This window comes from Pseudomonas fortuita (assembly GCF_026898135.2).
GTDB lineage: Bacteria > Pseudomonadota > Gammaproteobacteria > Pseudomonadales > Pseudomonadaceae > Aquipseudomonas > Aquipseudomonas fortuita.
This window is the reverse complement of the sequence record NZ_CP114035.2, coordinates 5,193,402-5,303,848: the sequence shown is the minus strand read 5'-3', so window position 1 is coordinate 5,303,848 and position 110,447 is coordinate 5,193,402. Positions and strand designations below refer to the sequence as shown.

The following is a 110,447-nucleotide window of genomic DNA, read 5'->3' as shown; positions in this document are numbered from 1 at the left end:
CTTCACGCTTGGCGCTGCGTGGCTCGCGCCCCAGGTAGTTGAGGACCACAGCCAACACTTCGTCGGGCGAGTCGATGACCGAGATACCGCAGTCGGCGAACTTGGCCGCCAGCTCCGGCTTGAACAGCAGGTCGAGGTTGTCCAGCGGCGCATCGGGCATGCGCTGGCGGACTTTCTCGGCATTCACCGTCAGGCCGATGGTGCCCCAGGTGTAGGGGACGGTCGCCTGGCTGGCCCTGGGGTACCGGGCATGCAGCTGGCGCAGGCCAGGCTCGATGTCGTCCAGTGCCTCAAGGCGGCTGTGGTCCAGTGGCTGCAGGCTGCCGGCGCGCATCAGCCGTTCGGCAACGGTGTCACCGGGGAACACCAGGTCGTAGCCACTGCGCCCGGACATCAGCTTGGCTTCGAGTACTTCACTGCCGTCCATGACGTCGTAGATGACCTGGATGCCGGTTTCGGCCGTGAACTGCTTCAGGGTGTCCTCGGCAAAATAGTCGGCCCAGTTGTACAGGCGCAAAACGGCCTGTTCGGCCTGGGCCTGGCTGGCGCAAATGGCCAGCGCCAATGCGGCTAGAACGTGGTGTTTCATGCTCAGGCCCTCAGGGTATGGGGATGCTTGCCGTCCAGAGTCAGCAGTGGGGCGTACATTTCCGGGCGACGGTCGCGGTAGATGCCCCAGCTCAGGCGGTCATCGCGCATGCGTGCCAGGTCCAGGTCGTGCAGCCAGATGCCGCCGTTGTCACGGTCGGCCTCGGCGAGCATGGCGCCCTTGTGGTCGCAGATGAACGACGAACCATAGAAGCGCATGCTCAACGAAGCGTCGCTGGCGGCGACTTCATCGCCTACGCGATTGGCCGCCACCACCGGCAACAGGTTGGCGGCGGCGTGGCCGCGCATGGCCACCTGCCAATGGTCGCGTGAGTCCAGTTCGGCGCAGCCGGGCTCGGAGCCGATGGCGGTGGGGAACAACAGCACTTCGGCGCCCATCAGTGCCAGGCAGCGAGCGGTTTCGGGGAACCACTGATCCCAGCAGATACCAATGCCCAGGCGGCCAAAGGCGGTATCCCAGACCTTGAAGCCGGTGTCGCCAGGGCTGAAGTACTCCTTCTCCTGGTAGCCGATAGCGTTGGGGATGTGGGTTTTGCGGTACACCCCGAGCAGGCGGCCGTCGGCATCGGCCACGGTCAGCGAGTTGAAGAAGGCATTGCCGGCGCGCTCGTACCAGCTCAGCGGCAGCACCACGCCCAGCTCGCCGGCCAGCGCAGCGAAGCGCTGCAGCATCGGGCTGCCGGGGTAGGGCTGGGCGAGGGCCTGGTGCTGGTGGTCCTGTTCGATGCAGAAGTACGGGGTAGCGAACAGCTCCTGCAGCAGGATCACCTGGGCGCCTTTGGCAGCGGCTTGGCGCACAAGCTGTTCGGCGCGGTCGAGGTTATCGGGCAGGTTCCAGCTGCACGGCATCTGAGTGGTGGCCACCCGTAGCAGGCTCATGGCTGTACCTCCGGCTGCTGCTGGGTAATGCAGTGGATGCCGCCACCGCCGTGGGCTATGTGGTCGATACGCACGGGTACGATCTGCCGGCCCGGGAAAGCGTGGGCCAGCTGTGCAGCGGCCTCCTTGTCGGCGGCGATGCCGTAGGCCGGCATGATGATTGCGCCGTTGGCGATGTAGAAGTTGGTGTAGGACGCACAGAACACTTCGGCGTTATGGTCGACCGCGGCGGTGGCTTCGTACAGGTCCAGCAGTTCGAAGTGTCGGCCCCGGGCGTCCGTGGCCAGTTCCAGGGCACGGCGGTTTTCCCGCACAACTTCGGCGTACAACGAGCCTTGATCATGCGTGGCGTCGACCAGCAATACGCCTGGCCGGGCGAAGGCACACACGCCGTCGATGTGGCCGTCGGTCATGTCGCCGGTGACGTATTGCGGGTCACCCGGCAGCCAGACGGTCTTGCTGATGCCCAGATGGCGGGCAAAGCAGGCTTCGAACTCGGCCTTGCTCACACCAGGGTTGCGGTTGGGGTTAAGCAGCACCGATTCTGTGGTGATCAGCGTGCCTTCACCATCGACATGCACCGCGCCACCTTCGTTGCATAGCGAGGTGCTGAAACCGTCGAGGCCTAGCTGGTCGAGGATGCGCCGGCCCAGGCTGCGGTCCAGACCATGCTGCGACTTGTCGCCCCAGGCATTGAAGCGCCAGCTCAGGCCGGCCAGGCCATGCTGCGGGTGGCAGACGAAACTCGGGCCGCTGTCACGGCACCAGCTGTCGTCCACTGCCAGTTCGATCAGCTCGATGTTGGCACCGCAGAGCGCGCGGGCGCTGGCCACGGCAGACGGGTCGACCACCATCTTCACCGGCTCGAAACGAGCGATGGCCGCTGCGACCCGAGCGTAGTCCTGCTGTACATCGGCCAGGCGCACGTTCCAGCCGCTTTCCCACAAGTCCTGATTGTGTGGCCAGATCATCCAGGTTGCCGCGTGACGTGCCCATTCGGCGGGCATGCGCCAGCCACTGTCGAGGAACAGGTGCATAGTGAACTCCGATCTATGAAGGATTTTTATCAACGAAGCCCGCCGTCGCGGGTGTTGGTATTCATGCTATGGCTAGGCCTGGCGGGCGACAAACGATAGATTTAGCGCACATCTGATTAGCAGGGCTTATCAATCATGCTTAAACACTGGCCACCTCTTAATGCCCTGCGCGGTTTCGAGGCTGCGGCGCGGCTGGGCAGTTTCCATAAGGCTGCCGAGGCGCTGAACCTCACGCAGTCGGCCATCAGCCAGCAGATCCGCAGCCTGGAAACCTACCTGGAGCAGCCGCTGTTCCACCGCAGCGGGCGTAGCGTGAGCCTGACCGATGCCGGGCATGACCTGCTCAGCACCACCCAATCGCTGTTGCAGCACCTGGCCGTGGGCATTCGTCGGCTTGACCAGTACCGCAAGCCTGACCAGTTGGTGGTCAACACCAGCCCGGCATTTGCCAGGCATTGGCTGTTGCCGCGGCTGGCTGACTTTCACCGGCGTTGCCCGCAGGTCGACTTGTGGCTGTTCACCAGCTTCGAGGTGCCGGACATGGCCACCGAGACCATCGACCTGGCCATCCGCGATGACCTCAGTGCCCAGGCCGAGTGCAGCTTCAGCGTGCTGCATCAGGATCAACTGTACCCGGCCTGCCATCCTTCAATGGCCGCTTCGGTTGTGCGCACTACCTTGCATGGCGAGCGGGAGATGGACTGGAGCCATTGGCAGCTGGAGGGTGGCGAGGATGTGGGGCAGCAGGGCAAGGGGCTGAATTTTTCCGATCCCGGGCTGTTGCTGGATGCGGCGAGCGAGGGGCTGGGGGTGGCCCTGGTCAGCCAGTTGCTGGCACAGCGGGCGATGGAGGAGGGGCGTCTGCAGGCGTTGTCGGCGCAGCGGGTACGGGGGCCGGCGTGGGCTTGCCTGGTGCATCGGGACAGTCAGGAAGATCCGCTGGCCCGGCAGTTTCTGGAGTGGTTGAAAGGTGCTTTGGCCTCAGAGTGATGTTGGCATTACTGGCCCTATCGCCGCCAAGCCAGCCCCCACAGGTACCCCACAGGGCGGAAGGTTTGCGCAGTCCTTGTGAGAGCTGGCTTGAACTGGCCTAATGATTTTGGACACCTTCATCGGGCGCTATGCCGACGATAGGGCCGGTACAGGTAAACCCAGGTTTTGCATCCTTTTGATCACCCCGTAATATGTGTCGGATAACCTGCGGGGGTAGTCTCACCCTCTGATCAATCGGAATCGCCCCACGCGGCGCTTCCCCGGCATAAACCTGACGAGGTACAGACATTGGCCATCATTCATCCTAAGGTTCGCGGTTTTATCTGCACCACGACTCACCCGAAGGGCTGCGAGCTCAACGTCCGTGACCAGATCGAAGCCACCCGCAAGCTGGGCGTGCGCGAGGATGGCCCGAAAAAGGTCCTGGTCATCGGTGCTTCCAGTGGCTACGGCCTGGCCGCACGTATCACCGCAGCGTTCGGTTTCAAGGCCGACACCTTGGGCGTGTTCTTCGAAAAACCAGGCACCGAAACCAAGGCCGGCACTGCTGGCTGGTACAACTCCGCTGCCTTCGACAAGTTTGCCAAGGCCGAGGGCCTGTACAGCAAGTCGATCAACGGTGACGCCTTCTCCGACGAGGCCCGTGCCAAAGTCATCGAGCTGATCAAGAACGAGATGGGTGGCAAGGTCGACCTGGTCATCTACTCGCTGGCCTCGCCTGTGCGCAAACTGCCGCAGACCGGTGAAGTCATCCGCTCGGCACTGAAGCCGATCGGCGAGCCTTACAAGTCGACCGCCATCGACACCAACAAGGACACCATCATCGAGGCCAGCATCGAGCCGGCCACCGAGCAGGAAATTGCCGACACCGTCACCGTCATGGGCGGCCAGGACTGGCAGCTGTGGATCGACGCCCTGGCAGGCGCCGACGTATTGGCCGAAGGCGCTCGCACCGTGGCCTTCAGCTACATCGGCAGCGACATCACCTGGCCAATCTACTGGCACGGTGCGCTGGGCCAGGCCAAGCAGGACCTGGACGATACCGCTCTGCGCCTGAACAAGAAATTGGCCGACGAAGTGAAAGGCGGCGCCAATGTGGCCGTTTTGAAATCGGTGGTCACCCAGGCCAGCTCTGCCATTCCGGTGATGCCGCTGTACCTGTCGATGGTCTTCAAGATCATGCAGGAGAAAGGCGTTCACGAAGGCACCCAGGACCAACTGGACCGTATGTACCGCGACCGTCTGTATCGCGCCGATGGTGCGCCGGCCGAAGTCGACGAGAAGGGCCGTCTGCGCCTGGACGACTGGGAGCTGCGCGACGACGTACAGGACGAGTGCAAGGCGCTGTGGCCAAAGGTCACCACCGAGAACCTGTTCGACCTGACCGACTATGCCGGTTACAAGAAGCAGTTCCTCAACCTGTTCGGCTTCGAGCGTGCTGACGTCAACTATGACGACGACGTGGCCACCGATGTGAAGTTCGACTGCATCGAGCTGTAAGCCGAACCGGGCTGGCCCTATCGCCGGCAAGCCAGCTCCCGCAGCTAGACCACAAGCCTCATGGCCTGTGGAATTCTGTGGGAGCCGGCTTGCCGGCGATAAGGCCAGCACAGGTTCAAGATTTTTTGCTAGTTTTGGCGCACAACAACAGGGAATGCGCCATGAGTAGCCTCACCCAACCCGCCACCCCTTTTCGCCAGGCCACAGCCGATGGCTACAGCCTCGGCGGCTTCTGCTGGCGTCACGCCCAGCCTGACCCCCAGCGCCCGCTGGTGATCATCAACGCGGCCACTTCGGTACGCTGCCGCTATTACTCCCGCTTTGCCGACTACCTGTTTGCCCAGGGCTGCGATGTGCTGACCTACGACTACCGTGGCATCGGTGAATCCCGCCCGGCTTCGTTGCGTGGCTTCCAGGCATCGTGGAGCGACTGGGGCCGTCTGGATTTCGAAGCGATGTTGGCGCATGCGGTCGAGCGTTTCCCCGGCCAGCCAATAGACGTGGTGGGGCACAGTTTTGGCGGTTGTGCAGTAGGCCTGGCACCGTCGGCCGGCCAGATACGCAGGGTAGTGATGGTAGGCGCACAGTTTGCCTACTGGCGCGATTACGCGGCTGATCAACGCTGGCGGCTGTTCGGCAAATGGCATGTGGTGATGCCTTTGCTAACCCGCGCTTTGGGCTACTTCCCTGGCAAGCGCCTGGGCTGGATGGAAGACACCCCGGCGGGGGTGGTGGATGACTGGACCACCCGTACGCCACGCTATGAGCACCGGCCAAGTGGGCGCCGGCTTGAGAGGGTACCGTTTGCCCACGTCCAGGCAGCGACGCTGGCCATCAGCTTGACCGATGACCCGTTTGGCACTGTGGCGGCGACCGAGCGGTTGCTGAGTTATCTACAGGGGGCCCGGCACCTGCGTATCGCGCCTGTGGATATTTCGGTCGAGGAAATTGGCCATTTCGCGTTTTTCCATGACCGGTTTCGCGAGAGCCTGTGGCCGGTGGCCTTGCAGTGGTTGATGCAGGGAGCGCTGGATGAAGGTGGGCCTGGCACCCTCATGGATTGAGGGTGCATTCTGTAGGAGCGGGCTTGTCCCGCGAATGGAGCCACGCGGTGCCTGGCACCGGCTTTGCCGGTGTTCGCGGGACAAGCCCGCTCCCACAGAGCCCCGCTTGTCTCACGGCTTGCGCGACAGCGGCTGCCCGGCAAATTTCACACCGGCCAAACCATGCTCGATCAGCGCACGGATATTGCCATGGTCGCTGCCCTCAGGCGTGGCCAGCACATCACGGTAGTGCTCGCCAAAGGCCAGCAGCGCTTCCTGGTCGCTCAGCCCTTCCAGCAACGCCAGGCCCAGTGTCTTGCACGAGCCTTCGTTTTGCCCGGCTGCGTTCTCCACGCCGCCGTTGTTGAAGGCCTGCGGCTGATAGCTGTAATTGTCGGCAATGAACGCCAAGGTATCGGCAAATACATGGTGGCCGCTGGCCAGGCTGGCGCGCAGGGTGTTCAGATCAGTCACGAGGTTTTCCTTTTTCGAACGCCGCTTGTTGTTCGGCGCTGGCTTCTTTCTGGTATTGGGCTTTCCACTCGGCGTAGGGCATGCCGTACACCGCTTCACGGGCGTCATCCAGGCTCAGGTCGAGCTGGCGCTCGTCAGCTGCGGCCTTGTACCACTTGGACAGGCAGTTGCGGCAGAAACCGGACAGGTTCATCAGGTCGATGTTCTGTACATCGGTGCGCTTTTGCAGGTGTTCGACCAGGCGCCGGAACGCGGCGGCTTCGAGTTCGAGCTGTTGCTGTGGGGTCATGGGCTTCTCTCAGATCATGCGGTTCTTCAAGTGGCGGCCACCGTTGATGACCACCTGGCTGCCAGTGCTGTACTGGCTGGCGAGCAGGTACTTGACTGTCTCGATCAGTGGGCCGGCGCCGGGTTCGAACTCCAGCAGGGCCTTTTTCAGGGTTTGCTGGCGGTAGGCTTCGTCGCCCCCTTCCTTGAGGATCAGCAGCCCGGGCAGGATACCGTTCACATGCACCTTGGGCGCATATTTTTCAGCGAACGACAGCACCATGTTCTGCAGCGCAGCCTTGGTGGCAGCGTAGCCGATGTGGCTTTTGCTGCCGCGCGAAGAGGTTTCGTCGCAGATATGGATGATGTCGGCTTTGTCCACCTTGGCCAGCAGGTCGCCCAGGCCCAGATTGAGGTGGTAGGGCGCTTCAACGTGCAGGCGGAACATGGTCTCGAGGTTGTCGAGCCCGTCATCGAGCCACAGCGAGGCGTTGTGGATGATGGCGCGCAGGCCGTCGTAATGGGTATGCAGGTGATCGATCAGGGCCTGGCGATCGGCTGCCAGGCACAGGTCGGCCTGAAAGTGCACGATGTTCGGGTGGGCCGTCTGTGGATGGACGCTGCGGCTGGCACTGACCACCGTATGGCCGGCCTGTGCCAGTTCAAGGGCCAGGGCCAGCCCGACGCGCTGGCTGGCTCCGGTAACGAGAATGGGGCTGTTCATGTTCGGGGCGGTCAACTTGTCTGTCCTTTGGTTGCCGCCCAGCATACCCGAACTGTTTCCTTGTTGTATGGCCTGGGTTCAGCGGCTGCGCAAGGCGCCAGTGGTGGCCGGGGAGGCATGCAGCCAACTGGCCAGCAGGCGGGTGGACAGGGGGATGAACAGGTACACCATCAGCGGCGTCAGGGCCAAGGTACTGAGCATTACCCGGGGCAGCATGTCCAGCGTCGCCAGCCAGGGGCCGAACAGCAGATTGAACGCCAGCGAGACCGGGAAAAATGCCAGCCAGATGGCCACGGCCTGCTTCCAGCGCGGTGGTTTTTGCACCGTATTGGTGCCAAACCAGTCGTCGATACCACTGACGCGCGCCTCTTTGGGGCGCTCGAACAGCCCGTTGCCGCGCTGCAACCAGGCCCGGCGCGAGGCGGAATGCTCCCAGGCATGCAGGGTGGGTTCGTCGCTGAAGCGGAAGATGATCTGGAATTCGTCGCCATCGGCGGGCGGGGCGAGGATGCCGGAACCGAGGTAGCCGGGGAAGTCGGTGGCCAGCTGCTCGCCTTCATGCAGCCAGGCCAGCAGGTCCTGGTAGCGGCCATGGGCGGCGCGGCGCGACACCATCAAGGTGACGGGTGGGGTAGACATCGTGTATCTCCTGGCAACGGGGCTGGCGGGTAGCTGGCCCCTTTGGCTACGTGGCCCGGGGTGGTGGGCTACGCAGGTGTGCATGCAAGAATCGGGCGCGGATTATCGCGCCTGTGTGATCTTCGGCAAATGTCAGCCGGCAAACGGTTGCACCCTGCGATCGGTGTCGGCGTAGTAGAATGAGCGCCCAAATTCCGCACTCAGGGTACGCCGTGCAGATGAACGAACATGGACGTGATCCGCTGATCGAAGTGGCTCTTGAGCAGCAGGAGCTGTTTCCGATCCGCGAAGTTTCCCGACTGACGGGTGTCAACGCCGTGACCCTGCGTGCCTGGGAGCGCCGCTACGGGCTGATTCAGCCAACCCGCACCGACAGTGGCCACCGTCTTTATTCCCAAGCGGACATCGATGATATCCGCCGTATCCTCGGCTGGCTTGAGCGCGGCGTAGCGGTGAGCAAAGTGGGCAGCATCCTCGCTCGCGGCCATGCCCTTGCCGAGCAGGTCAGCGGGGCGACGGACGCCTGGTTGCGCTGGCAGCACCAGGCGCGTCAGGCCGTGCAGCGGTTTGACATGGCCGGCCTGGACCGGCTGTTCGACGAGGTGTTTGCTGCCAACACCCTGGACCAAGTGTTCGCCGAGGTGTTCATGCCGGTTTGGCACGACCTGGCGGCCGGGCAGGGCGTCTATGGGCAGGCCAGCGAGTGGCTGTTCCTTGACCAGTTCTTGCGTGGCCGGGTATTTGCCCGTTTGCAGCTCGCCCAGGTGCCGCGTGGCCGCACAGTGCTGCTGGCAGCGTTGCCAGGGCAATGCCACGAACTGGAATTACTGGTGACCGGCCTGAGCCTGGGCAGCGACGAGATTGGCGTGACGCCCTTGGCAAGCGGGCAGCCGCTGCAGGAGCTGGCGCTGGTCTGCGAACGCCTGGAACCCGATGCCCTGGTGCTGTTTTCCCACCACCCACCCACGGCTGAACTCACCCGCCGACTGGTGCGCATGGCTGCGGTACTGGAATGCCCGTTGTTGCTGGCCGGCGAAGCTGCAGAAGTGGCACAGGACCACCTGGCAGGCAGCCAGATCGCCTGTCTGGGGGCGCAAGGTAGTGTGATGCGCCAGCGCTTGCGGCAGTTTCTGGCCGGTCAGCTCGATACTTGAGTGTGCAGTTCGGGGTGCGCCCGGCGATGGGCCTGGAGGATGTAGTCGCGCAGGCGGTCGATCTCTTCTGCCGGGCTCTGGCCCAGGTCGTAGGCTGCCAGGTCCGGGCCGATGCGCCGGCCCAGCACACCATGCAGTTCGATCGGGCTGATGTCGCCCGGTGCGAAGTTCAACTCGAAACGGGTGGGCGCTGTTGGCAAGCCGCGGATCTCAACCAGCACACCTTTGAACGAAATGTCGCGGACCCACAGGCCGCTTTGCTGCTCATGGCTGTCGAGCAACGGGCTGGGCGTATCCATCGGCAGCCGCCACGCGCGCAGCATGGGGCCGTCTTCGTAGATTTCCGGTGAACCCACTTGCAGATGCAAGGCGTGGAACTCGTCTTCCACCAACTGCAGCGGGAAGCTGATCTGCTGGTTGTTGAACTGGGCCTGCAAAGTCACTTGTTCGTTGGCCACCAGGCGGGTCAGCAAGCTCTGGATGCGACGGTCGCCATTGACCAGCAGGCTCGACATCGAGTCGGCCAGGTTCAACTGTGGCGAATGCTGCATGCTCTGGATGAAATCCAGCTCGTCCTGGGTCAGGAGCGCGTCTGCTTGCATGATCGAACTCGGTGGTGGCGATTTCTTCAACGGTATTGACCGTGCGTGGCGTACTTGGTTCAGGTGCGTTCGTCGGGTATCAGGCTAGCGCGCAGCTCGGCCAGTTCGCGCTCCAGTGCGATCTGGCGGCTGACATCCTTTTGAATCCCGATGAAATAGGATCGCCGTTCACTTTCGAGCCTTACCGGTGTAATGGACAGCTCGTTCCAGAACGCGCTGCCATCCTTGCGGTAGTTGCGCAGCACTTCGCGACAGGGGCGGCCTTCGGCCAAGGCCCTGCGGATGCGGGCACGGCCAAGCTGGTCACGGTCGTCGGCCTGCAGGAAGCGGCAATCCTGGTAGAGGATTTCGTCGCGGCTATAGCCGGTCAGGCGTTCGAAGGCGGCGTTCACGTAGATCAGGATGGTGTCGTCGCCTTCCTGTTCGGCAACCACGATCCCGTCATTGGACGCATCGACCATCGATTGCAGCAATTGCGCGTTGATCATGTCTGGGCCATTGAGCAAAGAAAGGCTGAAGGCGGCGACTTTGGTAGAGGCGGCCTTTTGCCAGCGCTGAATGCTAGTATCCTACGTTTTCACTCAGTTTCGGAATCCTCTACCCGATGAAAGTCGCCATTATTTCCGGATCGGTCTATGGCACCGCCGAAGAAGTCGCCCGTCACGCCGAATCGCTGCTGAAGGCAGCAGGCCTGGAGGCCTGGCATGCGGCGCGTGCCACCTTGCAGGACCTTGAAGGTTTTGCCCCAGACGCCTTGCTGGCCGTGACCTCGACCACCGGCATGGGCGAGCTGCCGGACAACCTCATGCCGTTGTACAGCGCCATTCGTGACACCCTGCCTGCGGCCTGGCGTGGCCTGCCGGGTGCAGTGATTGCGCTGGGCGACGCCAGCTATGGCGATACCTACTGTGGTGGTGGCGAACAAATGCGCGAGCTGTTTGCCGAGCTGGGCGTGCGCGAAGTGCAGCCGATGCTGCGCCTGGATGCCAGCGAGACGGTGACCCCGGAAGCCGATGCCGAACCGTGGTTGGCGGAGCTGCTTCAAGCGTTGAAAGCCTGACGGGGCATGCTCGCGTGTCCTGGCCTCTTCGCGGGTAAACCCCACATGTAGGGCGCAGTTTTCCCAAACTGTGGTGTCCCTGTGGGAGCGGGTTCACCCGCGAAAGGGCCGGCACTGGCTCAATCATTAGCTACTGCCCGGCACCGGCCACTCGCGCAGCAACGCCAACCACGCCTGCGCCGCCCGTGACAGGTACGCCCCGCGCCGCCAGATAAAGGCAATATCCCACCGCAAATCCTGCGGCGAACGCAGCGGCAAACGCACCACCCCAGGGCGCTCAAGCGCTTTTGCCACCACCCGGGGCAGCAACACCACGCCTTGGCCCGCTGCCACCAGCGCTGCCAAAAAATCCGCCTGGCCACTGCGGCCGCCTTCCTTCGGGATAAACCCTTGCTGCTGGCACGCCTTCAGCAGCCGGTCATTGAGCACGAAGCTGCGCTGAAACAGCAGGAACGGCGTATCGGCCAGTTGCCCCAGGTCGACCCCGTCCAGGCCCGCCAAGGCATGGCCAGCCGGCAGCAGGGCATCCAGCGGTTCATTGCAAAACGGCTGGTAGTCGAACGTTTCGTCGCTAGGCGTCAGGCTGCCGCCCAGTTCCAGTTCGCCACTCTTCACCGCCTGCTCCACGTTACGGCTGCCACCTTCGAGCAACTGGATCGCGATGTTAGGGTGGCGCCGCCGATACTCGGCGAACAAACTGGCGAACAAGGCGTCACTGCCCAGCATCGGCAACCCCAGGCGCAGCTCGCCACGCTCCATCTGGCTTAGGTCGTCGAGTTCATTTAGCAGTGCCTGGCGTTGGCGTAGCAGGGCCTCGCCACGCTCCAGCACAATGCGCCCGGCAGCCGTCAGGTGCAGCTGCGAGGCCTGGCGCTCCAGGAGCGGCTGGCCCACATCTTGCTCCAGCTGTGCTACCTGCTTGCTCACCGCCGACTGGCTGATGTGCAGGGTTTGCGCCGCCTGGGTAAAACCGCCGCGTTGGACCACTTCGATAAAGCTGCGCAGTTGTTTGAATTCCATGCTCGGATTCCATTATGGAATGGCGACCAGTCTAACAATTCGCTTCTGGCCTAGGCAGCCGAATCTTAAAATGAGGGCTTGTCGAGGAATCCGCACCATGAAACCCGCGTTAATGAAAAAAGCCCTGCGCCTGCTTGTCGAGCTGGCGATCCTTTGTTCTTTGTTCCTGCTCGGCGGCCAGCTCGCCAGTTGGCTGGGCTGGCCGATCCCCGGTGGCGTGATGGGCCTGGCACTGTTGCTGATACTGTTCGCTTCGGGTGTGCTCAAGCCGGCCATGCTGCAATTGGGCGCTGGCTGGCTGATGGCTGAGATGCTGCTGTTTTTCATCCCGGCGCTGATGAGCCTGCTTGATTACGGTTCGCTCATCCGTGAAGAGGGCTGGCGCATTTTGCTGGTGATCGCCGTGAGCACGCTGATGGTGATGGTGGTGACTGCTTTGACCGTGGAGCTGGTGTGCCGCTGGAGTTTGCGCCATGAGCCTTGAACCCATGCCGCTGTTCTGGTTGGCCCTGACCCTGCTGGCGTATCTGGGCAGCCGCTGGCTGTACCGGCGCAGCAAGCGCTACCTGCTGTCGCCGTTGATCCTGGTGCCAGTGTTGCTGCTGGCGGTGGCAGTGCCGCTGCATACAGCCTATGCCGAATATGCCCGCAACACCCACTGGTTGATGAGCGTGCTCGGCCCGGTGACCGTGGCCTTCGCGGTGCCGATCTGGCAGCAGCGGGCCATGCTGGCGCGCCATTGGCCGGCGCTGATGGTGGGCATGGTGGCGGGCAGCAGTGCCTCGATCGCCAGCTCATGGGGCCTTGCGCACCTGCTGGCGCTGGACAACGCAACCAGCCTGTCGCTGGTGCCGCGTTCGATCACCACGCCGTTTGCCATGCCCTTGGCCCATGACCTGGGTGGGGTGCCAGAGCTGACGGCGGTGTTCGTGATGTTCACCGGCGTGCTCGGCGCCATGTTCGGTGGCGTGCTGCTGCGCTGGTTGCCGCTGCGCACGCCGTTGGCACGGGGTGCGCTGTTCGGCGTTGGCGCGCATGGTGCCGGGGTCAGCCGGGCCCAGGAGGTAGGCCGCGAGGAAGGCTCGGTGGCCGGGCTGGTCATGGTCCTGACGGGGCTGTTGAACCTGTTCGCGGCACCGCTGCTGGCCATGCTGCTCTGACCGTTCGTGCCACTGACTCGCTCAGTCATCAAGCTGGCTGGCAACGCAAGTTTCAGCCCATGGCCTGCTGGCTAGACTCTGCCTCGACATAGAGAGCACATGTATGTGCCGAGGTGACATGCAATGACCGCAGCCTTGCCCTATTCCGCCAACACCAAATCACCGGGACCGTTCTGATGCCTATGGCCGAAATTCCATTGTGCGTCTGGCGTACCCGGGGACAGAGTTTCACTTTCCGGGGCCAGAGCATCCGCTACTGGACCGCAGGGCAAGGAGAGCCCCTGCTTCTGTTACACGGTTTCCCCACCGCCAGCTGGGATTGGCACTATTTGTGGGGGCCTTTGAGCCAACGCTTCAGGGTGATCGCTTGCGACATGCTGGGCTTTGGCGATTCGGCCAAGCCGGTCGATCACGCCTACAGCCTGATGGAGCAGGCGGACTTGCAGGAGGCTTTGCTTGGCCACCTGCAGGTCGACCAGCCGGTGCACCTGCTGGCCCACGACTACGGCGGCAGCGTCGCCCAGGAATTGCTGGCACGGCACCATGAACAGCGTGCCGAGGTTGCCAGCTGCGTTTTCCTCAACAGCGGGCTGTTCCCCGAAAGCTGCCGCATGCTGCTGATCCAGAAGCTGCTACTCAGCCGGTTCGGCTGGCTGGTCGGGCGTTCGTTCGGGCGTGATGACCTGGTGCGCAACGTGACGCAGGTCTACGGCCCTTGCACCCACCCCAGCGAAAGTGCTCTGGATGATTTCTGGAGCCTGATTGCCGCCAACCGGGGGACGCGCATCCTGCACAAGCTGGTGGGCTATATGCCCGAGCGCAGATTGCACCGCGAGCGCTGGGTCGGGGCGATGCAGCGTTCAGGCGTGCCACTGCGCCTGATCAATGGCGTGGTCGACCCGCTTTCCGGCACGCACATGCTTGAGCGCTACCGGCAACTGGTGCCGGAACCGGACACCGTGCAGCTACCGGGCATTGGCCATTACCCGCACACTGAAGCGCCAGCCCAGGTGCTGCGCCACTACCTGGCCTTTCGTGAGCAGCCTGTGAGCTTCTATCCGCAGAAAGTGGCGTGGTCCTGACCGGGCCGCATCGCCCTGCGTTATTGCCAGGCATTCAGCCTGCGTGAGCTTTGTTGTCCGCCCGTTGCTTGCGGCGGACACTCGGCTTACCTGAACCTGCCTGGAGCCATGAGCATGAGCGAGCCTGTCCGTCTGCAAGATCGCGTGGTGATTGTCACCGGAGCCGGCGGTGGCCTCGGCCGTGCCCATGCGCTGCTGTTCGCCGCACGTGGCGCCAAGGTGGTGGTGAACGACCTCGGCGGATCTACCCACGGTGAAGGTGCCAGCGCCTCGGCCGCCGACCGGGTGGTGGAAGAGATCCGCGCCGCCGGTGGCATCGCCATCGCCAACCACGATTCGGTCAGCCAGGGTGCACGTATCGTCGAGCAGGCCCTGGACAGCTTTGGCCGGGTTGATGTGCTGGTAAACAATGCAGGTATCCTGCGTGACAAGACCTTCCACAAGATGGACGACAGCGACTGGGAGCAGGTCTACCAGGTGCACGTTGAAGGGGCCTACAAAGTCACCCGCGCGGCCTGGCCCCACCTGCGTGAGCAGAACTGGGGGCGGGTGATCTTCACCGCTTCTACCTCTGGCATTTACGGCAATTTCGGCCAAGCCAACTACGGCATGGCCAAGCTGGGCTTGTACGGGCTGACCCGCACCCTGGCGATCGAAGGGCGCAAGCACGGCATCCTGGCCAACGCCATCGCCCCCACCGGTGGCACGCGCATGACCGAAGGTCTGATCCCGCCCCAGGTATTCGAGCGGCTCAAGCCCGAGTTGGTCAGCCCGCTGGTGGTGTACCTGGGCAGCGAGCAGTGCCAGGGCACCGGTGAGCTGTTCGAAGTAGGCGGCGGCTGGGTGGGCAAGGTGCGTTGGGAGCGCAGCCTGGGGGTGGGCTTCGATCCGCGCGAAGGCTTTACCCCGGAGCAGGTGGCCGAGAACTGGGCACGGATCGGTGACTTTGAGCGGGCAGTGCATCCGCAGGACAGTTTGCAGGCGCTGCAGCAGATGATGGCGAACCTGCAGAAGTACCCGCTGTAGAGAGCTTGCAGGGTACTTTGTGGGAGCGGCCTTGCGTCGCGATTGGGCCGCAGAGCGGCCCCAGGATATCAGCCGCACTGCATAAATTGCCGGGGCTGCTTTGCAGCCCGATCGCGACACAAGGCCGCTCCCACAGGGGCCGCGTCAGCCAGTCGAGAGCGCATGTTGTTCAGGGCAAAAAAAAGGCCGCTGCAAGCCGCAGCGGCCAATCGAGACGTCAGATCAAGGAGCTTCAAAATCTACGTCGGTGAACCTCGCCGGCATGAAAGGCGGGGGGAGAGCCCTTCATGCCGGCCAGTGAGTAAAGAATAAGCGCTTGATCCGGTAGGAAAAATAGCGGCTTATGACATTCACCTTTACGTATCGGGCAATAGTGCCGCCAGCGTTCAGGCAGCAGGCGAATAGCCCATCCGCCAGCTGGTTTCCCGCGCTGCCGCCAGCAGCCGTTGCGCCGCCGGACCGTGCTCGTCGGCATGGAAGATCGATGTCGGCCCGACCACGGTCATTACGGCAGCAATCTGCCCCAAGGCGTTGAACACCGGCGCCGACAGCGCATCCACGCCCGGCATCAGCAGCCCGTGCACATGGTGCAGGCCGCGTTCGCGGATGCCCGCCAGTACTGCTTGGTAGTCGTCTGCACGCTGCTGCAGGGCAGCCAGTTCCCGATCACGCAACTCCAGGGTCTCGCGCTCAGGCAGGTAGGCAGCGAACACCAGGCCTGTGGACGAAGTGAGCAGCGGCAGCACCGAGCCCATCTGCGTGACCACAGTCACTGCACGCACCGCGGGTTCAATGCTGACCACGGTGGCGCCCTGGTTGCCCCACACCGCGATGAAGCAGCTCTCGTTCAGTTCGTCGCGCAGTTGCGACAGCGGCAGTGCGGCAATTTTCAATACATCAATGCTGCCCAGCGCCGCCAGCCCCACCCGCAGTGCCTCGCGGCCCAGGCCGTAATGGTTGGTGGCTGCATCCTGCTCGGCAAAGCCGCTGGCAATCAGTGCCTGCAGGTAGCGGTGCACCTTGCTCGCCGGCATCTGCACATGTTCTGACAGGCGTGACAGCGAGGTGGAAGGGGAGAGCTCGGCAAGGGCTTTGAGGATGTCTGTACCAACCTCCGCCGAGCGAACTTTCTGCTTGCCGTTGTCGGCGGAGGAGCTGGCTTTGGTCATGGACATCTGCTTCCGGATTCGTCGAGTCGCGCCTTTATAGCTTGACGCCATGCGCGTAGCAAATTACGTTATTCGTAATCTGATTACGATAAAAACAATGCAGACGCGCTGTCACCCGCATCGGGCCAGCAGCCAGCTGCCCGCAATGGCTCGACCAGAGCCCGGAGGCATCGATGAATCGCGACACATCACCCGACCTTCACTACCTCAGCGGCTTCGGCAATGAGTTTGCCAGCGAAGCGCTGCCAGGTGCCCTGCCGGTCGGGCAGAACTCGCCGCAGAAGGCACCCTACGGGCTGTATGCCGAGCTGCTCTCGGGCACCGCGTTTACCATGGCCCGCAGCGAGCTGCGCCGTACCTGGTTGTATCGTATTCGCCCGTCTGCATTGCACCCGCGTTTCGAGCGCCTGGCACGCCAGCCGCTGAGCGGGCCGCTGGGGGCCATCAACCCCAACCGCCTGCGCTGGAGCCCCCAGCCGATGCCTGCCGAGCCGACCGACTTCATCGAAGGCTGGCTGCCCATGGTGGCCAACGCCAGCGCGGAGAAACCGGCCGGCGTGAGCATCTACATCTACCGCGCCAACCGTTCAATGGAGCGGGTGTTCTTCAACGCCGATGGTGAACTGCTGCTGGTGCCCGAACAGGGCCGCCTGCGCATTGCCACCGAACTGGGTGTGCTGGAGGTCGAGCCGCTGGAAATTGCAGTGATCCCTCGTGGCATGAAGTTCCGCGTCGAACTGCTCGACGGCCAGGCCCGTGGCTATATCGCCGAAAACCACGGTGCACCGCTGCGTCTTCCGGAGCTGGGCCCGATCGGCAGCAACGGCCTGGCCAACCCGCGCGACTTCCTTGCCCCGGTGGCGCATTACGAAGAGGCCGAAGGGCCGGTGCAACTGGTGCAGAAGTTTCTCGGCGAACACTGGGGCTGCGAACTGCAGCACTCGCCGCTGGATGTGGTTGCCTGGCACGGCAGCAACGTGCCGTACAAATACGACCTGCGCCGCTTCAACACCATTGGTACGGTCAGCTTCGACCACCCGGACCCGTCGATCTTCACCGTGCTGACTTCGCCGACCAGCGTGCACGGCCTGGCCAACATGGACTTCGTGATCTTCCCGCCACGCTGGATGGTGGCCGAGAACACCTTCCGTCCACCATGGTTCCACCGCAACCTGATGAACGAGTTCATGGGCTTGATCAGCGGTGCCTACGATGCCAAGGCCGAGGGCTTCCTGCCCGGTGGCGCGTCGTTGCACGGCGTGATGAGCGCCCATGGCCCCGACGCCGAAACCTGCGAAAAAGCCATTGCCGCCGACCTGGCGCCGCACAAGATCGACAACACCATGGCCTTCATGTTCGAGACCAGCCAAGTGCTGCGCCCGAGCCAGCAAGCCCTTGAATGCCCGCAATTGCAGGCCGACTACGACAGTTGCTGGGCCACCTTGCCGAGCACCTTCAACCCGAACCGGAGATAACCCATGAACCACACTGCCAATGCCCGTAGCTGGGTCGAGCATGCCAACGGGCACAGCGATTTCCCGCTGCAGAACCTGCCATTGGGTATCTTCAGCCGGCCGGGTGAAGCCAGGCGCTGTGGCGTGGCCATCGGCGACGCGATCCTTGACCTGGAGGCGGTGCTGGCCGCCGGCCTGTTCGACGGCGCCGCCAAGGCCGCCGTCGAAGCCACCCGTGGTGGGGCGTTGAACGCATTCTTTGCGCTGGGCCGCAGCGCCCGTGTCGCCCTGCGTGAGCGCTTGCAGGTGCTGCTTGGCGAACACAGCGAACACCAGGCTGCGCTGCAGGCCGCGCTGTACCCGGCCAGCGCCTGCCAGTTGCATGTACCCGCGCAGATCGGTGACTACACCGACTTCTACGTGGGCATCGAGCACGCCAAGAACGTGGGCAAGCTGTTCCGCCCCGACAACCCGTTGCTGCCCAACTACAAGTACGTGCCGATCGGTTATCACGGTCGCGCCTCGACCATCCGCCCGTCCGGCACCGACGTGCGCCGGCCCAAGGGCCAGACCTTGCCGGCCGGGCACACCGAGCCGAGCTTTGGCCCTTGCGCGCGGCTGGACTACGAACTGGAGCTGGGCATCTGGATTGGCCAGGGCAATGACATGGGCCAGGCGATCCCGGTCGGCGACGCCGCCGAGCACGTGGCCGGCCTGTGCCTGCTCAACGACTGGTCGGCGCGTGATATCCAGGCCTGGGAATATCAGCCATTGGGGCCGTTCCTGTCCAAAAGCTTCATTACCACGATCTCGCCCTGGGTGGTCACTGCCGAAGCGCTGGAGCCCTTCCGCTGCGCCCAGCCTGCACGCCCGGAAGGCGACCCGCAGCCGCTGTCATACCTTTTGGACAAGCGCGACCAGGCCGCCGGTGCATACGATATCGAACTTGAAGTGCTGCTGCTGACCGAGCGCATGCGCGAGCAGGGCGTTGCCCCGCACCGCCTGACCCTGAGCAACACCCGCAGCATGTACTGGACCGTTGCCCAGCTGGTGGCGCACCACAGCGTCAATGGCTGCCAGTTGCAGTCGGGCGACCTGTTCGGTTCGGGCACCTTGTCGGGCGCTACGCCGGGTTCGTACGGCAGCCTGCTGGAAATCACCGAAGGCGGCAAGCTGCCGATTGAACTGGCCAGCGGCGAGGTACGCAAGTTCCTCGAAGACGGCGACGAAATCATCCTGCGTGCCCGCTGCACGCGTGACGGCGTGGCCAGCATCGGTTTTGGCGAATGCCGTGGCACGGTTATCGCAGCCAACTGAGGAGGCAGGGGCATGGAGCTGTACACCTATTACCGTTCCACCTCGTCCTACCGGGTGCGCATTGCCCTGGCCCTGAAGGGGCTGGCTTACCAGTCCCTGCCGGTCAACCTGCTGCAGGGCGAGCAGCGCGGTGCGGGCTATGTCGCCGTCAACCCGCAGGGCCGCGTGCCGGCCTTGCGCACCGATGGCGGCGATTTGCTGGTGCAGTCGCCAGCGATCATCGAGTACCTGGAAGAGGTTTATCCACAGCCTGCGCTGCTGCCAGCCACGGCCGAAGCGCGTGCCAAGGTACGTGGCGTGGCGGCAATCATCGGCTGCGACATTCATCCGCTGCATAACGTCAGCGTACTCAACCGGCTGCGCCAGGCGGGCCAGGACGAGGGCCAGGTCAACCAGTGGATCAGCCACTGGATCAGCCAGGGGTTGGCGGCAGTAGAGCAACTGGTTGGTGACCACGGTTACTGTTTCGGTGACCAACCCGGGCTGGCGGATGTTTACCTGATCCCCCAGCTGTATGCCGCCGAACGCTTCAACGTCGACCTCGACAGCTTCCCGCGCATCCTTCGGGTTGCCGCACTGGCAGCTGGGCACCCGGCGTTCGCCAAGGCCCACCCTGCCCAGCAGCCCGACAGCCCGGCTCAGTGAAGCGAACGGTTCGCCGTCGGAAGCTTGCCGATACGTTCGGACAGCTTCAGGCGCTGGACCGGGTCTTCCGTCAGCAGTAACGCATGCTCCAGGTCGAAGCGCTCGGCCTGTGGGCAGTCCAGGTGCTGGTACAGCGAGGCGCGGGTCACGTAGTCGCTGACTTGCACCGGGCCCAGTTGCATGATCCGCTCGGCATCGATCAAGGCCGCCAGGTGGTTATCGTTGCTGATGTGCAACTGGCGCAGGTTGCGTGACAGGCGTTGCAGCATCTGCAGCGGGCTGGCACTGCGCAGGTGTTCTGCCGTCAGCGCAACCTGCGGGCCGAACTGGCGGGCCAGCAGCTCACGGCAATCATTGGGGTACAGGCGTCGGCCACCACAGGGGTCTAGCAGGTGGTCGGCACCCGGCACACGCAGCAGGAAATGGCCAGGGAAGCCCACGCCCTCCAGCGGGATGGACAAGCGCCGGGCCAGCTCCAGGGTAAGGATGGCCAGGGTCAGCGGCTGGCCACGGCGGCGTTGCAGCACCTTGTCCATCAGTGCAGCCTGCGGGCGCAGCGGGTGGTACTCATCCTGCTGAAAGCCAAGGGCATTGAGTTGGCGCAGCAGTGGTTGGGCCAGTTCGCACAGTGGCAGCATCGGCAGGTTGGCGCTGATCTCACGTTGCAGGTCATGCAGAATGGCAAGGCTGTCTGTGGGCTCGACGCTGCGGTCGTGCTCGGCGGCAATCCACAAGGCGGCTTCCAGCAGGGCGACAGGCTCGCGTTCCAGGCAGGCCAGGCAGGCTTGACGTGGCTTCATTGGGTATCTCCACACACGCTTGAGTATTAGCCGTGGCGGGCGGTTTCGTCCAGTGGTCCGGCGACCACCCCGGCTTCGGGCCGGTGCCTATACTGGAAGGAGCACCTCGTGGGGAGCCTGTCGATGTTCGCACTGATGCAAAGCACCCGTACCCAGTCACTGCACCTGTTCAATGACCCACCTACGGGCCTGAAAGCGGTTGTAGCGATCCACAGCGAGCAGTTGGGCCCAGCCATGGGCGGTTGCCGCTACCTGCCCTACGCCGATGATGAAAGCGCCATGACGGATGCCATTCGCCTGGCCCAGGGCATGAGCTACAAGGCGGCGTTGGCGGGCCTGCCGCTGGGTGGCGGCAAGGCGGTGATCATGCGCAACCCGCATGTGGAGAACCGCGCCGCGCTGTTCGAGGCGTTTGGCCGTTTCATCGATACCTTGCATGGGCGTTTCATCATCGCCGTAGACAGCGGCACCTCGACCCTGGATATGGACTGCATCGCCCAGAGTACCCCCCACGTAACCAGCACCACGGCCTCGGGTGACCCCTCGCCGCATGCGGCAATGGGGGTATTCGCTGGCATTCGCGCCACCACCTCGTTCCGGCTGGGCAGCGATGACCTCAGAGGCTTGCGGGTGGCGGTGCAGGGGTTGGGTAATGTCGGTTATGCGCTGGCGGAACAACTGCATGCGGTGGGGGCGGAGCTGCTGGTCAGCGACCTGGACCCAGGTCGGGTGCGGCTGGCGATGGAGCAGTTCGATGCCAAACCGGTGACCAACGATGCATTGATCAGCACCCCTTGCGATATCTTCGCACCCTGCGGTGTGGGGCCGGTATTGAACGGGCAGAGCGTGATGCAGCTGCGCTGTGCGGCAGTGGCGGGGGCGGCGAACAACCAGCTGACTACCTTGCAGGTGGCAGACCAGCTGGAATCACGCGGGATACTGTATGCGCCAGACTACGTGATCAATGCCGGTGGGCTGATCTATGTGGCGCTGACCCACCGTGGCGAGGACCTGGGCACCATTACCGCGCACCTGGCGCGCATTCCTTCACGGCTCACCGAAGTGTTTGGCCATGCGCAGGCGGAAAAGCGTTCGCCGGCGCGGGTGGCGCAGATGTTGGCGGAGCGGCTGTTGTATGGCTGAAGGTTGATACTGGCTTTGCTGGCCTCTTCGCGGGCTTGCCCGCTCCCACAGGTATTGCACAAGCCTCGAAGGCAGTGGGGCCCTGTGGGAGCATGCGCCGCCGATGTCACTCGGCTGCGCCACCTTCCAGCAACTCGGCCAACGCATCCGGCTGGCTCTTGAACGCCCGGGCGAACACATCGCGGTTCTTGGCCATGTAGATACCGGCTTCTTCAACCTGCTGCTCGGTCAGCGACGGTACCGCCTTGTGCAGCACTTCGGCCAGGCGCTCGGCCAGTTCGAGCATCTTGTCGTGACGGTCTGCTTCGGCCTTATCCATAAACAAGCGCTCCGGGTCGCGGCTGCTGCGGTACACCACTTCGACGGCCATTCATCACCTCTATGCCTTTTTGCTGGTTGCGTTGCGATTTACTGTATTTATATACAGTAATGGCAATGTTGGTTGGTTCGCAAGCAGAAATTGTAGCGTTCCCATGGGGCAGCACAGGTTGCAAGGCAGATGCAGAACCTGTGGGAGCGGGTTCACCCGCGAAAGGGCCGGCCCAGGCGACCCGTCTTCTTGCCACGCCCCGACGTGCCTTGCGGCAATCGGTCGCCTTCCAAGACAGGGGCCTGGCCCTTTAACTGCATGGCACAAGCGTCACACCGGTGACGCATCATCCTTACAAGACGTATCGGGGAATGGAACATCGTGAACATCAAATGGGCAGAAAAACTGCGCAAGGGCCTGCACGGCTCGGCCGACTCGCTGGGCAACCTGTGTGTCGAGGCGTTCCATTACCTGGCGCTGTTCGGCATCGGCGCAATCACCGCCTATGCGGCGGTGGTCACCTTCCTGGACATGCTCGGCAAGGGCGGGATCAGTGTCGATGACATCCTGCTGCTGTTCATCTACCTGGAGCTGGGGGCGATGGTCGGCATCTACTTCAAGACCAACCACATGCCGATCCGCTTCCTGCTGTACGTGGCCATCACCGCACTCACCCGCCTGCTGATCGGCGATGTTTCGCACCACAAGGCACCGGACGAAGGCCTGCTGTACCTGTGTGGGGGCATCCTGCTGCTGGCGTTTTCGATCCTGGTGGTGCGCTACGCTTCGTACCGCTACCCCTCGACCAAGGTGCTGGACGCCAACGGCAAGACCGTGGAGGAGGGCAAGTAGCCCTCAGTTGGCAACGAAATGGCGCGGCTCGTGGCGGGCGTCACGGGTCAGCGCGGCCAGCACTTGCATGGGGTTCTGGCTGAGTTCGATGGCGAGGCCCAGGCGGATGCTGTCGATCACCCGTTGCAGGCGCACCGGGTCGTTGCGCTGGGCCTGGGTGATGAGGCGCTTGGCGACTACGCCGGCGTCGTCGGACAGGGTGAGCATGATGCTGCCGTCGAGGTTGGCAATGCTCAGGTTGACCCGGTATTCGGGGGCGAAGGCAGCACTGATTCGGTCGAAAGGGTTATTCATGCCTGAGGGCCTGCAAAGATTGTCTGCTGAAGTTGACCGGCCCCTGTCAGGTTGGTTCCTGGTGGGCAATTAGCCATTATCGTAACTACACTCCTTGAATCGCAGCCGCGACGCATGGCCAATGGCCGGCAAAGGAGTGCCCGTGGTTCCCTCATCTGCTGCCCGTCAGCGTGGCGCAATCGGCCTAATGGCGGTGGTTACCCTGGGCCTTGCCCTGCTGTTCATGCTGGTGGTGATTGACAGCGGCCGCCTGTTTCTTGAACAGCGCAAGCTGCAGCGCATTGCCGACATGTCGGCGCTGGAGGCGGCAGGCCAGTTTGCCGTGTGCACCGGCAGCGGGCCACAGGCGACCGCGATTGCCCGGGCCGCCGCCACACGCAACGGCCATGCGGCCAGCAACCCGCTGACGGCCAGTTGCGGGTACTTGCAGACTGGCGCCAACAGCTTGCGAACCTTCACCAGTGACAACACTCGCAATGAAGCCATACGGGTGGATGTCAGCAATACGGTGCCCACCAGTTTTGCTGCGGGGGTGTACACCTTGGCGCAGGGCAATGGCGTGCCGTTGACCACGACCTTGCACGCGCATGCCGTGGCATCGTCGCCTCTGCCGCCGCAGGCGATGTTGAGTATTCGTACCACGCTGGCGACCGTCGACTCGCGGCAGTCGGTTTTGCTCAACGCTCTTCTCGGCGCCCTGGGTGGTAAGGTTCAGCTTGATGTGGCCGGCTGGCAAGGCATCGCCAGTACCCAGCTCAATCTGCTTAGCTACCTTGACCAACTCGCCATCGATCTCAAGCTCAAGGCGGGCGACTACCAGCAACTGCTCACTGCCGATGCCACCGCTACCCAGTTGCTGCAAGCGGCGGTAAAAGTACTGCAGCAGAGTGGTGCGGCGGCAGATGTGGTGACCAACCTGGGCAAGGTGGCACTGGGCGCCAGCAACAGCACGTTATTGCAACTGGGGGACTTGCTCGATATTCAGAACGGCACAGCGCAGGCCGGGCTGGATGCCAGCATTCAATTGCTGCAACTGGTGCAGGGGGTAATCCAGCTGGCGGTCAGCGAAAGTGCGGCAACGGTGGATTTGCCAATCAGCGTGCTGGGGCTGGTCAATGGTCGGGTACGGTTGAAAGTGATCGAGCCGCAGCAGATTTCTGCGGTGGGAGACCCGCGTACCGATGAGCTGCGGGTGCATACCGCACAGGTGCGGGCGATGATTTCGCTGGATTTGCCTTTGCTCAACTCGGTGCTTGGGTTGCTCAATGCTGTGTTGGATCTCGTCGGGCCGATCACCAATGTGCTTAACAATCTGCTCAGCCTGAACCTCGCCAGTACATTGCAATCGGTGCTATGCCTGGTCGGCGTGCCGTGTACGGTCACCGATATAATCCTGGTCCCGGACAAGCTGTCGCTGGACATCGGCCTTGAAGTGGCAGAAGCGACGACGCGGCTCAACCCGTTATCGCCTGAAACGTTCAGTTGCTCACCCAAACGTTTGACGACTCAGACTCAGAGTTCAGCCGCCAAGATTGCGGTGGGGCGTTTTGAGTCCGTGGACGCGTTCTTTACCAGTGGTACCACCGTTGTCAAAGCGTTGCCTTTGGTCGACATCGGGACCAAACGCTGCACCCGGCTGCTCATACTGCCTGCGATCTGTGATGCACGTAGCCCCTTCGCTGGTGGCGGCCTGGGCCTGCGCGTCAACAGCAAGGTGCTGGGCAGCGGAGCGGTCGAACGCCCGCTGGTGTTCCAGGCCCCCAACAGCACACCGCCGAACATCGGCCTTCCCTCGGTGTACCAGAGCATGCAAACCGCCAACAACAACGTAGTCGGCAGCCTCACCGATACCTTGCAAGGCATACAGCTGGAAGCCTACAAACCCACTGCAAACAGCGGCCTCGGTGAAGTACTGGTAATCGTCGGCAACGTCCTTGGCGGCGTCAAAGGCATCGTCGAACCCTTGATCAAGAATCTGCTCAGCCCGTTGCTGGACCCCTTGGTCAACGTGTTGCTCAAGGTCCTCGGCATCGACCTGGTCAACGCCGAAGTCGGGGCCAACCTCAGTTGCTCCGGCGGCCGTGCTCAGCTGGCGCTGTAGACGGGCAACCAGACCTGGAAGCACGCACCTTCGTTGCGGTTGTGCGCTTCGAGCCGGCCGCCCATGGCTTCGACGATACTGTGGCTGACCGACAAGCCCAAGCCGGTGCCCGCTCCGGCGGCCTTGGTGGTGAAGAACGGTTCGAAGATGCGTTCGAGCAGGCGTGGGTCGATACCGCCGCCGTTGTCTTCCACCAACAGGCACAGCTGCCCGTCCTCGACGCGCTGGCTCACGCTGATCCGCGGCTTGGCAACCCTCCGTTCGAGCAACGCATCCCGGGCGTTGACCAGCAAGTTGATCAGCACCTGCTCGAGCTGGTCCTCATGGCCCAGTACTTCCGGGCACAGGTCTGGCTCTTCAACAAGCAAGGCCACGCCTTTGCCGCTCAACCCCTCAGCCAGCAACCCCAGCGCACCTTGCACCGCCACCCAGGCGGCGAACACCTGCTGTTCTACCTCGGATCGGCGCCCATAGGTGCGCAGATGCTCGACCAGGCGCGCAATGCGTTCGACCTGGGCATCGATCCGCTGCAGCTTGCCCGCCACATACTCGGCATCGACCACGCCACTTTCCAGGCGTTTGAGGGTATTGACCAGCGCAAGGCGCATGGTCGCCAGCGGCTGGTTGATTTCATGCACGAAGCCCGTTGCCAATTCGCCCAGCGTGGCCATCTTGGCACCTTGCAGCAGTTGCTGCTGGCTGTGGCGTACCGCTGTGTTATCGCGCCCCACCGCCTGCACTTCCTGCAACTGACCGTGCTCATCGAACAGGCCACGCTCGGCCCACACCCACCAGGCTGTTCTGCGTCCGGGCAATTGCAGGCAGATTTCGGCACTGGCCAACGGCTGCGCCGGCGTCAACATAGACAGGCGCTGGAGAAAGGCCGCCCGTTGGCTGTCGGACAGCCACTGACCAAGGTTCATGCCCGTCAATTGTTGCGGCGCGCATTCCAGCTGTTCGGCAAGCGGGTGGTTGCCAAACAGCAGCTCGAGGTCTGGGCGATAGCGGCAGATCATGGCTGGCGAGTCCTCTACCAGCACCCGGTAACGCTCCTCGCTCTGGCGCACACGTTCGGCCGCCTCGGTCAATTCGCTGACGTCGAGCCACAGCCCGACAGCCTCCACAGGCTGGCCCAGGTCGTCACGCAGCAGGCGGGCTTCGTCCAGTATCCAGTGGTAACCGCCAAGGTGATCGCGCAGGCGATAGCGGCAGCGTACCTGGCCATCGCGCAGCAGCGTACGGGTGCGTTCGAGCCACGTCGGGTGGTCGTCGGGATGCACGGCCTGAGCAGGGTGGCGCGCCAGTTCACTGTCTTTGGGCCAGCCCAGCAGCGGCATCAGGCTGGCGCTGAAAAATTCACTGTGCAGTGCACCTTCGGCATAGCGCTGGACGTAAATCACTGCGGGCGAGCTGGCGATCAGGTTTTCGAGCCGGGCGCGCGCGGCCCCGGCCTGTAGTTCCTGGGCTTTCAGCGCGCTGATATCGAGCACAAACCCCTGAACCTGACGGCCTTGCAGCTGGCCTGCCCACTGTAGCCAGCGCGGGCTTGCCAGGCGGTTGGCTGGCAGCAGCCGCAGGTTCAGGTTCAACGCAATGCCTGCGCGCAGTTGTTCCAATGCCATGCGTGCGGCTTCGCGATCGGCCGGGTGTATCCGGCCTAGCCATTGCTCTGCGGTGGCTTCGGCCGGTAAACCCAGGCGCAAGGCCAGGGCGGGGTCGAATTGCAGCGGCCCTTGCAGGGGCCATGACCACCAGCCGGCCCCCAATTGCTGTTGCAGTTCATCCAGGTGGCGTGAACGTTGCCGCAACTGGTGCTGGCGCAGGCGACTGAGCAGGGGTTCGATCAGCGCTTGCAGCAGGGCCGCAACCGTTTCGCTAGCAGGCGGCCGCTGTGCCCCTGCGCACAGCAACCAGGCCTGCACGGTATGGCCGTGCAAATAGGGCACGGCCAGTAATGGCAAGCCGGCACACGATGACTGCAACAGCGGGTTTCCGGCAGCCACTTCTCGGCCCCGTGGCGGTAGCGTTTGTAGCCAGGGGCGCAACCGCTCGTCATCGGCCCAGGGCCAGTCGTTGTCGCTGCTGGTGTAGGTGTACCAGCCGCCATCGCCCAGTAGCATCAGACGCAGAGAGCCCGCCTGCCAGTGCTCAGCCAGGTGCTTCAGTTGATCGGTGGCTGTCACCATCAGGCGGTCTTCGTCGCAGTCACGCAGGGCGCGGCCAAGCGCGGCTGCCAGTGCCTGTTGCGTCAGGCGATGGCCTTGTTGCTCGTGCTCGCCCAGCAGGTCGCCGATATCGAACAACTGCAGCAGCCAGCCATCTGCCTGGCGCTGGAGCCAGCCGCGGGTGTGCAGGGCAGGGCCGTGCACGGTCGCGAAGTCGAGGTCCAGCGGTTGCCCCTGCCAGTCGGCAGGGGGGCCTTCAAGCACCAGCCAGCTGTGCCGTTGCAGGTAGTCATGCACACGGGGGGCGCTGTGCGAACTCGCAGGGAGCACCGTACGCAGTGGGCCAGCAAGGCGCAGCACGTGCCCTTGGTCATCCAGCCAAAGTTGCAGCCCCACCGCTTGCGGGGCCGTCGCTGCCTGCTCGGTGGTCTGGCCGCCCAGCCAGCGCTCGAACAACCCGCTCACAGCTGCAAGCTCGCTTCGGCCCGCAGGCGGTCGGGCAGGCGCGGTACTTCACCGATCAGTGGCAGTACCAGCATCGGCAGCACGTTGGTCAGTTTCGTTTTGGGGTAATTGATGGTCACGGTCAGCAATTTGTTGGCGCCCAGGGTTACCTGCGCGTCACTGGCGGGCTGGAAGTTGAACGCGGAGGGCATCCACTGTAATTGTTGGCTGATGACCTGATGGGCCAGGGTTTGCACATCGGTGCTGTAGCTGGCGCTGTTCGGGTCCAGGGCCACGCAACGGCGCACGGCTTCGGCGCTGGCCTGGTTGAATGACTGCAGCATCAGCATCGGCAAGGTGTAACTGACCAGGCCGTAGAACACCGCGAAAAAGATCATGAATACGGCCGCGAACTCAATGGCCGCTGCGCCGTTTTGCCGTTTTGCCGGGCCTGCTTTCATGATTGCGTCTACCCTGACCATGAATCCTGAGTAACAGCATAGAACCGATCGACGAACAGGGATGGCCATTTGCCTATGCATAGCCTTGCAGTGCTTGTCTGGCTTGTGTTGTGCGCGGGGCAGGATGCCTGGGAACGGCAGATTTCCAATGTCCTGACGCTGGGTGCTGCCGCCTGTGCGCTGGCCTGGTTGCTGGCCACCGGGCACAGTTGGCTCGGTGCCCCGGGCAGCGATGCCGCGCTGGCTTTCGTCATCGTGCTGCTGCTGACGCTGCCCGGCTATATGCTGGGCCAATTCGGGGCTGGCGACGTCAAGCTGCTCGGCGCACTGGCCCTGGCCAGCAGCCTGGCCCACGTACTCGGCACTTTTATGGGTGCCGGTGTGGCACTGGTTGTGTGGCAAATGGTACGGCGCAGGGCACGCCAGCCGGGGGAGAAAAGGCCGTTTGCGCCCTGCTTGCTGGCCGGTTTTGCCGTTTCGCTTGCCTGGCTTGAGTATCGCGTCGCCTGTTAGATCGAGCGCCGCCCGCGCGGCGCATCGCGACGCAAGGCCGCTCCCACATTCGTTTCGGGCCAATCCCGCTTGTGCCATTAGCGCGCGACCCCTTGTGTGTTCCATTCGCTATCGAAGGTTGCGTCGCCGCTTCTCTGCCATCTCCAGCCGTGCACCCAGGGAGCGCGCGCCGATGGCGCAGGAATAACTGGCCCGAAACAGATGTGGGAGCGGCCTTGCGTCGCGATGCGCCGCGCGGGCGGCGCTCGATCTCCCAGGCGACGCAAAAATACCCGCGAACTAATTATTGCGCTCTGCCATCTTGGTCCAGCGGTAGAAGTCGGGGATTTCATACTTGTAGGTATCCAGCCAGCGCTGCATGGACTGGTCACGCTCCCGCGCGGTTTGCACCTGCAGGCGCCTGGATGCCTGCTCGCCGCTGGACTGCACGCGCAACAGCCGTTCGGTGGCCGTTTCGTCCGGAGCGGCATGGGGCGGGTATTGCTCGGCCATCAAAGTCGCGCTGCCTACGCAGCAGGCCAGTAGCATCACGTACCTGATCATGATCACCTCCGTGTATCAATTGACCATCATGTCCGGGGCCCTGGCCGATGCGATCGGGCCTCGGCCGCCGGCCTTGATCTTGCTGGCGCGTGCCTGGGCTTCGGCAAATTGCCCCGCTTTGAGCTGCAGCCGGCCTACCAGGTCGGTGGCCTGCTGCCAGTTGTCCTGCACCAGCGCCAAGGTCACCAGGTTGACCGCAGGCAGCGGGTTGTCGTCTTTCAGTTCGATGGCCGTCAGCAACTCGAAGCGCGCCTGCTCATAGCGCCCCAGGTTCATCAGCACCACGCCAAGGTCGTTGCGCACCCGCTCATCGGTAGGCGCGAGCCTTACTGCCCGCTGGAGGTTCTGCAGGGCCTGGACGTCGTCGCCCCGGGCCGAGGCCAATTGGCCAAGGCCATGTTCGCCTTCGGCGGCCAGGCAACCGCCCAGCAGGCTGCGGTACAAAGGTTCGGCCTCGCTGAGGCCAAGCAGCCGTGACACCTTGGCCTTGCGCAGGCGAACCTGTTCGAAGGTGTCCGGCAGTTGCTGCAGGTGGGCCAGGCTGGCGTGTGGGCGCCCGTCGTTGAGCATTTCGTCTGCCAGGTTCAATGACAGTTGCTGGTCGGCGTCAGGCTTGCTGCAACTGGCGGTGGCGAACAACTGGCGCAGCCCTTCCGGCTGTTGCCCGGCGCATCCGGTCAGCAACACCAGGCTTGCGCACAACAGGATTGTCTTCATCATTCAGTCCTCATGGGCTCAACGCCCGCGCCAATGCAGAAAAGCCTGGCCCGGCAAGGACAATGAGCAAGGCCGGAAACAGGAACACCATCATCACTGCCGACATCTTTGCCGACATCATCGATACCCGTTCTTGCAGGCGGGTCAGGCGACGGTCGTCGAGCAGCGCCTTCAGTGCCTGCAGCGACTTCATCGCGCCGCTGCCTTGTGCCAGCAATTGGCGCAGGATCACGCAGGTATCGGTGAACTCATCCACAGCCAGCAGCTGGGCGACTTTTTCCAGCTCCGGGCCCAGCGCCATGCCTGAATCCACCCGTTGCAGCACCTGGCGCAACTCTGCGCTGATGTGCGGGATCAGCGTTCGGCCTTCCTGGCTCAGCACACGCAGTGCCTGCTCGACGGCCAGGCCGGTCTCGAAAAGAATCCGCAGCAAGGGGATCATCAGGCTGACTTCTTCGGCGATGCGCTGCTGGCGACGTGCCGCAGCCACGGCCAGCAGGCGCTTGGGCAGCAGGTAACCGACGCCCAGCGCGCACATTGGCCAGACCACCCAGCCGGCTGCCGCGCTGCCCTTGAACCCCTGTTGCAACAGCAGTGTCAGCATCACGGCCAACAGCGGCAGGCCTAGCTGAACAGCGGCAAACAGGGCGCGCTGGCGGCTGCGGCGCCAGCCGATACGTTCGAGCAGGGCCTGGCTTTCGCCGTCGAATCTTTGCAAGCGCTGCCCCCACGCGCTGCTGCCCAGCCAGTGCAGCCAGTCGCCCAGGCGTTCGTCGCGGGTTAGTCGCCCCTGCAGGCGTCGGGTCACCAGTACCCGCGCTCGCCATTGGCGAATGACCTGCAGGCCAAACAGGCTGGCGGCAATGAACAGGCACAGGGCGCAGATCAGCAAGGCCATGGTCACAGGCTCCTCATCATTCGCCACAGCACCAGGCAACCGAGCACCTGCAGGGCAAAGGCCAGCAACAGCATCATCTGGCCGCTGCTGTCCCGCCACATGGCCAGCAGGTAATGCGGGTTGGCCATCAGGAAGTAGCCGACCATCGCCAGCGGCAAGGAGCCGAGAATGATCGCGGTGATGCGGGTCTCGCCGGTCATCGCCTTGAGCTGACGCGCCCCTTGTTCACGCTCGCGGATCAGTTTGATCAGGTTTTCCATCAGCTCGCTGGCATTGCCGCCGTAACGCTGGTTGATGCGCAAGCCAAGGGCGAACAGCCGCAGTTCGTCCTGCTTGTGCAGTTCGGCCAGCTCGCTCACAGCATCCTCCAGCGCCACGCCCAACTGTACGTTGCGCCGCACCCGCGCCATGGCTGAGCGCAGGGGATCGCGGCTACTGTCGATACCGCCCAGCACCGCGTCATTGAGGGTGCGGCCAGCCTTGAGGCTGCGCACGCTGTAGTCCAGCAGGCCAGGCAACTGGTCGACGATTTGCCGCATCTGCCGGCGGCTTTGCCAGCTCAGGATCAGGTACGCAAGGGTTGGCAGGCCGACCAGCAGCATCAATGCGGCCACCCAGCCGGCGGCGATCAGCCCCAGCAGCACCACGCCCAGCCACGCCAGCAACCAGCGCTGTGGCTCGATGTCGACAGCCCCCAAGCCGGCGCGCTGCAGCAGGGCGTCGAGCCATTCGCGCCGGGCGGTGCCATTGCGCACAATGCTGAACGCCCGCCCCAGGCGTTGCAGGATGCGCTCTTCGTGCCGCTTGTACAGGCTACGGCGCAACAGCAGCAGGGCGACGCCCAGCAGCAGCGGGGACAGCGCCAGCAGCAAGGGGCCGGTCACAGCACGCCCTCTGCGCGCAGCTTGCTGCCCGCCGGGTTGGGTGCTTCGCGCAGAAAGGTATCGCCGCCACGACGATCGAGGCGGAACAGGGTGTTGGTCACGTACACCTCATCGCGCACGCCGACCACTTCCAGCACCTCGCTGACGCAGCGTCGGCCGTCGGGCAGGCGGGTCAGCTGGATCACCACATCCAGCGCCGCGCAGACCATCTGCCGCAAGGTCTTCTCGGCAATCTGCCGGCCGCTCAGGCCGACCAGGGTTTCCAGGCGCAGCAGCGCATCCTGTGCGGTGTTGGCGTGCACCGTGCTCATCGAGCCATCGTGGCCGGTGTTCATCGCAGTGAGCACGTCGAGCACTTCGCTGCCGCGGATCTCGCCCAGAATGATGCGGTCTGGGCGCATGCGCAGGGCGTTGCGGATCAGTTCGCTGGCCTTGATTTCGCCATGCCCTTCGGCATTCGGCGGGCGGGTTTCCAGACGCACCACGTGGGGATGGTGCAGCTGCAGCTCGGCGACGTCTTCGATGGTTACCAGGCGTTCGCGGGGCGCGATCATCTGGCTGAGGATGTTCAGCAGGGTGGTCTTGCCGGTGCCGGTACCGCCACTGACCAGGATGTTGCAACGTTTGCCCACGGCGCGTTCGAAGAAGTCGAAGATGGACTGGTCGATGGCGCGTGTGGCCAGCAGGTCGGCGCTCTTGAGCATGTCCTGGCGGAACTTGCGGATCGACAGGCACGGGCCGTCCAGCGCCACAGGCGGAATGATCGCATTCACCCGGCTGCCGTCGGGCATGCGCGCGTCGACCATTGGCGAGGATTCATCCAGGCGCCGGCCAAGCGGCGCGAGGATGCGCTGCATCACCCGCTCCACATGGTGAGCGTCGATAAAACGCAGGTCGGTCTGTTGCAACAGGCCCGCCCGTTCCACGAACACCCGATGGGGGCCGTTGACCAGGATTTCCGTAACGGTGGGGTCTCGCAGCAACACTTCCAGCGGGCCGAAACCGGTCAGCTCATCTACCAGCTCTTCGGCCAGGCGCTCCATTTCGTAGCGCGACATGGCCAGGCGCAGGCGCGCGACGTAATCGCCCACCTGCTCCAGCACGAACTGGGTCAGTGCTGGCCGGGCGCCTTCGAGCAGGTTGCGGCCGCTGTCCTCGATGGCGTCGATGGCAAAGCGGTGCAGTGCACGCTTTAGCGCGTAGGGGTCGCCGGAGGCGTGTTGCTGGCCACCAAAGGGTTGGTCATTGCTCATTTGCTCCCCCAAAGCCGACGCAGCCAGGTGAAGGCGGGTGGTGCGAGGTTTTCCGAGCGCCGTGCCAGGCGTTCGCCGAGGCTGCGCAGGGCTTGAGTGAGGTTTTCACGCGGGGCCAGTTCGAACAGGCTCAGGCCCTGGTTCTTCACATTCAGGCGCACTTCGGGGCTGTAGGGGATGGCCTTGAGCAAGGGCAGCCCGTAGCGTTTGGCCAGGGTATCGGCATCGGGTGCAACGTTGCTCAGGTAGCGGTCCACCAGCAGGCTGGCGTGCTCCAGCTTCATGCCGTGGTCACGCCACAGGTCGAGCACTTCAAGGTTGCGCCGGCAGTCGAGGATATTCTGGTCGGTGTAGACGATCAGTTTGTCGCAATGGCTCACCAACGTGCGCAGGGCTTCGCTGTCGGCATGCCCAGTCAGGTTCACGACAATGTGCTGGAAGTGCTGGCGCAGGGCGCTGAGCAGCATGTACAGCTCGGCGGCGCTGGTTTGTTGCAGCGGGTCGTCGGCCTCGGCGTAAGTGAGCAGGCGCAAGCCTTTCTTGTCGCGCGTGAATGCGCTGTCGATCAGTGTGGTGTCGAGGCGGCGCAGGTGGCGCAGGGCGTCGCCGAAAAAGAACGAAGCCTCCAGGCCGAGCAGCGCCAGGCTGTCGCCACGCGGCAGCCCCAGGTCCAGCAGCAGGGTTTGCTGGCCGCTCTCCTGCACCACCCGGGCCAGGTGGGTGGTGAGCAATGCGCCGTCTGCATTGGCTTGTACACCGAACAGCACGGTCAGCCCGCCAAGGCTGGGGTTGCTGGTCACCGCCGGCATGCGCTTGCCCAGGCGCCTCACCAGCCCGGCCACTTCGCTGGGACGTGAGCCATAGGCGACGAAATCGCGGGCGCCTGCGCGCATGGCATGCAGCACCAGTTGGTTGTCCATGCCATCGCCAAGGGCGACAATCGCCAACATCGGCCTGGCCTCCAGCACCCCCTCGATCAAGGCGCACTGGCTGACCAGCTGTTCGCGGTCCAGGCCGATGAACATCAGGTTGCTGAAGGTGGCGTTGACCAGCGCCAGCAGCTCGTCGAGGCTGCCGGCAGTGGCACCGATCACCTGGCCTTGCGGCGCCAGTGCGCCCTGTAGCCAGTGCAGGTCCTCTTCATTGCGGGTGATGGCGAGGAAGGTGGGGTTCAGGCTCTCGTTCATTGGGATAACCCACCCTTGCCATCAAAGTTGCCGTTTTCCAGGAAGAACAGGCGCCCCCAGCTGGGGTCGTAATTGCGCAAGTTCTCACCCGGCAGTTCCGGCAGCCGCGCGTTGGCGGCCAGCGGCTGGACCAGGTGTGGAGTTACGATCATCAGCAGTTCGGTTTCTTCGCGTTTGAGCGTCGATTGCCGGAAGAATGCGCCCAGGATTGGGAGGTTACCGAGGCCAGGCAGTTTGTCGACATCGGACCTGGTGTTGCTGCTGACCAAGCCGCTGATGATGAAGCTTTCGCCATCGGCAAGGGCAATGCTGGTGTCGGTGCGTCTTACGGTCAAACCCGGCACTTGCGTGCCGGCGATGGTTACTACGTTGCTGTAGTCCAGCTCGCTGACCTCCGGCGCCACCTTGAGGGTGATCCTGCCGGGGCTGATGATGGTTGGTGTCAGCGCCAGACGTACGCCGAACTCCTTGTATTCGATGGACACGTTGTCGCTGCCCGAGCTGGGGACTGGAATCGGAATTTCGCCACCCGCCAGGAAGCTTGCGGTCTGGCCGCTGAGTACGGTCAGGCTCGGGCGGGCCAACGTGTAGGCGAAGCCGCTGCTTTCCAGTGCGTTGATCATGGCAAGGAAGCGGCTACTGCCGCCGCCCCAGACGATGTTGAAGACGTTCTCTGTGAGCGGGATCTCCGGGTTCGCAATGGGTACCGAACCTGGGGATACAGAGGTGTTAGGCACTGTTCCAGGCGCACCGATCAGGCTGTTGTTCGAACCCTTGAAGAACAGCCGTGCGCCAGCTTCTCTGTACTTGTTTCGGCGTACTTCCACGAAACGGATATCGGCCTGCACCTGGCTGATCAGTTGTGCATCCTGCGATGGCAAAAAACTGTCTTCGGCCATGTCGGCACTGGCCCGGCCTTTGACGAATACCATGGCCCGGTGCGGTGACGGGGCGCATGCTGTCCACAGCATCAACGTGGTATTGCCCTGGCCCACTGCGGTAATCACCACACCGCGGTCACCGCTGGCCTGCACATCGGCCACCTTGGGCTCGCCTACGGCAACCCGGCTGATCGCCAGTGGCAGGCGCAGTTCCTGCTGCAGGCCCTGGTCTATCTCGATGACCGAAGGGAGCTGACTGATCGCCTCGCAGCCTTTGCCCGCTGCCTGGGCCTGGGGCAACAGCGCGGCCAGCAGCCCGGTACAACATGCTTGTCTCAAAAAGGAACTACGCATCGCTGCATCCTTGCCGGGTCAGGGGGTTTTATTCGTATCGTCAGCCTGTGCGCCACGGATGATGTGCATGGCGGGTGTGGGTTTGCTGGTCGCCAGGCTGGCAGCGTTGGCCACCGGCGACTGGGAGAGCTGGCTGAAGCGGTAGAGTTCGCGGTTGGCGGCCTCCACCTGCGGTTGGGCACCGGGCTCGTTCCAGTACCGCGCCAGGCGCTGCTCATCGGCACTGCGCACGGCCAGGCGCAAGGTGCCAGCCTGGGCAGCCAGCATCAAACGGCTGGCCAAGGCCTCCGGCACTGCCAGCGCCACGGTGCGGGTACCTGTGCCGTTGTTCATACTGGCTTGTTCGCGCCGGGCCTTTTGCTCTTCGGCGGTCTGCGCCGGGCGGCCGTCGTTGGCCAGGCCCGTCTGGTCGCCGACACTGAGCACGCGCAAGGCCGGCAGCACCACTTGGGCGGAGGATTGCGGGTTGTTGGGCTCTTCACGCAGGAACAGCAACACGTCCACGTAGTCGCCCGGGCGCAGTTGGCCGGCGGCGCCGACCACTTCGTCCACACCGACTGCCACCGCCCGCTCGTTGGCACGGATCATCCGCGCCAGCGGCCCGCCAGCCTGGAAGCTGGACTCATCCAGCCAGGTGCCCGCTGCAAGTGGCCTGGCGCTGGTGCGCCCGATCACCTGGGCGGTTTGCTGGTAGGCCCCGGTGGGGGCAACCTGCAGGCGCTCGATCAGCACATCGTCTTCACTGACCGGCGTATTGGCGGGTAAAGCCTTGCGCAGGACGACCACGGCCGTACGCGGTGGCTCCGGTGGAGTGATGGGGGGTGGGGCGACGGCTGCAATCGGTTGTTCGGCCGCAGGGGTAACCGGTGCGGGCGTGGCCGCCGGGCGGCTCAGCACAACACCCCAGTAGCCGGCCAACAGCGCTGCCAGCAGGAAGAAAGCAGCCAAGGCTAGGGTCAAGCGACTGCTCATCTCGGCCTCCCTGCACGTTGCAACTGATGGCAAAAAGTCACTATTTCGCTATAGGACGGTAGCGCAGCCATTGCCATTTGCCATGAGCGGGAGGGCTTTTTTTTGGAATTGTGATTAAGTCGAGGCAATACAGAGGGTTAGCAGTATTGCGGGTGTTAATTCTCTTGAGCTAATCCTTTGTGATTAATCCTTTGATACATTTGCAGTCCGCCTCAGCTTGGCGATTCTTTGATGGCAAATAGGTGTCACTTTGATACCGCAATCGCCGGCATGTGCCGCAAGGAGCTGAGACATGAAACTGTTCATTCTGCATTGCATGACCTTCCTGCATCGCAAGGACGGTGCGTCCGGTATCGAATACGCGGTCATCGCGACGATGGTCGCAGTGGTGCTGGCCGCCTTCGTTGGCGACATCTCCACGGCCGTCAACACCACCTTCACCACGATCAAAAATGCCCTTTGACCGGTGAGCAGGAGCCAACGCCATGCAGAACGCTTTCTCGCGCCAGCAGATCCTTTTGGTGGATGACGAGCAGGACGCTCTGCTGGAGCTGGCCGAACTTCTCGAAAATGAAGGCTTCGCCTGCCTGACCGCGACATCGGTACAGGTTGCCTTGCAACAGCTTACCCGTCATCCGGACGTTGCCCTGGTGATCACCGACCTGCGTATGCCGGAGGAAAGCGGCATTGGTCTGATCAGGCGCATGCGCAATCACACGGCCCGCCAGCACCTGCCGGTGATTGTCATGTCCGGGCAGGCCGACGTGGATGACGTCAGTGAAATGCTGCACCTGCAGGTGGTGGATTTTTTCCGCAAGCCGCTTTATCACGCGCGTTTGCTGAAAACCCTGGAGAACCTGTTCCCCGTACCAAAGCTGAGGGTAGTGAGTTGAGGAAGGCCTTCAATGGCCTTTAATAAAAACGCCCGGCACTTGGCCGGGCGTTTTTCATTGTGCGGTCAGGCGTCCGGGTCGCTCAGTTCCAGGGCGCCGCGCTTGCTGCGCAGCTTGCCGTAGAAGTGTTCCAGCGCGTGGTTGAGCTTGGTGGCGGCACCGTCGACTGCCTGGTCCACCGAAGTGGCAGTGTGGGTCACGGAAATCGGTTGGTGGCCTTTGGGGCGAGCCTCCATCTGGCAGCGTTTGTCATGCGGTCCGGGCTTGGCGCCGTTCTCGTCGCGCAGGTGAACCTCGATGCGGGTGAGGTCTTCTTCGTAACGTTCCAGGGAGCTTTGCAGTGTACTGCGGACCCACTGGTCGAGACGGGCGTTGCTTTCGAAATGGTTGCTGCTGTTGACCTGGATTTGCATGATTCAATCCTTATTCAGCTTGCTCGCATGGAGACGCGCTCAGGTCCTTGAGACCCTTGGAATTTCTGCGCCTCTTGACTCTAAGGTCAGGCAACCGCGGACCGAATTCAAGCCCTTTTTGAAAATAAATTTCTTGTTGCAAATGGGGCTGGCAGGCGTGGCCACGCCGAGCGATGTGGTGAGCAGCAGGGCGTGGACGAGGGGGCTGGGGCGCAACGGCATGGGTCGGGTCCTTAGAGAGGGGGGCTGCCATGTCTGTCACGCAAGGTTGGGAAAATGGCTCAGTTGATTTGATCTTTTTTTTTGCGGGTGTTTTCGCCATGAATTTTTTGTCGCCTGTGAGATCGAGCGCCGCCCGCGCGGCGCTTCGCGGGGCAAGCCCGCTCCCACATTTGTTTCGGGCCAATCAGTCCTGTGACAAAGGAGCGCGATCGCCTTGGCGCATGGCTCGATATCGAGTCGTACAAACAAGGCGGTCGCGCGCCTCTCTTGCAGGCATAACTGGCCCGAAACAAATGTGGGAGCGGGCTTGCCCCGCGAAGCGCCGCGCGGGCGGCGCTCGATCTACGCCCCCCTGCAAAACCCGCGGCGGTCACCTGGTAGCCCTCACCCCACATCCACCATCACCCACGACCGGGTGAAGCGCCGCACCCGAACCGGCAGTGCTACCTCCAGCATTTGCAGGATGCGCTCACTGTCATCCAGCGGATACGACCCGGAAATCCGCCAGGCGCATCTGCGAGGCCACCAGCATGCCGTCGACCCAGGCGCCCACATTGTGGTCGAGCGCCGAGACCGACTGCCAGCCCCCGTTGAAGCGGCCGCCGTGCCGGTGTAGCGCCCCTTCGCCGGTACGCAGCAGCAATGGTCGGGGATCGTTGGCCACTTGCAGCGCCAGTTCACCTTCGAACAGCCGCACCCGGGTAAGCCAGTTGTGATGGGCGCGGTACAGGCCTTCGACCGTGGATGTGAGCGCGCTGGGCACCGTGATACTCCGGCGCTGTGTAGCGCAAATAGTAGTAAGAATTGTTCGCGCTGTATTGCAGGGCAAAGTGCTCGGCAATCTCCACCGGCCCTATCGCCCGCAAGCCAGCTCCCACAGAAGCCCGCTGTCTTCAAGCCCTGTGCAATACCGGTGGGAGCCGGCTTGCCGGCGATAGGGCCAGAACAGGCAGCACATCGCTAACTCTTTGCCTATGAGAATTGAAATCATTATTATTGCACCCCCAGAAAACATCCGGACCTTGCCATGACGCGCAAAACTGCCGGCCTTCCGCACAGCTATCGGCTGGCCGTTGCCTCACGCAGCCTGGCCGCGCTATTGGGCGGCTACCTGTTGGCGTCCATGGCCAGCGTCTGCATTGCCCTGGTAGTACCGCTGCCAACGGTCGATGCCACGCTGACCGGCCTGTTGTTGTCGTTCGTCTTTTACCTGCTGGCATTCATCTGGTGCTTTGCCTGTCGCAGCGCCTGGCGTGCCTGGCTGGGCGTGTTGGCGCCCAGCCTGCTGTTGGCCATGATCAGCGGCGTTGCCTACTGGATGAAAAACCCATGAAAGAAGGCTTCCGCCAGGCGATGGCCTGGCTGCACACCTGGACCGGCCTGATCTTCGGCTGGCTGTTGTTTGCCATCTTCCTGACCGGCACGTTGTCGTATTTCAAGGAAGAAATTACCCACTGGATGCAGCCCGAAGTGCGCAGTCATGCCTTGGACCCGGCCCTCAGCCTGGATAAGGCCCAGCAGTATCTGCAGGACAACGCCGGGCATTCCGCGTCCTGGTTCATCCGCATGCCCAACGAGCGCGAGGCGGGCCTGAGCGTTGGCTATCGCGATCCCAATGGCGGGCCGCGTGGCTTTGTCAACAAAACCCTGGATACGCAGACCGGCGAACCGGTTGAGGCGCGCGACAGCCGTGGTGGCGATTTCTTCTACCGTTTCCACTTCCAGCTGCAGATGCCATACCCGTTTGGCCGCTGGCTGTCGACCTTCTGCGCCTTCATCATGCTGCTGGGGCTGGTCACCGGCATCATCACCCACAAGAAGATCTTCAAGGAGTTCTTCACCTTCCGCCCCGGCAAGGGCCAGCGTTCCTGGCTGGACGGGCACAACGCCATAGGCGTGCTGGTGCTGCCATTCCACCTGATGATCAGCTACAGCAGCCTGGTGCTGTTCATGTACATGGTGATGCCGGCGGGCATCATGGCCAGCTATGGCAATGACACCGGCAAGTACTTCAACGACCTGTTCGGGCGCGACGATGCGCCCAAGGCAGCCCAACTGGCGACGCCGTTGGTCGCCCTGCCAAGCCTGTATGCCAAGGTGCAGGCGCTGCAGCCCGGGGCGCGCATTGGCAACATCCAGGTGCAGAACCCGGGTGACAGCAATGCCCGCGTCATCTTTACCCAATCGGCTGCCGACCACGTGGCTTATCGGCGCAGTGCCAACTGGACGTTTGACGGCGCCAGTGGCGCGCTGCTGAGCCAGGGCAAGCCAGAGAGCGGGGCAATGATGACCGCCTTCAGCTTTGCCGGGTTGCACATGGGCAACTTTGCCGGGCCCTGGCTGCGCTGGCTGTACTTCTTTTTTGGCATTGCTGGCACTGCGGTGATCGGCACCGGGCTGGTGATGTGGCTGGGCAAGCGCCAACTCAAACATGCCAAGCGCCCGCACATGCCGGGTGAGTTGCGCCTGGTCGAGGTGCTCAATATCGCCAGCATGAGCGGGCTGTTGCTGGCGGTGGCGGGCTTCTTCTGGGCCAACCGCCTGATTCCGGTGGGCATCGAGGGCCGCGCCAATTGGGAGGTCAATGCCTTCTTCATCGCCTGGGGCTTGTCATTGGTGCATGCCGTGCTGCGCAGCGGGCGCCGGGCTTGGGGCGAGCAACTGGCCCTGGGTGCGCTGGCCTTTGCCCTGTTGCCGCTGCTCAACGGCCTTGGCACCGACCGGGGACTGAACCATTCGTTGCAGGCGGGTGACTGGGCCATGGCGGGCTTCGACCTGACGGCACTGGGTACCGGCCTGTTCCTGGCCTGGCTGGCCGGCAAGATGCTGCGCAGCCCCAAACCGGCAGCCAGGCGAGCACGCGTGGCACAAAAACCGGGCACTGAAACGGCGCAGGTGAGCTGATGCTGGGTAACGCACTGATTGCATTCGCAGGCTTTGTCGCCCTGTGCCTGGCCATGGAAAAGCACTTCAGCGAACTGCTTGGGCGCAAGCCGCGCCCCGGGCAGTTACGGGTGTTGCGGGTTGCCGGTTGGCTGCTGCTGATGCTGTCGCTGGTCCTCAGCGTGCACCTGCGTGGTTGGGCCCATGGCTTGGTGGAGTGGACGGCGGTGATGATGGCGGGGGTGACCGTGTGGGTGTTTGGCTTGCCCTACCAGCCGCGCCTGCTGCTGGGCGCAGCTGCCGCCAGTGTGGTGCTCGGGCCTTTGCTGGCCGTGTTCGCTGTGTGAACCCGTGAGCGAGCAGAGGGATATCATCGAGCCCGAGGCCGACAGCGCGGGCGGGCGTGCACGTTTCGTCCAGGTGTTCCTGGCCCAGCGTGCGCGCATGGAGGCACTGGTCAGCCGGCGTGTAGGCTGTCGCGCCACGGCTTCAGACCTGGTCCAGGAGCTGTTCCTGCGTTTCTGGCGCCGCCCCGAGGTCAAGGTCGAGGCGCTGGACACGTACCTGTTGCGTTGTGCCGGCAACCTGGCGATCGACCACCTGCGCAGTGAAGGCAGCCGTGAACGCGTGGCAGAAGCCGCGCTGCCAATGGACGACACGGGCATGGCTCAGGCGCCCGAGCAGGCGCTGGAGGTCGACCACGACCTGCAGCGCATCGAAGCCGCCTTGCGCGCCTTGCCCGAGCGCACCCGGCAGATCTTTCTGCTCAACCGCATCCACGGCTGCAAGTACGGTGAAATCGCCAAGGCCATGCAGCTGTCCCAGAGTGCCGTGGAAAAGCATATGATGCGCGCCCTTGAAGCGTGCAAGGCGAGTGTTGCCGAGCCCGCGCCCACCCCACGCCGGCCTGGGAGTGCCCGTCGATGAGCCGTTTGCCCCCGATCACCGAGGCGCAGTCCCAGGCCGCTTTGCAAGGCTCAGCCGCATCAATGAGCAGCCCGCGCAAGCGGAAGGGGCTGCGTTCAAGCGCTGGTTGCTGGCCGACCCCGGGCACCGTGAGGCCTACCAACAGGCCCAGGCGCTGTGGCAGAAAAGCGCCGCTCCGGCCGCGCGACTGGCCGACGAAGAACAGGACGCCCTGCAGCACTACCTCAATGCAATGGCCCGGCCACCGACCCGTGGCCCGTGGCGGCGGATGGCGGCAATGGCGATGGCGGCCTGCCTGATGCTGGCCGTGGGCGTTGCCGGGGGCTGGCACCCGGGATACTGGTTGCAGGAGCTGCAGGCTGACTACAGCAGTGCCGGGCAGATTCGCCAGGTGACCTTGGCCGACCAGTCGCAGGTGACGCTTGATGCAGGTAGCGCCATTGCAGTCGATTTTGCCCAGGGTGAGCGCCGTGTGCGGTTGCTGCATGGCGCGGCATACTTTGAGGTCACTCATAACGGTGAGCCATTCGTGGTCGAAGCGGGCGGTGGCGAAGTGCGAGTGCTCGGTACCCAGTTTGAGGTGCGTGAGCAAGGCGAGGGCGCCCAGGTGACAGTGCGCAGTGGGCGGGTCAGGGTCAGCCCCGCGCAAGGCACTTTGGCGGGTGAACTGACTGCCAACCAGCAGGTGGCCTACAGCGCAGGCAGGGTAGGCGACACCTTGGTGGTGGACAGTGACAACCGCCTGGCCTGGCGGCAGGGGTGGCTGAACTATTACCAGGTGCCGCTGGCGCAGGTGGTCGAAGACCTTGGGCGCTATTACCCGGGGCGCATCCTGTTGCTGGATGGCGAACTGGGGCAGCGCAAGGTCAGCGGCAGCTTTCCGGTGACCGAGCCGCTGCTGGCGCTGGATTCGCTGGGCAAGGTCATGGGCTTTTCGCGGCAGACCGTGTTCGGGCGTTTGACCTTGATCCGGTAGTTGCCTGTGCCGGCCTCTTCGCGGGCATGCCCGCTCCCACAGGTACTGCACCGGATTTTGAACTTGTGCCATCCCTGTGGGAGCGGGCGTGCCCGCGAAGAGGCCGGTACAGGGAAAATATTTTCAGTTAGCGGGTGAGGTAACAGGACGTGGCATCCGTGTAATGAGTGAAAGTGCGATTCATTCGCAATCATCACCCTCTCACAGGTCAGCGTCCATGAAGTTCTCCCCGCGTTGCGTCCCTCTCTGGCTCGGCCTTGCTGCGCTGCCGGCCTTCGCCGTCGCCCCCCTGGCAAGCGCCGCCGAGCAGCTGCAGGCCTTTGCCTTCGCCCAGCCGGCCCAACCGTTGGCCCAGGCGCTCAACGCCTTCAGCCGCACCACCGGCCAGAGCGTGGTCTACACCCTCGAACTGCCAGGTGTACAGGCCCCGGCATTGAATGGCCGGTTCAGCGCCGAGCAGGCGCTGCAACAGCTGCTGGGCAACGCCGGGCTGGCCTGGCGGCGCGTCGACGCACGCACCCTGACCCTCGAACCCGCCGACACTTCAGGCGCCCTCAACCTGCAGGCCACCAACGTAACCTCGCAGCTGGACGACTACAGCTACCAGCCCCCGGCCAGCGCTTCGATCATGCGCGGGCAGGGGCCGAATCAGGACATCCCGCAGGCCATCAACGTGGTACCGGCCCAGGTCATCCGCGACCAAGCCCCGCGCAACCTCGATGATGCCCTGGCCAACGTCAGCGGCATTACCCAGGGCAACAACTTTGGCGGCACATCCGACACGGTGATGAAGCGCGGCTTTGGCGACAACCGCGACGGCTCGATCATGCGCGATGGCATGCCCATCGTGCAGGGCCGCAGCCTCAACGCCAGCACCGAGCGGGTCGAAGTGCTCAAGGGGCCGGCCTCGCTGCTGTACGGCATCCAGGACCCGGGCGGGGTGATCAACGTGGTCAGCAAGCGCCCACAACTGCAGCAGTACAACGCCCTGACCGTGCGTGGCTCGACCTACGGCAGCGGCAAGAACGGCAGTGGCGGCGGGCTGGACAGCACCGGTGCGCTGGGCGACAGCAACTTCGCCTACCGCCTGATCGTCGATCACGAAGACGAAGACTACTGGCGCAACTACGGCGTGCACCGCGAATCGCTGGTGGCGCCGTCGCTGGCCTGGCTGGGCGAAGACACGCAGGTGGTGCTGGCCTACGAGCACCGCGAGTTTCTCTACCCCTTCGACCGTGGCACCGCGTTCGGCAGCAACGGCCACCCGCTGAACATCCCCGCCACGCGCCGCCTGGACGAGCCGTTCAACGACATGGAGGGGCGCTCCGACCTGTACCGCCTGGAAGTCGACCATCAGCTGGCCGACGACTGGAAGCTGCACTTTGGCTACAGCTTCAACCGCGAGACCTACGATGCAAGCCAGGTGCGGGTGACCGGCGTCAACGAAGCCAAAGGCACGCTGACGCGCAGCATCGACGGCACCCACAACGCCATGAGCCGCGACCAGTTCGCTACTCTGAGCCTGGCCGGTAATGTGGAATTGGCCGGCATGCAGAATGATCTGTTGTTCGGCGTCGACCATGAAGACCGCAAAGTGTATCGCGGCGACCTCATTCGCCAGACTGCCCGCTCCACCTTCAGTTACCTGAACCCCGTTTATGGTCAGGAGGTGGAAGGCACCAGCGTACGAGCCAGTGACAGCGACCAGACCGACAAGCTGCGCACCGATGCACTGTTCATGCAAGACGCACTGCACCTGGACGAGCACTGGATACTGGTGGCCGGCGCACGTTTCCAGCAATACGACCAGTATGCCGGCCGTGGCCGGCCGTTCACGGCCAATACCGATACCAGCGGCCAGGCATGGGTGCCGCACGCAGGCATCGTCTACAAGGTTGATGACCAGCTCTCGTTCTATGGCAGCTACAGCGAGTCGTTCAAGCCCAACTCCAGCATTGCACCGCTGACCGGCGGTGTGGTGCTGGACGCTTCGGTCGCACCCGAAGAGGGCAAGTCCTGGGAGCTGGGAGCCAAGCTCGACATGCCCGGTAGCCTGACCGGTACCCTTGCGCTGTTCGACATTACCAAGCGCAACGTGCTGGTCGCCAATTTCGACAGCGGAACCGGCGAGACCGTCTACAGCAATGCAGGGGAAGTCAGTTCACGGGGTGTGGAGCTTGACCTGACCGGGCAGCTCAGCGAGCGCTGGAGCCTGATCGGCAGCTATGCGTTTACCGATGCCAAGGTGACCAAGGACCCTGATCTTGAAGGCAAACGCCTGCAGAATGTGGCCAGGCACAGCGGTTCGTTGTCGGCGGTGTACGACTTCGGCAGCCTGTTCGGTGGCGACAATCTGCGCTTGGGGGCAGGCGCGCGTTACGTGGGTGAGCGGGCGGGCAACGCGACCAACACTTTCGACTTGCCGTCGTACACCGTGGCCGACGCGTTCGCCAGTTACGAGACCAAGCTTGATGAGCACAACGTGCGTTTGCAATTGAACGTGAAGAACCTGTTCGACAAGGTTTATTACAGTTCGGCGGTGAACCAGTACTTCGTGGCGATTGGGGATGCCCGGCAGGTGAGTTTGTCCAGCACCTTCGAATTCTAGGTATTTGCGGCTGCTTTGCAGCCCTGTCGCGGCACAAGGCCGCTCCTGCAAGGGAACGATGATCCCTGTGGGAGTGGCCTTGTGCCGCGAAAGGGCCGCAAAGCGGCCCCATTTCACGCCTTGAATGCCGAGCGATATTCCCCAGGCGTTGCACCAAGCGCCTGCCGGAACCGGTTACTGAAATGGCTGGCACTGGCAAACCCGCACAAAAGGGCAATCTCCCCCAGCGGCATCACCCCCAGTTGCAGCAGCTGGCAGGCCCGGTGCAGTCGCCGGGCCAGCAGGTATTGGTGCGGCGGTAGCCCGAAACTGGTACGGAACATGCGCGCAAAGTGGTATTCGGACAAGTTGCAGCGCAAGGCCAGTTCACCCAGGGTAACCGGCTGGTCCAGGTGCGCCTCGATGTAGTCGACCAACTGCCGGCGCAGGTTCGGCGCCAGCCCGCCTTTCAGGCGCAGGCCCTGGCGCAGCCCCACCTGGCTGAGCAGCGCATGGTCGACGATCTCGTGTGCCAGGCTGCTGGCCAGCAGGCGCTCGCCGGGCTCGTCCCAGTCCAGCTGAATCAGGTGGCGAAAACGTGCGGCCTGTTGCGGGTCGTCCAGAAAAGTCGCTTCCTGCAATTGCAGCTCTCGCGGTTCCCGATCGAGCAGGCGCACGCAGCCCAGGGCGAACTGTGCCTCGCTGACATACAGGTGGGCCAGGCGGATTGCACCATTGACCACCCAGTTCGATTCCTGCCCGGCCGGCATCACGCACAGCTTGCCGGGCGCACCTTTGTCGGCCGGGCGCTGGCGGCGGAAGGTGCCGGTGCCGTCGGCGATGTAGCACGACAGGGTGTGATGGGTCGGCGCCTGGTAGTCGCGGGCATCGTCGCGGTTGCTCCACAACGCCCCCGCCAGCCCATCGCCCAGGTGTGCGCTGAGTTCCAGCCGGGCGTGGGGCGAGGCGTGCATGGCGTTGAACACTTGCAGCTGGGTGAGTGGCGTCATGGGTGGTTCCTCTGACGGCCATCGTACTGCGCTTGCGCCGCAGTGACAGCTAGCTGAGAGGGAAAAGCGCAAGTTTGTGCAAGCGGTTAATGCCAGGAGGACGAACACTGAGGGCCTCGGCGAGGGCTGCGCCCTCGATTCGCGGGACAAGCCCGCTCCCACAGCATGCGAAGGCTGCACGGTATTTGTGGGAGCGGGCTTGCCCCGCGATGCGCCGGGCACCGATTTTGAGAGGCCCAAGGAACCGCCGCCATGAACCTGTCACTCTACCTGCTCACCGTCCTGATCTGGGGCACCACCTGGATCGCCCTGAAGCTCCAGCTGGGCGTGGTCGCCATCCCGGTCTCGATCGTCTATCGCTTCGCCCTTGCGGGCCTCATCCTGTTCGCCATCCTGCTGCTCACCCGTCGCCTGCAACCCATGAACAGGCGCGGCCACCAGATCTGCCTGGCCCAGGGCCTGTGCCTGTTCTGCGTCAATTTCATGTGCTTCCTCACCGCCAGCCAGTGGATTGCCAGTGGCCTGATCGCCGTGGTGTTTTCCACGGCGACCTTGTGGAACGCGCTGAACGCGCGGGTGTTCTTCGGCCAGAAGATCGCCGCCAATGTGCTGGGCGGCGGTGCCCTGGGCCTGCTCGGCCTGGGGCTGCTGTTCTGGCCGGAGCTGTCGCACCATGCGGCCAGCCGTGAAACCCTGTACGGCCTGGGCCTGGCCTTGCTCGGCACGCTGTGCTTCTCGGCGGGGAACATGCTGTCGAGCATGCAGCAGAAGGCCGGGCTCAAGCCCATGACCACCAATGCCTGGGGCATGGTCTACGGCGCCGCCATGTTGATGGTTTATTGCCTGTTCAGCGGCATTCCTTTCACCATGGAGTGGAACACCCGCTACATCGGTTCGCTGATGTACCTGGTGATTCCGGGTTCGGTAATCGGCTTCACTGCCTACCTGACCCTGGTCGGGCGCATGGGGCCGGAGCGGGCAGCCTACTGCACCGTGCTGTTCCCGTTGGTGGCGTTGAATGTGTCGGCGGTGGCCGAGGGGTATCAGTGGACGGCGCCGGCCTTGTGCGGGCTGGTGGCGGTAATGGCGGGGAATGTGCTGGTGTTTCGCAAGCCCAAGGCGAAGGTGGCTGAGGGTATTTTGGTGGCTAAATAGATAATCTGTTGCCTGTACCGGCCTCTTCGCGGGCAAGCCCGCGAAGAGGCCGGTACAGGCAAAGTAAGGCTGTCAGCCCTTCCACACCTGCGGGTTCACCAGGTCCCGCGGCCGTTCACCCAGCAGCGCCGCGCGCAGGTTGTCCATCGCGCGGTTGGCCATGGCCTCACGGGTTTCGGCAGTGGCCGAACCAATGTGCGGCAACGTCAGCGCATTGGGCAGTTTGAACAGCGGCGAATCGCTCAGTGGCTCCTTCTCGTACACATCCAGGCCAGCCCCACGAATGGTGCCGTTCTGCAACGCTTCGATCAGCGCTGCTTCATCCACTACCGGCCCGCGGGCGATGTTGATCAGGAAGGCACTTGGCTTCATCAGCTTCAGTTCCCGGGCGCTGATCAGCTTGCGGGTGGCGTCGGACAATGGCACCACGATAACGACGAAGTCCGCTTCGGCCAGCAACTGCTCCAGGCTGCGGAACTGTGCGCCCAGCTCTTGCTCAAGCGCGGTCTTGCGGCTGTTGCCCGCGTAGATGACCGGCATGTTGAAGCCGAACCGGCCACGACGGGCAATGGCGGCACCGATGTTGCCCATGCCGACGATACCCAGTGTCTTGCCATGCACATCGCTGCCGAAGAGCGTCGGCCCCACGGTGGCCTGCCAGTTGCCGGCCTTGGTCCAGGCATCCAGTTCGGCCGTGCGGCGGGCGCAGCCCATGACCAGCGAGAAGCCCAGGTCGGCGGTGCTTTCGGTGAGTACGTCGGGGGTGTTGGTCAGGGCGATGCCGCGTTCGTTGAAGTAGTCCAGGTCATAGTTGTCGTAGCCGACCGACACGCTGGACACTACCTCCAGCCTGGCCGCGCCTTCAAGCTGCGCACGGCCCAGCTTGCGGCCAACGCCGATCAGGCCGTGGGCCTCAGGCAGGGCTTCGTTGAACTGGGCGTTGATGTCGCCGAGCTTGGGGTTGGGCAAAATCACGTTGAAGTCTTGCTGCAGGCGCTCGGCCATGGCCGGGGTGATACGGCTGAAGGCCAGGACGGTCTTTTTCATCGGGCAACTTCTCTGCAAGGCGGTGGGACGAGGGTGGATTCTTCGCGGGTAAATCGGATCGCCGCACCGCCGCTCTCACAGGTTTTGCACAGGCATCGTGGGCAGCGCTGTACCTGTGGGAGCGGGCGTGCCCGCGAATGGGCCGACAATGGTTAGCAACCTACCATTGTCCACCCCCGCCATGCAGCAGCTTTTTAATTGGCGATCAGCACCTGATGGGTTTTCAGGTCCGCCTCATGGGCGGCGAGAATCTCCGGCAGCGAGTTGCGCAGGTACTCGACCCACGTCTTGATCTTGGCATCCAGGTACTGCCGCGACGGGTAGATGGCGTACAGGTTCAGTTCCTGCAGGCGGTATTCGGGTAGCACCCGCACCAGGCTGCCATCCCGCAGGCCATCAATGGCCGAATAGATCGGCAGCACGCCTACACCCATGCCGCTGCGGATGGCAGTTTTCATGGCGTCGGCGGTATTGACCATGAACGGCGAGCTGGTGATGTTGACCATCTCCTGGCCTTCCGGGCCGTCGAACAGCCATTTTTCCAGCGGGATCACCGGGCTGACCATGCGCAGGCAGGCATGCTTGAGCAGGTCGGCGGGCTTGTGCGCCACGCCGTGGCGGGCGATGTAGTCGGGCGAGGCGCAGACGATGCTGTAGGTGATGCCCAGGCGCTGCGACACGAACCCCGAGTCGGGCAGTTCGGTGGCCAGCACGATGGACACGTCATAGCCCTCGTCAAGCAGGTCGGGCACGCGGTTGGCCATGGTCAGGTCGAATGTGACGTCCGGGTGCGATTCACGGTAGCGGGCGATTGCATCGACCACGAAATGCTGGCCGACCCCGGTCATCGAGTGCACCTTCAGCTGCCCGGCCGGGCGGGCATGGGCATCGCTGGCTTCGGCTTCGGCTTCTTCCACATAGGTAAGAATCTGTTCGCAACGCATCAGGTAGCGCTTGCCGGCCTCGGTCAGCGCAATGCGGCGGGTGGTACGGTTGAGCAGCCTTGTTTGCAGATGGGCTTCCAGGTTGGAGACCGCCCGCGACACGTTCGCGGTGGTCGTGTCCAGTTGCGCGGCAGCAGCGGTAAAGCTGCCAAGCTGGGCTACGCAACTGAAAGCACGCATGTTTTGCAGGGTGTCCATGGGTCACTCTCGATGTAGAGGACAAAATTGTGTCACGAAGTAACGCAAAAAAGATGAAAAGTTGCCTTCGACCAAAGGCGGATTATCGCTGTTTTGGTAACAAAGATTCGCAGGAATCTGCGCTTATCGCCAGTGCTGCCGCCCCCTAGAATTGCCCGGTCCCCTTCACCTCTTCCTCGGGAAATCGCAGCTGTGCCGCGTCGCATCATCAGAACGCTCAATGCGTTCAGTGCCTGTGCCCTTGCCCTCACCTTGAGTGGCTGTATCGGAACCTGGGGCATCGCCCCGCAAAGCAAGACGCTGCAAGCCAATACCTTGACCACCGACGCGGCCATACGCGAAGCCGCGACCGACGCCCATTGGCCCGACCAGCAGTGGTGGCACGCCTATGGCGACCCGCAGCTGGATCGCTGGATTACCCTGGCGGTAGCCGGTAGCCCTAGCCTGGCCATGGCCGCGGCGCGTGTGCGCGAGGCCAAGGCCATGGCCGGCGTGGTCGAGTCGGCCGAAAAGCTCCAGGCCAATGGCCAGGCCACCCTCAAGCGCCACAACTGGCCTGAGGACCAGTTCTACGGCCCGGGCGCGCTGTCGGGCGCCAACACCTGGGACAACAACGCCGCCATCGGCTTCAGCTATGCCCTCGACCTCTGGGGCCGTGATCGCAATGCCAGCGAGCAGGCTGTGGACCAGGCGCACATGAGCGTGGCCGAAGCCCGCCAGGCGCAGCTGGAGCTGCAGAACAACGTGGTGCGTGCCTATATCCAGCTGAGCCTGCATTTTGCCCAGCGCGATATCGTCAAGGCCGAACTGGAGCAGCAGGAGCAGATCCTGGCCCTGGCCAAGCGCCGCCTGGATGCCGGCATCGGTACCCATTTCGAAGTCAGCCAGGCCGAAGCGCCGCTGCCGGAAACCCACCGTCAGCTCGACAGCCTGAACGAAGACATTGCCCTGACCCGCAACCAGCTGGCCGCACTGGCCGGCAAGGGCCCGGGGGAGGGCGCGCAATTGCAGCGCCCGGCCCTGGCCTTGGCCGCGCCGCTGAAACTGCCATCGAACCTGCCCGCCGAACTGGTCGGCCAGCGTCCCGATGTGGTTGCCAGCCGCTGGCAGGTGGCTGCCCAGGCGCGAGGTATCGACGTCGCCCACGCCGGCTTTTTCCCCAACGTCGACCTGGTCGGCAGCCTGGGCTTCATGGCTACCGGCGGTGGCCCGCTGGAATTCCTGACCGGGCGCAAGTTCAACTACAACGTCGGGCCGGCCATCAGCTTGCCAATCTTCGACGGCGGCCGCCTGCGCTCGGAACTGGGTGTGGCGTCGGCGGGGTATGACGTGGCTGTGGCCCGTTACAACCAGACCGTGGTGGGGGCACTGAAGAACATCTCCGACCAGTTGATCCGCCGCGAGTCGATGAAAGAACAGTCGCATTTCGCTGCCGAGTCCGTCGCCGCCGCGCAGAAAACCTACGACATCGCCATGGTTGCCTTCCAGCGCGGCCTCACCGACTACCTGAACGTACTCAACGCGCAGACCTTGCTGTTCCGCCAGCAGCAGGTGCAGCAGCAGGTGCAGGCCGCCCGCCTGATTGCCCATGCCGAGCTGGTGACCGCCCTGGGTGGTGGCCTGCAGGCCGGTCAGGATGCGCCGACAGAGGAACGCCAGGCCGCGCCGAAAACCCCGGCCACCCTGGCCATTTTCGACAAGAAGCCGGATAACGCCGAATGAGCACTTCCAGTTTGCCCGTGCGCTGGCTGCAAAGCCTGGAGTGGCGCCGGGGCTTCTTTGCCTGGGCCCGCACCGACGGCGTGACCTGGGTGTACATCTTCAAGGTGCTGGCCGCCGCGTTCATCACCCTGTGGCTGGCCATGCGCCTGGAGCTGCCGCAACCGCGCACAGCCATGATCACCGTGTTCATCGTCATGCAGCCGCAAAGCGGGCATGTGTTCGCCAAGAGCTTCTACCGGGTGCTCGGCACCCTGGCCGGCTCGGCGATGATGGTGGCGCTGATTGCCATTTTCCCGCAGAACACCGAGCTGTTCCTGCCCAGCCTGGCCTTGTGGGTGGGGCTGTGTTCGGCAGGCGCCATGCGCTATCGCACCTTCCGTGCCTATGGCTTTGTGCTGGCCGGCTACACGGCCGCGATGATCGGCCTGCCGGTGCTTCAGCACCCCGACCAGGCCTTCATGGCGGCGGTATGGCGGGTGCTGGAGATTGCCCTGGGCATTCTGGTGTCGACCTTCGTCAGCGCCGCCATCCTGCCGCAGTCGGCCAGTGCCGCCATGCGCAACGCCTTGTACCAGCGCTTTGGCGTTTTTGCCGGGGTAGTGGTCGAGGCGCTGCGTGGCGATAGCCAGAAGGACCGTTTCGAGAGCAGCAACGTGCGCTTCGTTGCCGAGGCCGTGGGCCTTGAGAGCCTGCGCAACGTCACCGCCTTCGAAGACCCGCACATGCGCCGTCGCAGTGGCCGGCTGGTACGGATGAACAGCGAGTTCATGGCCATTACCACGCGCTTCAACGCCCTGCACCGTTTGCTGGAGCGCCTGCGCGCCCGTGGCCCGCTGCAGATCGTCAGCGCCATCGAGCCAGGCCTGAACACCTTGGTGGAGCTGCTGCAGCCTTACGTGGGCCGGGCGTTGACCGACGCCGATGCACTGCGCCTGACCCTGGAACTGGCTGCCTACAAAGAGGGGCTGCAAGCGCAGGTGCGGGGCCTGCGCGCCGAGTACCTGGCGACCGACCCCAGCGAATCCGACCTCCTCGATTTCCACACCGCCTTCGAACTGCTGTACCGCTTCGTCGACGAGATGTTCAGCTACGCCCAAACCCACGCCTCGCTGGCCGCGCACAGGCATGAGCGCGAACAGTGGGACGAGCCCTACGTGGCGCAGACCAGCTGGCTGGTGTCGCTGGCCGCCGGTGTACGCGCCTCGGCGGTGCTGTTGCTGCTGGGCAGCTACTGGCTGCTCAGCGACTGGCCCAGCGGCGCCATGATGACCCTCATCGCCACGGTTACCGTGGGCCTTTCGGCGGCGTCACCCAACCCCAAGCGCATGTCGTTCCAGATGGCCTGCGGCACAGCCATCGGCGCCTTTGTCGGCTTCTTCGAAACCTTCTTCGTGTTCCCCTGGATCGACGGTTTCCCGCTGCTGTGCATGGTGCTGGCGCCGGTGTTCGTGCTGGGCGCGTTCCTTTCGTCGCGCCCTGCCTATGCCGGTTACGGCATCGGCCTGCTGGTGTTCTTCGCGATTGGCTCGGTGCCGAACAACCTGACGGTGTATGACCCGTACACCTTCATCAACGACTACATCGGCATGGTCATCGGCATGTTCGTTTGTGCCGCCGCCGGGGCGATCATCCTGCCGCCCAACAGCCGCTGGTTGTGGAACCGCCTGGAGCAGGAGCTGCGCGAGCAGGTGCTGTTCGCCATCAGTGGCCGCCTGCGCGGTATCGGTACGGCCTTCGAAAGCCGTACCCGCGACCTGCTGCACCAGGCCTATGGCCTGGCGGCTGGCAAGCCGCAGGTGCAGAGCCAACTGATGGGCTGGATGTTCACCGTGCTGGAAATCGGCCACGCCGTGATCGAGCTGCGCAAGGAACAAGCTCGCGCACCGGTGCACCCGGCCTACGCCGAGTCGCAGCCGTGGCGCCAGGCCATCCGCGTCATGGGCCGTGCCCTGACACGTTTGTTCTTGCAGCCAAATGCCAGCAACCACGAACGCGCCCTGGTCGCCGTGGACCATGCCATTGCCAGGGTGCAGGCCACCGACGAACCGTTCGCCCGTCATTTCGACACCTCGGTACTGCGCCGCGCGCAGAGCTACCTGCACTTCATCCGTTCCTCCTTGCTCGACCCACAGTCGCCACTGGCACCGGCGAAAGGATTGCACCATGCCCCGTGAGATCGCCTTTCATGGCGTTTACATGCCCACCATGACCTTGATGTTCCTGTTCGCCCTGGGCCTGGCCTGGGGCCTGGACCGGTTCATTGCCAGCCATGATGGCTACCGCTTCTTCTGGCACCCGGCGCTGTTGCGCCTGAGCCTGTTCGTCTGCCTGTTCGGCGCCATGGCGCTTACTGTCTACTGGTGAGAATCCTTCGATGAAAAAGTTCTTCAGCCTGATCGCCACCCTGCTGGTGCTGGTCGCTGCCGTGGCCATCGGTCGCCAGTTGTGGCTGCACTACATGACCACGCCGTGGACCCGCGACGGCCGCGTACGCGCCGACATCATCAACGTCGCTGCCGATGTGCCAGGCTACGTGGTGGACGTACCGGTCAAGGACAACCAGCGGGTGAAGAAGGGCGACCTGCTGATCCAGATCGACCCCGAGCACTACCAGTTGGCGGTCGACCAGGCCAAGGCCATGGTGGCGTCACGCAAGGCCACCTGGGAAATGCGCAAGGTCAACGCCAAGCGCCGTGCCGACATGGACAACCTGGTGATCTCCAAGGAAAACCGTGACGACGCCAGCAACATCGCCAACTCCGCCCAGGCAGACTACCAGCAAGCCCTTGCCGAACTGGCGGCAGCCGAGCTGAACCTCAAGCGCACGCATATCGTCGCCACAGTGGATGGCTACGTGACCAACCTGAATATCCACAAGGGCGACTACGCGCGCACCGGTGAGGCGGTGATGGCGGTGGTCGACGAAAATTCGTTCTGGGTGTACGGGTTCTTCGAGGAGACCAAGCTGCCGCACGTGAAGGTGGGTGACCAGGCCGAGTTGCAGATGATGAGCGGCGAGCGGATCAAGGGGCATGTGGAGAGCATTGCCCGCGGCATCTATGACCGCGACAACCCACAAAGCCGCGAGCTGATCGCCGATGTGAACCCCACCTTCAACTGGGTGCGCCTGGCACAGCGGGTGCCGGTGCGTATTCACATCGATGAAGTGCCGGAAGGGTTTTTGCTGGCGGCGGGGACGACGTGTACGGTGGTGGTGAAGCCGAGTTCGCCTTGAGAGATGTGTTGCCCGTAAGGTGGCACATGTCCCGATTCATACACTCGTCGCCCCCACCAACACAGGTACCTGGACCTGATCGATCACCTTCGAGCTGATCGACGGGTCGAGCAACCGCCCCAACCGTGTCAGGTGACGGTGGCCCATGATGATCAGCTCGCAGTTCAATTCCTGCGCCTTGGCCACAATCACATCAACGGGCTGGCCGGCCACCATGCACCCCTGGCAGGTGAAGCCGGCTTGCTGCAGCTCGCGCACGGCCGCGGCTACGGCGTGGTCGGCATGCTGCTGTTCCTCGCAGGCGGCGGGGTATTCTTCCAGTTCCTCGGCGGTGTAGGGCGCAGGTTGCTCATGCACGGCGAAGGTGGAATCGATGGCCAGCAGCACGTGCAGTTCGTGTTCACCGGGGCGGCAGTAGCGGCGCGCGAGGGTGAGCAGGGCGCTGGAAGCAGGGGAGGCGTCGATGGCGATCAGGACGGGGCTGGGCATGGGGATCCTTGGCTGAGGCTGAGTAATGTGCTTGCAGGTCGGGCCCTTTCGCGGGGCAAGCCCGCTCCCACAGGACTCCCAAAATGCCCAAACGCTGTGGAGTAACTGTGGGAGCGGGCTTGCCCCGCGAAAGGGCCCGACCTGCCCATCACCCATTTATGGCCAAACGTGCCCAGTGAATAAATGCCCCACCACGCAAGAGCGCATTGCGTCTGATGCAATCCACCAACCTGCTACCATCGCGTTTCCCACAGCTGTAATGGAAAACGGCCATGCAACTCCCGGACATGAACCTGCTCGTCGCCCTCGATGCCCTGCTCGACGAAGGCAGCGTCGTGGGCGCAGCGCAGCGCATGAACCTGAGCCCGGCCGCCATGAGCCGCACCTTGGGGCGCATTCGCGATGCCCTGGGTGACCCCATCCTGGTGCGCGCCGGCCGTGGCCTGGTGCCGACGCCGCGGGCGCTGGCCTTGCGCGAGCAGGTGCATGGGCTGGTAGAGCAGGCCGGGCAGGTGTTTCGCAGCCGTGACGATGTCGACCTGGTTAACCTGGACCGTGCCTTCAACATCCGCACCAATGATCTGTTCATTGCCCTGTACGGCGCTCAGCTGCTGCGCATGATGCTGGCCCAGGCGCCGCGTACGGTGTTGCGGTTCGTCCCGGAGGGCAGTGGTGACGATGATGCGGTGCTGCGCAACGGGCATATCGACCTGATCATCAGCTCGGCCATTGAGCTGGGGCCGGAAATCAAGGTGCAGAGCCTGTTCAACACCTACTTCGTGGGCCTGGCGCGGGAGGGGCACCCGATCTTCGACGCCCCGATCACCCCTGAGCGATTTGCCGCCTACCCGCAGATCAGCGTGTCCCGACGCGGCCGGGCCAATGGACCCATTGATGTGGCGTTGGCCAATCACAAGGTGGAACGTCGAGTGGCCCTGATCACCACCAGTTTCCATTCGGCGATGTTCTCGCTGCCGGATTCGGACCTGATCCTGCCGATACCCGCCAATATCCTCAACAGCGTGCAGCGGTTGAAGTTGCCATTGCGCTCGTTCGAGATCCCGGTGCCGTTGGAGAAGGTCAATGTGATGCAGGCGTGGCACCCGCGCTTTGACAACGACCCCGCGCACCGTTGGTTGCGCCAGACGTTGAAAGCGTGTGGCCGCATAGACCCGTGATTTCGGCATCGATTGCGTCTGACGCAATATACAACTATCAACAAGTCAGTTTTCGTCAGCATTCGACCTTCTTAAACTTGCCCCAGCCCTGAAATTGTTGCTGGAGATGTATTCCCATGAGTTCCCTGACCGCGCCCTCTGCGGCGCTGGCCGCCGCCCCCGCGCCGGCCGCACCTGCGCAGACGGCGTTTGGCCTGCAGGTGGTGGTCGGGCTGTTCGGTGTGTTGCTGGCCGTGCTGTGTGCAGGCCTGAACGAGTCGGTCACCAAGATTTCCCTCGCCGATATCCGCGGTGCCATGGGCATCGGTGCCGACGAAGGCGCCTGGTTGCTGGCGGTGTACAGCGCCGCCTCGGTCTCGGCCATGGCCTTTGCGCCCTGGCTGGCCACCACCTTCTCGCTGCGGCGCTTCACCATGAGCGCAATCGCCCTGTTCGCCGTGCTCGGCCTGTTGCAACCGTTCGCCCCCAACCTGCACAGCCTGATGCTGCTGCGTGTGCTGCAGGGCTTTGCCTCGGGAGCCCTGCCGCCGATGCTGATGAGCGTGGCCCTGCGCTTTTTGCCACCAGGTATCAAGGTCTATGGCCTGGCCTGCTACGCCCTGACTGCCACCTTCGGCCCCAACCTCGGCACACCACTGGCGGGGCTGTGGACCGAATATGTCGGTTGGCAATGGGCGTTCTGGCAGATCATCCTGCCCTCGCTGCTGGCCATCGTTTGCGTCGGCTGGGGCCTGCCACAGGACCCGCTGCGCCTGGAGCGTTTCAAGCAGTTCGACTGGCGTGGCGTGCTGCTTGGCCTGCCGGCCATCAGCTGCATCGTGCTGGGCCTGTCGCTGGGCGACCGCTGGGGCTGGTTCGATTCGCCGCTGATCTGCTGGCTGCTGGGCGGTGGCCTGCTGTTGCTGGTGCTGTTCATGTACAACGAGTGGTCCGAGCCGTTGCCGTTCTTCCAGTTGCGCATGCTGCAGCGGCGCAACCTGAGTTTTGCATTGGTGACCTTGGCCGGTGTGCTGATCGTGCTGTCGGGTGTGGGCAGCATCCCCTCTGCCTACCTGGCGCAGATCCAAGGCTACCGCCCGGCGCAGACCAGCCCGTTGATGATGCTGGTGGCCATGCCGCAGTTGATCGCCCTGCCGCTGACGGCGGCGTTGTGCAACATCCGCGCGGTGGACTGCCGCTGGGTGCTGGGTATTGGCCTGGCGATGCTGGCGGTGTCCTGTGTCGGCAGCAGCCTGCTGACCAGCGAGTGGATCCGTGGCGACTTCTACCCGTTCTACCTGTTGCAGGTGTTCGGCCAGCCGATGGCGGTGCTGCCGCTGCTGATGCTGTCCACCAACGGCATGACGCCGCAGGAAGGCCCGTTCGCCTCCAGCTGGTTCAACACCGTGAAAGGCCTGGCCGCCGTGATCGCCGGTGGCCTGCTGGATGCCGTTGGCACCCTGCGCCGGCACTTTCATTCCAACCACCTGGTGGACAGCCTGGGCAACGCCCCGCTGGTCGACGACAGCGCTGCGGGCTTGGCCAGGCGCATCCACGACCAGGCGCTGGTACTGACCTCGGCTGACCTGTACCTGGTCCTGGCCTGCATTGCCGTGGCGCTGATCTGCCTGATTCCTTTCGTGCCTACCCGGGTCTATCCGCCGCGTGCGGTGGCCTGACCCCTGGATGAATTCGAGAACCGCTGAAATGACCAACAACCGCAAAACCCTGTTCATCGGCTCGGTGCTGGCCGTGGCTGTCCTGGCTGGCATCGTCGGCCCCTGGATATTTGGCAGCGACCACCGGCAGAGCACCAACGACGCCTACGTGATTGCCGACTACACCGTGGTCGCGCCAAAGGTGGCCGGCTTTATCAAAGAAGTGCTGGTGGAGGACAACCAGCAAGTCAAGGCCGGCCAGTTGCTGGCGACCATCGACGCCCGTGATTACCAGGCCGCCCTGGATGCCGCGCAGGCGCAGTTGCTGGTGGCCCAGGCGCAAAGCGCCGATGCCCGCGCCACCCTTGAGCGCCAGGCATCGTTGATTGCCCAGGCCGAGGCTGCTGTCAAAGCCGCCCAGGCCGAAGCGGCGTTCGCCGACCATGAGGTCAACCGCTACAGCCGCCTGGCCGAGCAGGGCGCCGGTACCGTGCAGAACGCCCAGCAGGCGCGCAGCGGCGTCGACCAGGCCCGTGCGCGCCTGGCCAATGCTCAGGCGGCGTTAGTGGCAGCGCGCAAGCAGGTGGATATTCTGACCGCCCAGGTGGCCAGCGCCGATGGCCAGCTGAAACGGGCCGAAGCGGGCGTGGAAAAGGCCCAGCTCGACCTGTCCTACACACGCATTACTGCGCCGGTGGACGGCATGGTCGGCGAGCGCGCACTGCGCATAGGCGCCTACGTCAACCCGGGTGCCCGCCTGCTGTCGGTGGTGCCGTTGCAGCAGGCCTATGTGGTCGGCAACTTCCAGGAAACCCAGCTGACCCACGTGCAGCCTGGCCAGCCGGTGAGCATCAGCGTCGACACCTTCTCCGGCGAAAAGCTGCAAGGGCATGTGGAAAGCATTGCCCCGGCTACCGGCGTCACCTTCGCCGCCGTCAAACCGGACAACGCCACCGGCAACTTCACCAAGGTGGTGCAGCGCATTCCGGTGAAGATCGTATTCGATGATGGCCAGCCACTGCTCACCCGCCTGCGTGTGGGCATGTCGGTGGAAGCGACCATCGATACCCGTGGCGACAAGCTGGACGGCAAAGAGGTAAGCGCACGATGAAACCGGCATTACGCTTGAGCCCGGTACTGCTGGCCGTGTTGCTGGCGGGCTGCACCATGGGCCCGGACTTCCTGCGCCCTGACAGCCAGGCACCGCAGCAGTGGGTGCCGCTGCAAGGCGAGGCGGCGGCCAGCCAGCCGCAGGCCCAACCGCTGGAACTGCGTTGGTGGGAAACCTTCCATGACGCACAGCTCAGTGCCTTGATCCAGCGCGTTGCCGAGCGCAACCTCGACCTGCAGATGGCCAGCGCCCGCTTGCTGCAAAGCCGCGCCCTGCGCAGTACCGTGGCTGCCGATGAAGTGCCGTCGGTGGATGCAAGCGCCGGCTACAGCCGCGCCCGCAACAGCGCCGAAGGCCTGAGCGATCCGTCTGGCAAGGCAGGCAAAGCGGCGTACAACCTTTGGCAAGGTGACCTGGTGGCCGGTTGGGAGCTGGACCTGTGGGGCCGCGTGCGGCGCCAGGTCGAGGCTGCCGATGCTACTGTCGAAGTGGCCGAGAACGACCGCCGCGGGGTGCTGCTGGCCTTGCTCTCGGAAACCGCCGGCAATTACATCCAGCTGCGCGCCGTGCAGCACACCCTCGATGTGACGCAGGACAACCTCAAGGTTGCCCGGCACAGCCTGAAGCTGTCCGAAAACCGCCAGGCCGAAGGCGTTGCCACGCGCCTGGATGTGGCCCAGGCCAGCGCCCAGGTTGCTTCGATCGAGTCGCGATTGCCAAGCCTGGAAGCCCGGCGTGATGACCTGATCAACGCGCTCAGCCTGCTTGCTGCCGAACCGCCGCGCAGCTTGCAGGCCGAATTGCTGCAGGGCGGCGAGCTGCCCGCGCCGCAGCAGCAGTTTGCCATCGGCTTGCCCTCCGAACTGGCCGAGCGCCGGCCGGACATCCGCCAGGCTGAAGCCCGCCTGCATGCCGCCACCGCCAGCATTGGCGTGGCCAAGGCGGATTTCTACCCGAGCATCCGGCTGTCGGGCAGTGTCGGCTTCCAGGCCATGCAACTGTCGGATTTCGGCGGCTGGGATTCGCGCCGCTTTGCCTTCGGGCCGCAGCTGTCGCTGCCGATTTTCGAGGGCGGCCGGCTCACTGGCACCCTGGAGCTGCGCGAGGCGCAGCAGCAGGAAGCGGCGCTGAACTACCGCAAGGTGGTGCTGGGGGCATGGCATGAGATTGACGATGTACTTCGCCTGTACAACGCCAGCCAATTGCGCCGTGACCACCTGGCCGAGGCCGTGCGACAGAACCGCATCGCCCTGGAAACTGCCCAGCGCCAGTATGTGGAAGGGGCGGTGGACTTTCTCAATGTGCTGACGGTGCAGGGTGCATTGCTGGCCAGCGAGGAGCAGTGGATCGACAGCTCGGCGGCGGTGTCCCAGGCGTTGGTGGGGCTGTACAAGGCCTTGGGGGGTGGCTGGCAGGCGTTTGATGAGCAGCCCGCGAAGAAAGCGTAAAGGCAGGGCCGGTACAGGTGGCCGAGATCTCAGAGCGGGCGCAGCAGGCCAAAGCGCTTGCGCAGCGCCCAATCCAGCAACCGCCGTGGCAGCAACCTCGCCATCAGCGGCAACGCCGTACTGCCATTCCCCAACCGCACCATCCCCGGTACCGGCGATTTGCCGACTGCCGCCAACACACCCTGGGCAAACACCGCCGCCGAAGTCGGCTTGTCCTGCGAAGCCCGCGCCCGCGCCTGGACATGCTCACGCAACGGCCACCATGGTGAGTCCGCCGCCAGTACCTGCTCGGCCTGGCGCTGGGCATTGTTGGCGAACTGCGTGTCAATCGCCCCCGGCTGCACTTCCATCACCTGCACACCGAACGGCGCCAGTTCCAGGCGCAAGGCATCGCTCAGCGCATGCACGGCCGCTTTCGAGGCGCAGTAGGCACCGGCGAATGGCGTGACCAGCACACCGGAAACGCTGCCGATGTTCACCACCGTGGCGCGTGAGCGGCGCAGCAACGGGAACAGCGCGCGGGTCACGCCGACCACGGCAAACACGTTGGTTTCGAACTGTTGGCGCAGGGCATCCACACCACCGTCCAGCAACGGGCCCATGGCGCCGTAGCCGGCGTTGTTGATCAGGATATCCAGGGTTTCGAGTTCTTCGGCCAGGCGGGCGAGGGCCTCACTGTCGTTCACATCCAGTTGCCGGGCGGTGAAGCCGGCGGCGTTCAGCACTTCAACATCCTCTGCCTTGCGAGCAGTGGCCCAGACGTGGTGGCCGGCATCGCGAAAGGCGTCGGCGAGGGCGCGGCCGATGCCGCTGGAACAACCGGTGATCAGGACGGTGGGCATGGTTGGGGCCTGTTGTAAGGAGGATTGGTTTTCCTGTGCTGGCCTCTTCGCGGGTTCACCCGCGAAAGGGCCGGTACAGGCGATCTATCAATTGGCAAATGTACCTTGCAGGTGCTCGGCACGGAATTCCAGGGTCTGTGGCCGGTAACCGGCGCGCAGGGGGGGCAGCGGCAGGCAGTCCTTCCACTCGGCCCCCGGCTGCAAATCACCCGGCCCTCGGTAGCGCGGGGCGTTGTAGGTGCTTTCGGCCAGGTTCACCGTGTCGCCCGGTGCATACGCCGCCACTCGCCAGCGCAGTTCGGTCAGCGGGGCCTTGTTGCCGTTTTTCATCTGTACCTGCAACGCGCGGTCAGCCGGGCATTGTTCGGGGGCATAGGCAAGGCGCAGGTCCAGGCGGGCCAGTTGCGAGGCTTCGCGGGTTTCCTGCCAGGCAACGAACAGGGCTACCAGGCCCAGGCCACATACGGCGGCCAAGGAGATCGGTAGGGCCTTGGCCGGGTAGCGCAGCAGCACCAGCCAGGTGAGGATGAGGAAGGCGCCGATGATCATGGGGCTTGCAGACCTAGGTTGCGCGGGGTCTGACCATCGTAGCCTGAAATGGGGGAGGGCTCAAAAACGCGAGCCCGCCCCCAGCCCTTGTGGGAGCGGGCTTGTCCCGCGAAAGGGCCGCAAAGCGGCCTCAAGGTTCACTTACTGCGCGATGGTCTTGACCGATATCCCACGCTCGACCGGCGTGGAAGTGCGCCCATACACATCCTCGAAACGCTCGATATCATCCTCGCCCAGATAGCTGCCGGACTGCACTTCGATGATTTCCAGCGGGATCTTGCCCGGATTGCGCAGGCGGTGGACCGAAGCGATCGGGATGTAGGTCGACTGGTTCTCGGTCAGCAGGAACACGTTCTCGTCACAGGTGACCTCGGCAGTACCAGACACCACAATCCAGTGCTCGGCACGGTGGTGGTGCATCTGCAGCGACAGGCTGGCACCCGGCTTGACGGTGATGTGCTTGACCTGGAAGCGGCCGCCCATGTCCACCGAGTCGTACGAGCCCCACGGGCGATACACTTCCAGATGGTTCTGGGTTTCAGTACGGCCCTGCTCGTCGAGGGTCTTGACCATCTGCTTGACGCCCTGGACCTTGTCCTTGTGGGCAATCATCATGGCGTCCTTGGTCTCGACCACCACGATGTTCTCCAAGCCGATCACCGACACCAGCTTGCCGTTGCCGTGGATCATGCAGTTGCGGCTGTCCTGTACCACCACGTCGCCCTTGGTGACGTTGCCGTTGTCGTCCTTCTCGTGCACGTCCCACAGCGACGACCAGCAGCCCACGTCGCTCCAGCCGGCCGACATCGGCACCACGCAGGCGCGCTGGGTCTTTTCCATCACCGCGTAGTCGATGGAGTTGTCCGGGCAGCAGGCGAAGGTCGCTTCATCGATGCTGAGTACATCGTCCTCTTCCTCGCTGCGCTCCAGGGCCAGCACGCAGGTGTCGTAGATGTCGGCATCGTGCTTTTTCAGCTCTTCGAGGAAGCGGCTGGCGCGGAACAGGAACATGCCACTGTTCCAGAAGTAGCCACCGGCCTGGACGAACTCGGCGGCACGTTTTTCGTCGGGTTTTTCCACGAACTGGGCCACGCGCGCCACGCCCTCGGGCAGCAGCGCGTCCTGGCTGGAGCGGATGTAGCCGTAGCCGGTTTCCGGCTTGGTCGCCGGTACGCCGAACAGCACCATTTCGCCACGCTCGGCGGCAACGGTGGCCAAGGCCAGGGCGCGCTGCAGGGCCTTCTGGTCGTCGATCACGTGGTCGGCGGGCAGCACCAGCATCAGATCGTCGCGGCCTTCGTTGACCAGTTTCATGGCGGCCATGGTCACGGCCGGCGCGGTGTTGCGGCCAAACGGCTCCATCAGGATGCCCTGGGTTTCCAGCTTCAGCGCAGCGAGCTGCTCCTGGACGATGAATTTGTGGTCCTTGTTGCAGACCACGATCGGCGTGTCCATGCCTTCGAACGCCAGGCGCTCGAGGGTTTGCTGGAACAGGGTGTGTTCGCCGGTCAGGGCCAGGAACTGCTTGGGGAACTGCTTGCGCGACAGTGGCCACAGACGCGAACCGCTACCACCAGAAAGAATTACCGGGATCATCATGTTTCTCCAATAGTCGTTAAAGGCAGGGGATCAGTTGCTAGCCACGGGGCGAGTTACCCACACCGGCGACAAAGCGTTGCCGGAACCGGTTACGTACAGCACGGCGGCTTCGCCGCGCTCCAGGGCGACGGGTTTCACGTCACCCACTTTCTTGTCGCCCTGGTACAGCGCCAGGTTGACCTTGACCGGGTTGATTTCGCGTTCGCCACGGCCGTTGGCGGCCACCGGCTTGACCACTTCGGTCTTGCCGTCGGCGGTTTTCAGGGTCAGCTGCTGGTCGCTCAGGTTCTGCACGCGCACCAGGGCTTTCTGCTTGTTCTTGAACGGTGGTTCTTCGATCAGCTGCGGGTTGCCGGTGCCGCTGTTGACCAAGGTGTAGTACTTGTCCGAGGCCAGTTTCACCGGCACGCTCTTGCCGCCGACCTGGGCGGTGTAGTCGCCGCCTGGCAGGAAGCTGAAGTCGCTGCTGGCCTGGGCGCCAACCTGCTTGATCTGGGTGTTGCCGACCGACGCGGCAGCCGGTGCGCTGGCTGCGTTGTACAGGCGCACAAAGGTCGAGCCTTTCGGTGCGCTAGGGCCATACAGCGCAGCATCGGCACCGGCGAAGGCCTGCATCGAAGCAAGGGAAAGGCCGGCCGCGAGGGTGAGGGCTTTGGCAATGGAAGTCTTGGTAGTCATGTGCATTTCCTCTCTATCGTTCAGTGGTTCGTCCGGGTGGACGACAAGGCCAGGTTTTCTTCGGATTTACGGGCGTTTTTCAGCTGCGCGATCCACTGCGGATCGAAGCTGCTGAGGTCGTTTTTCATGGGTAGATAACGTTCGGGGAATTCCCACACCACCACTTGCGGTGCAGCGTTTTTAAAGGCATCGCTTTGCAGGTACTTGAGCATTGGCAGCAACGGGCCGTGGCCGTCTTCGGCGTAATTGGCAACGTCGCTGCGCAGGGCTTGTTGCAGCGCGCCGAGGAAGTTCCAGTGCGGGTTGGCGCTGTAGCTGGTACCCACCAGCGCGACCGGGATCTCGTTGTTGGCGAACAGCGCGTCATCGCCTTCAGCGGCGGCTTGCGCCGGGCGGGTGCTGCGTTGTTGCAGGTTGTCCGGGGCCGGCAGCAGGTTGCTGAACAGCGGGTCCAGTGGCAGGAAGTTGGTCAGGTCGCCTTTGTAGGGCGCCGTGCTGCCGGCTTCGGTGACGAAGGTTTGCGGGTCACCGTTGAGCAGGTTCTGCCGGCTTACAGCCTCGGCCAGCGCCTGAGCGACGACTTCGGCGCCCATCGGTGTCCAGTGGGTGTCGGTGCGCAGGAATACCTGACCACGCGCCTTGGCTTGTTCCATGGCCGCTTGCAGGTCCGGGGCGAACACGTTGGCCTGGCGCACCTGGGCATGGAACTGGTTGTACAGGTCATCGTGCAGGCTGGCCGGCTGCTCCTTGCCCAGGTATTCCGAATAGACGCGCGCCTTGGCCGGGATGATCGCCAGCACCAGCTGGCTACCGTGCTGCTGCAAGGTGTCGCGCACGCCACGGATCAGCGCCAGGTTTTCCTGCATCAGTTGTTCGGCGCCAGCCGTAGGCTTGAACTCTTCGTCGCTGAACAGCCACTGGTCGCGGCCCAGCACCACACCGGGGCGGCCCTCGTTGAACAGCTTGAAGTCCATGGCCGCCCAAAGGTTGGTGCCCAGGCGTTTGATCGGGAACTCGGCGTCGTAGTGGGTCTCGGCGGCCTTGGCCAGCTTGCCGTTGAGCAGGGTCATCTGCTCGGTGCGCTGAAAGCTTTGCAGGCCACCGGTGGACCACACGCCCATGCCCACCAGCAAACCGAGGAACGACAGGGAGTAAGTAATGCGTAATGTGCGGTTCATGTCATCGGCCTCAGAACTGGAAGTACAGGAACGGCGAGTAGCTTTGCGCCGAAAGCTTGAGGATCGAGGCCACGAACAGCAGCAGCACCAGGGCGCGGGTCATCACCCGGGTCCAATCCAGGCCGATGGAGCCGTCGTTGTTGACCTGCACCGGAGTGGCCTGGGGCGTCGGCTTGGCATTGCGGTAGAAATCACGCAGGCCGAAGAACGCCAGGGAGATGTAGGCGACGATCAGGGTGGCCACTTGCAGGCCGGTCAGCTGGGCGCTGTTGAGCTCCGACAGCTGCCAGTCGCCAAAGCTGAACATGGCACCGTACATGCGGGCGGCCACATGCAGGTTCTCGGCGCGGAAGATCACCCAGCCCACCACCACCAGCAGGAAGGTGAAGGCCCACTTCACCGGGTTGAAGCGCTGCGGGTTGGTGTCGATGCCCAGCGCGCGTTCGATGGCCAGCCACATGCCGTGCCAGGCGCCCCAGATGATGTAGGTGAAGTTGGCGCCGTGCCACAGGCCGCCCAGCAGCATGGTCAGGAACAGGTTGCGGTAGGTGTTGAAGGTGCCTTTGCGGTTACCGCCCAAGGTGATGTACAGGTAGTCGCGCAGCCAGGTCGACAGGCTGATGTGCCAGCGCCGCCAGAACTCGGTAATCGACTGGCTGATGTACGGCTGCTTGAAATTCTCCATGAAGCGGAAGCCCATCATCAGGCCCAGGCCGATGGCCATGTCGCTGTAGCCGCTGAAGTCAAAGTACAGCTGCGCGGTGTAGGCCAGCGCGCCCAGCCAGGCATCACCCGTGGTCGGGTTTTGCAGGGCAAAGCAGTGGTCGGCCACCACCGCCAAGGTGTCGGCGATGAACACTTTCTTGATGAAACCCTGCATGAAGCGGGTGCAGCCTTCGGAGAACTTGTCCAGGGTGTGGGTGCGGTTGTTGAACTGGTCGACCAGGTCTTTGAAGCGCAACACGGGGCCGGCAATCAGGTGCGGGAAAATGGCCACGAACGCCGCGAAGTCGATCAGGTTGCGGGTAGCCGGGGTGTCGCCGCGGTATACGTCGATGATGTAGCTGATCGACTCGAAGATATAGAACGAGATACCGATCGGCAGCAGCACGTGGGTGAGGATGAACGGCTCCAGGCCGAACGAGGTCATGATCGCGTTCAGGCTGTCGACGCCGAAGTTGGCGTACTTGAAGTAGCCGAGGATGGCCAGGTCGACGCCCACGCCCAGCAGCAGCCAGCGCTGCGCCGGTTTGGTTCGCACGCCGGCGGCACCCACTTTGAGGCCGATCCAGTAGTTCCACAGGGTGACCCCGGCGAACAGTGCCAGGAAGTCCACCCGCCACCAGGCATAGAAGATGTAGCTGGCAATCAGCAGCAGCAGGTTGCGATAGCGTTGCCCGCTCAAGTAGTACAGGCCGAGGAAGATCGGCAAGAACAGGAACAGGAACACGTTGGACGAGAAGACCATCCCGGTTCTCCTAATTTGTTCACAGCATCCAGGGCAAAGCGCCCCCCAAACCCCCCAGTGCAAGACTGGAAGGCAACTTAGATCCCTGTGGGAGCGGGCAAGCCCGCGAACAAGGGCAAAGCCCTTGCCATGCACCGCGGTGGCTTCTTAGCGGGCATGCCCGCTCCCACAGGTGCCGCCCCCACAATGGGGCTCAATTCATTTTTTGCTCTCTGCGCTCGGGTCATAGACCCGGGTCAGGTCGCCGCCCAGCCGGAAGCTGTTGAACGGCTGCATGTGCTGCTTGCGATCAAGCGTGTCGCCGACACAGTGATAAAGCGCACACCACGGCTCGAGCCAGGCGTACTTGCCGTCGACCTTGAGGTCGGTCATGTCCTGTTTTTCACCCGCGCGGGCCTTGAAGTGGCTGGGGTCGCGTGCACCGGCCAGTACCCCTTCGCCCAGGCGCTGCAGGGCGAAGTTGTTCTCGCTGCGCAGGTCGACGTTATTGGCCTGGGCGAAGCTGGCAATCATCGCCAGCGGCGGCAGGGCGTAGTTGTGGTAGGCCAGCGCACGCTGCTTGCGCTTGATTTCGTTGGGCAGGAAGCCCTGGTCATCCACCTGGTTGGCGCCTACCTTGTATTCCTTCACGGCCCAGTCGAACAGGTCGCGACGGTCGGTGGCGACAGCGGTCGCCATGACTGACCAGGCTGCCCAGTAGCTGTGGTTGTTGATCTTCTCCAGCGGCAGGTCGCTCCAGTCGCGCACGGTCTGCTCGGCCAGGCGGGCGAACCATTTTTCGATCAGCTCGGCCTCGGCGCGGTGCGCGGCCAATGGCTGCGAGTTGGAGAACTTCAGGCGCAGCCACGAACCGCTCATGCTGCCCAGCGCCCATTTGCGCATCGACTTGCCGGTGTGGTTGTAGTCGGTGGACATCAACGCATCGGCGCGCGCCCAGGTGCCCAGCCACGTCAGGGTGCAGTCGAGCTGCGCCGGGCGGCCGTCGCGCATGTACTGGCCAACCATCTTGCTCACGCCTTTCTCAAGGGTGGTGATGTCTTCGGTCGACTTGCGAAAGGCCTTTTCCGAGGCTGCGTTGAGCGTTGCCCGTGCCTTGTCCGAGCCTTCGTACTTGCTACGGAACTGCAGCGCACCGGTATAGGGCTTGGGCGCCGCTTCACAGCGGAAGTTACCATCGCTGGTCTTGAGTTTTTCGATCCCTTCGTAGTAACCCTGGGGGGGTACCAGCGCGGCGTGCGCGGCACCGCCAAACAGGGCCAACGCGAGCAGGGCGGGGCTGGAAATTCGCTTGAGCATGGTCATGGGTCGCCTCACTGGCCGGCTTGCGCGGTTTGCGCAGGCACGGCGAAGTTGTTGCGTTTGCAGAGCTTGGCCTCGACCTTCTGGGTGCCGCTTTCCGGCCCCTGTACTTCGAACGCCAACAGGCTTTGGCTGGCCCAGTCTTCGTCTTCGCGCATCTGGAAGACAAAGCGGCCGTCGGTGTCGGAGGTTTCCGGTTTCTCCAGCTTGATGTCCTCGTGGCGGCCGTTGAGGTACCAGAGGGTGGCCTGCAGCACCTTCACCGACGGGTCTTCGAACTTGACGTCCATCTGCAGGTTGCGGTTGATCAGGTCTTTGATCACGCCGCCCTTGCCGTTGACCATCAGCTCGTTCTTGCCGGGCTTGAGGGTGGTGCTGGCGCTCATCAGGGCCGGGCGGTCGTCGCAGCCGTCATCGAGCAGGCCCAGGATTTGCCGCCAGATGGTTTCCTGGTCCAGGCGGTACAGCGGGGAGAATTCCCAGACCAGGATCTTCGGCGGGTTCTTCTGGAATTCCTCACTGCCCAGGTACTGGATCATCGAGCCTTCCAGGCCACCGCCAGGGAAGGCGACATTGAGCACGTCGGCGCCGATGTACTGCTCGAGGAAGCCCGAGAAGTTGTAGTTCTTGCCACTGTGGCTGGTGCCGACCAGGGCGATCTGCGCGTTGCCGCCGTCACCGAACAGGTCATCGCCGCCGCTCGAGCCTTTCGGTTCGGTGGCGAACTGGTCCATGTACTGCACGGCGTAGCTGGTGCCGCAGAGCTGGCCGGCAACGTTGTGCAGGGTGCCGGTCTTGCCCATGCGCCCGGACTTCTTGGTCTCGAATTCCTTGCGCGGGATGCCTTCGAAGGCCGGCATCTTGTGCACGGTGTCGGCCACGATTTTGGCTGCGCGCTCGGCGCCATATGGGGTCCAGTGCTGGTCGCCGCGGAAGTAGAAGTCCTTGCCCTGGTCGGCGGCGGCCAGTTGCTCGTTGGTCAGCGGCGACAGGTCGGGCACGTTGTAGCCCATGCTGGCGAAGCGCTTGAGCATCGCCTGGTAGTTGCCCAGGGCCTTCTGGTAGTCGAAGGCGGCTTTCTCGGCCGGGTTGAGCATGTTGCGGTTCACCAGGCCACGGGTCGGCTGGTACACCAGCACCAGCTCCACGCCGCGCTTCTTGAACGCGTCGTGCACCTGCTGCAGGCGCTTGTAGCCGGCCGGCGTGGTGTTGAACTCGGTGCGCAGGTCTTCGCGGGTACGGAACAGCCAGTCGCCCTTGGCCTGCACCAGCGTGGTGAAGTTCTGCTGGTAGCGAGTGGTGTAGCGGCTGGCGTCGTGCGCTTCGGGGCACAGCTGGCAGCAAGGTTCGGCGCTGAAGGTGGGGGCCTTCACTTCGTCGGCGCGCACGCCTTGGCTGATCGCCAGGAGGGCGGCGGACAGGCCCAGCAGTTTGATCAGGTGTGGGGTCATGGTCTGGGCTTCCTTAATCGATCATTTCGGTCTGGCGTTCGACCGGGTCGATCAGCACAGCTTTTTGCTGGCGCACCAGCAGGTCGAGGATTTCGTCCTGGCGCTCGCCCAGCACACCATTGAGGCTGATGCCGCTGGCCTTGCGTGGGGCGAGCATGGACACCTTGTACAGCTCGACCGACAGCGGCGAGTCGATCGACAGCGGGCCGGAGCCGTTGGCCGCCAGCTCGCCACCCACCACGATCAGCGACACCTTGGTGTCGAACGGGTCGAGGGCGATGTCGCGGTCAGTGTCGGACAGGTCCTTGATGTGGCCGTACACGCCGACCAGGCCGTTGGCCATGGCGATGTTTTCGTACAGGCGGATGTTCACGCTGTTACGCACGCGGATCCCGTGGCGGCGGTTGTTGATCAGCTTGTTGCCCCAGATCAGGTTGTCGCCGCTTTCGTACAAGGTGATGCCGTCGGTGTGGTTGCGGTAGATCTCGTTGTAGGCCACCAGGTTGTTGACGCTGTTACGGTCGATCACTACGCCCGAGAGCTTGTTGTCGTAGCTCTTGTTGTTGATGATCCAGCTGTCATTGACCTCACGCGAAACGATGATGCCGTGCTTTTTCTTGGTGCCGTGCACCGTGTTGCCGGCAATGATCAGGCGGTGCGATCGGTCGTGCGGGTCGATGCCGTAGACGATGTTGTCGCGGTAGGTACTGTCCTTGACCACGAAGTCCTGGGTCTCGTAGCAGTAGAAGCCGTACCACATGTCGCTGAACGCCGAGCCGATGATCCAGCCGGTGGGTTCCGGGCGGCCCATGCGCTTGGCCATATTGGGCGTGTACTGCGAGATGCTCACGCCATACGACTTGGACTTGGCGTAGCCGAAGCTGGCCATCTTCGTGTTGACGATGTAAGTCTCGGTACCGCCCCACGACAGCAGGAACGGTCGGAATTCCTTGGGCGAGCGGAAGGTGGCCGGGCCGTTGTCTTTTTCGCGCCAGCCGGTCACCTGGGTGTCGGTGACGAACAGCTTGCCGTCGTTGACCAGGAACGAGCCGCCCTCCTGGGACAGGCGCAGCTGTTTGACCTTGCCGTCGATCTCGAGGATACCCTTCTGCCCGACCACGATCGGCAGGCGTACCAGGTAAACCCCTGGCTCGACCTCGCTGAGGTACTGCCTGGGTACCTGCTTGCTCAACTCGACCAGGTCGACATGGCCATCATCGACGAAGATCGCCTGCGGGATGCCGTGCTGGCGCTGCACCCACTCGGCTGCCTTGTTGTCGCCGCCGATGAACTCCTTGAGGGTGTCCTCCTGGAACATACGGCGCAGGCTGACCTTGCCTTTGTGGCGGCGGTCGATCTTCTTCTGCACCGCTTCGGCGGTGAAACCGGTCAGGTCAGGCAGCTTTGGCGGGTCCATCTGCAGCGGCTCGATCGGTGCGCTGGCCACGGTGTAGGTCTTGGCCTGCTGCAAGCCCTTGGCGATTACCTGGGGCTCTGCGGCAGCGGCCAGGCCGCTTGCCAGCAGCAAAGCGCTGGCCAACAGGCTGTGACGTAAGTGCGGGTGAAGGTTCATAACGGTCAGTCCCCTAGCGGCCTCAGAAGCGCCAGATCACATCGACGAAGGCGCGGTGCATGTACGAGTCCGCTTCCTTGCCGTAGGCGTCGCCCGGCTTGAACACACCGGCACGCAAGCGCACCAGGGCGGACGGCTCGTCGATGGCCTGGCTCATCGAAGCCGGCAGCAGGCCTTGCTTGAAGTACTTGGTCACGACCACGTCCATTTCCTGGCCAAGGTCTTTTTCGCCGTCGACCAGTTGGCGGCTGATGCCGTTGTCGTTGACGGCTGCGTTGATGCCGCTGGAGCCGATGTTCTGGTTGCCGTCGACGCGCCAGAACTTGTGGTAGATCAGGCTGGCGTCGTAATCGTCGCGCAGTTGCCAGGAGGCGAAGAGGGTGGCGGCCTGCAGGTTGCCCAGCTCGCCGCGGAAGGCTTCGCCGAAGCGGTGCACGCGCGAGCGGGTGCCGGTGAAGTTGGAGCGGTTGCTCTCAAGGCCGGTCTGCTCGAAGTTGTTCGAGCCGTCGTCACCGCCGCCGCCGCTGCCGCGGGCGTAGGCCGCGCCGACCTGCCATTGCGGGTCCAGGCGCAAGCGGATGCCGAGGTCGGTGGCCCAGGCATTGACGTCGCCGCTCTGCGTGCCGGTGGCAACCTGGTCGTCGCCTACGGCCTGGCTGCTGAGCTTGTCGCGGTCACCGGTCAGCCAGGTGACGCTGCCCCAGTAATTGACGGTGTGGTCGTTGCGCCAATTGTAGGCATCGCTGTTGGCTTCAAGGCCCAGCCAGGTCAGGTCGCCGGTGCGGGTCTTGTCCAGCGCATCGACGGTTTCGCCGGGGTTTTTCAGGCTGCCGCTGTCATGGGTGTGGTGGGCGCGTACGCCCACCCAGTGGCCAGGGGTCCACTGCGTGGCGACGTTGCCGTAGATGTGCGTGCGGTCCTTGTCTTCCGGGGCCAGCTCGGTGAGGTCGGTGCGGTACTCGCTGAAGCGCTGGGCCACGCCCAGGTCGGCCTTGAGCAGGGTGGTGTCGAAGGTCCAGTTGAGTGCTTCGATGTTGGTGTCGCGCCACATGCCATCGTCGCTGCGCAGGCGCTGGCGACCGAAGCGCAGTTGCTCGCCCGGGTAGGCGGTGAGGCCGCTGTAGCCCACCCAGAACTCACGCATGGCCAGGTAGCTTTTGTCTGGCTGGCGGCTGTCTTCGCCGGTGTCGGTGGTGCTGCCGTCGTCGTTCTGGCGCAGGGTGTCGGTTTCGATGGTGTCGGTGGCTGCGACCGCCTGGCCCATGGCGTAGGCGCTCCAGTTGCCCCGCTCGCCGTACACCCATGGGCGCAGGTCCAGGCCCAGGCCGTTGACGTCGCCGCCAGGCCGGGTGCCCAGGTCACGGTCGTCTTCCGACTGCCCGGTAATCTTCACGTCCAGGCCGAAGTTTTTCTCGGCGGTCATCTCCGCCAGGGTCGGGCAGGACCACAGCAGGGCGAAGCTCAGGCCGATGCCGGCTTTCACGAAGGGATTGAGCGTCATAGCGAGTCCTCACCGTCTACTTCTTTTTCGTCGTCCTGCAGGGCTTCGAGGGCCAGGGTGCTATGTGCGCCCTGCGCCATGCTGCCGCGTGCACGCTTCTCCTGGTCCAGCAGTTGCTGGGCCTGGCTGCGCTGTTCAGGTGACAGTTGCTGATCGAGCTGCTGCAGCAGTTCAGCCGATTGCGGCGTCGGGTTGGCCTGCGACAGCTGGGCGAATACCCAGGCGTTGCCGGGTTGCGGGCGAATGCCATGGCCTTCGCTGAACAGCTGAGCCAGGGCATAGTCGGCGCTGTTCTGCCCGCCACGGGCGGCGGCCAGCAGGTTGTCGACGGCCTTCTGCGGCTCGACATTGCCCAGGTAGCCGCGGCGGTACAGCTGGCCCAGGTAGTAATGGGCGCTGATTTCACCGGCATCGGCCGCCGCTTGCAGGTGCTGCTCGGCTTTTTTGGCGTCGGCTGGCAGGGTTTTACCTTCGTAGTACAGGCGGCCCAGCAACAGTTCGGCGCGTGGTTGTTCGGCCTTGCGGCCCTTGTCGATGTAGGCCAGCAACTGGTCGGTGTCGCCCAGTTCGGGGAAGTCGTACAGCAGTTGCGCCAGGCTGACCCAAGATGCCGGATTGGCTGGGGCCACCTGCTCAAGCAGGTCCTTGGCGGTTTTCTCATCGGTCTGGCCGAGGCTGCGATCGGCCAGGACCCGGGCCACGCTGTCGACCCGGGTGGCCGGCACTGCGCCACGGGCGTAGGCAGCTTTCAGCTGGGCGACCAGGGCGGCTTGCTGATCGGCCTGAGCGCGCTTCTGGTACACCGTGGCCAGTTCGACGTAGCAGATGTCGGTGGTGTTCAGTGCGGCCTTGCACATTTTCTCCACCTCGCCCAGGTGCTGGTCGTAGGTGCCCTGGGTACGGTACAGCAGCACCTGGGCCAGGCCCGCTTCCGGGTTGCCGGCGGCGCGCCACTGGTCGATCTGCTGCTGCGCGTTGACCGTTGGGAAGCTCTGCGGATAGCTGAGGTAAAGCATTGCCAGCGGGATCAGGGTATTGCTTTCGCCCTGTTTCGCCGCCTGCCTGAGCAGGGTTTCGGCTTCCTCGCGCTCGGCCTGGGTGCTGTCAGGCTTGGCCACCAGCAGGCGGCCCAGACGCGCCTGGGCACGGGGCGAGGTAGCGGCCGCGGCGCGGTAAGTGGCCTCGGCTTCCTTGATTTGCGACGGGTCGCGGGTGGCCACCTTGATGTCCGCCAGGCCCACTTGCGCATCGCTGTAGCCCAGGTCGGCCAGGGCCTTGTAGTTGCGCTCGGCCAGTGCCGTGTCGCCGCGTTTCATGGCTTCGTTGGCCAGGCGCTGGTCAGGCAGGCCTGCACAGCCGGCCAGGGTGATGGCGGCTGCCAGGGCACACAGGCCCATGCTTGCGCTCTTCTTGCAGGGCATCATGCGGTGATCCTCTTACAGGCCACGGGCCACGGCTTTGTCTACAAGCCAGTTCAGCGACGGGCCACGGTCGCTGTTGACCGCTGCCGGGCGGCCGGCGAGTTCGGCGGGCATGCCACTGTCAGGCTTGATCTGCACGCGGATGTCGGAGGACAAGTCTTCGCTGTTCAGGCTGGTGCTGCTGACGATCTGGCCAGTGCGCACTTCGTCTTCGCCGGCGACCTGGAAGTTGACCTGGGTACCTGGCTTGACCTCGTCGAACTGGCGGTAGCTGAAGCGGGCCTCGACCATCGGCGTGGTGGTGCGCGGAATCAGCTGGAAGATCGGCTGGCCCTTGGCTGCGTACTGCCCGTCGTCCACCAGTTGGCGGGCAACCACGCAATCGCAGGGGCTGGTGAGGGTGCCAGACAGCTGCTTGCCGAACAGTTCCTCGATCTTCGCCGGCTCCAGTTGCGCGTCGTCCAGGTTGCCCTTGAGCATGTCCAGCATGCTGGTGGTGAAGCTGGCCAGTGGTGCGCCCTTGGCAATCTGCCCACCGCTGTCGACCAGGCTGCTCACGGTGCCGTCGCGCGGCATGGTGACGGTGGTGGTCGGTACCGCGACCACACCGGCTTCGGCGTGGCTGACGAAGTACATGCCGTACAGCGACTTGGCGACAAAGCCGAAAGCCGCGACGCCGACCACGAATACGCCGAGGGTGACGGTGACTGCCTTGAGTCGGCCGAAGGCGCTCAGGCCCGACCCACCGTCTTTCTGCTTGCGTGCCTTGGTGAAATTGTCGCGCTGCAAGGTGCTCAGCACATCGCCGATGCTGATCAGCTCGCCCGACAGGTGGCTGGTGATGATGTGCCGCAAGGTGGCGATGTCGCGTGGTTCAAGGTTCTGGAACTGCGCACCGGTCCGGCCATTGTCCGGGTTGTACGAGCGCACCTGGAACTCGATGTCGATCGACAGGCCCAGGTTGTCGACCACGAACTGCAGGCGCCCGCGCAGTACTTCGCCCACCGACAGTTGCTGCTTGGTGTGGAAGCTCAGGCCACCGGCGGAAAGGTCGTCGACCTTCACTTCATGGGTTTGGCGCTGGGCGTCCAGGAAACGCAGCTTGGCGGGAATGCGCACCCGGGCGTGTTGGCGCTGGGCTTCGGACTCATGCACGACATTGACGTTCACGGCGGTATTCATGGGGGTTTGTTCCTGTTAGATCCGATCCGGGTTGGGCTCACACGACCATGAACAGCACAGCAACGAAGATGCTGGCAGCCGAGAAGGTCATGGTCCGCGAGGACCAGGTGTTGAACCATTGTTGAAAGCTGGCGAGGTCACGCTTGAGGGCAGTGGGCTGACGCGTCCACGACTGCTTGTCGAGGCGGAAGAACACGTAGATCTTCATCAGCGCGCCGATGATCTGGTTGTAATAGAGAATCAGCGGGTAGGCCGGGCCTACGTTGTGGCCGGAGCACAGCAGCATGATGGTGAGGATCAGGCGGGTGATGCCGATCCACAGCAGGTACACCAGCAGGAAGGCCAGGCCGAACTTGAGGCTGGCGATCACCGCCACCGTCAGCCCTAGCAGGCTGGTCCACATCGACACGCGCTGGTCGAACAGAACGATGCTGGTGAACAGCCCGAGGCGGCGCAGGCCCAGGCCCAATGCACGGGAGTTCTGCCGCAGGTTGTTGCCGTACCAGCGGTACATCAGCTTGCGGCTGGCCTTGAAGAAGCTCTTTTCTGGTGGGTGCTCGACCGTGTTGATGGCAGCGTCCGGCACGTAGAAGGTGTCGTAGCCCAGGCGCATCAGGCTGAACCAGCTGGATTTGTCGTCACCGGTAAGGAACTTGAAGCGGCCCAGGCGCCAGTGCATCAGCGAGTCGCTTTCAACGTCGGCGATGAACTCAGGGTTGGTCACCACGCTTGCGCGGAACATCGACATGCGCCCGGTCATGGTCAGCACGCGCTTGGACAGGGCCATGGAGCACATGTTGATGTGGCGCTGGGCGAAGCGCAGCTTGTGCCACTCGCTCATGATGTAGCCGCCGCGCACTTCGCAGAACTCGTTGGTGGTCAGGCCGCCGACGTTGGGGAACAGCTTGAACCACGGCACGGTCTTGCGTACCACACCATCGGCCAGCACGGTGTCGCCGTCGATCACGGCCACCACGGCGTTTTCGTCCGGCAGCATGCGCGAGATGGCGCGGAAGCCGTAGGCCAGGCCATCGCGTTTGCCGGTACCGGCAATGCGCACGATGTCCAGTTTCACATGGGCCGGCGGGTTGTACTTGGCCCACAGGCTTTTCACCAGCAGTTCATCGGACATCTCCACCAGCGAGCAGACCACGGTGGTAGGGAAGCCACAGTTGATCGCCTCGCGAATCACCGAGCTGTAAACCTGGGCCGTGGTCAGTGCCTCGATACGGAAGCTGGTCACCATCAGGTAGACATGCGATGGGTCGGTGGCATCGCCCATTTTCTGCACCTTGCGGCGCAGGTACGGGTACACGCCGTAAAGAAAGATCATGCCGCGGATGAAATGGGTGGCGCCCATGGAATAGCGCCAGATGCCGACTGCGCCGACCAGGAATATGAAGTGCTTCGATTGCGAGTCGAAGATATCGGCTGGCAGGGCCAGGGCGATCAGCATGAGCAGGCTCATGTAGAGCAGCCACCCGGCGCACTGCAACAGCACGGTCTGGAGCCTTTGCATGTTCAGCATCCGTCGAGAATTCGGGAAAGGGTGGGCGACGCAGGCTCGGCCGCGTCGCCCGGCCGAGGGCTTACCAGCAGATGCCTTCGGTACGGCTGGTGGTGCTGCTCGGTTTGCTCATGAAGCCGACCAGGTCGATCACCTGCTTGCCGGCTGGCGCTTGCTGGGCCAGCGTGCGGAACTGCTCGTCACGGTTGCCCAGGACGATGATGTCGGCGTTGTCGATCACCTGCTGGAGATCGGCATTGAGCAGCGACGACACGTGCGGGATCTTCGACTCGATGTAGTCCTTGTTGGCGCCATGCATGCGGGCGTACTGAACGTTCTCGTCAAAGATGTCCAACTGGTAGCCCTTGCCGATCAGGCGCTCGGCCAGTTCTACCAGCGGGCTTTCGCGCAGGTCATCGGTACCGGCCTTGAAGCTCAGGCCAAGCAGGGCGACCTTGCGCTTGTCGTGGGCTTCGATCAGTTCGAAGGCGTTTTGCACCTGCGATTCGTTGCTGCGCATCAGCGAGTCGAGCAGCGGGGCGCGCACGTCCAGGCTGGCGGCACGGTAGGTGAGGGCGCGCACGTCCTTGGGCAGGCATGAGCCGCCGAAGGCAAAGCCTGGGCGCATGTAGTACTGGGACAGGTTCAGTACCGTGTCCTGGCAGACCACGTCCATCACTTCACGCCCATCAACGCCTACCGCTTTGGCGATGTTGCCGATTTCGTTGGCGAAGGTGACTTTGGTGGCGTGCCACACGTTGCAGGTGTACTTGATCATCTCGGCCACTTCGATCGGCTTGCGGATGACCGGGGCGTCGAGTTCTTCGTACAGGGCTTGCAGGATGTCGCCACTGGCGCTGTCCAGTTCGCCGATGACGGTCATCGGGGGCTGGTCGTAGTCCTTGATCGCGGTGCTTTCACGCAGGAATTCCGGGTTTACCGCGACGCCGAAGTCGACGCCGGCTTGTTTGCCCGAGCAGTCTTCGAGGATCGGGATGACCACGTTCTTGACGGTACCCGGCAGCACGGTGCTGCGCACCACGATGGTGTGACGGCGGGTGGTGTCACGCAGTACGTAGCCGATCTCACGGCATACCGACTCAATGTACTCCAGGCCCAGGTCGCCGTTCTTCTTGCTGGGCGTACCCACGCAGATCATCGAAACGTCGCTGGCGCGGATGGCTTCGGCGAAGTCGGTAGTGCCGCGCAGACGGCCATTGGCGATGCCCTGTTGCAGCAGTGCTTCCAGGCCAGGTTCGACGATGGGCGACTTGCCCTGGTTGATCAGGTCAATCTTGGTGCTGGACACGTCCACACCGATCACTTCATGGCCACGCGCCGTCAGGCAGCCTGCACAGACTGCACCCACATAACCCAAACCAAAGATGCTGATACGCATCGCTATCACCTCATGTGTTTATCACGCCGACACCTCCGCAGAGAGTCGGGCTGGGTTGATTAACAACAGTTTTTCAGGCGCACGGATTCATGGCGAATGCACACTTGGCCGAGCGCAGGCAAAATAAATCCGGAGCGCACAAACTTATGCACTTAAAGTTGGCAGTCAAAAGCCATTAATAAAAAACGTGCCCTGGCATGCAGCCGTCTTTATTGCAATGCGCTACTTGGCACACTGCTGTGCTTGTTTTTTCAAGTGGATAAATCCTTTGAAATCAACCACTAGGACGATTTGTAAGGGACGCTTCTCTCCTGCATGGGCAAGGTTTTCGGGGGACCCCGTGCAACCTGTTGAAGTTACCAAGGCAGTGAGTAGATATCTGCCTCTGTCACCTGTAAGTCATCTCTCACAGCCCGTAGGCAGGAAAATCGTTACGGCACTATGAGCGATCTGCCGCATAAGAAGTTCCTGAGTGGGTTTCGACCGGATGAAAGATTTCTAAATATTTATTCAGTTGTCGGCAGTTTCAATTTGATAGCACGCGGGTAGTTCACCCCCGTGTATAAAGGGTGAAACTGTAACGGGATATTTTTATGCCAGCATCCGAAAAAAATTTTCAGAATTCGTCAAAAAAGGTATGAACGGTCTTATGGCGTTTTGCGATAAAGGTAGGGGTGATGTTTTTCTGGCGCCGAAATCGTGACGTGATGGCGATTTGCATCGAGCCCCAAATCGGGGCGGAGGGGAGGTTTAATGGCAGCAGGCTCTTCGCGGCCAAGGCCTGCTGCCACCTGGGGCGCGCTGAGCTCCCGGCCCGCGCAATCCCTGTGGCAGCGGCTTTAGCTGCGAAGAGGGCGTCACAGGATCAATCCGAGGGATGATCCCGCAAAAACACCAGATGATCAGCCTTTGACTGCTCGGCACTGTAGTAGTACCCCTGCACATCGAACTGCTTGAGCTGTTCCGGGTCGCTGATGCGCTGCTGGATAACGAAGCGGCTCATCATGCCGCGGGCTTTCTTGGCGTAAAAGCTGATGATCTTGTACTGACCGCTCTTCAAGTCCTTGAAGTCGACATTGATCACTCGGGCCTTCAGTGCGCTGCGTTTCACTGCACTGAAGTACTCGTTGCTGGCCAGGTTCAGCAGCACGTCATCGCCTTGTTCGGCCAGGGCCTGGTTCAGCCATTCACTGATGCGTGTGCCCCAGAAGGCATACAAGTCCTTGCCGCGGGCGTTGGCCAGCTTGGTGCCCATTTCCAGGCGATAGGGTTGCATCAGGTCCAGCGGACGCAGCAGGCCGTACAGACCCGAAAGCATGCGCAGGTGGTCTTGCGCGTAGCTGAAGTCGTCCTCGCCCAGGCTCTCTGCGTCGAGGCCGGTGTACACATCACCCTTGAACGCCAGCAGTGCCTGCTTGGCATTGGCCGGGGTGAAGTCCGGGGTCCAGCTGCCGAAGCGGGCGGCGTTCAGGCCCGCGAGCTTGTCGGACAGGTGCATCAGTTCGCTGATCTGCGCAGGCGACAGCTCGCGCAGCTGCTGGATCAGTACCTGTGAGTCGTCCAGGTACTGGGGCAGGGTGAAACGTTCGGTCACAGGCTTGGTGTCGTAGTCGAGGGTCTTGGCGGGTGAAATCACCGTCAGCATCGGGTCGGCTCCTGGCATCGTTGACCCAAGATTCTACGGGCTGGGCGGTGCAAGTCCAAACTATGGCGACGATAGTCACAGACCATGGCCGGCGCAGGCGCTATAGTTCGCGTTTTGTCGATGCGGAGCCCTCCACCGTGCGCATTGCCTTTGCCTTGCTGGCCGCGCTGCTGAGCCTTGCCGTGCAAGCCGCCCCTTCACCCCAGGTAAGCCTGGATCGCAGCCTGTGGCCCGAGCAACTGAACAGCCCGGCGCTGTTCGATGTGGCTTCGCGGGCCGAGATCCTCTCGTTTGCGCAGGTACTGCATGAAAGCGAGTTGCTGGACGACGCGGCGCTGGCGGCGCGGCTAGGCTTGCGGCAGATCAACCTGCAAAAGGTGCGTCTTGTGCGCGCGCGCCTGTGGCAGCGCCTGTGGCAGGGGTATGAGCAGGCGCAGCGCAGCTGCGAGCAGGATGCCTCATTCTGCTACCCGGTAACTTCAATGGCAGATTTACGTACGCAGGCAGCAACGTTCGCGGCCGATGTCGGCACGTTCTATACAAACTGGATTGAGCCGAGCCACCAGTTCCACGTGCGTTACCTGGACGAGCAGCTGCGCAAGGCCGCCTTGCTGCCGCAGACCAGCAGCGAGGTGGAGCGGCTGTCTGCGCGGGAGCGCACTGGCGATGAACTGAACGACCGTATGTTCTTGCTGACCTTTGTCGGCGGACCAGGGCCAGAGGGTGGTAACACCGATCTGCTTGCCGACTACCTGCGCCGGCAAAAGCTTCAAGCTACATTCTTCGTGCTGGGCAACCGCTTGCAGCAACGTCGTGACGCCGGGGCGGCAAATGCCTTGCGCCAGCTCTACCGCGGGCAGTGTGTAGGCATCCAAGGCTGGGAATACCGTTCCCATGCCCAATGGACGGGCTGGCAGGACTCGCTGCGGCGTAGCCAGGCACGGGTGCAGGCTGACCTGCCGGCACAGTACGTGCCGTTGTTCCGGCCACCGTATGGGCAGCGCCGGGCCGATGGCGAGGCGTTCATGGCCCGCCAGCAACTGCGCGTGTCGTTGTGGGATATCGATGCCCTGGACGATGGCGCGCTGAGCGCAGAGGCCTCTGCGCAGCGGGTGCTGACCCTGATGCTGTTGTGGCGCAAGGGCGTGATCCAGCTCCATGACAGCCTGCCCAAGGCTCAGCCAGCGGTAGAGTGGTTGCTGCGAAATACTGCCCAGAGCGGCATCGGCTGGGCGGATTGCCGGGAATATGCTTATCGCGAACAGGGGTATGACTTCTGAGCGTAGCCCCCTCTGGCGCTGTCGCCAAGGCCTCTTCGTCAATCGGAAAAATAAAGTTCAAAAACACGTAAAAATGCTTTTTACGGTCATGGTTTTTGCGGTATGAAGAAACCAGACAGCCGATTCCTGCAGCACAGGTGGCGTCATCCAGGCCCACCTAGCCAGGTTCGCTTCCCGCCCGTAACAACGCGGATACGGGGAGAACGGTAGTCACTTTGCGGCGCAACAGACCGTGCCGTATGGCTTCGACATAAGGTGACCGAGTATGGATGACCAAGGACGCAACCCTTCCTCCAGCAAGCCAATCCTGTATGTGCTCGATACCAACGTCCTGATTCACGACCCCAACGCATTACTCAACTTCGAGGAGCACCACGTCGCCATTCCGATGACGGTGCTGGAGGAACTCGACAAGCTCAAGACCGGCAAACAGACCATCGCCGCCGAATGCCGCCAGGCCATCCGCCTGATCGACCAGACCCTCGGCGACGCCTCGCCCAACGATGTCGAGCAGGGCGTACCGATCCAGCGCAACAAGAGCGGGCCCAAGGGGTTTCTGTCCATCCTGATGACCCCGCGCAACGAGCCGAACAAGCTGCTGCCGGAAACCCTCAACGACAACATCATCATCAACCAGCTGCTCGAAGTACGGGCGCGGCGCACCGACCTGGACGTGGTGCTGGTCACCAAAGACATCAACATGCGCCTCAAGGCGCGCGCCTGTGGCATTGCGGCCGAGGATTACAGCACCGACCAGCTGGTCGACGACGTGTCCTTGTTGTCCAAGGGCTACCATTCGGTCACCGGTTCGTTCTGGGACCGCGTCAGCAAGGTCGATACCCGCCAGGAGCGCGGCCGCACCTGGCATCGGGTGCAGATGATCGACAACCTGCCTGCGGTGCACATCAACGAGTTCATTATCGATGAGCAGGGCTTTGTCGGCTGGATCAAGGGCATCCGCAACGATGAGCTGCTGTTGCTCGACCTGCACCAGGAGCCACTGCTGCACCAGGAAGCCTGGGGGCTGAAGCCTCGTGACATCCACCAGAGCCTGGCACTGTTTGCCCTGCTCGACCCGGATATCCACCTGGTCAACCTGACCGGCGCAGCCGGGTCCGGCAAAACCATTCTGGCCCTGGCCGCAGCCATCGAGCAGACCATGGTCAGCAAGCGCTACCGGCGCATCATCGCTACCCGCAGCGTGCAGGGGCTGGACCAGGAGATCGGCTTCCTGCCGGGTACCGAGGCCGAGAAGATGGAGCCGTGGCTGGGCGCCATCACCGATAACCTCGAAGCTTTGCACATGGATGACGAAAGCACCCATGGCAGCGTGGAGTACATCCTCGAGCGCGTGCCACTGCAGTTCAAGTCGCTGAACTACATCCGAGGCCGTAGCTTCCAGCAGAGCCTGATCCTGATCGACGAGTGCCAGAACCTGACGCCGCACCAGATGAAAACCATCATCACCCGTGCCGGCTCCGGGTCCAAGGTGGTCTGCCTGGGTAACCTGGCGCAGATCGACACCCCCTACCTGTCCGCGACCAGCTCGGGCCTGACCTACCTGACCGAGCGCTTCAAGGACTTCCCCCACGGCGTGCACATCACCCTGCAGGGCGTGCCCCGCTCGGTGCTGGCCGAGTACGCCGAGTCGCATCTGTAACCGTCACCGCCGGGCGGTTAGCCGCCCGGCCTTCCCTTGCAGGAGCAGCCTTGTCCTGCGAAGAGGCCATTACAGGCAGGGCTATTTTCCAGTCATGCTGGCCCTTTCGCAGCACAAGGCTGCTCCTACAGGTGATGTGCATGCCTCATACCTCTGCTCAAACCTGACCCACAGGTTTACACTGCCAGTTCCCTTCACAGGAGCAGAGCAGTGCTGACACATCTTGATTCCCAGGGGCGGGCCAACATGGTCGACGTCACTGAAAAGGCCGTGACCGAGCGCGAGGCCACTGCCGAGGCGCGGGTGCGCATGTTGCCGCAGACCTTGCAGATGATCGTCGACGGGGAGCATCCCAAGGGCGACGTGTTCGCCGTGGCGCGCATTGCCGGGATCCAGGCGGCGAAGAAGACCAGCGACCTGATCCCGCTTTGCCACCCGCTGATGCTGACCAGCGTCAAGGTCGAGCTCAGTGCCGAGGGCCAGGACGCCGTGCGGATTGTCGCCCGTTGCAAGCTGGCCGGGCAGACCGGCGTGGAGATGGAGGCGCTGACCGCTGCCAGCGTTGCCGCGCTGACGATCTATGACATGTGCAAGGCTGTGGACAAGGGCATGGTCATCGAACAGGTACGCCTGCTGGAAAAGCTCGGCGGCAAAAGTGGCCACTACAAGGTGCAGGCATGATGAAGGTCAAGGTGATGTACTTCGCCCGCTACCGCGAACTGCTGGGTGTGGATGGCGAGCGTGTAGAGGGCGCGTTCAAGGTGCTGGACGATGTGCGCCAGGCCCTGGTGGGCAAGGGTGGGCACTATGCGGTGCTGGCTGAGCAGAACCTGATGTGCGCGCGCAACGAAGAGCTGTGCAAGCTCGATGAGCCACTGCAAGAGGGTGATGAAGTGGCGTTCTTCCCGCCGGTGACCGGAGGCTGAACATGGCAGTGCGAGTGCAACACGGCGCGTTCGACCCAGGGGCCGAGGTGAATGCCATGCATGCGGCCAATGTTGGCGTGGGCGCGGTGGTCGGTTTTGTTGGCTATGTGCGGGATTTCAACGATGGCCGCGAAGTGGCGGGGATGTTCCTTGAGCACTACCCGGGCATGACCGAAAAGGCGCTGGCCAAGATCGTGGTCGAGGCCGAGCAGCGCTGGCCGTTGCTCAAGGTGGAGGTTTTGCACCGCATCGGTGCGCTGGAACCGGGCGAGCCGATCGTGTTTGTTGGCGTGGCCAGTGCCCATCGGCAGGCGGCGTTCGAGGCCTGCAACTTCATCATGGACTACCTGAAGACCCGGGCGCCGTTCTGGAAGAAGGAAAATACCCAGGAAGGGCCGCGGTGGGTTGAAGGCAAGCAGAGTGACCAGGATGCGGCGGGGCGCTGGTAGATTGCTGTCTGATGGCCGGGGCTTTGCCCCGGTTCGCGGGGCAAGCCCGCTCCCACAGGTTCTTTGCTGAACCCAAGGGCAGCGGAAAATCTGTGGGAGCGGGCTTGTCCCGCGAAGAGGCCGGCACAGGTCAGTGGTGTTTGCGCGGCACTGGCTTTAGCAGTTCATCGGGCGGCATTTCGCACTTGATCTTGCGCCCAGAAGGAAAATACGCAGGAAGGGCCGCGGTGGGTTGAAGGCAAGCAGAGTGACCAGGATGCGGCGGGGCGCTGGTAGATTGCTGTCTGATGGCCGGGGCTTTGCCCCGGTTCGCCGTGCAAGCCCGCTCCCACAGGTTCTTTGCTGAACCCAAGGGCAGCGGAAAATCTGTGGGAGCGGGCTTGTCCCGCGAAGAGGCCGGCACAGGTCAGTGGTGTTTGCGCGGCACCGGCTTTAGCAGTTCATCGGGCGGCATTTCGCACTTGATCTTGCGCCCCAGCAGCTCTTCGATCGCCGGCAACTGGTACGAGTCATCCTCCCCGGCAAAACTGATCGACACGCCACTGGCCCCCGCGCGGCCGGTACGGCCAATGCGGTGCACGTAGTCGTCCGGGTCTTCTGGCAGGGTGAAGTTGATCACGTGGCTGATACCATCGATATGGATGCCACGCCCGGCCACGTCGGTGGCCACCAGCACCGTGATGCGCCCTTCGCGGAAGTTTTCCAGGGTGCGGATGCGCTTGTGCTGGGGCACATCGCCCGACAGCTGGGCGGCATTGATGCCGTCGCGCACCAGTTTTTCCTCGATGCGCCGCACTTCGTCCTTGCGGTTGGCAAACACCATCACCCGTTCCCAGTTGTTCTGGGTCACCAGGTTGTACAGCAGCTTGTATTTGTCGCTACCCGCCACTGCATACACGTGCTGCTCGACCGTTTCGCTGGCCACGTTTTCCGGCTCGATCTCGACGATGGCCGGGTTGGTGGTCCACTGCTTCGCCAGGTTCATCACGTCGTCGGTGAAGGTGGCGGAGAACAGCAGGGTCTGGCGCTCGCTTTTCGGTGGTGTCTGGCGAATGATCTGGCGCACCTGTGGGATGAAACCCATGTCGAGCATGCGGTCGGCTTCGTCCAGCACCATCACCTCGACCATGTCCAGGTGCACTTCGCCGCGCTGGTTGAAGTCCAGCAGGCGGCCCGGGGTGGCCACCAGGATGTCGCAGTGGCGTGCTTCAAGGGCTTTGAGCTGCTTGTCGAAGTCCATGCCGCCAACAAAGCTCATGACGTTCAGGCCGGTGTACTTGGTCAGCGCCACGGCGTCCTTGGCGATCTGCACCACCAGCTCGCGGGTAGGGGCGATGATCAGCGCGCGTGGCTCGCCCATGTAGCGTTCCTTGGGCGGTGGCGTCTGCTGCAGTTGGGAAATGATCGAGATCAGGAACGCCGCAGTCTTGCCGGTACCTGTCTGGGCCCGGCCAATGGCGTCCTGACCACGCAGGGTATACCCCAGCACCTGCGCCTGGATCGGCGTGCAGTACGGGAAGCCCAGGTCGTGGATGGCGTGCATCAGCTCGTTGGACAGCTTGAAGTCGTGGAAGCGGGTCTTGCCTTCCTGCGGCTCGACCACGAAGTCTTCCGGTTTCCACAGGCTGGCCTGTGGCTTGGGCTTGCGCTCGCGACGCGGTTTGTCCTTGGCCGCTTTGTCGGCAGGTGGCGTAGCAGCAGCGGGTTGTTCAGCCTTTGGGGCGGGGTTGGCATGCGCTACGGCCGGTTTTGCTGCGGGCCGGGCCTCGCTGGCGGGTGCGGGCGCAGGCGGTGCCACGCTGGCAGCAGGAGCAACGGCGTGTGGCGCGGCGTCTCCCTTGCCGAATATTTTCTTGAGTGCTTTGAGCACGATCGTCTCATCAACTGATTAAGGAATGTACGCCTGGCAGTGTAATGCAAGATCCGGGCGCGGCGTAGTGGAATACTCCCACAACTACAAGAGAGCCAGCCTATTGCAGCTGTTTGCTCAACCATTCGTAGATGTCGTTCAGTTCTTCGACCACCACTTCGTGTTCCATCGGGTATTCGTGCCAGCGGGCGGCGACGCCCCAGGTGTTCAGGTACTCGAAAGCGGTGCGGCCCATGGACGGGATCACCACCGGGTCATGCACGCCATGCAGGCACAGGGCCGGGGTGCGCTGTTGGCAGGCACTCAACTGGTGCTGGTCGTTGAAGGTGGGGGCATAGGTGGACAGGGCAATCACCCCACCCAGTGCTTCTTGCCACTTTATATAGGCAGTGTGCAGCACCACCGCGCCACCTTGGGAAAAACCGGCCAGGAAGATACGGGACAGGTTGATGCCTTTGGCCTGCTCGGCCTTGATCAGGGCAACCACTTGCTCGGCTGACGCTTCCAGCTGCGCTTCGTCAATGGCGCGGGCCGGGGTCATGGCCTTGATGTCATACCAGCTGGGCATGGCATAACCGCCATTTATGGTGACTGGCCGGGTCGGGGCCTGGGGCATGATGAACCGGGTGCTGAGCAGGCGCTCCTGCATGAATTCGGCTACCGGTAGGAAGTCGTAACGGTCGGCCCCCAAACCGTGCAACCAGATCACACAGGCATCAGCGGTTTTCTGTGGTTCGAGAATCAGCGGGTTGGTCATGACTGCTCCGAAAGTGTGCGGGTCTTGTTATGGCGTGCGTGAAAAGAAGGCGCTGGAAATGATTGTCGGAAAAAGAATGTCGCAACGATACAACTTTCCCCACTTGACGAGCGCTTAAACGCTACAGCCAGAGAATCTGGTACGCGCTTTGCAATTCAATCTGCGATGCAAAGGGCAGGCCGAAACGGTAACACCCTTTGCACGCGAAGGCTGTCACAGAACAGTCCATTGCGCCAAGTGACCCAATAACAAGCCAATATGGGTCGGATACGCCTCAAAAGGGTGCGGTGCAATTCCGGCTCGATACAACAAGAGCGATTTGGAGGTTGTGAATGAAGATGTTGAAAACCACCCTGGCAGTCCTGACCGCTGCCGCCGCACTGGGCGCCGTGAGCAATGCCCAGGCCGGCGCCACCCTCGATGCGGTCAAGAAGAAGGGCTTCGTCCAGTGTGGCGTGAGCGACGGTCTTCCGGGCTTCTCGGTACCTGATGCGCAAGGCAAGATCGTCGGTATCGACGCCGATGTCTGCCGCGCCGTGGCCGCTGCCGTGTTCGGCGACGCGACCAAGGTCAAGTTCAGCCAGCTCAACGCCAAGGAACGCTTCACCGCCCTGCAGTCGGGCGAGGTCGACGTGCTGTCGCGCAACACCACCTGGACCAGCTCGCGCGATGCCGGCATGGGCCTGGTGTTTGCCGGTGTCACCTACTACGACGGGGTTGGCTTCCTGGTCAACAAGAAGCTGGGTGTATCCAGCGCCAAAGAGCTCGATGGCGCAACCATCTGTATCCAGGCCGGTACCACCACCGAGTTGAACGTGTCGGACTTCTTCCGCGCCAATAACCTGAAGTACACCCCGATCACCTTCGACACCTCGGACGAAAGCGCCAAGTCGCTGGAGTCGGGCCGTTGCGACGTGCTGACCTCGGACAAGTCGCAGCTGTTTGCCCAGCGTTCCAAGCTGGCCGCGCCGACCGACTACGTGGTACTGCCGGAAACCATCTCCAAGGAGCCACTGGGCCCGGTGGTGCGCAAAGGCGACGAGGAGTGGTTCAGCATCGTCAAGTGGACCCTGTTCGCCATGCTCAACGCCGAAGAGGCAGGCATCACCTCGAAAAATGTCGAGGCCGAAGCCAAGGGCACCAAAAACCCTGACGTCGCCCGCCTGTTGGGTGCGGATGGTGAGTACGGCAAGGACCTCAAGCTGCCCAAAGACTGGGTAGTACAGATCGTCAAGCAAGTCGGCAACTACGGTGAAGTGTTCGAGAAGAACCTGGGCCAGAGCACCGACCTGAAGATCGACCGTGGCATGAACGCCCTGTGGAACAACGGCGGCATCCAGTACGCGCCACCCGTGCGCTGATGGTTGCACCCTGCGGCGGCATCCCGCCGCTGCAGGCTGTTCGAATCCCTACTGTCCGGGGCACTTCATGCAAAATCAAATCGGCGCACCCAAGGGCTTGTCCCTTAACGATCCGCGTGTGCGCGCGTGGCTGTTCCAGATCCTCACGATCGTCTTCGTGGTCGGCCTGGGCTGGTACCTGTTCCACAACACGCAAACCAACCTGCAACACCGGGGTATCACCTCGGGCTTCGACTTCCTCGACCGCAGTGCCGGCTTCGGCATCGCCCAGCACCTGATCCCCTATGTGGAATCCGACAGTTATGCGCGGGTGTTCGTCATCGGCCTGCTCAATACCCTGCTGGTCACCTTCATCGGCGTCATCCTGGCGACGGTTCTGGGCTTCATCATTGGGGTGGCTCGCCTGTCACCGAACTGGATGATCAACAAACTGGCGACCGTGTATGTGGAAACCTTCCGCAACATTCCGCCGCTGCTGCAGATCCTGTTCTGGTACTTCGCCGTGTTCCTGACCCTGCCGGGACCGCGCGGCAGCATCAACATCGACGATATGTTCTTCATCAGCAACCGTGGCCTGAACATGCCGGGCGCGTCCATGGCCGATGGCTTCTGGCCGTTCGTCGTTGCCTTGGGGGTGGCGATTGCCGCCACTGTCGTGATGGTGCGCCTGGCCAACAAGCGCTTCGATGAGACCGGCGTGCCGTTCCACAAGTTCTGGGGGGGGCTGGCGCTACTGCTCGTCATCCCGGGCCTGAGCGTGCTGTTGTTCGGCAGCCCGGTAAGCTGGGAGGTGCCGCAGCTCAAGGGCTTCAACTTCGTCGGTGGCTGGGTGCTGATCCCCGAACTGCTGGCGCTGACCTTGGCGCTGACTATCTACACGGCAGCTTTCATCGCTGAAATCGTGCGTTCTGGCATCCGTTCGGTCAGCCATGGCCAGACCGAGGCCGCGCGCTCGCTGGGCCTGCGCGAGGGCCCGACCCTGCGCAAGGTGATCATTCCCCAGGCACTGCGGGTGATCATTCCGCCGCTGACCAGCCAGTACCTGAACCTGGCGAAGAACTCGTCGCTGGCGGCCGGTATCGGCTACCCGGAGATGGTCTCGCTGTTCGCCGGCACCGTGCTCAATCAGACCGGCCAGGCTATCGAGGTGATCGCCATCACCATGAGTGTCTATCTCGCCATCAGCATCAGCATTTCGCTGCTGATGAACTGGTACAACAAGCGCATTGCGCTGATCGAGCGGTGAGGATACGCCTGTGAATGCCCATGTTTTCAAACCCGATATGCCGCCACCGGTGAAAACCGTCGGCGTGCTCGCATGGATGCGTGCCAATCTGTTCTCCAGCTGGCTCAACACGCTGTTGACCCTGTTCGCCATCTACCTGGTATGGCTGATCGTACCGCCGCTTGTTCAGTGGGCGTTGATCGACGCCAACTGGGTCGGCACCACACGCGCCGACTGCACCAAGGAGGGCGCCTGCTGGGTGTTCGTGCAGCAGCGCTTTGGCCAGTTCATGTACGGCTACTACCCGGCCGAGCTGCGCTGGCGGGTGGACCTGACGGTGTGGCTTGCCGTCATCGGCGCTGCGCCGCTGTTCATCAAGCGCTTCCCGCGCAAGGCCTTCTACGGCCTGGGCTTCCTGGTGCTGTACCCGGTACTGGCCTACACCCTGCTGCACGGTGGGTACCTGGGCCTGGAGAGCGTACCGACCAGCCAGTGGGGCGGGCTGATGCTGACCCTGGTGATTGCCACCGTGGGTATCGTCGGCGCCTTGCCACTGGGCATCCTGCTGGCCCTGGGCCGGCGTTCGAGGATGCCGGCCGTGAAGGTGGTGTGCGTGACCTTCATCGAGTTCTGGCGCGGCGTGCCATTGATCACCGTGCTGTTCATGTCGTCGGTGATGCTGCCGTTGTTCCTGCCCGAAGGCATGAGCTTCGACAAGCTGCTGCGGGCGATGATCGGCGTGATCCTGTTCCAGTCGGCGTATATCGCCGAGGTGGTGCGCGGTGGTTTGCAGGCCATCCCCAAGGGCCAGTACGAAGCTGCCGCCGCCATGGGCCTGGGCTATTGGCGTTCGATGGGCCTGGTGATTCTGCCGCAAGCGCTCAAGCTGGTGATTCCCGGCATCGTCAACACCTTCATTGCCCTGTTCAAGGACACCAGCCTGGTGATCATCATCGGCCTGTTCGACCTGCTGAACAGCGTCAAGCAAGCCGCCGCCGACCCGGCCTGGCTGGGCATGGCTACCGAGGGCTATGTGTTCGCCGCCCTGGTGTTCTGGATTTTCTGTTTCGGTATGTCCCGCTACTCCATGCACCTGGAGCGCAAGCTGGACACTGGCCACAAGCGTTAGGAGTTTCGAAATGAGTGAAGCGATCAAGCAGCCTGCCGGCCCCGAAGGCATCATCCAGATGCAGGGTGTGAACAAGTGGTACGGCCAGTTCCATGTGCTCAAGGACATCAACCTGAACGTGCGCCAGGGCGAGCGCATTGTGCTGTGCGGGCCATCCGGCTCGGGCAAGTCCACCACCATCCGTTGCCTCAACCGCCTGGAAGAGCACCAGCAGGGGCGCATCGTGGTCGATGGCGTCGAGCTGACCAACGACCTCAAGCAGATCGAGGCCATCCGCCGTGAAGTGGGCATGGTGTTCCAGCACTTCAACCTGTTCCCGCACCTGAGCATTCTGGAAAACTGCACCTTGGCGCCGATGTGGGTGCGCAAGATGCCGCGGCGCAAGGCCGAGGAAATTGCCATGCATTATTTGGAGCGCGTGCGTATTCCCGAGCAGGCGCACAAGTACCCGGGGCAGTTGTCGGGTGGCCAGCAGCAGCGTGTGGCGATTGCCCGTGCGCTGTGCATGAAGCCGAAGATCATGCTGTTCGACGAGCCGACCTCGGCGCTGGACCCTGAAATGGTCAAGGAAGTGCTCGATACCATGGTGGGCCTGGCCGAAGACGGCATGACCATGCTCTGCGTGACCCACGAGATGGGTTTTGCCCGCACCGTGGCGAACCGGGTGATCTTCATGGACAAGGGGGAGATTGTGGAGCAGGCGGCGCCGGATGACTTCTTCGACCGGCCGCGCAGTGACCGGACCCGGTTGTTCCTGAGCCAGATCCTGCATTGATGCTGTTTGGGCTGCGCGGCAGCCCTTCACGGGCACGCCCGCTCCCACAGGTTTAGCGCTGGCTTTGGAGCCAGCGTAGTTCCTGTGGAAGCGCGCGTGCCCGCGAAGGGCCGCAACGCGGCCCTGGGTTTATTTCTCTTCCTGGCTGGCAGCCGGCGCCGGCGGCGGCCGCAGCCCCACCTCGGCAACCAGCTTCAACTGCTGCCCATTGCGCATCACCTCGATGGTGATCTTCTCGTTGGGTTTGATCCGCGCCACTTGGTTCATCGACTTGCGGCCATCACCGGCCGGTTCGCCGTTGATGCTCAGGATCACGTCACCCAGTTGCAACCCGGCCTTGGCCGCCGGGCCTTCGCGGAAAATACCTGCAACCACGATACCCGGGCGGTCCTTCATGCCGAACGATTCGGCCAGCTCCTGGCTCAGCGGTTGCACCTCGATGCCCAGCCAGCCACGGATCACCTGGCCGTGCTCGACGATCGACTTCATTACCTCCAGTGCCAGTTTCACCGGGATGGCGAAGCCAATGCCTTGTGAACCGCCGGACTTGGAGAAAATCGCGGTGTTGATGCCAACCAGGTTGCCATTGGCATCGACCAGCGCGCCGCCCGAGTTGCCGGGGTTGATCGCTGCGTCGGTCTGGATGAAGTCTTCGTAGTTGTTCAGGCCCAGCTGGTTACGGCCGGTAGCGCTGATGATACCCATGGTCACGGTCTGGCCAACACCAAACGGGTTGCCGATGGCCAGCGACACGTCGCCGATGTGAATGGTGTCCGAACGGCCTATGGTGATCGCCGGCAGGTTCTTCAGGTCAATCTTCAGCACCGCCAGGTCGGTTTCCGGGTCGCTGCCGATCACGCGGGCCAGGGTTTCGCGGCCATCTTTCAGGGCCACGACGATCTGGTCGGCGCCGCTGGTGACGTGGTTGTTGGTCAGCAGGTAGCCCTCGGGGCTCATGATCACCGCCGAGCCCAGGCTCGACTCCCAGCGGCGCTGCTTGGGCAGGTTATCGCCGAAGAAGCGGCGGAACTGCGGGTCTTCGAACAGCGGATGTGCACTCTTGTTCACCACCTTGGTGGTGTACAGGTTGACCACTGCAGGGGCAGCCAGTGTCACGGCGTCGGCGTACGACACCGGGCCTTGCATGATCCGCGTGGTCTGCGGTGCCTGTTGCAGGTTGACGTCCTGGCTGGGCAGGCCTACCCACTCCGGGAAGCGCTGGATGATCAGCATGGCGATCAGTACGCCGGTAAGCAGGGGCCAGCCAAAGTAACGCAAAGCCTTGAACATGAACGAATCCTGGAAAGAGCGAGGGCCAGTGGCCGCGCAGTGGGGCATGAGCGCGCGGGATCATACACCGGTTCCCCCAGTGCCGGCGACGGCCCATAATGGCCGGCATTATACGGGCGTTCCATTGGCGTTGCGCCCGAGAAAAGCGCAGTTTTCGAGGAGATTTTCATGGCCGTCGCTCTAAACACCCTGGTCGAGGAAGCCGAGCGTTACCTGGGCAGCGCGAAGATCCAGGATTATTGCCCCAATGGCCTGCAAGTAGAGGGCCGGCCGCAGGTCAGCCGTATCGTCAGTGGTGTTACCGCCAGCCAGGCGTTGCTGGATGCTGCGGTCGAGGCCCAGGCCGACCTGGTGCTGGTGCACCATGGTTACTTCTGGAAGGGTGAGAACCCGTGCATCACCGGTATCCGCCAGCGTCGTCTGAAAACCTTGCTGAACAACGACATCAGCCTGCTGGCGTTTCACCTGCCGCTGGATGTTCACCCGGAGGTGGGCAACAACGTGCAGCTGGCGCGGCAACTGGACATCACCGTCGAAGGGCCGCTGGACCCGGAGAACCCCAAGGTGGTCGGGTTGGTCGGCTCACTGGCCGAACCTGTGACTGCCCGCGATTTTGCCCGGCGGGTTCAGGAAGTGCTGGGGCGTGAGCCATTGCTGGTGGAGGGGGAGCAGATGATCCGCCGGGTCGGCTGGTGCACCGGTGGCGGGCAGGGTTACATCGACACGGCGATTACCGCCGGGGTGGACCTGTACCTGACCGGCGAGGCGTCGGAGCAGACCTATCACAGTGCGCGCGAGAATGGCGTCAGTTTCATTGCTGCCGGGCACCATGCCACCGAGCGTTACGGGGTGCAGGCACTGGGCGATTACCTGGCGCGGCGGTTTGCCGTGGAGCACCTGTTCATTGATTGCCCCAATCCCATTTGATATCAGCGTTGCCTGCTTCGCGGGCTCGCCCGCTCCCACAGGGATCGCACCAAGCCTGGGGGGGCAATACCTGTGGGAGCGGGCGAGCCCGCGAAAGGGCCGGGCCTGGCAGCCCAAACCCGCAGTCATATCGTTAGACCTTTTCGATCTAGCCCGCCTCCTAAATAGAAGCAGCCGCTGTGATAAAGTGGCTCGCTCGAACACGGCCCGCAGGCCGTCCATAAGATCGTTTTTCGTGAGTAGCCATGGTCGACAAACTGACGCACTTGAAACAGCTGGAGGCGGAGAGCATCCACATTATCCGCGAGGTGGCCGCCGAGTTCGACAACCCGGTGATGCTGTACTCGATCGGCAAGGATTCCGCCGTGATGCTGCACCTGGCGCGCAAGGCCTTCTTCCCGGGCAAGCTGCCGTTCCCGGTGATGCACGTCGACACCCAGTGGAAATTCCAGGAGATGTACAGCTTCCGCGACAAGATGGTCGAGGAAATGGGCCTGGAACTGATCACCCACGTCAACCCTGAGGGTGTGGCGCAGGGCATCAACCCGTTCACCCATGGCAGCTCCAAGCACACCGACATCATGAAGACCCAGGGCCTGAAGCAGGCACTGGACAAGCATGGTTTCGACGCCGCCTTTGGTGGCGCGCGCCGCGACGAAGAGAAGTCGCGGGCCAAAGAGCGTGTGTATTCGTTCCGCGACAGCAAGCACCGCTGGGACCCGAAGAACCAGCGCCCCGAGCTGTGGAACGTGTACAACGGCAAGGTCAACAAGGGCGAGTCGATCCGCGTGTTCCCGCTGTCGAACTGGACCGAGCTGGACATCTGGCAGTACATCTACCTAGAAGGCATCCCGATCGTGCCGCTGTACTTCGCCGCCGAGCGTGAAGTCATCGAGAAGAACGGCACCCTGATCATGATCGACGACGAGCGTATCCTCGAGCACCTCTCCGAGGAAGAGAAAGCCCGTATCGTCAAGAAGAAGGTGCGTTTCCGTACCCTCGGTTGCTACCCGTTGACGGGGGCTGTCGAGTCGGAAGCCGAAACGCTGACCGACATCATTCAGGAAATGCTCCTGACGCGCACTTCCGAGCGCCAGGGCCGGGTCATCGACCACGATGGCGCCGGTTCCATGGAAGACAAGAAACGTCAGGGCTACTTCTAATTTTCAGGGTTACTCCATGTCGCACCAATCCGATTTGATCAGCGAAGACATCCTCGCTTATCTGGCTCAGCACGAGCGCAAAGAACTGCTGCGTTTCCTCACCTGTGGCAACGTGGATGACGGCAAGAGCACCCTGATCGGGCGCCTGCTGCACGACTCGAAGATGATCTACGAGGACCACCTCGAAGCCATCACCCGTGATTCGAAGAAAGTCGGCACTACCGGCGAAGAAGTCGACCTGGCACTGCTGGTCGACGGCCTGCAGGCCGAGCGCGAGCAGGGCATCACCATCGATGTCGCCTACCGCTACTTCTCCACCGCCAAACGCAAGTTCATCATCGCCGACACCCCTGGCCACGAGCAGTACACCCGCAACATGGCCACCGGTGCGTCCACCTGTGACCTGGCGATCATCCTGGTCGATGCCCGCTATGGCGTGCAGACCCAGACCCGCCGCCACAGCTACATTGCCTCGCTGCTGGGCATCAAGCACATCGTGGTCGCAGTCAACAAGATGGACCTGAAGGGCTTCGATGAAGGCGTCTTCGAGTCGATCAAGGCCGACTACCTGAAGTTTGCCGAAGCCATCAACCTGACCCCGAGCAGCCTGCACTTCGTACCAATGTCGGCGCTCAAGGGCGACAACGTGGTCAACCACAGCGAGCAATCGCCGTGGTACGCCGGCCCGACGCTGATGGAAATCCTCGAAACCGTCGAGGTTGCGGCCGACCGCAACTTCACCGACCTGCGCTTCCCGGTGCAGTACGTGAACCGCCCGAACCTGAACTTCCGCGGCTTCGCCGGCACCATCGCCAGTGGCGTGGTGCACAAGGGCGACGAAATCGTCGTGCTGCCGTCGGGCAAGAGCAGCCGCGTCAAGTCCATCGTCACCTACGAAGGTGAGCTGGAAAACGCCGGCCCAGGCCAAGCCGTGACCCTGACCATGGAAGACGAGATCGACATCTCCCGTGGCGACCTGCTGGTACATGCCGACAACGTGCCGCCAGTGACCGATCAGTTCGACGCCATGCTGGTGTGGATGGCCGAGGAGCCAATGCTCCCGGGCAAGAAGTACGACATCAAGCGCGCCACCAGCTATGTGCCGGGCTCGATTGCCAGCATCACCCACAAGGTCGATGTGAACACCCTGGAGCAGGGCGCTGCCAGCGCGCTGCAGCTGAACGAGATCGGCCGCGTGAAGGTAGCGCTGGACACCTCGATCGCCCTGGACGGCTACGACAGCAACCGCACCACCGGTGCGTTCATTGTCATCGACCGCCTGACCAACGGCACCGTCGGTGCCGGCATGATCATCGCGCCACCCGTTCTGCCACACGGCAGCACCGGCCAGCATGGCAAGCAGGCCCACGTGTCTACCGAAGAGCGCGCCCTGCGCTTCGGCCAGCAGCCAGCCACCGTGCTGTTCAGCGGCCTGTCCGGCGCTGGCAAGAGCACCCTGGCCTATGCCGTGGAGCGCAAGCTGTTCGACATGGGCCGTGCGGTGTACGTGCTGGACGGCCAGAACCTGCGCCACGACCTGAACAAGGGCCTGCCGCAAGACCGCGCCGGCCGCACCGAAAACTGGCGCCGCGCCGCCCATGTGGCGCGCCAGTTCAACGAAGCCGGCCTGCTGACCCTGGCTGCGTTCGTGGCCCCGGATGCCGAAGGCCGCGAACAGGCCAAGGCCCTGATCGGCAAAGACCGCCTGGTGACGGTGTACGTACAGGCTTCGCCGCTGGCTTGCCGCGAGCGTGACCCACAAGGCTTGTACGCGGCCGGTGGCGACAACATCCCGGGCGAAAGCTTCCCGTTCGATGTGCCGCTGGATGCCGACCTTGTGATCGACACCCAGGCCACCAGCGTGGATGAAGGTGTGAAACTGGTGCTGGACGTGCTGCGTCAGCGCGGCGCGATCTAAGCGCTGGCCTGCAAGAAAAAACCCGCTTCGGCGGGTTTTTTTATGCGCGTAATCCTTGGGTTGTGCGGAGCCTTTAAGGCCAACCGCTTTGTTGAGAATCTGAAAGTTTGCGCGATCACTGTAGGAGCGGCTTTAGCCGCGAACACCGGCAGAGCCGGTGCCATGTACCGCCGCTGGCAAAGGTTCTTCGCTAAGCCTCTGAGCTGCATCCAGACCTGGCAGGCTAGTTAATTTTAATTCTGAACACTGCAAGACCCTTTGACGCTCTCCATTCCAAGACGCGCGCCATGACCTGCTCGGCGCATCTTCCCCGATCTTCCTCGGGGTAATAGATAAGGTCAGCGCCATCAGGATGTTCAACCACTTCGATAAAGTGTTCCAGCAATCGATCCTGCCAAGCACGCGAGCCTGTCGCCTGAATCAACGCCTCAACAATCAGCCGGAACTCATCGTATGAATAGTCGGCCAGGCAGTGTTTCAGCCTGATCACCATGGCGTCTCCGATGACAGCGCGTATTGCATGGCGCTCATGATCCGCAGGTTTTCAGCGTCGTACATCAACCCACCCCACTCGGGCGGGTTCAGCTGGCCTATCTGATAAGAACGCAGACCCTTTACCGTCTCATGGAATGGCGCCCGAGGGGGCCAGCCTTTCTTGAGGCGGTTGAGTTGGGCGGGGATGAATTGCTGGCTGTAGACTGGGTCTTCTGCGATCGCCAGCCAGAAGGATTGGGAGAAATGGTCGAAGCTGTGGAATGTCCGACCTTCGAGTTTACGGATGATGAATTCTGGAAGAAGGCTGGCCATAGAGTCGTCCCTGAGTTGAAGGCAGGGAAAGTGTGCCCGGGGACGAGTTTTTTTTATGTCAGAGGTAGGGGGTATGGAAGTAGGCACGTTCCTGATGATTAGAAGGAGATTTCTTAGATGTGCTTTCCTACACCGGATTTTCCGTTTTCTCGGATTTGTCTTAAATATGTTTCTCTGACACTGGTATCACCCGTTTCTCCTTCACCGCCTTGTAGGAAAAACTCGAATAGATCTCCTTCACTCCCGGCAGCCGCTGCAGCACTTCCCGGGTGAATTCCCCGAACGACTCCAGGTCCCGCGCCAGGATCTCCAGCAAAAAGTCATAGCGCCCGGAGATGTTGTGGCAGGCGACGATTTCGGGAATCTCCATCAGCCGCTGCTCGAACGCCAGCGCCATGTCCTTGGTGTGCGAGTCCATCATGATGCTTACGAACGCGGTCACGCCAAACCCCAGCGACTTGGGCGAGAGGATGGCCTGGTAGCCGGTGATGTAGCCGTTGTCTTCCAGCAGTTTGACCCGACGCCAGCAGGGCGAGGTGGTCAACGCTACCTGGTCGGCGAGTTCGGCAACGGTCAGGCGGGCATTGTCCTGCAAAGCGGCGAGCAGGGCGCGGTCGGTGCGGTCGAGGCTTGAAGGCATGTTTTGCCCTCCTGGTCCGTTGATTGTTGTTTTTATTCCAGCAAGCACGCAAATGCGTGGGCTATTTTGGAAAAAATCGGGCAGCTCGGTGGCATAAGCTTATAACAAACCACAAGAGGCTGTTGCCATGCGCGACTCCCATAACAACACCGGTTTTTCCACGCGGGCCATTCACCATGGCTACGACCCGCTTTCCCACGGAGGCGCCCTGGTGCCGCCGGTGTACCAGACCGCTACCTATGCCTTCCCCACTGTTGAATACGGCGCTGCTTGCTTCGCCGGGGAAGAGGCAGGGCACTTCTACAGCCGCATCTCCAATCCCACCTTGGCCTTGCTTGAGCAACGCATGGCCTCGTTGGAGGGCGGTGAGGCGGGATTGGCGCTGGCGTCGGGTATGGGCGCCATTACCTCGACCATCTGGACCCTGTTGCGCCCCGGTGATGAACTGATCGTCGGGCGCACCCTGTATGGCTGTACCTTCGCGTTTCTGCACCATGGGATTGGCGAGTTCGGAGTCAAGATTCACCATGTCGACCTCAATGACGCCAAGGCCCTCAAAGCGGCGATCAACAGTAAAACGCGGATGATCTACTTCGAAACGCCGGCCAACCCCAATATGCAACTGGTCGACATCGCAGCGGTGGTCGAGGCTGTACATGGGAGAGACGTGCTTGTGGTAGTCGACAACACCTACTGCACGCCGTACCTGCAGCGGCCACTGGAGCTGGGGGCGGACCTGGTGGTGCATTCGGCGACCAAGTACCTCAGCGGCCATGGCGACATCACCGCCGGCCTGGTGGTGGGGCGCAAGGCGTTGGTCGACCGGATTCGCCTGGAAGGGCTCAAAGACATGACCGGGGCTGTGCTGTCACCGCATGACGCTGCGTTGTTGATGCGGGGTATAAAGACCTTGGCGCTGCGCATGGACCGGCATTGCGCCAATGCCCTGGAGGTGGCGAAGTTCCTGGCCCGGCAGCCCCAGGTGGAATTGATTCACTATCCGGGCTTGCCGTCGTTTGCCCAGTACGACCTGGCACGGCGGCAGATGCGTTTGCCGGGCGGGATGATTGCCTTTGAGCTCAAGGGCGGTATCGAGGCCGGGCGGCGCTTCATGAATGCCCTGCAGCTATTTGCGCGGGCGGTGAGCCTGGGGGATGCCGAGTCGCTGGCGCAACACCCGGCGAGCATGACGCACTCCAGTTACACGCCCCAGGAGCGCGCCCATCACGGGATATCGGAGGGGCTGGTGAGATTGTCGGTTGGGCTGGAGGATGTGGAGGATCTGCTGCTGGATATCGAGGAGGCGCTGGGGCATCTGTAGAAGCGGCCTTGTGCCGCGAAAAGGGCCCGCAGCGGCAAGAACACGGCATACACAAAAAAGGCCTCTTGCGAGGCCTTTTACAGGTTCAGTGGATCAACGCTTGAGCCCGTAGCTCTCGTCCAGCATGCCCGGCGAGTTCGGCGCTTTTGGCGCATAGTCGCGCGGCACTTCGGCGGTGTCTTTCGGTGGGGTCAGGCGGTCACGCGGGCCTTGCGGCGCTTCGGAATGCAGGGCAGCCAGCAGGCGCTGGCGAGTGACTTCATCAAGGGCCAGGCTGTTGGCGCCTTCAGCCAGGTGATCCTGTACGTCCTGGTAGCTCTGGGTCAGTTTCTTGACCAGCATGGCAGTGCTGTTGAAGTGGGTGACCACTTCGTTCTGGTAGCTGTCGAAGCGCTTCTGGATGTCATCCAGTTGGCGCTGGGTGTTGCTGGGTGCTGCGTTGGGCAGCAGGCGGGCAACAATGAAACCGACCGCCACGCCAATGACCAGGGCCAGGGTTGGCAACAACCAAACAAGGAGCGAGAGTTCCACGAGTCCTTCCTCTATAAACGGCTTTGCTTTACGTTAACGGCTCAGACCTGCGCTGTATACCGCGAGCGATCGCAAATCAGAACAGAATTTCACACCTAGACGAATCGACCCTTCCCGAGGTCACGGAGTAGTGCCTTGCTTGTCCGCGAAACCCCCTTGTTCATCGATGGCCCCGCCGGCCAGCTGGAAGCCTTGTACCTGGACGTGGCTGACGCCCGTGGCGCGGTGCTGATCTGCCACCCCAACCCGGTCCAGGGCGGCACCATGCTCAACAAGGTGGTCTCGACCCTGCAACGCACCGCCCGTGATGCCGGTTACGCGACCCTGCGTTTCAACTACCGTGGCGTCGGCCAGAGCGCCGGCAGCCATGACATGGGGGCCGGCGAAGTGGCCGATGCCGAGGCCGCGGCAGCCTGGCTGCGTAGCTCGCACCCAGAGTTGCCGCTGGTGTTGATGGGCTTTTCGTTCGGTGGTTTCGTTGCCACCAGCCTGGCCGGGCGACTTGAAACTGCAGGCGTCGAGTTGCAGCACCTGTTCATGATCGCCCCGGCGGTCATGCGCCTGACCGCCGAATTCCCGCTGCCGCAGCGCTGCCCGGTGACCGTGGTGCAGCCGGACGCCGACGAAGTCGTCGCACCGCAGCTGGTTTACGATTGGTCCGACAGCCTGACGCGCCCCCATGAGCTGCTGAAAGTGGCAGAATGCGGACACTTCTTCCATGGCAAGCTGACCGATCTGAAGGATCTGCTGCTGCCGCGCCTTTCGAACTGAGCCAAGCCTGAATAAGCGAACACCCATGACCACGCGCATTCTTACCGGTATCACTACCACCGGCACTCCGCACCTGGGCAACTACGCCGGCGCCATTCGCCCTGCGATCCGTGCCAGCCAGCAGCCCGGTGTCGACTCGTTCTACTTCCTGGCCGACTACCACGCCCTGATCAAATGCGATGACCCGCTGCGCATCCAGCGTTCACGCCTGGAAATCGCCGCCACCTGGCTGGCCGGTGGCCTTGACCCGGACAAAGTGACTTTCTATCGCCAGTCCGACATCCCGGAAATTCCCGAACTGACCTGGCTGCTGACCTGCGTTGCCGCCAAGGGCCTGCTCAACCGCGCGCATGCCTACAAGGCCTCGGTGGACAAGAACGTCGAAAATGGGGAGGACCCGGACGCCGGCGTGACCATGGGCCTGTTCAGCTACCCGGTGCTGATGGCCGCGGACATCCTCATGTTCAACGCCAACAAGGTGCCGGTCGGCCGTGACCAGATCCAGCACGTGGAAATGGCCCGCGACATCGGCCAACGCTTCAACCACCTGTTCGGCCAGGGCCAGGACTTCTTCGCCCTGCCAGAGGCGGTGATCGAGGAAACCGTGGCCACGCTGCCAGGCCTGGACGGGCGCAAGATGTCCAAGAGCTACGACAACACCATCCCGTTGTTCACCAGCGCCAAGGACATGAAAGACGCCATCTCGCGCATCGTGACTGACTCGCGCGCGCCGGGTGAAGCGAAAGACCCGGACAACTCGCACCTGTTCACCCTGTACCAGGCCTTCTCGACGCCGGAGCAATGCGCCGGGTTCCGCGAAGAGCTGTTGCAGGGCCTGGGCTGGGGTGATGCCAAGCAGCGCCTGTTCCAGTTGCTGGATGGCCAGCTGGCGGAAAAACGCGAGTACTACCACCAACTGATCGCACGCCCGGCGGACCTGGAAGACATCCTGCTGGCCGGTGCCGCCAAGGCCCGCAAGATTGCCACGCCGTTCCTCGAGCAACTGCGCGAAGCCGTTGGCCTGCGTTCGTTCCGCAGCAGCGTGCAGGCCACCACCGAGGTGAAGAAGAAGTCAGCCAAGAGCGCGCGCTTCGTCAGCTTCCGTGACGAAGACGGCAGCTTCCGTTTCCGCCTGTTGGCCGCTGACGGTGAGCAACTGCTGCTGTCGCGCAGCTTCGCTGACGGCAAGAGTGCTGGCGCCGTGAGCAAGCAGCTGCAGCAGGGTGGCGAGGCCGATGTACGGGTAGAAGGCCTGAGCTTCGGCCTGTGGCTCAATGGCGAGCAGGTCGCCGACGGGCCGCAGTTTGACAGCGCGCAAGCCCGTGATGCCGCCATTCAGAGCCTGCGTGATGCCCTGGCACCACAGCAGGACTGAGGCATATTGACGCAAGTCTGATTGCCATTAAGCGGGCCTGTCGCTACAGTGACGGCCCGTTTTTTGTTGCCTCGCTAACGAATTATGACTCCCTTAGAACGCTATCAAGCAGATCTGAAACGTCCCGACTTCTTCCATGACGCGGCGCAGGAAACTGCGGTGCGTCACTTGCAGCGCCTGTACGACGACCTGGTACAAGCGCAGAACAACAAGCCGGGCATGTTCGGCAAACTGTTCGGCAAGAAGGAGCAGACCCCGGTCAAGGGCCTGTATTTCTGGGGTGGGGTAGGGCGAGGCAAGACCTACCTGGTCGATACCTTCTACGAAGCGCTGCCGTTCAAGCAGAAGATGCGTACGCACTTCCACCGCTTCATGAAGCGTGTGCACGAGGAAATGAAAACCCTCAAGGGCGAGAAGAACCCGCTGACCATCATCGCCAAGCGCTTCAGCGAAGAAGCCCGGGTGATCTGTTTCGACGAATTCTTCGTGTCGGACATTACCGATGCGATGATCCTCGGCACTCTGATGGAAGAGCTGTTCAAAAATGGTGTGTCGCTGGTGGCCACTTCCAACATCGTGCCAGACGGCCTTTACAAGGACGGCCTGCAGCGTGCGCGCTTCTTGCCGGCCATCGCCATGATCAAGCAGTACACCGACGTGGTGAACGTGGATAGCGGGGTCGACTACCGCCTGCGCCACCTGGAGCAGGCCGAACTGTTCCACTTCCCACTCAATGACGCGGCGCACCAGAGCATGCGCGCCAGCTTCAAGGCGCTCACCCCTGAGTGCACGCAGGCGATCGAGAACGACGTGCTGATGATCGAGAACCGTCCGATCAATGCCCTGCGCACCTGTGACGATGTCGCCTGGTTCGACTTCCGCGCCCTTTGCGATGGGCCGCGCAGCCAGAACGACTACATCGAACTGGGCAAGATCTTCCACGCCGTGCTGCTGAGCAATGTGGAGCAGATGGGTGTTGCCACCGACGACATCGCCCGCCGCTTCATCAACATGGTGGACGAATTCTACGACCGCAACGTCAAGCTGATCATCTCGGCCGAGGTGGAGCTGAAAGACCTGTACACCGGCGGGCGCCTGAGCTTCGAGTTCCAGCGTACCCTCAGCCGGTTGCTGGAGATGCAGTCGCACGAATTCCTGTCGCGCGCACACAAGCCGTAAGATTTTTGGGGCCGCTTTGCGGCCCATTCGCGACGCAAGGCCGCTGCCACATTGATCGGCGCACGCTGGGCATTTGTGGGAGCGGCCTTGTGCCGCGAATGGGCTGCAAAGCAGCCCCGCAAGGCCTCAAGCCTCTTGCATGAACTGCTGCCGATACTGGTTCGGCGACAGCTCGGTGTGCTGGCGGAACAGCCGCGCAAAGAAACTGGCATCGTCATAACCGACCTCGTAGCTGATGGTCTTGATGCTCTTGCGTGTGCTCGACAGTAACCCCTTGGCGGTCTCGATCCGCAGCCGTTGCAGGTAGTGCAGCGGCTTGTCACCCGTCGCGCCCTGGAAGCGGCGCATGAAATTGCGGATGCTCATGCCGTGGTTGCGGGCAACGTCCTCGAAGCGGAACTTGTCGGCGAAGTGCTCCTCCAGCCAATGCTGAATCTGCAGGATGATCAGGTCCTGGTGCAGCTTCTGCCCGCCAAAGCCCATGCGCCCCGGGGTGTAGTTGCGCTGCACTTCGTAAAGAATGTCGCGCGACACGGCGCGGGCCACGTTGGCACCGCAGAAGCGCTCGATCAGGTAGATGTACAGGTCGCAGGCCGACGTGGCCCCGCCGGCGCAATAGATATTGTCGGCGTCGGTCAGGTGCTTGTCCTGATTCAACCGGATCTTCGGGAAGCGCTCGGCAAAGCTGTTGAAGAAGCGCCAGTAGGTAGTCGCCTCCTTGCCATCGAGCAGGCCGGACTCGGCCAGCCAGAACACGCCACTGGCCTCGGCGCACAGCACCGCGCCGCGGGCATGCTGTTCACGCAGCCATGGGAGCACCTGTGGATAACGTTGCAGCAGGTTGTCGAAGTCGTCCCAGTAGGCCGGGAGAATGATGACGTCGGCGTCGTCCAGGCCACCGTCGACCGGAAGCTGCACATTGCTGAAGCTGTCCACCGGCTGGCCGTCGGGGCTCACCAGGCAGATCTCGAACATGGGCTGCAAGCCCAGGCCTAGCTGCTTGCTGTAACGCAGGCTGGCGAGGTGAAAGAAATCCTTGGCCTGCATCAAGGTCGAAGCAAACACCTTGTCAATGGCCAGGATGCTGACGCGCCGCAGCGACGCGGAGGGTTGGGTAAACATCATTGTCATTGTTCTTATAGGGTAGAGTGGTCAATCACCGGCTGGATCGTCTTATTTTTTGGCGATTGTGTCTACCCCGTGTAGCGGCGGGGCTGCAATGCAGCCCCTTTCAGCTCAAGGCGCCGGGTTCGGCTGCGCCTGGTGTATGGCTTCGATCGCTGCCAGCAACTCATCGCTCAGGCTCAGCTCAAGGCTCGCCAGGTTGCTGTCCAGCTGTTGCAGGCTGGTCGCGCCAATGATGTTGCTGGTCACGAACGGTTGCCGGGTGACGAACGCCAGGGCCATCTGCGCCGGGTCCAGGCCGTGCTCGCGGGCCAGCTGCACATAGCGGCTGCAGGCTGCGACGGTCTGCGGGTTGGAGTATCGGGCAAAGCGGCTGAACAGGGTCAGGCGCGCGTTGTCCGGCCGTGCGCCGTTCTCGTACTTGCCCGAGAGCATGCCGAAGGCCAGCGGCGAATAGGCCAGCAGGCCGCACTGCTCACGGATTGCCACCTCTGCCAGGCCCACCTCGAAGCTGCGGTTGAGCAGGTTGTACGGGTTCTGGATCGACACCGCCCGCGGCCAGCCCCGGCTATCGGCCAGTTGCAAGAATTTCATGGTGCCCCACGGCGTTTCGTTGGACAGGCCGATGTGACGGATCTTGCCCGCCCGTACCTGCTCGTCGAGTACCTCGAGGGTTTCTTCCAGCGGGGTGAAGTGGTCCTGTGGCAGGTGCTGGTAGCCCAGCTTGCCGAAGAAGTTGGTGCTGCGTTCCGGCCAGTGCAGCTGGTACAGGTCGATACGGTCGGTCTGCAGGCGCTTCAGGCTCTCCTCCAGCGCCGCCACGATGTGCTGGCGGTTGTGCTTGAGCTGGCCGTCGCGAATGTGGCTGATGCCGTTGCCGGGGCCTGCCACCTTGCTGGCCAGCACCCAGTCGTCGCGATCACCGTTGTCGCGGAACCAGTTGCCGATGACGCGCTCGGTAGCCGCGTAGGTTTCCGGGCGCGGCGGCACCGGATACATCTCGGCGGTGTCGATGAAGTTGATCCCGGCGGCCTTGGCCCGGGCAATCTGTTCGAAGGCTTCGGCCTGAACGTTCTGTTCGCCCCAGGTCATGGTGCCCAGGCACAGGGCGCTGACATTGAGGTCGGTACGGCCGAGCTGACGGTATTCCATCGGTTAGACACTCCTTGGCAATAGATGCCCATCAAAGCAGGTTGAAATTTTTCTCGCAATCTGGATAATTCAGCCCCTCTCCGCGTGGCGGAAGTGATGCACCATCACGCAGGAAGAACCCCGTCGAACATTGGCGTGCCCGACCCGAGCCCCCAAAAGCGTCTGTGTTCGGCTGCGCGCTTGCCCTTGGCAAGCTGTGCACTATCCAGTAAGATTCGCCGTCTATTTTTCGCTGGGCGGCCTCTGAGGCTTTAGAGAATGAAAACTTTTACTGCTAAACCGGAAACAGTAAAGCGCGAGTGGTTCGTAGTCGACGCCGCTGGCCAGACCCTGGGTCGTCTGGCTACCGAAATCGCTAGCCGTCTGCGTGGCAAACACAAACCAGAATACACCCCTCACGTTGACACCGGCGACTACATCGTCGTTATCAACGCCGAGCAGGTTCGTGTGACAGGTGCCAAGTCTTCCGACAAAATGTACTACTCCCACTCCGGCTTCCCGGGCGGTATCAAGGAAATCAACTTCGAGAAGTTGATCGCCAAGGCCCCTGAGCGTGTTATCGAAACCGCGGTCAAAGGCATGCTGCCTAAGAACCCGCTGGGTCGCGACATGTACCGCAAGCTGAAAGTGTACGCGGGTGCTGCTCACCCACACACTGCTCAGCAGCCTCAAGAACTGAAGATCTAACGGGATAGTTCATTATGTCGGCGACTCAAAATTACGGCACTGGCCGTCGCAAGACCGCAACCGCTCGCGTATTCCTGCGTCCGGGTACTGGTAACATTTCCATCAACAACCGTTCTCTGGACGTGTTCTTCGGTCGCGAAACCGCTCGCATGGTTGTTCGCCAGCCACTCGAGCTGACCGAAACCGTTGAGAAATTCGACATCTACGTCACCGTTTCCGGTGGTGGTGTCAGCGGTCAAGCCGGTGCGATCCGTCACGGTATCACCCGCGCTCTGATGGAATACGACGAAACCCTGCGTGGCGCTCTGCGTCGTGCTGGCTACGTCACCCGCGACGCTCGTGAAGTTGAGCGTAAGAAAGTGGGTCTGCGTAAAGCGCGTAAGCGTCCTCAGTACTCCAAGCGTTAATACCGCTTCGGCAGTCGAAAAAAGCCCGGTTCCTTGGAACCGGGCTTTTTTTTTGGCTTGAACTAACCTGTCAGCATGTCAGTGGCCGCTTGTCGCATAGACGCAGATCAAGCAAAGCGCGGGTTGTGGCCCTTGCTTGGGTAATCACCTTGTCAGTGTGTGGTTTTGTTTCTTACCATGGCTGCCAAATTTTAGTGCCATTGACACAACCTAAGTACGAGCCTGGTTCAACAGGCCAAGCAAGCTGATGGGAGAGGACTGAATGAGCAATGACGGCGTCAACGCAGGCCGGCGCCGCTTCCTCGTAGCCGCGACATCCGTGGTCGGGGCAGCGGGAGCAGTGGGGGCTGCGGTACCGTTCGTGGGGTCATGGTTTCCCAGTGCCAAGGCGAAAGCCGCGGGTGCACCGGTGAAGGTCAATATTGCCAAGGTCGAGGCCGGGCAGCAGATGGTGGCTGAGTGGCGTGGCCAGCCGGTGTTCATCGTGCGCCGAACGGAAGAAATCCTTGGCAACCTGAAAAAAATTACGGGTGACCTGTCTGATCCAGAGTCCAAGGCTTCGGTGCAGCCGACCTACGTCGACCCTGAGGTTCGCTCGATCAAGCCGGAAATCCTCATTCTCGTCGGCCTGTGCACGCACCTGGGCTGCTCGCCCACCTTCCGCCCGGAAGTTGCGCCTGCTGACCTTGGTCCGAAATGGGTGGGTGGCTATTTCTGCCCGTGCCACGGCTCCCACTACGACCTGGCCGGCCGTGTCTACAAGTCGCAGCCGGCACCTCTCAACCTGCCAGTGCCGCCGCACTCTTACGAGTCGGACGATATCATCGTCATCGGCGTCGACCAGGAGAACGCATGATGAGCAAGTTCATGGACTGGATTGATGCTCGCTTCCCCGCCACAAAAATGTGGGAAGACCACCTGAGCAAGTATTACGCGCCCAAGAACTTCAACTTCCTGTACTTCTTCGGCTCCCTGGCATTGCTGGTACTGGTCAACCAGATCGTCACCGGTGTGTGGCTGACCATGAGCTTCACGCCCTCGGCGGAAGAGGCGTTCGCTTCGGTCGAGTACATCATGCGTGACGTAGAATACGGCTGGATCCTGCGCTACCTGCACTCCACCGGTGCGTCGGCGTTCTTCATCGTGGTCTACCTGCACATGTTCCGCGGCCTGCTCTACGGCTCCTACCAGAAGCCACGCGAGCTGGTCTGGCTGTTTGGCATGCTGATCTACCTTGCGCTGATGGCGGAAGCCTTCATGGGTTACCTGCTGCCGTGGGGCCAGATGTCGTACTGGGGTGCCCAGGTAATCATCTCCCTGTTCGGCGCCATCCCGGTGATCGGTGACGACCTCACCCAGTGGATCCGCGGTGACTACCTGATTTCGGGCATCACCCTGAACCGCTTCTTCGCCCTGCATGTGGTCGCCCTGCCCATCGTGATTCTCGGCCTGGTGGTGCTGCACATTCTTGCTCTGCACGAAGTGGGTTCGAACAACCCCGATGGTGTCGACATCAAGAAGAAAAAGGACGAAAACGGCATTCCGCTGGACGGTATCCCGTTCCACCCTTACTACACCGTCAAGGATATCGTTGGCGTGGTGGTGTTCCTCTTCGTGTTCTGCGCTGTGGTGTTCTTCTTCCCGGAGATGGGTGGTTACTTCCTGGAAAAACCGAACTTCGAGCAGGCCAACGCCTTCAAGACGCCCGAGCACATCGCGCCGGTGTGGTACTTCACACCGTTCTACGCGATCTTGCGCGCGGTGCCTGACAAGCTGATGGGCGTGATCGCCATGGGTGCGGCCATCGCTGTGCTGTTCGTGCTGCCCTGGCTTGACCGCAGCCCGGTACGTTCCATGCGTTACAAGGGCTGGATCAGCAAGCTCTTCCTGCTGGTGTTCTGCGTGGCCTTCGTCATCCTCGGCGTGCTGGGCGTGCTGGCGCCGACACCTGGGCGTACCTTGCTGTCGCAGGTGTGCACGGTGTTGTACTTCGCCTACTTCCTGCTGATGCCGTTCTACACAAGGCTCGAGAAGACCAAACCGGTTCCGGAAAGGGTGACTGGCTGATGAAAAAGTTGATTGCAGTATTTTTGCTGGCAGTGATGCCTGCCTTTTCCTTCGCTGCCGAACATGGCCTGGAGCTGGACAAGGTCGATATCGACCTGACTGACAAGGCGGCCATGCAGGACGGTGCGCGCACCTTTGCCAACTATTGCATGGGTTGCCACAGTGCCAAGTTCCAGCGTTACGAGCGGGTGGCTGATGACCTGGGCATCCCTCACGAGCTGATGCTCGAGAAGCTGGTGTTCACCGGCGCCAAAATCGGTGACCACATGCAGATCGGCATGAAGCCCAGCGACGCAAAGACCTGGTTCGGCGCTGCGCCACCCGACCTGACCCTGGTCGCCCGTGTGCGGGGTACCGACTGGCTGTACAGCTACCTGCGCAGCTTCTACGAAGACCCGTCGCGCCCTTACGGGGTGAACAACAAGGTGTTCCCGAACGTGGGCATGCCTAACGTGCTGGTTGGCCTGCAGGGTAACCAGGTGGTTGGCTGCAAGCAGGTGCAGACCGTGGTCGATGGCAAGAAGCAATTTGACCCGTTGACCGGCAGCCCGATCACCCATGAAGCCTGTGACCAGCTGACCATTACGCCGAATTCCGGTACCCTGACGACCGAGCAGTTCGACGAGAAGGTCAAGAACCTGGTGACCTTCCTGGCCTATTCGGCCAACCCGGTCAAACTGGAAAGCCAGCGCATTGGTACCTACGTGTTGCTGTACCTGGCTTTCTTCTTCGTATTCGCCTACTTGCTCAAGCGTGAATACTGGAAGGACGTGCACTGATCACGCAGTAGTTTCTGGTTGTTGAACGCGCCCGGGGCGCCCTGGCAGTTTTGCCAGGGTACCCCGGGCGCGTTTTCATTTACAGTTGCACAAGCATCCCGTGCGAGGAGCCGCTACATGGGCGCAACCAACAGGTTAGCCTGCTATTCCGATCCCGCTGATCATTATTCTCATCGGGTACGCCTTGTGCTGGCCGAGAAGGGTGTCAGCGTCCAGGTCATCGATGTCGACCCCAGTCGCCTGCCGGCCAGGCTGGCCGAGGTGAACCCTTACGGCAGTGTGCCGACCCTGGTCGACCGTGACCTGGCGTTGTATGAGTCGACCGTGGTGATGGAATACCTCGAGGAGCGTTACCCGCACCCACCGCTGATGCCGGTGTACCCGGTTGCGCGGGGTAACAGCCGTTTGCTGATGCACCGCATCCAGCGCGACTGGTGTGCCTTGGCCGACACCGTTCTGGACGCGCGCAGCACCGAGGCCGCCCGTGCCGAGGCACGCAAGGCCCTGCGCGAAAGCCTGACCGGTGTTTCACCATTGTTCGGTGAGTACGCCTGTTTCATGAGTGAGGAGCAAAGCCTGGTCGATTGCTGTCTATTGCCCATACTCTGGCGTTTGCCGGTGTTGGGTATCGAATTGCCGCGGCAAGCCAAGCCGCTGCTGGATTACATGGAGCGGCAGTTCGCTCGCGAGCCTTTCCTGGCGAGCCTGTCCTCCGTAGAACGTGAAATGCGCAAGCTTTAAGGAGCTGTTGATGAACTCCAGTCGCCCCTATCTGGTTCGAGCACTGTATGAGTGGATCGTCGACAACGATTGCACGCCCCACATGCTGGTCAATGCCGAATACCCGAAAGTCCAGGTGCCGGATGGTTTCGCCAGTGATGGT

Annotated in this window: 108 protein-coding genes and 3 pseudogenes (2 of these 111 cut by a window edge); 57 read left to right on the top strand and 54 right to left on the bottom strand. The window is 62.9% G+C overall.

The genetic code is table 11. The features are described 5' to 3' along the window. The 3 genes in view from OZ911_RS24320 to OZ911_RS24310 are tightly spaced (at most 2 nt apart) and all read right to left on the bottom strand, a layout consistent with a single transcriptional unit that may run on beyond the window. Window positions 1-589: the 5' portion of an extracellular solute-binding protein gene (locus OZ911_RS24320; RefSeq protein ID WP_031311934.1), read on the bottom strand. 497 nt of this gene lie to the left of the window's left edge; the window shows 589 of its 1,086 coding nt (coding positions 1-589); its start codon is at window positions 587-589; the stop codon falls past the left edge of the window. A gap of 2 nt (window positions 590-591) precedes the next feature. Beyond that, the gene (aguB, locus tag OZ911_RS24315; RefSeq protein ID WP_023047706.1) at window positions 592-1,488 is read right to left on the bottom strand and encodes an N-carbamoylputrescine amidase; all 897 of its coding nucleotides are present in this window, start codon (window positions 1,486-1,488) and stop codon (window positions 592-594) included. Beyond that, complete coding sequence (locus OZ911_RS24310) at window positions 1,485-2,525, bottom strand: agmatine deiminase family protein (RefSeq protein ID WP_023047707.1); 1,041 nt, start codon at window positions 2,523-2,525, stop codon at window positions 1,485-1,487. Before OZ911_RS24310 ends, aguB begins: the two co-directional genes overlap by 4 nt. Window positions 2,526-2,660: 135 nt before the next feature. On the opposite strand from OZ911_RS24310, the gene OZ911_RS24305 reads away from it, so the two are divergent. The 3 genes from OZ911_RS24305 (at window position 2,661) to OZ911_RS24295 (ending at window position 6,082) form a co-directional block, all read left to right on the top strand. Next, the gene (locus OZ911_RS24305) at window positions 2,661-3,515 is read left to right on the top strand and encodes a LysR substrate-binding domain-containing protein (protein ID WP_016489085.1); all 855 of its coding nucleotides are present in this window, start codon (window positions 2,661-2,663) and stop codon (window positions 3,513-3,515) included. A 291-nt stretch (window positions 3,516-3,806) separates the two neighbouring features. Then, entirely contained in the window at window positions 3,807-5,018 is a 1,212-nt protein-coding gene (gene fabV / locus OZ911_RS24300) for an enoyl-ACP reductase FabV (RefSeq protein ID WP_023047709.1), read from the top strand. Window positions 5,019-5,179: 161 nt separating this feature from the next. Next, window positions 5,180-6,082: an alpha/beta hydrolase family protein gene (locus OZ911_RS24295; RefSeq protein ID WP_060517411.1), complete on the top strand. Its 903-nt coding sequence runs from the start codon at window positions 5,180-5,182 to the stop codon at window positions 6,080-6,082. A gap of 111 nt (window positions 6,083-6,193) precedes the next feature. Here the strand turns inward: OZ911_RS24295 and OZ911_RS24290 are convergent, their stop codons facing one another. The 4 genes from OZ911_RS24290 to OZ911_RS24275 are packed head-to-tail and all read right to left on the bottom strand — an operon-like array spanning window position 6,194 to window position 8,165. Beyond that, the gene (locus OZ911_RS24290; protein WP_016489082.1) at window positions 6,194-6,535 is read right to left on the bottom strand and encodes a HopJ type III effector protein; all 342 of its coding nucleotides are present in this window, start codon (window positions 6,533-6,535) and stop codon (window positions 6,194-6,196) included. After that, the gene (locus OZ911_RS24285; RefSeq protein ID WP_010955294.1) at window positions 6,528-6,824 is read right to left on the bottom strand and encodes a DUF1244 domain-containing protein; all 297 of its coding nucleotides are present in this window, start codon (window positions 6,822-6,824) and stop codon (window positions 6,528-6,530) included. Before OZ911_RS24285 ends, OZ911_RS24290 begins: the two co-directional genes overlap by 8 nt. A 9-nt stretch (window positions 6,825-6,833) precedes the next feature. Then, on the bottom strand, window positions 6,834-7,571 hold the full coding sequence (gene folM, locus OZ911_RS24280) for a dihydromonapterin reductase (protein ID WP_023047710.1): 738 nt from the start codon (window positions 7,569-7,571) through the stop codon (window positions 6,834-6,836). 33 nt (window positions 7,572-7,604) lie between these two features. Further along, entirely contained in the window at window positions 7,605-8,165 is a 561-nt protein-coding gene (locus OZ911_RS24275) for a putative antibiotic biosynthesis monooxygenase (RefSeq protein WP_016489080.1), read from the bottom strand. A 218-nt stretch (window positions 8,166-8,383) separates the two neighbouring features. On the opposite strand from OZ911_RS24275, the gene OZ911_RS24270 reads away from it, so the two are divergent. After that, on the top strand, window positions 8,384-9,319 hold the full coding sequence (locus OZ911_RS24270; protein WP_070086424.1) for a MerR family transcriptional regulator: 936 nt from the start codon (window positions 8,384-8,386) through the stop codon (window positions 9,317-9,319). On the opposite strand, the gene OZ911_RS24265 is transcribed toward OZ911_RS24270, so the two are convergent. Together OZ911_RS24265 and OZ911_RS24260 are read right to left on the bottom strand one after the other, a co-directional pair. Further along, on the bottom strand, window positions 9,304-9,921 hold the full coding sequence (locus OZ911_RS24265) for a PilZ domain-containing protein (protein WP_023047711.1): 618 nt from the start codon (window positions 9,919-9,921) through the stop codon (window positions 9,304-9,306). The genes OZ911_RS24270 and OZ911_RS24265 overlap by 16 nt on opposite strands. A 59-nt stretch (window positions 9,922-9,980) precedes the next feature. Further along, window positions 9,981-10,409 carry a PAS domain S-box protein gene (locus tag OZ911_RS24260; protein ID WP_023047712.1) on the bottom strand — a complete coding sequence of 143 codons (429 nt, stop codon included), beginning with the start codon at window positions 10,407-10,409 and terminating at the stop codon, window positions 9,981-9,983. Window positions 10,410-10,525: 116 nt separating this feature from the next. Here OZ911_RS24260 and OZ911_RS24255 point away from each other — a divergent pair, with 116 nt between their 5' ends. Then, window positions 10,526-10,981: a flavodoxin gene (locus OZ911_RS24255; protein ID WP_016489076.1), complete on the top strand. Its 456-nt coding sequence runs from the start codon at window positions 10,526-10,528 to the stop codon at window positions 10,979-10,981. Window positions 10,982-11,107: 126 nt separating this feature from the next. Here OZ911_RS24255 and OZ911_RS24250 read toward each other — a convergent pair whose 3' ends face one another. Further along, window positions 11,108-12,001, bottom strand: coding sequence for a LysR family transcriptional regulator (locus OZ911_RS24250; RefSeq protein WP_016489075.1), 894 nt, complete (start codon window positions 11,999-12,001; stop codon window positions 11,108-11,110). Window positions 12,002-12,098: 97 nt separating this feature from the next. Here OZ911_RS24250 and OZ911_RS24245 point away from each other — a divergent pair, with 97 nt between their 5' ends. From OZ911_RS24245 to OZ911_RS24230, 4 genes are all read left to right on the top strand, one after another. After that, complete coding sequence (locus OZ911_RS24245; RefSeq protein ID WP_016489074.1) at window positions 12,099-12,485, top strand: CidA/LrgA family protein; 387 nt, start codon at window positions 12,099-12,101, stop codon at window positions 12,483-12,485. Further along, window positions 12,475-13,161, top strand: coding sequence for an LrgB family protein (locus OZ911_RS24240; RefSeq protein ID WP_016489073.1), 687 nt, complete (start codon window positions 12,475-12,477; stop codon window positions 13,159-13,161). The genes OZ911_RS24245 and OZ911_RS24240 overlap by 11 nt, the downstream gene beginning before the upstream one ends. A 176-nt stretch (window positions 13,162-13,337) precedes the next feature. Beyond that, a complete protein-coding gene (locus OZ911_RS24235; RefSeq protein WP_016489072.1) occupies window positions 13,338-14,243 on the top strand; it encodes an alpha/beta fold hydrolase in 906 nt (301 codons plus the stop codon). A gap of 114 nt (window positions 14,244-14,357) precedes the next feature. Continuing rightward, window positions 14,358-15,269: an SDR family oxidoreductase gene (locus OZ911_RS24230; protein ID WP_016489071.1), complete on the top strand. Its 912-nt coding sequence runs from the start codon at window positions 14,358-14,360 to the stop codon at window positions 15,267-15,269. Between the two features lie 386 nt (window positions 15,270-15,655). On the opposite strand, the gene OZ911_RS24225 is transcribed toward OZ911_RS24230, so the two are convergent. Continuing rightward, a complete protein-coding gene (locus OZ911_RS24225; protein ID WP_016489070.1) occupies window positions 15,656-16,438 on the bottom strand; it encodes an IclR family transcriptional regulator in 783 nt (260 codons plus the stop codon). Window positions 16,439-16,611: 173 nt separating this feature from the next. Here OZ911_RS24225 and hmgA point away from each other — a divergent pair, with 173 nt between their 5' ends. From hmgA to maiA, 3 genes are read left to right on the top strand one after another with little or no spacing between them, the layout of a single operon-like run. After that, complete coding sequence (hmgA, locus tag OZ911_RS24220) at window positions 16,612-17,913, top strand: homogentisate 1,2-dioxygenase (protein ID WP_016489069.1); 1,302 nt, start codon at window positions 16,612-16,614, stop codon at window positions 17,911-17,913. 3 nt (window positions 17,914-17,916) lie between these two features. Beyond that, a complete protein-coding gene (gene fahA, locus OZ911_RS24215) occupies window positions 17,917-19,209 on the top strand; it encodes a fumarylacetoacetase (RefSeq protein ID WP_016489068.1) in 1,293 nt (430 codons plus the stop codon). A 12-nt stretch (window positions 19,210-19,221) separates the two neighbouring features. After that, window positions 19,222-19,854, top strand: coding sequence for a maleylacetoacetate isomerase (gene maiA / locus OZ911_RS24210; protein ID WP_016489067.1), 633 nt, complete (start codon window positions 19,222-19,224; stop codon window positions 19,852-19,854). On the opposite strand, the gene OZ911_RS24205 is transcribed toward maiA, so the two are convergent. Then, complete coding sequence (locus OZ911_RS24205; protein WP_016489066.1) at window positions 19,848-20,654, bottom strand: SirB1 family protein; 807 nt, start codon at window positions 20,652-20,654, stop codon at window positions 19,848-19,850. The two genes, maiA and OZ911_RS24205, sit on opposite strands and share 7 nt — an antisense overlap. 123 nt (window positions 20,655-20,777) lie before the next feature. Here OZ911_RS24205 and OZ911_RS24200 point away from each other — a divergent pair, with 123 nt between their 5' ends. Further along, window positions 20,778-21,797, top strand: a complete 1,020-nt coding sequence (locus OZ911_RS24200) for a Leu/Phe/Val dehydrogenase (protein ID WP_016489065.1) — start codon at window positions 20,778-20,780, stop codon at window positions 21,795-21,797. 106 nt (window positions 21,798-21,903) lie between these two features. Here the strand turns inward: OZ911_RS24200 and OZ911_RS24195 are convergent, their stop codons facing one another. Beyond that, on the bottom strand, window positions 21,904-22,167 hold the full coding sequence (locus tag OZ911_RS24195) for a YebG family protein (RefSeq protein WP_016489064.1): 264 nt from the start codon (window positions 22,165-22,167) through the stop codon (window positions 21,904-21,906). A 321-nt stretch (window positions 22,168-22,488) separates the two neighbouring features. On the opposite strand from OZ911_RS24195, the gene OZ911_RS24190 reads away from it, so the two are divergent. Then, window positions 22,489-22,959 carry a phosphate-starvation-inducible protein PsiE gene (locus tag OZ911_RS24190; protein ID WP_023048378.1) on the top strand — a complete coding sequence of 157 codons (471 nt, stop codon included), beginning with the start codon at window positions 22,489-22,491 and terminating at the stop codon, window positions 22,957-22,959. A gap of 3 nt (window positions 22,960-22,962) precedes the next feature. Here OZ911_RS24190 and OZ911_RS24185 read toward each other — a convergent pair whose 3' ends face one another. Next, complete coding sequence (locus OZ911_RS24185; protein WP_016489056.1) at window positions 22,963-23,253, bottom strand: DUF3509 domain-containing protein; 291 nt, start codon at window positions 23,251-23,253, stop codon at window positions 22,963-22,965. 142 nt (window positions 23,254-23,395) lie between these two features. On the opposite strand from OZ911_RS24185, the gene OZ911_RS24180 reads away from it, so the two are divergent. Continuing rightward, window positions 23,396-25,354, top strand: coding sequence for a TadG family pilus assembly protein (locus OZ911_RS24180; RefSeq protein ID WP_031312088.1), 1,959 nt, complete (start codon window positions 23,396-23,398; stop codon window positions 25,352-25,354). Here OZ911_RS24180 and OZ911_RS24175 read toward each other — a convergent pair. Both OZ911_RS24175 and OZ911_RS24170 read right to left on the bottom strand, forming a co-directional pair. Then, window positions 25,339-27,984: an ATP-binding protein gene (locus tag OZ911_RS24175; RefSeq protein WP_016489054.1), complete on the bottom strand. Its 2,646-nt coding sequence runs from the start codon at window positions 27,982-27,984 to the stop codon at window positions 25,339-25,341. The genes OZ911_RS24180 and OZ911_RS24175 overlap by 16 nt on opposite strands. Next, on the bottom strand, window positions 27,981-28,424 hold the full coding sequence (locus OZ911_RS24170; protein ID WP_016489053.1) for a TadE/TadG family type IV pilus assembly protein: 444 nt from the start codon (window positions 28,422-28,424) through the stop codon (window positions 27,981-27,983). The genes OZ911_RS24175 and OZ911_RS24170 overlap by 4 nt, the downstream gene beginning before the upstream one ends. 75 nt (window positions 28,425-28,499) lie before the next feature. Between OZ911_RS24170 and OZ911_RS24165 the strand changes: the two genes are divergently transcribed. Further along, window positions 28,500-28,937, top strand: a complete 438-nt coding sequence (locus OZ911_RS24165; protein WP_016489052.1) for a prepilin peptidase — start codon at window positions 28,500-28,502, stop codon at window positions 28,935-28,937. A 279-nt stretch (window positions 28,938-29,216) separates the two neighbouring features. On the opposite strand, the gene OZ911_RS24160 is transcribed toward OZ911_RS24165, so the two are convergent. Genes OZ911_RS24160 through cpaB form a run of 8 tightly spaced genes read right to left on the bottom strand, consistent with a single transcriptional unit; the run spans window position 29,217 to window position 36,626 of the window. Continuing rightward, window positions 29,217-29,480 (bottom strand): DUF3613 domain-containing protein, encoded by a 264-nt coding sequence (locus OZ911_RS24160; RefSeq protein ID WP_016489051.1) that lies wholly within the window; start codon window positions 29,478-29,480, stop codon window positions 29,217-29,219. A gap of 15 nt (window positions 29,481-29,495) precedes the next feature. Beyond that, the gene (locus tag OZ911_RS24155) at window positions 29,496-30,197 is read right to left on the bottom strand and encodes a tetratricopeptide repeat protein (protein WP_024717469.1); all 702 of its coding nucleotides are present in this window, start codon (window positions 30,195-30,197) and stop codon (window positions 29,496-29,498) included. Between the two features lie 10 nt (window positions 30,198-30,207). Next, window positions 30,208-31,095 carry a type II secretion system F family protein gene (locus OZ911_RS24150; protein ID WP_023047446.1) on the bottom strand — a complete coding sequence of 296 codons (888 nt, stop codon included), beginning with the start codon at window positions 31,093-31,095 and terminating at the stop codon, window positions 30,208-30,210. A gap of 2 nt (window positions 31,096-31,097) precedes the next feature. Continuing rightward, window positions 31,098-31,979 carry a type II secretion system F family protein gene (locus tag OZ911_RS24145; RefSeq protein WP_060517424.1) on the bottom strand — a complete coding sequence of 294 codons (882 nt, stop codon included), beginning with the start codon at window positions 31,977-31,979 and terminating at the stop codon, window positions 31,098-31,100. Beyond that, entirely contained in the window at window positions 31,976-33,232 is a 1,257-nt protein-coding gene (locus tag OZ911_RS24140) for a TadA family conjugal transfer-associated ATPase (RefSeq protein ID WP_016489047.1), read from the bottom strand. Before OZ911_RS24140 ends, OZ911_RS24145 begins: the two co-directional genes overlap by 4 nt. After that, the gene (locus OZ911_RS24135; protein ID WP_016489046.1) at window positions 33,229-34,419 is read right to left on the bottom strand and encodes a CpaE/TadZ family protein; all 1,191 of its coding nucleotides are present in this window, start codon (window positions 34,417-34,419) and stop codon (window positions 33,229-33,231) included. The genes OZ911_RS24140 and OZ911_RS24135 overlap by 4 nt, the downstream gene beginning before the upstream one ends. Beyond that, the gene (locus OZ911_RS24130; RefSeq protein ID WP_023047443.1) at window positions 34,416-35,654 is read right to left on the bottom strand and encodes a type II and III secretion system protein family protein; all 1,239 of its coding nucleotides are present in this window, start codon (window positions 35,652-35,654) and stop codon (window positions 34,416-34,418) included. The genes OZ911_RS24135 and OZ911_RS24130 overlap by 4 nt, the downstream gene beginning before the upstream one ends. 18 nt (window positions 35,655-35,672) lie before the next feature. Continuing rightward, window positions 35,673-36,626, bottom strand: a complete 954-nt coding sequence (gene cpaB, locus OZ911_RS24125) for a Flp pilus assembly protein CpaB (protein ID WP_016489044.1) — start codon at window positions 36,624-36,626, stop codon at window positions 35,673-35,675. Window positions 36,627-36,918: 292 nt separating this feature from the next. Between cpaB and OZ911_RS24120 the strand changes: the two genes are divergently transcribed. Then, entirely contained in the window at window positions 36,919-37,089 is a 171-nt protein-coding gene (locus tag OZ911_RS24120; RefSeq protein ID WP_016489043.1) for a Flp family type IVb pilin, read from the top strand. 22 nt (window positions 37,090-37,111) lie between these two features. Continuing rightward, window positions 37,112-37,519 carry a response regulator gene (locus OZ911_RS24115; protein ID WP_016489042.1) on the top strand — a complete coding sequence of 136 codons (408 nt, stop codon included), beginning with the start codon at window positions 37,112-37,114 and terminating at the stop codon, window positions 37,517-37,519. A gap of 65 nt (window positions 37,520-37,584) precedes the next feature. Here OZ911_RS24115 and OZ911_RS24110 read toward each other — a convergent pair whose 3' ends face one another. After that, window positions 37,585-37,932, bottom strand: coding sequence for an HPF/RaiA family ribosome-associated protein (locus tag OZ911_RS24110; RefSeq protein ID WP_016489041.1), 348 nt, complete (start codon window positions 37,930-37,932; stop codon window positions 37,585-37,587). A gap of 606 nt (window positions 37,933-38,538) precedes the next feature. Continuing rightward, window positions 38,539-38,851, bottom strand: a pseudogene (locus tag OZ911_RS24105) (FecR family protein); the annotation flags it as partial. Between the two features lie 330 nt (window positions 38,852-39,181). Here OZ911_RS24105 and OZ911_RS24100 point away from each other — a divergent pair. The 6 genes and pseudogenes from OZ911_RS24100 (at window position 39,182) to OZ911_RS24075 (ending at window position 45,548) form a co-directional block, all read left to right on the top strand. After that, window positions 39,182-39,487: a DUF3649 domain-containing protein gene (locus OZ911_RS24100; protein WP_016489040.1), complete on the top strand. Its 306-nt coding sequence runs from the start codon at window positions 39,182-39,184 to the stop codon at window positions 39,485-39,487. Then, window positions 39,484-41,058, top strand: coding sequence for a PepSY-associated TM helix domain-containing protein (locus tag OZ911_RS24095; RefSeq protein ID WP_023047438.1), 1,575 nt, complete (start codon window positions 39,484-39,486; stop codon window positions 41,056-41,058). The genes OZ911_RS24100 and OZ911_RS24095 overlap by 4 nt, the downstream gene beginning before the upstream one ends. After that, window positions 41,058-41,384 carry a DUF3325 domain-containing protein gene (locus OZ911_RS24090; protein ID WP_016489038.1) on the top strand — a complete coding sequence of 109 codons (327 nt, stop codon included), beginning with the start codon at window positions 41,058-41,060 and terminating at the stop codon, window positions 41,382-41,384. Before OZ911_RS24095 ends, OZ911_RS24090 begins: the two co-directional genes overlap by 1 nt. A gap of 4 nt (window positions 41,385-41,388) precedes the next feature. After that, window positions 41,389-41,964, top strand: a complete 576-nt coding sequence (locus tag OZ911_RS24085; protein ID WP_016489037.1) for an RNA polymerase sigma factor — start codon at window positions 41,389-41,391, stop codon at window positions 41,962-41,964. Then, window positions 41,961-42,940, top strand: a pseudogene (locus OZ911_RS24080) (FecR family protein). Before OZ911_RS24085 ends, OZ911_RS24080 begins: the two are co-directional and overlap by 4 nt. A 217-nt stretch (window positions 42,941-43,157) precedes the next feature. Further along, complete coding sequence (locus OZ911_RS24075) at window positions 43,158-45,548, top strand: TonB-dependent siderophore receptor (protein WP_023048850.1); 2,391 nt, start codon at window positions 43,158-43,160, stop codon at window positions 45,546-45,548. Window positions 45,549-45,661: 113 nt separating this feature from the next. Here the strand turns inward: OZ911_RS24075 and OZ911_RS24070 are convergent, their stop codons facing one another. Then, window positions 45,662-46,537, bottom strand: a complete 876-nt coding sequence (locus OZ911_RS24070; RefSeq protein ID WP_016489034.1) for a helix-turn-helix domain-containing protein — start codon at window positions 46,535-46,537, stop codon at window positions 45,662-45,664. A 252-nt stretch (window positions 46,538-46,789) separates the two neighbouring features. Here OZ911_RS24070 and OZ911_RS24065 point away from each other — a divergent pair, with 252 nt between their 5' ends. Continuing rightward, entirely contained in the window at window positions 46,790-47,692 is a 903-nt protein-coding gene (locus OZ911_RS24065; protein WP_016489033.1) for a DMT family transporter, read from the top strand. Window positions 47,693-47,764: 72 nt separating this feature from the next. On the opposite strand, the gene OZ911_RS24060 is transcribed toward OZ911_RS24065, so the two are convergent. Continuing rightward, the gene (locus OZ911_RS24060; RefSeq protein WP_023048849.1) at window positions 47,765-48,739 is read right to left on the bottom strand and encodes a 2-hydroxyacid dehydrogenase; all 975 of its coding nucleotides are present in this window, start codon (window positions 48,737-48,739) and stop codon (window positions 47,765-47,767) included. A gap of 194 nt (window positions 48,740-48,933) precedes the next feature. After that, window positions 48,934-49,881 (bottom strand): LysR family transcriptional regulator, encoded by a 948-nt coding sequence (locus OZ911_RS24055; protein WP_016489031.1) that lies wholly within the window; start codon window positions 49,879-49,881, stop codon window positions 48,934-48,936. A gap of 192 nt (window positions 49,882-50,073) precedes the next feature. Here OZ911_RS24055 and OZ911_RS24050 point away from each other — a divergent pair, with 192 nt between their 5' ends. From OZ911_RS24050 to OZ911_RS24035, 4 genes are read left to right on the top strand one after another with little or no spacing between them, the layout of a single operon-like run. Continuing rightward, window positions 50,074-51,603 (top strand): efflux transporter outer membrane subunit, encoded by a 1,530-nt coding sequence (locus OZ911_RS24050; RefSeq protein WP_070086839.1) that lies wholly within the window; start codon window positions 50,074-50,076, stop codon window positions 51,601-51,603. After that, window positions 51,600-53,777 carry an FUSC family protein gene (locus OZ911_RS24045; RefSeq protein WP_023048186.1) on the top strand — a complete coding sequence of 726 codons (2,178 nt, stop codon included), beginning with the start codon at window positions 51,600-51,602 and terminating at the stop codon, window positions 53,775-53,777. Before OZ911_RS24050 ends, OZ911_RS24045 begins: the two co-directional genes overlap by 4 nt. Further along, window positions 53,767-53,967, top strand: coding sequence for a DUF1656 domain-containing protein (locus OZ911_RS24040; protein WP_009685040.1), 201 nt, complete (start codon window positions 53,767-53,769; stop codon window positions 53,965-53,967). Before OZ911_RS24045 ends, OZ911_RS24040 begins: the two co-directional genes overlap by 11 nt. Before the next feature lie 10 nt (window positions 53,968-53,977). Then, on the top strand, window positions 53,978-54,838 hold the full coding sequence (locus OZ911_RS24035; RefSeq protein ID WP_016489028.1) for an efflux RND transporter periplasmic adaptor subunit: 861 nt from the start codon (window positions 53,978-53,980) through the stop codon (window positions 54,836-54,838). A gap of 36 nt (window positions 54,839-54,874) precedes the next feature. Here the strand turns inward: OZ911_RS24035 and OZ911_RS24030 are convergent, their stop codons facing one another. Further along, window positions 54,875-55,327 (bottom strand): universal stress protein, encoded by a 453-nt coding sequence (locus OZ911_RS24030; protein WP_016489027.1) that lies wholly within the window; start codon window positions 55,325-55,327, stop codon window positions 54,875-54,877. 272 nt (window positions 55,328-55,599) lie between these two features. On the opposite strand from OZ911_RS24030, the gene OZ911_RS24025 reads away from it, so the two are divergent. From OZ911_RS24025 to OZ911_RS24010, 4 genes are all read left to right on the top strand, one after another. Continuing rightward, window positions 55,600-56,505 carry a LysR family transcriptional regulator gene (locus OZ911_RS24025; RefSeq protein WP_060517440.1) on the top strand — a complete coding sequence of 302 codons (906 nt, stop codon included), beginning with the start codon at window positions 55,600-55,602 and terminating at the stop codon, window positions 56,503-56,505. Between the two features lie 116 nt (window positions 56,506-56,621). Further along, entirely contained in the window at window positions 56,622-58,163 is a 1,542-nt protein-coding gene (locus tag OZ911_RS24020) for an MFS transporter (RefSeq protein ID WP_023048189.1), read from the top strand. Window positions 58,164-58,191: 28 nt separating this feature from the next. After that, window positions 58,192-59,253 (top strand): HlyD family secretion protein, encoded by a 1,062-nt coding sequence (locus tag OZ911_RS24015; RefSeq protein WP_060517442.1) that lies wholly within the window; start codon window positions 58,192-58,194, stop codon window positions 59,251-59,253. Then, a complete protein-coding gene (locus tag OZ911_RS24010; protein WP_070086840.1) occupies window positions 59,250-60,701 on the top strand; it encodes an efflux transporter outer membrane subunit in 1,452 nt (483 codons plus the stop codon). The genes OZ911_RS24015 and OZ911_RS24010 overlap by 4 nt, the downstream gene beginning before the upstream one ends. 29 nt (window positions 60,702-60,730) lie before the next feature. On the opposite strand, the gene OZ911_RS24005 is transcribed toward OZ911_RS24010, so the two are convergent. The 15 genes from OZ911_RS24005 to yaaA form a co-directional block, all read right to left on the bottom strand. Further along, window positions 60,731-61,543 carry an SDR family oxidoreductase gene (locus tag OZ911_RS24005; protein ID WP_016489022.1) on the bottom strand — a complete coding sequence of 271 codons (813 nt, stop codon included), beginning with the start codon at window positions 61,541-61,543 and terminating at the stop codon, window positions 60,731-60,733. 87 nt (window positions 61,544-61,630) lie between these two features. Continuing rightward, window positions 61,631-62,092, bottom strand: a complete 462-nt coding sequence (locus OZ911_RS24000) for a multidrug transporter (RefSeq protein WP_070086841.1) — start codon at window positions 62,090-62,092, stop codon at window positions 61,631-61,633. Window positions 62,093-62,233: 141 nt separating this feature from the next. Next, complete coding sequence (locus OZ911_RS23995) at window positions 62,234-63,688, bottom strand: mannose-1-phosphate guanylyltransferase/mannose-6-phosphate isomerase (protein ID WP_031312025.1); 1,455 nt, start codon at window positions 63,686-63,688, stop codon at window positions 62,234-62,236. Between the two features lie 33 nt (window positions 63,689-63,721). After that, entirely contained in the window at window positions 63,722-64,369 is a 648-nt protein-coding gene (locus OZ911_RS23990; RefSeq protein WP_016489019.1) for an alginate O-acetyltransferase AlgF, read from the bottom strand. Window positions 64,370-64,389: 20 nt separating this feature from the next. Continuing rightward, window positions 64,390-65,547, bottom strand: a complete 1,158-nt coding sequence (locus tag OZ911_RS23985) for an alginate O-acetyltransferase (protein ID WP_016489018.1) — start codon at window positions 65,545-65,547, stop codon at window positions 64,390-64,392. A 10-nt stretch (window positions 65,548-65,557) separates the two neighbouring features. Further along, the gene (locus OZ911_RS23980; protein ID WP_016489017.1) at window positions 65,558-67,015 is read right to left on the bottom strand and encodes an MBOAT family O-acyltransferase; all 1,458 of its coding nucleotides are present in this window, start codon (window positions 67,013-67,015) and stop codon (window positions 65,558-65,560) included. A 198-nt stretch (window positions 67,016-67,213) separates the two neighbouring features. Then, the gene (locus tag OZ911_RS23975) at window positions 67,214-68,317 is read right to left on the bottom strand and encodes a mannuronate-specific alginate lyase (RefSeq protein WP_023048192.1); all 1,104 of its coding nucleotides are present in this window, start codon (window positions 68,315-68,317) and stop codon (window positions 67,214-67,216) included. A gap of 8 nt (window positions 68,318-68,325) precedes the next feature. After that, a complete protein-coding gene (locus OZ911_RS23970; protein ID WP_023048193.1) occupies window positions 68,326-69,765 on the bottom strand; it encodes an alginate O-acetyltransferase in 1,440 nt (479 codons plus the stop codon). A 13-nt stretch (window positions 69,766-69,778) separates the two neighbouring features. After that, on the bottom strand, window positions 69,779-71,338 hold the full coding sequence (algG, locus tag OZ911_RS23965; RefSeq protein ID WP_023048194.1) for a mannuronan 5-epimerase AlgG: 1,560 nt from the start codon (window positions 71,336-71,338) through the stop codon (window positions 69,779-69,781). Window positions 71,339-71,360: 22 nt separating this feature from the next. Continuing rightward, window positions 71,361-72,839 carry an alginate export family protein gene (locus tag OZ911_RS23960; RefSeq protein WP_060517452.1) on the bottom strand — a complete coding sequence of 493 codons (1,479 nt, stop codon included), beginning with the start codon at window positions 72,837-72,839 and terminating at the stop codon, window positions 71,361-71,363. Then, window positions 72,836-74,263, bottom strand: coding sequence for an alginate biosynthesis TPR repeat lipoprotein AlgK (gene algK, locus OZ911_RS23955; protein ID WP_070086395.1), 1,428 nt, complete (start codon window positions 74,261-74,263; stop codon window positions 72,836-72,838). Before algK ends, OZ911_RS23960 begins: the two co-directional genes overlap by 4 nt. 12 nt (window positions 74,264-74,275) lie before the next feature. Beyond that, complete coding sequence (locus tag OZ911_RS23950) at window positions 74,276-75,442, bottom strand: alginate biosynthesis protein Alg44 (protein WP_023047937.1); 1,167 nt, start codon at window positions 75,440-75,442, stop codon at window positions 74,276-74,278. A gap of 37 nt (window positions 75,443-75,479) precedes the next feature. After that, window positions 75,480-76,961: a glycosyltransferase family 2 protein gene (locus tag OZ911_RS23945; protein ID WP_033731751.1), complete on the bottom strand. Its 1,482-nt coding sequence runs from the start codon at window positions 76,959-76,961 to the stop codon at window positions 75,480-75,482. A 70-nt stretch (window positions 76,962-77,031) separates the two neighbouring features. Continuing rightward, on the bottom strand, window positions 77,032-78,348 hold the full coding sequence (locus tag OZ911_RS23940) for a nucleotide sugar dehydrogenase (protein WP_023047936.1): 1,317 nt from the start codon (window positions 78,346-78,348) through the stop codon (window positions 77,032-77,034). An 865-nt stretch (window positions 78,349-79,213) separates the two neighbouring features. Continuing rightward, window positions 79,214-79,993 (bottom strand): peroxide stress protein YaaA, encoded by a 780-nt coding sequence (yaaA, locus tag OZ911_RS23935; RefSeq protein ID WP_023047935.1) that lies wholly within the window; start codon window positions 79,991-79,993, stop codon window positions 79,214-79,216. Window positions 79,994-80,130: 137 nt separating this feature from the next. Between yaaA and OZ911_RS23930 the strand changes: the two genes are divergently transcribed. From OZ911_RS23930 to OZ911_RS23905, 6 genes and pseudogenes are all read left to right on the top strand, one after another. Then, window positions 80,131-81,273, top strand: coding sequence for a polysaccharide deacetylase family protein (locus tag OZ911_RS23930; RefSeq protein ID WP_016489006.1), 1,143 nt, complete (start codon window positions 80,131-80,133; stop codon window positions 81,271-81,273). A 265-nt stretch (window positions 81,274-81,538) separates the two neighbouring features. Continuing rightward, window positions 81,539-82,933: a PhoH family protein gene (locus OZ911_RS23925; protein WP_016489005.1), complete on the top strand. Its 1,395-nt coding sequence runs from the start codon at window positions 81,539-81,541 to the stop codon at window positions 82,931-82,933. A gap of 210 nt (window positions 82,934-83,143) precedes the next feature. Then, complete coding sequence (gene moaC, locus OZ911_RS23920; RefSeq protein ID WP_016489004.1) at window positions 83,144-83,614, top strand: cyclic pyranopterin monophosphate synthase MoaC; 471 nt, start codon at window positions 83,144-83,146, stop codon at window positions 83,612-83,614. Next, window positions 83,614-83,859, top strand: a complete 246-nt coding sequence (locus tag OZ911_RS23915) for a MoaD/ThiS family protein (RefSeq protein ID WP_016489003.1) — start codon at window positions 83,614-83,616, stop codon at window positions 83,857-83,859. The genes moaC and OZ911_RS23915 overlap by 1 nt, the downstream gene beginning before the upstream one ends. Window positions 83,860-83,861: 2 nt before the next feature. Further along, the gene (gene moaE / locus OZ911_RS23910) at window positions 83,862-84,308 is read left to right on the top strand and encodes a molybdopterin synthase catalytic subunit MoaE (RefSeq protein ID WP_016489002.1); all 447 of its coding nucleotides are present in this window, start codon (window positions 83,862-83,864) and stop codon (window positions 84,306-84,308) included. A gap of 198 nt (window positions 84,309-84,506) precedes the next feature. Beyond that, window positions 84,507-84,584, top strand: a pseudogene (locus OZ911_RS23905) (molybdenum cofactor biosynthesis protein MoaE); the annotation flags it as partial. A 130-nt stretch (window positions 84,585-84,714) separates the two neighbouring features. On the opposite strand, the gene rhlB reads toward OZ911_RS23905, so the two are convergent. Together rhlB and OZ911_RS23895 are read right to left on the bottom strand one after the other, a co-directional pair. Next, complete coding sequence (gene rhlB, locus OZ911_RS23900; RefSeq protein ID WP_070086394.1) at window positions 84,715-86,178, bottom strand: ATP-dependent RNA helicase RhlB; 1,464 nt, start codon at window positions 86,176-86,178, stop codon at window positions 84,715-84,717. 100 nt (window positions 86,179-86,278) lie between these two features. Then, on the bottom strand, window positions 86,279-86,935 hold the full coding sequence (locus OZ911_RS23895) for an alpha/beta hydrolase (RefSeq protein ID WP_016489000.1): 657 nt from the start codon (window positions 86,933-86,935) through the stop codon (window positions 86,279-86,281). 332 nt (window positions 86,936-87,267) lie between these two features. Here OZ911_RS23895 and OZ911_RS23890 point away from each other — a divergent pair, with 332 nt between their 5' ends. The 4 genes from OZ911_RS23890 to OZ911_RS23875 all read left to right on the top strand — a co-directional run bounded on the left by OZ911_RS23890 (window position 87,268) and on the right by OZ911_RS23875 (window position 91,425). Further along, window positions 87,268-88,296: an amino acid ABC transporter substrate-binding protein gene (locus OZ911_RS23890; protein ID WP_016488999.1), complete on the top strand. Its 1,029-nt coding sequence runs from the start codon at window positions 87,268-87,270 to the stop codon at window positions 88,294-88,296. A 67-nt stretch (window positions 88,297-88,363) separates the two neighbouring features. Further along, window positions 88,364-89,542 (top strand): amino acid ABC transporter permease, encoded by a 1,179-nt coding sequence (locus OZ911_RS23885; RefSeq protein WP_023048689.1) that lies wholly within the window; start codon window positions 88,364-88,366, stop codon window positions 89,540-89,542. Between the two features lie 10 nt (window positions 89,543-89,552). Next, on the top strand, window positions 89,553-90,650 hold the full coding sequence (locus tag OZ911_RS23880; protein ID WP_016488997.1) for an amino acid ABC transporter permease: 1,098 nt from the start codon (window positions 89,553-89,555) through the stop codon (window positions 90,648-90,650). 10 nt (window positions 90,651-90,660) lie between these two features. Beyond that, window positions 90,661-91,425, top strand: coding sequence for an amino acid ABC transporter ATP-binding protein (locus OZ911_RS23875; RefSeq protein WP_016498022.1), 765 nt, complete (start codon window positions 90,661-90,663; stop codon window positions 91,423-91,425). 129 nt (window positions 91,426-91,554) lie between these two features. On the opposite strand, the gene algW is transcribed toward OZ911_RS23875, so the two are convergent. Then, window positions 91,555-92,715 carry a Do family serine endopeptidase AlgW gene (gene algW / locus OZ911_RS23870; protein WP_016488995.1) on the bottom strand — a complete coding sequence of 387 codons (1,161 nt, stop codon included), beginning with the start codon at window positions 92,713-92,715 and terminating at the stop codon, window positions 91,555-91,557. Window positions 92,716-92,883: 168 nt separating this feature from the next. Between algW and OZ911_RS23865 the strand changes: the two genes are divergently transcribed. The 3 genes from OZ911_RS23865 to cysN all read left to right on the top strand — a co-directional run bounded on the left by OZ911_RS23865 (window position 92,884) and on the right by cysN (window position 96,723). Beyond that, window positions 92,884-93,642, top strand: a complete 759-nt coding sequence (locus tag OZ911_RS23865; RefSeq protein WP_023048688.1) for a Nif3-like dinuclear metal center hexameric protein — start codon at window positions 92,884-92,886, stop codon at window positions 93,640-93,642. A 245-nt stretch (window positions 93,643-93,887) separates the two neighbouring features. Continuing rightward, on the top strand, window positions 93,888-94,805 hold the full coding sequence (gene cysD, locus OZ911_RS23860; RefSeq protein ID WP_003251799.1) for a sulfate adenylyltransferase subunit CysD: 918 nt from the start codon (window positions 93,888-93,890) through the stop codon (window positions 94,803-94,805). A 16-nt stretch (window positions 94,806-94,821) separates the two neighbouring features. Beyond that, window positions 94,822-96,723, top strand: coding sequence for a sulfate adenylyltransferase subunit CysN (gene cysN, locus OZ911_RS23855; RefSeq protein ID WP_016488993.1), 1,902 nt, complete (start codon window positions 94,822-94,824; stop codon window positions 96,721-96,723). Between the two features lie 223 nt (window positions 96,724-96,946). On the opposite strand, the gene OZ911_RS23850 is transcribed toward cysN, so the two are convergent. The 3 genes from OZ911_RS23850 to OZ911_RS23840 form a co-directional block, all read right to left on the bottom strand. After that, a complete protein-coding gene (locus tag OZ911_RS23850) occupies window positions 96,947-97,216 on the bottom strand; it encodes a bacteriocin immunity protein (protein WP_016488991.1) in 270 nt (89 codons plus the stop codon). Continuing rightward, a complete protein-coding gene (locus tag OZ911_RS23845) occupies window positions 97,210-97,530 on the bottom strand; it encodes a pyocin-S2/colicin E7-DNase domain-containing protein (RefSeq protein ID WP_016488990.1) in 321 nt (106 codons plus the stop codon). The genes OZ911_RS23850 and OZ911_RS23845 overlap by 7 nt, the downstream gene beginning before the upstream one ends. Window positions 97,531-97,690: 160 nt before the next feature. Next, on the bottom strand, window positions 97,691-98,170 hold the full coding sequence (locus OZ911_RS23840) for an Lrp/AsnC family transcriptional regulator (protein WP_016488989.1): 480 nt from the start codon (window positions 98,168-98,170) through the stop codon (window positions 97,691-97,693). 127 nt (window positions 98,171-98,297) lie between these two features. On the opposite strand from OZ911_RS23840, the gene OZ911_RS23835 reads away from it, so the two are divergent. Then, complete coding sequence (locus tag OZ911_RS23835; RefSeq protein WP_016488988.1) at window positions 98,298-99,491, top strand: methionine gamma-lyase; 1,194 nt, start codon at window positions 98,298-98,300, stop codon at window positions 99,489-99,491. Window positions 99,492-99,584: 93 nt separating this feature from the next. Here the strand turns inward: OZ911_RS23835 and OZ911_RS23830 are convergent, their stop codons facing one another. Then, a complete protein-coding gene (locus OZ911_RS23830; protein ID WP_016488987.1) occupies window positions 99,585-100,022 on the bottom strand; it encodes a Z-ring associated ZapG family protein in 438 nt (145 codons plus the stop codon). Between the two features lie 135 nt (window positions 100,023-100,157). Here OZ911_RS23830 and OZ911_RS23825 point away from each other — a divergent pair, with 135 nt between their 5' ends. The 3 genes from OZ911_RS23825 to zapE all read left to right on the top strand — a co-directional run bounded on the left by OZ911_RS23825 (window position 100,158) and on the right by zapE (window position 103,347). Then, complete coding sequence (locus tag OZ911_RS23825; protein ID WP_016488986.1) at window positions 100,158-100,793, top strand: alpha/beta hydrolase; 636 nt, start codon at window positions 100,158-100,160, stop codon at window positions 100,791-100,793. Between the two features lie 25 nt (window positions 100,794-100,818). Further along, complete coding sequence (locus OZ911_RS23820) at window positions 100,819-102,168, top strand: tryptophan--tRNA ligase (RefSeq protein ID WP_070086391.1); 1,350 nt, start codon at window positions 100,819-100,821, stop codon at window positions 102,166-102,168. Between the two features lie 84 nt (window positions 102,169-102,252). Then, window positions 102,253-103,347: a cell division protein ZapE gene (gene zapE, locus OZ911_RS23815; RefSeq protein ID WP_016488984.1), complete on the top strand. Its 1,095-nt coding sequence runs from the start codon at window positions 102,253-102,255 to the stop codon at window positions 103,345-103,347. A gap of 126 nt (window positions 103,348-103,473) precedes the next feature. On the opposite strand, the gene OZ911_RS23810 is transcribed toward zapE, so the two are convergent. Together OZ911_RS23810 and OZ911_RS23805 are read right to left on the bottom strand one after the other, a co-directional pair. Beyond that, a complete protein-coding gene (locus OZ911_RS23810) occupies window positions 103,474-104,394 on the bottom strand; it encodes a GlxA family transcriptional regulator (RefSeq protein ID WP_172455912.1) in 921 nt (306 codons plus the stop codon). Window positions 104,395-104,583: 189 nt separating this feature from the next. Next, window positions 104,584-105,624, bottom strand: coding sequence for an NADP(H)-dependent aldo-keto reductase (locus OZ911_RS23805; RefSeq protein WP_023048285.1), 1,041 nt, complete (start codon window positions 105,622-105,624; stop codon window positions 104,584-104,586). Window positions 105,625-105,882: 258 nt separating this feature from the next. On the opposite strand from OZ911_RS23805, the gene rplM reads away from it, so the two are divergent. The 7 genes from rplM to OZ911_RS23770 form a co-directional block, all read left to right on the top strand. Continuing rightward, window positions 105,883-106,311 (top strand): 50S ribosomal protein L13, encoded by a 429-nt coding sequence (rplM, locus tag OZ911_RS23800; protein WP_003260798.1) that lies wholly within the window; start codon window positions 105,883-105,885, stop codon window positions 106,309-106,311. 14 nt (window positions 106,312-106,325) lie between these two features. Next, on the top strand, window positions 106,326-106,718 hold the full coding sequence (gene rpsI, locus OZ911_RS23795) for a 30S ribosomal protein S9 (protein WP_003260797.1): 393 nt from the start codon (window positions 106,326-106,328) through the stop codon (window positions 106,716-106,718). 262 nt (window positions 106,719-106,980) lie between these two features. Beyond that, window positions 106,981-107,574 carry a ubiquinol-cytochrome c reductase iron-sulfur subunit gene (gene petA / locus OZ911_RS23790; protein WP_016488981.1) on the top strand — a complete coding sequence of 198 codons (594 nt, stop codon included), beginning with the start codon at window positions 106,981-106,983 and terminating at the stop codon, window positions 107,572-107,574. Beyond that, window positions 107,574-108,785: a cytochrome b gene (locus tag OZ911_RS23785; RefSeq protein ID WP_024717460.1), complete on the top strand. Its 1,212-nt coding sequence runs from the start codon at window positions 107,574-107,576 to the stop codon at window positions 108,783-108,785. The genes petA and OZ911_RS23785 overlap by 1 nt, the downstream gene beginning before the upstream one ends. Continuing rightward, window positions 108,785-109,564, top strand: coding sequence for a cytochrome c1 (locus OZ911_RS23780; RefSeq protein ID WP_016488979.1), 780 nt, complete (start codon window positions 108,785-108,787; stop codon window positions 109,562-109,564). The genes OZ911_RS23785 and OZ911_RS23780 overlap by 1 nt, the downstream gene beginning before the upstream one ends. 117 nt (window positions 109,565-109,681) lie before the next feature. Further along, entirely contained in the window at window positions 109,682-110,305 is a 624-nt protein-coding gene (locus tag OZ911_RS23775; protein ID WP_016488978.1) for a glutathione S-transferase N-terminal domain-containing protein, read from the top strand. 10 nt (window positions 110,306-110,315) lie between these two features. Then, window positions 110,316-110,447 carry the start of a ClpXP protease specificity-enhancing factor gene (locus OZ911_RS23770; RefSeq protein ID WP_016488977.1) on the top strand. The gene runs 297 nt beyond the window's last position, so only the first 132 of its 429 coding nucleotides appear in the window; its start codon is at window positions 110,316-110,318; its stop codon lies off the right edge, out of view.

What these genes read in the sequence shown, in the direction of transcription:
- OZ911_RS23845 (WP_016488990.1), bottom strand. Translation starts at nt 97,530, where the DNA reads ATGGCCAGCCTTCTTCCAGAATTCATCATCCGTAAACTCGAAGGTCGG.
- OZ911_RS24170 (WP_016489053.1), bottom strand. Translation starts at nt 28,424, where the DNA reads ATGAAAGCAGGCCCGGCAAAACGGCAAAACGGCGCAGCGGCCATTGAG.
- OZ911_RS23950 (WP_023047937.1), bottom strand. Translation starts at nt 75,442, where the DNA reads ATGAATACCGCCGTGAACGTCAATGTCGTGCATGAGTCCGAAGCCCAG.
- OZ911_RS24265 (WP_023047711.1), bottom strand. Translation starts at nt 9,921, where the DNA reads ATGCAAGCAGACGCGCTCCTGACCCAGGACGAGCTGGATTTCATCCAG.
- OZ911_RS24040 (WP_009685040.1), top strand. Translation starts at nt 53,767, where the DNA reads ATGCCCCGTGAGATCGCCTTTCATGGCGTTTACATGCCCACCATGACC.
- OZ911_RS23775 (WP_016488978.1), top strand. Translation starts at nt 109,682, where the DNA reads ATGGGCGCAACCAACAGGTTAGCCTGCTATTCCGATCCCGCTGATCAT.
- OZ911_RS24010 (WP_070086840.1), top strand. Translation starts at nt 59,250, where the DNA reads ATGAAACCGGCATTACGCTTGAGCCCGGTACTGCTGGCCGTGTTGCTG.
- folM (WP_023047710.1), bottom strand. Translation starts at nt 7,571, where the DNA reads ATGCTGGGCGGCAACCAAAGGACAGACAAGTTGACCGCCCCGAACATG.
- OZ911_RS24065 (WP_016489033.1), top strand. Translation starts at nt 46,790, where the DNA reads ATGAACCTGTCACTCTACCTGCTCACCGTCCTGATCTGGGGCACCACC.
- OZ911_RS24110 (WP_016489041.1), bottom strand. Translation starts at nt 37,932, where the DNA reads ATGCAAATCCAGGTCAACAGCAGCAACCATTTCGAAAGCAACGCCCGT.
- OZ911_RS23850 (WP_016488991.1), bottom strand. Translation starts at nt 97,216, where the DNA reads ATGGTGATCAGGCTGAAACACTGCCTGGCCGACTATTCATACGATGAG.
- OZ911_RS24305 (WP_016489085.1), top strand. Translation starts at nt 2,661, where the DNA reads ATGCTTAAACACTGGCCACCTCTTAATGCCCTGCGCGGTTTCGAGGCT.
- OZ911_RS24095 (WP_023047438.1), top strand. Translation starts at nt 39,484, where the DNA reads ATGAAAGAAGGCTTCCGCCAGGCGATGGCCTGGCTGCACACCTGGACC.
- OZ911_RS24120 (WP_016489043.1), top strand. Translation starts at nt 36,919, where the DNA reads ATGAAACTGTTCATTCTGCATTGCATGACCTTCCTGCATCGCAAGGAC.
- OZ911_RS24000 (WP_070086841.1), bottom strand. Translation starts at nt 62,092, where the DNA reads ATGATCATCGGCGCCTTCCTCATCCTCACCTGGCTGGTGCTGCTGCGC.
- moaE (WP_016489002.1), top strand. Translation starts at nt 83,862, where the DNA reads ATGGCAGTGCGAGTGCAACACGGCGCGTTCGACCCAGGGGCCGAGGTG.
- zapE (WP_016488984.1), top strand. Translation starts at nt 102,253, where the DNA reads ATGACTCCCTTAGAACGCTATCAAGCAGATCTGAAACGTCCCGACTTC.
- OZ911_RS24005 (WP_016489022.1), bottom strand. Translation starts at nt 61,543, where the DNA reads ATGCCCACCGTCCTGATCACCGGTTGTTCCAGCGGCATCGGCCGCGCC.
- OZ911_RS23875 (WP_016498022.1), top strand. Translation starts at nt 90,661, where the DNA reads ATGAGTGAAGCGATCAAGCAGCCTGCCGGCCCCGAAGGCATCATCCAG.
- OZ911_RS24030 (WP_016489027.1), bottom strand. Translation starts at nt 55,327, where the DNA reads ATGCCCAGCCCCGTCCTGATCGCCATCGACGCCTCCCCTGCTTCCAGC.
- OZ911_RS24295 (WP_060517411.1), top strand. Translation starts at nt 5,180, where the DNA reads ATGAGTAGCCTCACCCAACCCGCCACCCCTTTTCGCCAGGCCACAGCC.
- OZ911_RS24020 (WP_023048189.1), top strand. Translation starts at nt 56,622, where the DNA reads ATGAGTTCCCTGACCGCGCCCTCTGCGGCGCTGGCCGCCGCCCCCGCG.
- OZ911_RS23925 (WP_016489005.1), top strand. Translation starts at nt 81,539, where the DNA reads ATGGATGACCAAGGACGCAACCCTTCCTCCAGCAAGCCAATCCTGTAT.
- OZ911_RS24270 (WP_070086424.1), top strand. Translation starts at nt 8,384, where the DNA reads ATGAACGAACATGGACGTGATCCGCTGATCGAAGTGGCTCTTGAGCAG.
- OZ911_RS24150 (WP_023047446.1), bottom strand. Translation starts at nt 31,095, where the DNA reads ATGGCCTTGCTGATCTGCGCCCTGTGCCTGTTCATTGCCGCCAGCCTG.
- OZ911_RS23865 (WP_023048688.1), top strand. Translation starts at nt 92,884, where the DNA reads ATGGCCGTCGCTCTAAACACCCTGGTCGAGGAAGCCGAGCGTTACCTG.
- OZ911_RS24140 (WP_016489047.1), bottom strand. Translation starts at nt 33,232, where the DNA reads ATGAGCAATGACCAACCCTTTGGTGGCCAGCAACACGCCTCCGGCGAC.
- fahA (WP_016489068.1), top strand. Translation starts at nt 17,917, where the DNA reads ATGAACCACACTGCCAATGCCCGTAGCTGGGTCGAGCATGCCAACGGG.
- OZ911_RS24230 (WP_016489071.1), top strand. Translation starts at nt 14,358, where the DNA reads ATGAGCGAGCCTGTCCGTCTGCAAGATCGCGTGGTGATTGTCACCGGA.
- OZ911_RS23985 (WP_016489018.1), bottom strand. Translation starts at nt 65,547, where the DNA reads ATGAACCGCACATTACGCATTACTTACTCCCTGTCGTTCCTCGGTTTG.
- OZ911_RS24090 (WP_016489038.1), top strand. Translation starts at nt 41,058, where the DNA reads ATGCTGGGTAACGCACTGATTGCATTCGCAGGCTTTGTCGCCCTGTGC.
- OZ911_RS23835 (WP_016488988.1), top strand. Translation starts at nt 98,298, where the DNA reads ATGCGCGACTCCCATAACAACACCGGTTTTTCCACGCGGGCCATTCAC.
- OZ911_RS24240 (WP_016489073.1), top strand. Translation starts at nt 12,475, where the DNA reads ATGAGCCTTGAACCCATGCCGCTGTTCTGGTTGGCCCTGACCCTGCTG.
- OZ911_RS24165 (WP_016489052.1), top strand. Translation starts at nt 28,500, where the DNA reads ATGCATAGCCTTGCAGTGCTTGTCTGGCTTGTGTTGTGCGCGGGGCAG.
- OZ911_RS23895 (WP_016489000.1), bottom strand. Translation starts at nt 86,935, where the DNA reads ATGACCAACCCGCTGATTCTCGAACCACAGAAAACCGCTGATGCCTGT.
- OZ911_RS24155 (WP_024717469.1), bottom strand. Translation starts at nt 30,197, where the DNA reads ATGAAGACAATCCTGTTGTGCGCAAGCCTGGTGTTGCTGACCGGATGC.
- OZ911_RS24195 (WP_016489064.1), bottom strand. Translation starts at nt 22,167, where the DNA reads ATGGCCGTCGAAGTGGTGTACCGCAGCAGCCGCGACCCGGAGCGCTTG.
- cpaB (WP_016489044.1), bottom strand. Translation starts at nt 36,626, where the DNA reads ATGAGCAGTCGCTTGACCCTAGCCTTGGCTGCTTTCTTCCTGCTGGCA.
- yaaA (WP_023047935.1), bottom strand. Translation starts at nt 79,993, where the DNA reads ATGCTGACGGTGATTTCACCCGCCAAGACCCTCGACTACGACACCAAG.
- cysN (WP_016488993.1), top strand. Translation starts at nt 94,822, where the DNA reads ATGTCGCACCAATCCGATTTGATCAGCGAAGACATCCTCGCTTATCTG.
- maiA (WP_016489067.1), top strand. Translation starts at nt 19,222, where the DNA reads ATGGAGCTGTACACCTATTACCGTTCCACCTCGTCCTACCGGGTGCGC.
- OZ911_RS23780 (WP_016488979.1), top strand. Translation starts at nt 108,785, where the DNA reads ATGAAAAAGTTGATTGCAGTATTTTTGCTGGCAGTGATGCCTGCCTTT.
- OZ911_RS24205 (WP_016489066.1), bottom strand. Translation starts at nt 20,654, where the DNA reads ATGAAGCCACGTCAAGCCTGCCTGGCCTGCCTGGAACGCGAGCCTGTC.
- OZ911_RS24185 (WP_016489056.1), bottom strand. Translation starts at nt 23,253, where the DNA reads ATGAATAACCCTTTCGACCGAATCAGTGCTGCCTTCGCCCCCGAATAC.
- OZ911_RS24130 (WP_023047443.1), bottom strand. Translation starts at nt 35,654, where the DNA reads ATGCGTAGTTCCTTTTTGAGACAAGCATGTTGTACCGGGCTGCTGGCC.
- rpsI (WP_003260797.1), top strand. Translation starts at nt 106,326, where the DNA reads ATGTCGGCGACTCAAAATTACGGCACTGGCCGTCGCAAGACCGCAACC.
- OZ911_RS24310 (WP_023047707.1), bottom strand. Translation starts at nt 2,525, where the DNA reads ATGCACCTGTTCCTCGACAGTGGCTGGCGCATGCCCGCCGAATGGGCA.
- OZ911_RS23805 (WP_023048285.1), bottom strand. Translation starts at nt 105,624, where the DNA reads ATGGAATACCGTCAGCTCGGCCGTACCGACCTCAATGTCAGCGCCCTG.
- OZ911_RS23885 (WP_023048689.1), top strand. Translation starts at nt 88,364, where the DNA reads ATGCAAAATCAAATCGGCGCACCCAAGGGCTTGTCCCTTAACGATCCG.
- OZ911_RS23785 (WP_024717460.1), top strand. Translation starts at nt 107,574, where the DNA reads ATGAGCAAGTTCATGGACTGGATTGATGCTCGCTTCCCCGCCACAAAA.
- hmgA (WP_016489069.1), top strand. Translation starts at nt 16,612, where the DNA reads ATGAATCGCGACACATCACCCGACCTTCACTACCTCAGCGGCTTCGGC.
- cysD (WP_003251799.1), top strand. Translation starts at nt 93,888, where the DNA reads ATGGTCGACAAACTGACGCACTTGAAACAGCTGGAGGCGGAGAGCATC.
- OZ911_RS24015 (WP_060517442.1), top strand. Translation starts at nt 58,192, where the DNA reads ATGACCAACAACCGCAAAACCCTGTTCATCGGCTCGGTGCTGGCCGTG.
- OZ911_RS24275 (WP_016489080.1), bottom strand. Translation starts at nt 8,165, where the DNA reads ATGTCTACCCCACCCGTCACCTTGATGGTGTCGCGCCGCGCCGCCCAT.
- OZ911_RS23990 (WP_016489019.1), bottom strand. Translation starts at nt 64,369, where the DNA reads ATGACTACCAAGACTTCCATTGCCAAAGCCCTCACCCTCGCGGCCGGC.
- OZ911_RS24200 (WP_016489065.1), top strand. Translation starts at nt 20,778, where the DNA reads ATGTTCGCACTGATGCAAAGCACCCGTACCCAGTCACTGCACCTGTTC.
- algK (WP_070086395.1), bottom strand. Translation starts at nt 74,263, where the DNA reads ATGATGCCCTGCAAGAAGAGCGCAAGCATGGGCCTGTGTGCCCTGGCA.
- OZ911_RS23980 (WP_016489017.1), bottom strand. Translation starts at nt 67,015, where the DNA reads ATGGTCTTCTCGTCCAACGTGTTCCTGTTCCTGTTCTTGCCGATCTTC.
- OZ911_RS23890 (WP_016488999.1), top strand. Translation starts at nt 87,268, where the DNA reads ATGAAGATGTTGAAAACCACCCTGGCAGTCCTGACCGCTGCCGCCGCA.
- OZ911_RS24045 (WP_023048186.1), top strand. Translation starts at nt 51,600, where the DNA reads ATGAGCACTTCCAGTTTGCCCGTGCGCTGGCTGCAAAGCCTGGAGTGG.
- OZ911_RS23995 (WP_031312025.1), bottom strand. Translation starts at nt 63,688, where the DNA reads ATGATCCCGGTAATTCTTTCTGGTGGTAGCGGTTCGCGTCTGTGGCCA.
- OZ911_RS24100 (WP_016489040.1), top strand. Translation starts at nt 39,182, where the DNA reads ATGACGCGCAAAACTGCCGGCCTTCCGCACAGCTATCGGCTGGCCGTT.
- OZ911_RS24060 (WP_023048849.1), bottom strand. Translation starts at nt 48,739, where the DNA reads ATGAAAAAGACCGTCCTGGCCTTCAGCCGTATCACCCCGGCCATGGCC.
- OZ911_RS24055 (WP_016489031.1), bottom strand. Translation starts at nt 49,881, where the DNA reads ATGGACACCCTGCAAAACATGCGTGCTTTCAGTTGCGTAGCCCAGCTT.
- OZ911_RS23940 (WP_023047936.1), bottom strand. Translation starts at nt 78,348, where the DNA reads ATGCGTATCAGCATCTTTGGTTTGGGTTATGTGGGTGCAGTCTGTGCA.
- rplM (WP_003260798.1), top strand. Translation starts at nt 105,883, where the DNA reads ATGAAAACTTTTACTGCTAAACCGGAAACAGTAAAGCGCGAGTGGTTC.
- OZ911_RS24070 (WP_016489034.1), bottom strand. Translation starts at nt 46,537, where the DNA reads ATGACGCCACTCACCCAGCTGCAAGTGTTCAACGCCATGCACGCCTCG.
- algG (WP_023048194.1), bottom strand. Translation starts at nt 71,338, where the DNA reads ATGAACCTTCACCCGCACTTACGTCACAGCCTGTTGGCCAGCGCTTTG.
- OZ911_RS23975 (WP_023048192.1), bottom strand. Translation starts at nt 68,317, where the DNA reads ATGACCATGCTCAAGCGAATTTCCAGCCCCGCCCTGCTCGCGTTGGCC.
- OZ911_RS24235 (WP_016489072.1), top strand. Translation starts at nt 13,338, where the DNA reads ATGCCTATGGCCGAAATTCCATTGTGCGTCTGGCGTACCCGGGGACAG.
- OZ911_RS23960 (WP_060517452.1), bottom strand. Translation starts at nt 72,839, where the DNA reads ATGACGCTCAATCCCTTCGTGAAAGCCGGCATCGGCCTGAGCTTCGCC.
- OZ911_RS23915 (WP_016489003.1), top strand. Translation starts at nt 83,614, where the DNA reads ATGAAGGTCAAGGTGATGTACTTCGCCCGCTACCGCGAACTGCTGGGT.
- OZ911_RS24035 (WP_016489028.1), top strand. Translation starts at nt 53,978, where the DNA reads ATGAAAAAGTTCTTCAGCCTGATCGCCACCCTGCTGGTGCTGGTCGCT.
- OZ911_RS24160 (WP_016489051.1), bottom strand. Translation starts at nt 29,480, where the DNA reads ATGATCAGGTACGTGATGCTACTGGCCTGCTGCGTAGGCAGCGCGACT.
- aguB (WP_023047706.1), bottom strand. Translation starts at nt 1,488, where the DNA reads ATGAGCCTGCTACGGGTGGCCACCACTCAGATGCCGTGCAGCTGGAAC.
- OZ911_RS24025 (WP_060517440.1), top strand. Translation starts at nt 55,600, where the DNA reads ATGCAACTCCCGGACATGAACCTGCTCGTCGCCCTCGATGCCCTGCTC.
- OZ911_RS24285 (WP_010955294.1), bottom strand. Translation starts at nt 6,824, where the DNA reads ATGACCCCACAGCAACAGCTCGAACTCGAAGCCGCCGCGTTCCGGCGC.
- OZ911_RS24245 (WP_016489074.1), top strand. Translation starts at nt 12,099, where the DNA reads ATGAAACCCGCGTTAATGAAAAAAGCCCTGCGCCTGCTTGTCGAGCTG.
- OZ911_RS23970 (WP_023048193.1), bottom strand. Translation starts at nt 69,765, where the DNA reads ATGACCCCACACCTGATCAAACTGCTGGGCCTGTCCGCCGCCCTCCTG.
- OZ911_RS24225 (WP_016489070.1), bottom strand. Translation starts at nt 16,438, where the DNA reads ATGACCAAAGCCAGCTCCTCCGCCGACAACGGCAAGCAGAAAGTTCGC.
- OZ911_RS23840 (WP_016488989.1), bottom strand. Translation starts at nt 98,170, where the DNA reads ATGCCTTCAAGCCTCGACCGCACCGACCGCGCCCTGCTCGCCGCTTTG.
- OZ911_RS24135 (WP_016489046.1), bottom strand. Translation starts at nt 34,419, where the DNA reads ATGAACGAGAGCCTGAACCCCACCTTCCTCGCCATCACCCGCAATGAA.
- OZ911_RS24115 (WP_016489042.1), top strand. Translation starts at nt 37,112, where the DNA reads ATGCAGAACGCTTTCTCGCGCCAGCAGATCCTTTTGGTGGATGACGAG.
- OZ911_RS24250 (WP_016489075.1), bottom strand. Translation starts at nt 12,001, where the DNA reads ATGGAATTCAAACAACTGCGCAGCTTTATCGAAGTGGTCCAACGCGGC.
- petA (WP_016488981.1), top strand. Translation starts at nt 106,981, where the DNA reads ATGAGCAATGACGGCGTCAACGCAGGCCGGCGCCGCTTCCTCGTAGCC.
- OZ911_RS24075 (WP_023048850.1), top strand. Translation starts at nt 43,158, where the DNA reads ATGAAGTTCTCCCCGCGTTGCGTCCCTCTCTGGCTCGGCCTTGCTGCG.
- OZ911_RS24255 (WP_016489076.1), top strand. Translation starts at nt 10,526, where the DNA reads ATGAAAGTCGCCATTATTTCCGGATCGGTCTATGGCACCGCCGAAGAA.
- OZ911_RS23820 (WP_070086391.1), top strand. Translation starts at nt 100,819, where the DNA reads ATGACCACGCGCATTCTTACCGGTATCACTACCACCGGCACTCCGCAC.
- algW (WP_016488995.1), bottom strand. Translation starts at nt 92,715, where the DNA reads ATGTTCAAGGCTTTGCGTTACTTTGGCTGGCCCCTGCTTACCGGCGTA.
- OZ911_RS23810 (WP_172455912.1), bottom strand. Translation starts at nt 104,394, where the DNA reads ATGCAGGCCAAGGATTTCTTTCACCTCGCCAGCCTGCGTTACAGCAAG.
- OZ911_RS24260 (WP_023047712.1), bottom strand. Translation starts at nt 10,409, where the DNA reads ATGATCAACGCGCAATTGCTGCAATCGATGGTCGATGCGTCCAATGAC.
- OZ911_RS23945 (WP_033731751.1), bottom strand. Translation starts at nt 76,961, where the DNA reads ATGCAAAGGCTCCAGACCGTGCTGTTGCAGTGCGCCGGGTGGCTGCTC.